The sequence below is a fragment of the Paraburkholderia sp. MM5477-R1 genome (genome assembly GCF_050436385.1).
GTDB classification, from domain to species: domain Bacteria; phylum Pseudomonadota; class Gammaproteobacteria; order Burkholderiales; family Burkholderiaceae; genus Paraburkholderia; species Paraburkholderia tuberum.
In genome coordinates this window covers 1,944,070-2,051,912 of sequence record NZ_JBNDMC010000007.1, presented here as the reverse complement: position 1 = coordinate 2,051,912, position 107,843 = coordinate 1,944,070, and the positions used below count along the sequence as shown (strand labels likewise).

The 107,843-nt window shown below is 63.2% G+C and carries 129 protein-coding genes (1 of these 129 running past the window's edge); 76 read left to right on the top strand and 53 right to left on the bottom strand.

Annotated elements, in window-relative coordinates; translation table 11 throughout:
* Positions 1–84: 84 nt before the first annotated feature.
* The 14 genes from OKW35_RS38390 to OKW35_RS38325 all read right to left on the bottom strand — a co-directional run bounded on the left by OKW35_RS38390 (position 85) and on the right by OKW35_RS38325 (position 8,807).
* Positions 85–603: a DUF1643 domain-containing protein gene (locus OKW35_RS38390; protein WP_429554800.1), complete on the bottom strand. Its 519-nt coding sequence runs from the start codon at positions 601–603 to the stop codon at positions 85–87.
* A gap of 46 nt (positions 604–649) precedes the next feature.
* Positions 650–1,729, bottom strand: a complete 1,080-nt coding sequence (locus tag OKW35_RS38385; RefSeq protein ID WP_429554799.1) for a hypothetical protein — start codon at positions 1,727–1,729, stop codon at positions 650–652.
* Between the two features lie 111 nt (positions 1,730–1,840).
* Complete coding sequence (locus tag OKW35_RS38380) at positions 1,841–2,029, bottom strand: hypothetical protein (RefSeq protein ID WP_429554798.1); 189 nt, start codon at positions 2,027–2,029, stop codon at positions 1,841–1,843.
* A gap of 1 nt (position 2,030) precedes the next feature.
* A complete protein-coding gene (locus OKW35_RS38375) occupies positions 2,031–3,770 on the bottom strand; it encodes an AAA family ATPase (protein ID WP_429554797.1) in 1,740 nt (579 codons plus the stop codon).
* Positions 3,767–4,684 carry a DNA translocase FtsK gene (locus tag OKW35_RS38370; RefSeq protein ID WP_429554796.1) on the bottom strand — a complete coding sequence of 306 codons (918 nt, stop codon included), beginning with the start codon at positions 4,682–4,684 and terminating at the stop codon, positions 3,767–3,769. The genes OKW35_RS38375 and OKW35_RS38370 overlap by 4 nt, the downstream gene beginning before the upstream one ends.
* 27 nt (positions 4,685–4,711) lie before the next feature.
* Positions 4,712–5,935: a hypothetical protein gene (locus tag OKW35_RS38365; protein ID WP_429554795.1), complete on the bottom strand. Its 1,224-nt coding sequence runs from the start codon at positions 5,933–5,935 to the stop codon at positions 4,712–4,714.
* A 9-nt stretch (positions 5,936–5,944) separates the two neighbouring features.
* Positions 5,945–6,745, bottom strand: a complete 801-nt coding sequence (locus tag OKW35_RS38360) for a RecB family exonuclease (protein WP_429554794.1) — start codon at positions 6,743–6,745, stop codon at positions 5,945–5,947.
* The gene (locus OKW35_RS38355; RefSeq protein ID WP_429554793.1) at positions 6,745–7,032 is read right to left on the bottom strand and encodes a KTSC domain-containing protein; all 288 of its coding nucleotides are present in this window, start codon (positions 7,030–7,032) and stop codon (positions 6,745–6,747) included. The genes OKW35_RS38360 and OKW35_RS38355 overlap by 1 nt, the downstream gene beginning before the upstream one ends.
* A 48-nt stretch (positions 7,033–7,080) precedes the next feature.
* The gene (locus OKW35_RS38350; RefSeq protein WP_429554792.1) at positions 7,081–7,386 is read right to left on the bottom strand and encodes a hypothetical protein; all 306 of its coding nucleotides are present in this window, start codon (positions 7,384–7,386) and stop codon (positions 7,081–7,083) included.
* Between the two features lie 5 nt (positions 7,387–7,391).
* Entirely contained in the window at positions 7,392–7,613 is a 222-nt protein-coding gene (locus OKW35_RS38345) for a hypothetical protein (protein ID WP_429554791.1), read from the bottom strand.
* Positions 7,610–7,849, bottom strand: a complete 240-nt coding sequence (locus OKW35_RS38340; protein WP_429554790.1) for a hypothetical protein — start codon at positions 7,847–7,849, stop codon at positions 7,610–7,612. The genes OKW35_RS38345 and OKW35_RS38340 overlap by 4 nt, the downstream gene beginning before the upstream one ends.
* Positions 7,846–8,016, bottom strand: coding sequence for a hypothetical protein (locus OKW35_RS38335; protein WP_429554789.1), 171 nt, complete (start codon positions 8,014–8,016; stop codon positions 7,846–7,848). Before OKW35_RS38335 ends, OKW35_RS38340 begins: the two co-directional genes overlap by 4 nt.
* A gap of 126 nt (positions 8,017–8,142) precedes the next feature.
* A complete protein-coding gene (locus tag OKW35_RS38330) occupies positions 8,143–8,466 on the bottom strand; it encodes a hypothetical protein (protein WP_429554788.1) in 324 nt (107 codons plus the stop codon).
* A gap of 92 nt (positions 8,467–8,558) precedes the next feature.
* The gene (locus OKW35_RS38325) at positions 8,559–8,807 is read right to left on the bottom strand and encodes a hypothetical protein (RefSeq protein WP_187617482.1); all 249 of its coding nucleotides are present in this window, start codon (positions 8,805–8,807) and stop codon (positions 8,559–8,561) included.
* A 326-nt stretch (positions 8,808–9,133) separates the two neighbouring features.
* Between OKW35_RS38325 and OKW35_RS38320 the strand changes: the two genes are divergently transcribed.
* Positions 9,134–10,120: a LysR family transcriptional regulator gene (locus OKW35_RS38320; protein ID WP_429554787.1), complete on the top strand. Its 987-nt coding sequence runs from the start codon at positions 9,134–9,136 to the stop codon at positions 10,118–10,120.
* 210 nt (positions 10,121–10,330) lie between these two features.
* Here the strand turns inward: OKW35_RS38320 and OKW35_RS38315 are convergent, their stop codons facing one another.
* Positions 10,331–10,732: a hypothetical protein gene (locus OKW35_RS38315; protein WP_429554786.1), complete on the bottom strand. Its 402-nt coding sequence runs from the start codon at positions 10,730–10,732 to the stop codon at positions 10,331–10,333.
* 70 nt (positions 10,733–10,802) lie between these two features.
* On the opposite strand from OKW35_RS38315, the gene OKW35_RS38310 reads away from it, so the two are divergent.
* A complete protein-coding gene (locus OKW35_RS38310; RefSeq protein ID WP_429554785.1) occupies positions 10,803–11,069 on the top strand; it encodes a transcriptional regulator in 267 nt (88 codons plus the stop codon).
* 132 nt (positions 11,070–11,201) lie between these two features.
* Here OKW35_RS38310 and OKW35_RS38305 read toward each other — a convergent pair whose 3' ends face one another.
* The 3 genes from OKW35_RS38305 to OKW35_RS38295 all read right to left on the bottom strand — a co-directional run bounded on the left by OKW35_RS38305 (position 11,202) and on the right by OKW35_RS38295 (position 12,596).
* Positions 11,202–11,684: a hypothetical protein gene (locus OKW35_RS38305; protein WP_429554784.1), complete on the bottom strand. Its 483-nt coding sequence runs from the start codon at positions 11,682–11,684 to the stop codon at positions 11,202–11,204.
* Entirely contained in the window at positions 11,681–12,154 is a 474-nt protein-coding gene (locus OKW35_RS38300) for a hypothetical protein (protein WP_429554783.1), read from the bottom strand. The genes OKW35_RS38305 and OKW35_RS38300 overlap by 4 nt, the downstream gene beginning before the upstream one ends.
* Before the next feature lie 154 nt (positions 12,155–12,308).
* Entirely contained in the window at positions 12,309–12,596 is a 288-nt protein-coding gene (locus OKW35_RS38295; protein WP_429554782.1) for a hypothetical protein, read from the bottom strand.
* 208 nt (positions 12,597–12,804) lie between these two features.
* Here OKW35_RS38295 and OKW35_RS38290 point away from each other — a divergent pair, with 208 nt between their 5' ends.
* The 43 genes from OKW35_RS38290 to OKW35_RS38080 all read left to right on the top strand — a co-directional run bounded on the left by OKW35_RS38290 (position 12,805) and on the right by OKW35_RS38080 (position 43,275).
* Positions 12,805–13,110, top strand: a complete 306-nt coding sequence (locus OKW35_RS38290) for a DNA-binding protein (protein WP_429554781.1) — start codon at positions 12,805–12,807, stop codon at positions 13,108–13,110.
* A 1-nt stretch (position 13,111) separates the two neighbouring features.
* Positions 13,112–13,315, top strand: coding sequence for a hypothetical protein (locus tag OKW35_RS38285; protein WP_429554780.1), 204 nt, complete (start codon positions 13,112–13,114; stop codon positions 13,313–13,315).
* Complete coding sequence (locus tag OKW35_RS38280) at positions 13,312–13,773, top strand: XF1762 family protein (protein WP_429554779.1); 462 nt, start codon at positions 13,312–13,314, stop codon at positions 13,771–13,773. The genes OKW35_RS38285 and OKW35_RS38280 overlap by 4 nt, the downstream gene beginning before the upstream one ends.
* Positions 13,770–14,528: a hypothetical protein gene (locus OKW35_RS38275; RefSeq protein ID WP_429554778.1), complete on the top strand. Its 759-nt coding sequence runs from the start codon at positions 13,770–13,772 to the stop codon at positions 14,526–14,528. Before OKW35_RS38280 ends, OKW35_RS38275 begins: the two co-directional genes overlap by 4 nt.
* Positions 14,525–15,892, top strand: a complete 1,368-nt coding sequence (locus tag OKW35_RS38270; RefSeq protein ID WP_429554777.1) for a DNA cytosine methyltransferase — start codon at positions 14,525–14,527, stop codon at positions 15,890–15,892. Before OKW35_RS38275 ends, OKW35_RS38270 begins: the two co-directional genes overlap by 4 nt.
* Before the next feature lie 29 nt (positions 15,893–15,921).
* The gene (locus tag OKW35_RS38265; RefSeq protein WP_429554776.1) at positions 15,922–16,824 is read left to right on the top strand and encodes a hypothetical protein; all 903 of its coding nucleotides are present in this window, start codon (positions 15,922–15,924) and stop codon (positions 16,822–16,824) included.
* Positions 16,821–17,036: a hypothetical protein gene (locus OKW35_RS38260; RefSeq protein ID WP_429554775.1), complete on the top strand. Its 216-nt coding sequence runs from the start codon at positions 16,821–16,823 to the stop codon at positions 17,034–17,036. Before OKW35_RS38265 ends, OKW35_RS38260 begins: the two co-directional genes overlap by 4 nt.
* Positions 17,037–17,215: 179 nt before the next feature.
* Entirely contained in the window at positions 17,216–17,689 is a 474-nt protein-coding gene (locus tag OKW35_RS38255; protein WP_429555127.1) for a RusA family crossover junction endodeoxyribonuclease, read from the top strand.
* A gap of 9 nt (positions 17,690–17,698) precedes the next feature.
* On the top strand, positions 17,699–18,394 hold the full coding sequence (locus tag OKW35_RS38250) for a hypothetical protein (protein ID WP_429554774.1): 696 nt from the start codon (positions 17,699–17,701) through the stop codon (positions 18,392–18,394).
* Between the two features lie 208 nt (positions 18,395–18,602).
* Positions 18,603–18,992: a terminase gene (locus OKW35_RS38245; protein ID WP_429554773.1), complete on the top strand. Its 390-nt coding sequence runs from the start codon at positions 18,603–18,605 to the stop codon at positions 18,990–18,992.
* A gap of 1 nt (position 18,993) precedes the next feature.
* Positions 18,994–20,583, top strand: coding sequence for a TerL protein (locus OKW35_RS38240; protein ID WP_429554772.1), 1,590 nt, complete (start codon positions 18,994–18,996; stop codon positions 20,581–20,583).
* Positions 20,584–20,586: 3 nt separating this feature from the next.
* Entirely contained in the window at positions 20,587–22,002 is a 1,416-nt protein-coding gene (locus tag OKW35_RS38235; protein WP_429554771.1) for a DUF1073 domain-containing protein, read from the top strand.
* Positions 21,920–22,756 (top strand): phage minor head protein, encoded by an 837-nt coding sequence (locus OKW35_RS38230; protein ID WP_429554770.1) that lies wholly within the window; start codon positions 21,920–21,922, stop codon positions 22,754–22,756. Before OKW35_RS38235 ends, OKW35_RS38230 begins: the two co-directional genes overlap by 83 nt.
* Positions 22,753–23,961, top strand: a complete 1,209-nt coding sequence (locus OKW35_RS38225) for a DUF2213 domain-containing protein (protein WP_429554769.1) — start codon at positions 22,753–22,755, stop codon at positions 23,959–23,961. The genes OKW35_RS38230 and OKW35_RS38225 overlap by 4 nt, the downstream gene beginning before the upstream one ends.
* Positions 23,962–23,993: 32 nt before the next feature.
* Positions 23,994–24,491 carry a structural cement protein Gp24 gene (locus tag OKW35_RS38220; RefSeq protein WP_429554768.1) on the top strand — a complete coding sequence of 166 codons (498 nt, stop codon included), beginning with the start codon at positions 23,994–23,996 and terminating at the stop codon, positions 24,489–24,491.
* Between the two features lie 4 nt (positions 24,492–24,495).
* A complete protein-coding gene (locus OKW35_RS38215; RefSeq protein ID WP_429554767.1) occupies positions 24,496–25,455 on the top strand; it encodes a DUF2184 domain-containing protein in 960 nt (319 codons plus the stop codon).
* Positions 25,456–25,464: 9 nt separating this feature from the next.
* Positions 25,465–25,803: a hypothetical protein gene (locus OKW35_RS38210; RefSeq protein WP_429554766.1), complete on the top strand. Its 339-nt coding sequence runs from the start codon at positions 25,465–25,467 to the stop codon at positions 25,801–25,803.
* The gene (locus OKW35_RS38205; RefSeq protein ID WP_429554765.1) at positions 25,800–26,177 is read left to right on the top strand and encodes a DUF4054 domain-containing protein; all 378 of its coding nucleotides are present in this window, start codon (positions 25,800–25,802) and stop codon (positions 26,175–26,177) included. Before OKW35_RS38210 ends, OKW35_RS38205 begins: the two co-directional genes overlap by 4 nt.
* Positions 26,174–26,644 (top strand): hypothetical protein, encoded by a 471-nt coding sequence (locus tag OKW35_RS38200; RefSeq protein WP_429554764.1) that lies wholly within the window; start codon positions 26,174–26,176, stop codon positions 26,642–26,644. The genes OKW35_RS38205 and OKW35_RS38200 overlap by 4 nt, the downstream gene beginning before the upstream one ends.
* Positions 26,628–26,996, top strand: a complete 369-nt coding sequence (locus OKW35_RS38195; RefSeq protein WP_429554763.1) for a hypothetical protein — start codon at positions 26,628–26,630, stop codon at positions 26,994–26,996. The genes OKW35_RS38200 and OKW35_RS38195 overlap by 17 nt, the downstream gene beginning before the upstream one ends.
* Complete coding sequence (locus tag OKW35_RS38190) at positions 26,920–27,462, top strand: phage neck terminator protein (protein ID WP_429554762.1); 543 nt, start codon at positions 26,920–26,922, stop codon at positions 27,460–27,462. The genes OKW35_RS38195 and OKW35_RS38190 overlap by 77 nt, the downstream gene beginning before the upstream one ends.
* Positions 27,463–28,962, top strand: a complete 1,500-nt coding sequence (locus OKW35_RS38185; protein WP_429554761.1) for a DUF3383 domain-containing protein — start codon at positions 27,463–27,465, stop codon at positions 28,960–28,962. It abuts the gene before it with no gap.
* 58 nt (positions 28,963–29,020) lie between these two features.
* Positions 29,021–29,455 (top strand): phage structural protein, encoded by a 435-nt coding sequence (locus OKW35_RS38180; protein WP_429554760.1) that lies wholly within the window; start codon positions 29,021–29,023, stop codon positions 29,453–29,455.
* Positions 29,455–29,946, top strand: coding sequence for a phage tail assembly chaperone (locus tag OKW35_RS38175; protein ID WP_429554759.1), 492 nt, complete (start codon positions 29,455–29,457; stop codon positions 29,944–29,946). Before OKW35_RS38180 ends, OKW35_RS38175 begins: the two co-directional genes overlap by 1 nt.
* A 133-nt stretch (positions 29,947–30,079) precedes the next feature.
* Complete coding sequence (locus OKW35_RS38170; protein WP_429554758.1) at positions 30,080–31,831, top strand: hypothetical protein; 1,752 nt, start codon at positions 30,080–30,082, stop codon at positions 31,829–31,831.
* A gap of 12 nt (positions 31,832–31,843) precedes the next feature.
* A complete protein-coding gene (locus OKW35_RS38165; protein ID WP_429554757.1) occupies positions 31,844–32,629 on the top strand; it encodes a phage baseplate protein in 786 nt (261 codons plus the stop codon).
* Complete coding sequence (locus tag OKW35_RS38160; RefSeq protein WP_429554756.1) at positions 32,629–32,949, top strand: phage baseplate plug family protein; 321 nt, start codon at positions 32,629–32,631, stop codon at positions 32,947–32,949. Before OKW35_RS38165 ends, OKW35_RS38160 begins: the two co-directional genes overlap by 1 nt.
* Positions 32,946–33,806, top strand: coding sequence for a phage protein (locus tag OKW35_RS38155; protein WP_429554755.1), 861 nt, complete (start codon positions 32,946–32,948; stop codon positions 33,804–33,806). Before OKW35_RS38160 ends, OKW35_RS38155 begins: the two co-directional genes overlap by 4 nt.
* Positions 33,793–34,497 (top strand): Gp138 family membrane-puncturing spike protein, encoded by a 705-nt coding sequence (locus tag OKW35_RS38150; RefSeq protein WP_429554754.1) that lies wholly within the window; start codon positions 33,793–33,795, stop codon positions 34,495–34,497. The genes OKW35_RS38155 and OKW35_RS38150 overlap by 14 nt, the downstream gene beginning before the upstream one ends.
* The gene (locus OKW35_RS38145) at positions 34,494–34,853 is read left to right on the top strand and encodes a hypothetical protein (protein ID WP_429554753.1); all 360 of its coding nucleotides are present in this window, start codon (positions 34,494–34,496) and stop codon (positions 34,851–34,853) included. Before OKW35_RS38150 ends, OKW35_RS38145 begins: the two co-directional genes overlap by 4 nt.
* 41 nt (positions 34,854–34,894) lie before the next feature.
* Positions 34,895–36,040: a baseplate J/gp47 family protein gene (locus OKW35_RS38140; RefSeq protein ID WP_429554752.1), complete on the top strand. Its 1,146-nt coding sequence runs from the start codon at positions 34,895–34,897 to the stop codon at positions 36,038–36,040.
* Positions 36,037–36,690: a DUF2612 domain-containing protein gene (locus tag OKW35_RS38135; RefSeq protein ID WP_429554751.1), complete on the top strand. Its 654-nt coding sequence runs from the start codon at positions 36,037–36,039 to the stop codon at positions 36,688–36,690. Before OKW35_RS38140 ends, OKW35_RS38135 begins: the two co-directional genes overlap by 4 nt.
* The gene (locus OKW35_RS38130; protein WP_429554750.1) at positions 36,687–37,124 is read left to right on the top strand and encodes a hypothetical protein; all 438 of its coding nucleotides are present in this window, start codon (positions 36,687–36,689) and stop codon (positions 37,122–37,124) included. Before OKW35_RS38135 ends, OKW35_RS38130 begins: the two co-directional genes overlap by 4 nt.
* Before the next feature lies 1 nt (position 37,125).
* Entirely contained in the window at positions 37,126–37,596 is a 471-nt protein-coding gene (locus OKW35_RS38125) for a gp53-like domain-containing protein (protein WP_429554749.1), read from the top strand.
* A gap of 101 nt (positions 37,597–37,697) precedes the next feature.
* The gene (locus OKW35_RS38120) at positions 37,698–37,967 is read left to right on the top strand and encodes a spike base protein, RCAP_Rcc01079 family (RefSeq protein WP_429554748.1); all 270 of its coding nucleotides are present in this window, start codon (positions 37,698–37,700) and stop codon (positions 37,965–37,967) included.
* Between the two features lie 3 nt (positions 37,968–37,970).
* Positions 37,971–39,278 carry a phage head spike fiber domain-containing protein gene (locus OKW35_RS38115; protein ID WP_429554747.1) on the top strand — a complete coding sequence of 436 codons (1,308 nt, stop codon included), beginning with the start codon at positions 37,971–37,973 and terminating at the stop codon, positions 39,276–39,278.
* Entirely contained in the window at positions 39,275–39,568 is a 294-nt protein-coding gene (locus OKW35_RS38110) for a hypothetical protein (protein WP_429554746.1), read from the top strand. Before OKW35_RS38115 ends, OKW35_RS38110 begins: the two co-directional genes overlap by 4 nt.
* 83 nt (positions 39,569–39,651) lie before the next feature.
* A complete protein-coding gene (locus OKW35_RS38105) occupies positions 39,652–40,167 on the top strand; it encodes a hypothetical protein (protein ID WP_429554745.1) in 516 nt (171 codons plus the stop codon).
* Positions 40,167–40,472, top strand: a complete 306-nt coding sequence (locus OKW35_RS38100) for a holin (RefSeq protein WP_429554744.1) — start codon at positions 40,167–40,169, stop codon at positions 40,470–40,472. The genes OKW35_RS38105 and OKW35_RS38100 overlap by 1 nt, the downstream gene beginning before the upstream one ends.
* Positions 40,469–41,002 (top strand): lysis system i-spanin subunit Rz, encoded by a 534-nt coding sequence (locus tag OKW35_RS38095; protein ID WP_429554743.1) that lies wholly within the window; start codon positions 40,469–40,471, stop codon positions 41,000–41,002. The genes OKW35_RS38100 and OKW35_RS38095 overlap by 4 nt, the downstream gene beginning before the upstream one ends.
* A 9-nt stretch (positions 41,003–41,011) precedes the next feature.
* Positions 41,012–41,248 (top strand): hypothetical protein, encoded by a 237-nt coding sequence (locus OKW35_RS38090; protein ID WP_429554742.1) that lies wholly within the window; start codon positions 41,012–41,014, stop codon positions 41,246–41,248.
* 146 nt (positions 41,249–41,394) lie between these two features.
* Positions 41,395–41,610 (top strand): hypothetical protein, encoded by a 216-nt coding sequence (locus OKW35_RS38085; RefSeq protein WP_429554741.1) that lies wholly within the window; start codon positions 41,395–41,397, stop codon positions 41,608–41,610.
* A 189-nt stretch (positions 41,611–41,799) separates the two neighbouring features.
* Positions 41,800–43,275, top strand: a complete 1,476-nt coding sequence (locus tag OKW35_RS38080; RefSeq protein WP_429554740.1) for an ATP-binding protein — start codon at positions 41,800–41,802, stop codon at positions 43,273–43,275.
* A gap of 448 nt (positions 43,276–43,723) precedes the next feature.
* Here OKW35_RS38080 and OKW35_RS38075 read toward each other — a convergent pair whose 3' ends face one another.
* On the bottom strand, positions 43,724–44,011 hold the full coding sequence (locus OKW35_RS38075) for a Fis family transcriptional regulator (protein WP_429554739.1): 288 nt from the start codon (positions 44,009–44,011) through the stop codon (positions 43,724–43,726).
* A 21-nt stretch (positions 44,012–44,032) separates the two neighbouring features.
* Positions 44,033–44,395 carry a type II toxin-antitoxin system RelE/ParE family toxin gene (locus tag OKW35_RS38070; protein ID WP_429554738.1) on the bottom strand — a complete coding sequence of 121 codons (363 nt, stop codon included), beginning with the start codon at positions 44,393–44,395 and terminating at the stop codon, positions 44,033–44,035.
* Between the two features lie 585 nt (positions 44,396–44,980).
* Between OKW35_RS38070 and OKW35_RS38065 the strand changes: the two genes are divergently transcribed.
* Positions 44,981–45,205: a hypothetical protein gene (locus tag OKW35_RS38065; protein ID WP_429554737.1), complete on the top strand. Its 225-nt coding sequence runs from the start codon at positions 44,981–44,983 to the stop codon at positions 45,203–45,205.
* A gap of 32 nt (positions 45,206–45,237) precedes the next feature.
* On the opposite strand, the gene OKW35_RS38060 is transcribed toward OKW35_RS38065, so the two are convergent.
* From OKW35_RS38060 to OKW35_RS38045, 4 genes are all read right to left on the bottom strand, one after another.
* Entirely contained in the window at positions 45,238–46,038 is an 801-nt protein-coding gene (locus OKW35_RS38060) for a trypsin-like serine peptidase (RefSeq protein ID WP_429554736.1), read from the bottom strand.
* A gap of 313 nt (positions 46,039–46,351) precedes the next feature.
* Positions 46,352–46,735: a hypothetical protein gene (locus tag OKW35_RS38055; protein WP_429554735.1), complete on the bottom strand. Its 384-nt coding sequence runs from the start codon at positions 46,733–46,735 to the stop codon at positions 46,352–46,354.
* An 852-nt stretch (positions 46,736–47,587) separates the two neighbouring features.
* Positions 47,588–47,833: a hypothetical protein gene (locus tag OKW35_RS38050; protein WP_018418199.1), complete on the bottom strand. Its 246-nt coding sequence runs from the start codon at positions 47,831–47,833 to the stop codon at positions 47,588–47,590.
* 248 nt (positions 47,834–48,081) lie between these two features.
* Positions 48,082–48,309 carry a DUF3820 family protein gene (locus OKW35_RS38045; RefSeq protein ID WP_018418198.1) on the bottom strand — a complete coding sequence of 76 codons (228 nt, stop codon included), beginning with the start codon at positions 48,307–48,309 and terminating at the stop codon, positions 48,082–48,084.
* A 168-nt stretch (positions 48,310–48,477) separates the two neighbouring features.
* Between OKW35_RS38045 and OKW35_RS38040 the strand changes: the two genes are divergently transcribed.
* Entirely contained in the window at positions 48,478–49,530 is a 1,053-nt protein-coding gene (locus OKW35_RS38040) for an NADP(H)-dependent aldo-keto reductase (protein ID WP_429554734.1), read from the top strand.
* 95 nt (positions 49,531–49,625) lie between these two features.
* Here OKW35_RS38040 and OKW35_RS38035 read toward each other — a convergent pair whose 3' ends face one another.
* A complete protein-coding gene (locus OKW35_RS38035) occupies positions 49,626–51,050 on the bottom strand; it encodes a M20 family metallopeptidase (protein ID WP_429554733.1) in 1,425 nt (474 codons plus the stop codon).
* Positions 51,051–51,305: 255 nt separating this feature from the next.
* On the opposite strand from OKW35_RS38035, the gene OKW35_RS38030 reads away from it, so the two are divergent.
* On the top strand, positions 51,306–52,289 hold the full coding sequence (locus tag OKW35_RS38030) for a LysR family transcriptional regulator (protein WP_184064810.1): 984 nt from the start codon (positions 51,306–51,308) through the stop codon (positions 52,287–52,289).
* Between the two features lie 280 nt (positions 52,290–52,569).
* Positions 52,570–52,992 carry a hypothetical protein gene (locus OKW35_RS38025; protein WP_090804526.1) on the top strand — a complete coding sequence of 141 codons (423 nt, stop codon included), beginning with the start codon at positions 52,570–52,572 and terminating at the stop codon, positions 52,990–52,992.
* A gap of 92 nt (positions 52,993–53,084) precedes the next feature.
* On the opposite strand, the gene OKW35_RS38020 is transcribed toward OKW35_RS38025, so the two are convergent.
* Together OKW35_RS38020 and nodI are read right to left on the bottom strand one after the other, a co-directional pair.
* Positions 53,085–53,912 carry an ABC transporter permease gene (locus tag OKW35_RS38020; protein ID WP_429355445.1) on the bottom strand — a complete coding sequence of 276 codons (828 nt, stop codon included), beginning with the start codon at positions 53,910–53,912 and terminating at the stop codon, positions 53,085–53,087.
* 19 nt (positions 53,913–53,931) lie between these two features.
* Positions 53,932–54,846: a nodulation factor ABC transporter ATP-binding protein NodI gene (nodI, locus tag OKW35_RS38015; protein ID WP_429554732.1), complete on the bottom strand. Its 915-nt coding sequence runs from the start codon at positions 54,844–54,846 to the stop codon at positions 53,932–53,934.
* Positions 54,847–55,267: 421 nt separating this feature from the next.
* On the opposite strand from nodI, the gene OKW35_RS38010 reads away from it, so the two are divergent.
* Positions 55,268–55,735 (top strand): universal stress protein, encoded by a 468-nt coding sequence (locus OKW35_RS38010; RefSeq protein WP_090804531.1) that lies wholly within the window; start codon positions 55,268–55,270, stop codon positions 55,733–55,735.
* Positions 55,736–55,853: 118 nt separating this feature from the next.
* On the opposite strand, the gene OKW35_RS38005 is transcribed toward OKW35_RS38010, so the two are convergent.
* From OKW35_RS38005 to lexA, 3 genes are all read right to left on the bottom strand, one after another.
* Positions 55,854–56,450 (bottom strand): DUF2939 domain-containing protein, encoded by a 597-nt coding sequence (locus OKW35_RS38005; protein ID WP_429554731.1) that lies wholly within the window; start codon positions 56,448–56,450, stop codon positions 55,854–55,856.
* A 119-nt stretch (positions 56,451–56,569) separates the two neighbouring features.
* The gene (locus OKW35_RS38000; RefSeq protein ID WP_184043952.1) at positions 56,570–56,914 is read right to left on the bottom strand and encodes a hypothetical protein; all 345 of its coding nucleotides are present in this window, start codon (positions 56,912–56,914) and stop codon (positions 56,570–56,572) included.
* 120 nt (positions 56,915–57,034) lie between these two features.
* Entirely contained in the window at positions 57,035–57,685 is a 651-nt protein-coding gene (lexA, locus tag OKW35_RS37995; protein WP_026225415.1) for a transcriptional repressor LexA, read from the bottom strand.
* 311 nt (positions 57,686–57,996) lie between these two features.
* On the opposite strand from lexA, the gene OKW35_RS37990 reads away from it, so the two are divergent.
* From OKW35_RS37990 to OKW35_RS37965, 6 genes are all read left to right on the top strand, one after another.
* Positions 57,997–59,043 carry a sulfate ABC transporter substrate-binding protein gene (locus tag OKW35_RS37990; RefSeq protein ID WP_429554730.1) on the top strand — a complete coding sequence of 349 codons (1,047 nt, stop codon included), beginning with the start codon at positions 57,997–57,999 and terminating at the stop codon, positions 59,041–59,043.
* A gap of 160 nt (positions 59,044–59,203) precedes the next feature.
* Positions 59,204–60,100: a sulfate ABC transporter permease subunit CysT gene (gene cysT / locus OKW35_RS37985; protein ID WP_184029216.1), complete on the top strand. Its 897-nt coding sequence runs from the start codon at positions 59,204–59,206 to the stop codon at positions 60,098–60,100.
* Entirely contained in the window at positions 60,097–61,104 is a 1,008-nt protein-coding gene (gene cysW / locus OKW35_RS37980) for a sulfate ABC transporter permease subunit CysW (protein WP_429554729.1), read from the top strand. The genes cysT and cysW overlap by 4 nt, the downstream gene beginning before the upstream one ends.
* A complete protein-coding gene (locus tag OKW35_RS37975) occupies positions 61,105–62,163 on the top strand; it encodes a sulfate/molybdate ABC transporter ATP-binding protein (RefSeq protein WP_429554728.1) in 1,059 nt (352 codons plus the stop codon).
* A 117-nt stretch (positions 62,164–62,280) separates the two neighbouring features.
* The gene (locus tag OKW35_RS37970) at positions 62,281–63,207 is read left to right on the top strand and encodes a CysB family HTH-type transcriptional regulator (protein ID WP_184063795.1); all 927 of its coding nucleotides are present in this window, start codon (positions 62,281–62,283) and stop codon (positions 63,205–63,207) included.
* A gap of 178 nt (positions 63,208–63,385) precedes the next feature.
* A complete protein-coding gene (locus OKW35_RS37965; RefSeq protein ID WP_429554727.1) occupies positions 63,386–64,432 on the top strand; it encodes an asparaginase in 1,047 nt (348 codons plus the stop codon).
* Between the two features lie 259 nt (positions 64,433–64,691).
* Here the strand turns inward: OKW35_RS37965 and OKW35_RS37960 are convergent, their stop codons facing one another.
* From OKW35_RS37960 to gcl, 3 genes are all read right to left on the bottom strand, one after another.
* The gene (locus OKW35_RS37960; RefSeq protein WP_184064829.1) at positions 64,692–65,603 is read right to left on the bottom strand and encodes a 2-hydroxy-3-oxopropionate reductase; all 912 of its coding nucleotides are present in this window, start codon (positions 65,601–65,603) and stop codon (positions 64,692–64,694) included.
* 72 nt (positions 65,604–65,675) lie between these two features.
* Positions 65,676–66,485 carry a 2-oxo-tetronate isomerase gene (otnI, locus tag OKW35_RS37955; RefSeq protein WP_429361351.1) on the bottom strand — a complete coding sequence of 270 codons (810 nt, stop codon included), beginning with the start codon at positions 66,483–66,485 and terminating at the stop codon, positions 65,676–65,678.
* Between the two features lie 129 nt (positions 66,486–66,614).
* Positions 66,615–68,390, bottom strand: a complete 1,776-nt coding sequence (gcl, locus tag OKW35_RS37950) for a glyoxylate carboligase (protein ID WP_429554726.1) — start codon at positions 68,388–68,390, stop codon at positions 66,615–66,617.
* A 171-nt stretch (positions 68,391–68,561) separates the two neighbouring features.
* Between gcl and OKW35_RS37945 the strand changes: the two genes are divergently transcribed.
* From OKW35_RS37945 to OKW35_RS37900, 10 genes are all read left to right on the top strand, one after another.
* The gene (locus tag OKW35_RS37945; protein ID WP_184043936.1) at positions 68,562–69,476 is read left to right on the top strand and encodes a substrate binding domain-containing protein; all 915 of its coding nucleotides are present in this window, start codon (positions 68,562–68,564) and stop codon (positions 69,474–69,476) included.
* Positions 69,477–69,651: 175 nt separating this feature from the next.
* Positions 69,652–70,524, top strand: a complete 873-nt coding sequence (locus tag OKW35_RS37940; protein WP_429554725.1) for an RNA polymerase sigma factor — start codon at positions 69,652–69,654, stop codon at positions 70,522–70,524.
* Positions 70,514–71,530, top strand: coding sequence for an anti-sigma factor family protein (locus OKW35_RS37935; protein WP_429554724.1), 1,017 nt, complete (start codon positions 70,514–70,516; stop codon positions 71,528–71,530). The genes OKW35_RS37940 and OKW35_RS37935 overlap by 11 nt, the downstream gene beginning before the upstream one ends.
* Before the next feature lie 191 nt (positions 71,531–71,721).
* Positions 71,722–72,096, top strand: coding sequence for a 30S ribosomal protein S6 (gene rpsF / locus OKW35_RS37930; protein WP_090804556.1), 375 nt, complete (start codon positions 71,722–71,724; stop codon positions 72,094–72,096).
* A gap of 68 nt (positions 72,097–72,164) precedes the next feature.
* Positions 72,165–72,464: a primosomal replication protein N gene (gene priB, locus OKW35_RS37925; RefSeq protein ID WP_008922420.1), complete on the top strand. Its 300-nt coding sequence runs from the start codon at positions 72,165–72,167 to the stop codon at positions 72,462–72,464.
* A 2-nt stretch (positions 72,465–72,466) separates the two neighbouring features.
* Complete coding sequence (gene rpsR, locus OKW35_RS37920) at positions 72,467–72,742, top strand: 30S ribosomal protein S18 (protein ID WP_013588504.1); 276 nt, start codon at positions 72,467–72,469, stop codon at positions 72,740–72,742.
* A 27-nt stretch (positions 72,743–72,769) separates the two neighbouring features.
* Positions 72,770–73,222 (top strand): 50S ribosomal protein L9, encoded by a 453-nt coding sequence (rplI, locus tag OKW35_RS37915; RefSeq protein WP_090804561.1) that lies wholly within the window; start codon positions 72,770–72,772, stop codon positions 73,220–73,222.
* Between the two features lie 168 nt (positions 73,223–73,390).
* Positions 73,391–74,779: a replicative DNA helicase gene (locus OKW35_RS37910; protein WP_184064847.1), complete on the top strand. Its 1,389-nt coding sequence runs from the start codon at positions 73,391–73,393 to the stop codon at positions 74,777–74,779.
* A gap of 115 nt (positions 74,780–74,894) precedes the next feature.
* Positions 74,895–75,521 carry a DUF47 domain-containing protein gene (locus OKW35_RS37905; protein WP_184043927.1) on the top strand — a complete coding sequence of 209 codons (627 nt, stop codon included), beginning with the start codon at positions 74,895–74,897 and terminating at the stop codon, positions 75,519–75,521.
* Positions 75,521–76,531 (top strand): inorganic phosphate transporter, encoded by a 1,011-nt coding sequence (locus tag OKW35_RS37900; RefSeq protein WP_184029113.1) that lies wholly within the window; start codon positions 75,521–75,523, stop codon positions 76,529–76,531. The genes OKW35_RS37905 and OKW35_RS37900 overlap by 1 nt, the downstream gene beginning before the upstream one ends.
* 143 nt (positions 76,532–76,674) lie before the next feature.
* On the opposite strand, the gene OKW35_RS37895 is transcribed toward OKW35_RS37900, so the two are convergent.
* The 13 genes from OKW35_RS37895 to OKW35_RS37835 all read right to left on the bottom strand — a co-directional run bounded on the left by OKW35_RS37895 (position 76,675) and on the right by OKW35_RS37835 (position 89,731).
* Complete coding sequence (locus OKW35_RS37895; RefSeq protein ID WP_090804571.1) at positions 76,675–77,481, bottom strand: SDR family oxidoreductase; 807 nt, start codon at positions 77,479–77,481, stop codon at positions 76,675–76,677.
* A gap of 51 nt (positions 77,482–77,532) precedes the next feature.
* On the bottom strand, positions 77,533–78,684 hold the full coding sequence (locus tag OKW35_RS37890; protein ID WP_184064850.1) for an NlpC/P60 family protein: 1,152 nt from the start codon (positions 78,682–78,684) through the stop codon (positions 77,533–77,535).
* A gap of 215 nt (positions 78,685–78,899) precedes the next feature.
* Positions 78,900–80,747 (bottom strand): PhoH family protein, encoded by a 1,848-nt coding sequence (locus OKW35_RS37885; RefSeq protein WP_429554723.1) that lies wholly within the window; start codon positions 80,745–80,747, stop codon positions 78,900–78,902.
* Between the two features lie 103 nt (positions 80,748–80,850).
* Positions 80,851–80,985, bottom strand: coding sequence for a hypothetical protein (locus tag OKW35_RS37880; RefSeq protein ID WP_260321379.1), 135 nt, complete (start codon positions 80,983–80,985; stop codon positions 80,851–80,853).
* 117 nt (positions 80,986–81,102) lie between these two features.
* On the bottom strand, positions 81,103–81,564 hold the full coding sequence (locus tag OKW35_RS37875) for a peroxiredoxin (RefSeq protein WP_429488649.1): 462 nt from the start codon (positions 81,562–81,564) through the stop codon (positions 81,103–81,105).
* Positions 81,565–81,772: 208 nt separating this feature from the next.
* Complete coding sequence (locus OKW35_RS37870) at positions 81,773–82,666, bottom strand: polysaccharide deacetylase family protein (RefSeq protein ID WP_184029077.1); 894 nt, start codon at positions 82,664–82,666, stop codon at positions 81,773–81,775.
* Between the two features lie 10 nt (positions 82,667–82,676).
* Positions 82,677–83,723: a bifunctional UDP-4-keto-pentose/UDP-xylose synthase gene (locus OKW35_RS37865; protein ID WP_090804581.1), complete on the bottom strand. Its 1,047-nt coding sequence runs from the start codon at positions 83,721–83,723 to the stop codon at positions 82,677–82,679.
* Positions 83,720–84,649 carry a formyltransferase gene (locus OKW35_RS37860; protein WP_187618797.1) on the bottom strand — a complete coding sequence of 310 codons (930 nt, stop codon included), beginning with the start codon at positions 84,647–84,649 and terminating at the stop codon, positions 83,720–83,722. The genes OKW35_RS37865 and OKW35_RS37860 overlap by 4 nt, the downstream gene beginning before the upstream one ends.
* Positions 84,646–85,689, bottom strand: coding sequence for a glycosyltransferase (locus tag OKW35_RS37855; RefSeq protein WP_184029067.1), 1,044 nt, complete (start codon positions 85,687–85,689; stop codon positions 84,646–84,648). Before OKW35_RS37855 ends, OKW35_RS37860 begins: the two co-directional genes overlap by 4 nt.
* A gap of 6 nt (positions 85,690–85,695) precedes the next feature.
* Positions 85,696–86,847 (bottom strand): DegT/DnrJ/EryC1/StrS family aminotransferase, encoded by a 1,152-nt coding sequence (locus OKW35_RS37850; RefSeq protein ID WP_429406183.1) that lies wholly within the window; start codon positions 86,845–86,847, stop codon positions 85,696–85,698.
* Positions 86,848–87,023: 176 nt separating this feature from the next.
* On the bottom strand, positions 87,024–87,395 hold the full coding sequence (locus OKW35_RS37845; RefSeq protein ID WP_013089326.1) for an SMR family transporter: 372 nt from the start codon (positions 87,393–87,395) through the stop codon (positions 87,024–87,026).
* 24 nt (positions 87,396–87,419) lie between these two features.
* On the bottom strand, positions 87,420–89,261 hold the full coding sequence (locus OKW35_RS37840) for a glycosyltransferase family 39 protein (protein WP_429554722.1): 1,842 nt from the start codon (positions 89,259–89,261) through the stop codon (positions 87,420–87,422).
* A 95-nt stretch (positions 89,262–89,356) separates the two neighbouring features.
* The gene (locus tag OKW35_RS37835; RefSeq protein ID WP_429554721.1) at positions 89,357–89,731 is read right to left on the bottom strand and encodes an Mth938-like domain-containing protein; all 375 of its coding nucleotides are present in this window, start codon (positions 89,729–89,731) and stop codon (positions 89,357–89,359) included.
* 450 nt (positions 89,732–90,181) lie between these two features.
* On the opposite strand from OKW35_RS37835, the gene OKW35_RS37830 reads away from it, so the two are divergent.
* The 6 genes from OKW35_RS37830 (at position 90,182) to OKW35_RS37805 (ending at position 96,605) form a co-directional block, all read left to right on the top strand.
* A complete protein-coding gene (locus OKW35_RS37830; RefSeq protein ID WP_429554720.1) occupies positions 90,182–91,429 on the top strand; it encodes a pyridoxal phosphate-dependent aminotransferase in 1,248 nt (415 codons plus the stop codon).
* Positions 91,430–91,531: 102 nt separating this feature from the next.
* On the top strand, positions 91,532–92,863 hold the full coding sequence (locus OKW35_RS37825) for a homoserine dehydrogenase (RefSeq protein WP_184064867.1): 1,332 nt from the start codon (positions 91,532–91,534) through the stop codon (positions 92,861–92,863).
* 8 nt (positions 92,864–92,871) lie between these two features.
* On the top strand, positions 92,872–94,323 hold the full coding sequence (gene thrC, locus OKW35_RS37820) for a threonine synthase (protein WP_429406177.1): 1,452 nt from the start codon (positions 92,872–92,874) through the stop codon (positions 94,321–94,323).
* Positions 94,324–94,533: 210 nt separating this feature from the next.
* Positions 94,534–95,769, top strand: coding sequence for a molybdopterin molybdotransferase MoeA (locus OKW35_RS37815; protein WP_429406175.1), 1,236 nt, complete (start codon positions 94,534–94,536; stop codon positions 95,767–95,769).
* Positions 95,770–95,814: 45 nt separating this feature from the next.
* The gene (gene moaD, locus OKW35_RS37810; RefSeq protein ID WP_090804599.1) at positions 95,815–96,072 is read left to right on the top strand and encodes a molybdopterin converting factor subunit 1; all 258 of its coding nucleotides are present in this window, start codon (positions 95,815–95,817) and stop codon (positions 96,070–96,072) included.
* Positions 96,073–96,128: 56 nt separating this feature from the next.
* Positions 96,129–96,605, top strand: a complete 477-nt coding sequence (locus OKW35_RS37805) for a molybdenum cofactor biosynthesis protein MoaE (protein ID WP_429554719.1) — start codon at positions 96,129–96,131, stop codon at positions 96,603–96,605.
* 74 nt (positions 96,606–96,679) lie between these two features.
* On the opposite strand, the gene OKW35_RS37800 is transcribed toward OKW35_RS37805, so the two are convergent.
* Complete coding sequence (locus OKW35_RS37800) at positions 96,680–97,234, bottom strand: group III truncated hemoglobin (protein ID WP_184064877.1); 555 nt, start codon at positions 97,232–97,234, stop codon at positions 96,680–96,682.
* A 266-nt stretch (positions 97,235–97,500) separates the two neighbouring features.
* On the opposite strand from OKW35_RS37800, the gene OKW35_RS37795 reads away from it, so the two are divergent.
* Together OKW35_RS37795 and clpB are read left to right on the top strand one after the other, a co-directional pair.
* Positions 97,501–98,031, top strand: coding sequence for an Rrf2 family transcriptional regulator (locus OKW35_RS37795; protein ID WP_429406169.1), 531 nt, complete (start codon positions 97,501–97,503; stop codon positions 98,029–98,031).
* 170 nt (positions 98,032–98,201) lie between these two features.
* Positions 98,202–100,799 (top strand): ATP-dependent chaperone ClpB, encoded by a 2,598-nt coding sequence (gene clpB / locus OKW35_RS37790; RefSeq protein WP_090804607.1) that lies wholly within the window; start codon positions 98,202–98,204, stop codon positions 100,797–100,799.
* A 179-nt stretch (positions 100,800–100,978) separates the two neighbouring features.
* Here the strand turns inward: clpB and OKW35_RS37785 are convergent, their stop codons facing one another.
* Both OKW35_RS37785 and OKW35_RS37780 read right to left on the bottom strand, forming a co-directional pair.
* Positions 100,979–101,410 carry a YidB family protein gene (locus OKW35_RS37785; RefSeq protein ID WP_018418148.1) on the bottom strand — a complete coding sequence of 144 codons (432 nt, stop codon included), beginning with the start codon at positions 101,408–101,410 and terminating at the stop codon, positions 100,979–100,981.
* 102 nt (positions 101,411–101,512) lie between these two features.
* On the bottom strand, positions 101,513–102,088 hold the full coding sequence (locus tag OKW35_RS37780; protein ID WP_184064883.1) for a ComEA family DNA-binding protein: 576 nt from the start codon (positions 102,086–102,088) through the stop codon (positions 101,513–101,515).
* A 310-nt stretch (positions 102,089–102,398) separates the two neighbouring features.
* Here OKW35_RS37780 and OKW35_RS37775 point away from each other — a divergent pair, with 310 nt between their 5' ends.
* Both OKW35_RS37775 and OKW35_RS37770 read left to right on the top strand, forming a co-directional pair.
* Positions 102,399–102,926: a MerR family transcriptional regulator gene (locus OKW35_RS37775; RefSeq protein ID WP_429554718.1), complete on the top strand. Its 528-nt coding sequence runs from the start codon at positions 102,399–102,401 to the stop codon at positions 102,924–102,926.
* Positions 102,845–103,255, top strand: a complete 411-nt coding sequence (locus OKW35_RS37770) for a carboxymuconolactone decarboxylase family protein (protein WP_429554717.1) — start codon at positions 102,845–102,847, stop codon at positions 103,253–103,255. Before OKW35_RS37775 ends, OKW35_RS37770 begins: the two co-directional genes overlap by 82 nt.
* Before the next feature lie 121 nt (positions 103,256–103,376).
* On the opposite strand, the gene OKW35_RS37765 is transcribed toward OKW35_RS37770, so the two are convergent.
* The 4 genes from OKW35_RS37765 to OKW35_RS37750 all read right to left on the bottom strand — a co-directional run.
* Positions 103,377–104,756, bottom strand: coding sequence for an MATE family efflux transporter (locus OKW35_RS37765; RefSeq protein ID WP_429554716.1), 1,380 nt, complete (start codon positions 104,754–104,756; stop codon positions 103,377–103,379).
* A 2-nt stretch (positions 104,757–104,758) separates the two neighbouring features.
* Positions 104,759–106,516, bottom strand: a complete 1,758-nt coding sequence (locus OKW35_RS37760; protein WP_429406162.1) for an ArnT family glycosyltransferase — start codon at positions 106,514–106,516, stop codon at positions 104,759–104,761.
* A 307-nt stretch (positions 106,517–106,823) separates the two neighbouring features.
* Entirely contained in the window at positions 106,824–107,087 is a 264-nt protein-coding gene (locus tag OKW35_RS37755; protein ID WP_090804621.1) for a type B 50S ribosomal protein L31, read from the bottom strand.
* Between the two features lie 180 nt (positions 107,088–107,267).
* Positions 107,268–107,843 carry the 3' portion of a zinc-dependent peptidase gene (locus OKW35_RS37750; protein ID WP_429406160.1) on the bottom strand. Its footprint extends 258 nt past the window's final position, so the window shows 576 of its 834 coding nt (coding positions 259–834); its start codon lies off the right edge, out of view; the stop codon is at positions 107,268–107,270.

The window sequence follows — 107,843 nt, the reverse complement described above, 5'->3', positions numbered from 1 at the left end:
GTCGCACGACTTCTGCACTGTGGGAAGCGGCCAGTCTGGAAAGCGTATTAATTGCTTCCGCGACATGTGATTCGTCGTGCTGGCTCAAGCCTTATCTCCCTTCTCTGCGGATGCCGCGATAGCTGCTGGGTGCCATTCGATAAGCGGCTGGTCGGCACGCACATAGAGTGGATGACGCGGCGAGCCGTCCTTCGTCGTGCCTAGGCACCACAGGCGTGCGCCCGCGTCGGTCAAAATGCTGGCAACGCGTGCGGCACGATCTGGCTTCGCATTCGAGCCCCATGCACATACGACGTCGCCGCACTCGCGGGCGAAGTTCCATAGATAGTCGTCGTTGTCGGGGCCGACCGGGTCGGGATGCGCCCACAAGGCGGCCGGGTTTGTCGAGCGCAACGCATAGAGGTTCGCGACGGCCAGTCCGTTGCAATCCCACAGCTTGGCGAAGCCGCGGCAGCGCCGAATAGTAGGATCGTCGAGACTCGCATCTGCGGTGCTCGGGTTGAGCATCACGAACAACGCGGTCGACCTCGTCGGCGCCATTGATTCGGCCTGGCGCTTCAGCAGGTATCGATAGGTGCCGCAAGGGCTGATAATCGCGCTCACATTTCCTCCCGCAGCCGCTCAACCAGCGCATCTATTGGCGTGGTGTTCATGAGCGGTCCTCTGCGCGGTCCAAGCGCTCGATTTCCGCGAGGAGCAGCGCGCCGGCTTTCACGAGATCGTGGCGCACCGTGGTCGGCTTCCACCATTCATCGTCCCAGGGCCACGGCGCAGACACCTGGTGCACAGGAACTCCGCGGTAAGCCTCGTAGTCGACTTCGTAGCCGATTGACGCCATTGCGCCAGCATGCGCAGCGTACGTGGCCGCTGCCTTCGCCATAGCGCCTGGGTATTTGGCGTCGTGTTCCGCCGTGAACCCTTCCACCGTCACCTGACGCTTGCGCTCGGCCACCACGTCGCGCGCTGCGTCCGTCACCGCCTCGTCTGTTACTGGAGGCCCATTGCATACGCCGTTCGTCGAAGTCTGACAGGCGTGTTTGCAGTGAATCGAGCAGTAATCGTCTGCTTGCTCGCTGGCGCGCGGAATGGGGTCTGCATAGGTGTTGTATTTGCATCGGCAGCCCGCGCAAATATCGCCCGGATCGCACGAACTCTCGGGCTCTGTCGAGGCTTGCGGAGCGGCGGATTGCTCAGCGAGAAGGTCTTGCGCTCGCTCGATGTTGCGCTCACATTGCCCGCAGGAACTCCAATGGTCCGGATTCTCCGGCTTCTGTGCCGCCACGTCAGCAATGAACGCCTCCCGCTCGTCGCTCACAGTCGCGGCATCGGTTGCTGCGGAGTGGGCAGATGGAAGGTCTTCGGGCATTGCTGCTGCGTCGAGCGCCCTGCGCGTCTTCTCCCCGCCGTCCTGAAATGCTGCGTGGACTTCACCGGGAAAGCCGGTGCCCATGTCGTCCATCGCGTCGAGCAGACGGCACAACGTGCGCATGCGCCTAGCGTCCACGGCAACTGACATCGGCACAGTCGCGGCAGAGCGAGGGAAAGGGGCGGCGCTGGCGAGAGCGGTCGGAATGCCGTGAAGCATATTCATGACAAGCCGGAGTTCATGTGCAGCGGCTTTCGGATCGCATCCGTTCTCTAGCCATTGTGCGGTGCACTCTAGGGACACGAGAGCATTGCGGACATTTGCACGCGTTTCATCGCCCGCAGGTTGGTTGATGGTTGTCATAGGTGTCGATCCAAAAAAGCCGGGCGCTGTGCAAGCCGCCCGTAAATTCCGAGGGACGTGTGCCGGCTTTCGAGGCTTGAAAGTCTCTGCGGCATACCGGCGCGCCGCGGGTTAGGCGAAGTGCTTCGCGTGCAGCTCGTCGAGTCGTTCGACCTGTTTGTCGGTCAGGCTCGTGACACGGCCGGCGCTTCGGATCGCATCGAGCTGGTGCACGAATCCCTGTTCCCATTCGGTCAGGTCGTCGGTGCCGAGCAGACCGGACAGTCGCTGAATCATTTCGGTCGTAGAGACGTGGCGCATGTCAGGCGACCTCCAGGGCAACGGGGCGCACGGTGGCACCCTCGATCCAGAACGCCTCGATTCCTTCCGGCAGTGCCTTCGGCGGTTCCTTCAGACTCATGAACACCAGCGCCGTGTCGATCCGGTTCGCGTAGGCGAGGTCGTCGAGCCAATAAAACAGGCGATCGCGCTCGGGTCCGATCAATACGTCGGCGCGGTCCAGCACCAGCAAACGCAGACCGCTGATTAGGCTGATAGCGCAGGCTAGGTGGGCGTCGGCTCGCCAACGCTCGGATTCAGACAGGAGCTGGTACGGGCGCCCGTCGGCCAGAATTTCCATTTCAGGCGTGACCGTCACGTCTGCCCACTCGGACATCTCCGCGAGCGCGGTCAACTGCTCGTTGAGCGGCTGCAACGCCTCGCGCATCAGGTCTGCTGGAATGCCATCTGGCGCGAGCGCGTCGGCGATCGCTTCCCACGCCTGCACATCGGCGTGTTGCGAGGCCGCGTCGCGCTCTTTTTCCCCGGCTGCTGCTGCGGCGCGCTGCTGGTCGCGGTGCTTCTCGACCTCGGCGGTGATAGTTCGGCGCCGCGCCTGCAAATCCGCGAGTTCCTGTCGAAGGCCGTCAACGTCGATGACTGGAGCGTCGGTGTCTTCCTCTCCCTCGATGGCTCGCAACTGCTTCGCTGCAGTGTCGGCCGCCTCCAACTCGCGGCGGCGATTGGCTGCGGCGTTCTGCAGCATGGTCAGACTCGCTTCGTATTCGGGAAGCTTGGCGATCGCCTCATCGTCGCGCACCGCGGCAACGCTGGCGCTCAGCACGCCGTTCAGGTAGCGGAGAAGGGCTCCGCACTCGGGGCACGCGCATTCGATACCCGCCGGCGTGCCGCCCGCGCGCTCGCGAAGGCTGTCGACCTGTGGTTTGAACTCCGCCATCTCGTTTTCTGCCCGTTGCACAAGATCGGTCAGGCGGGCGAACTGGGAGGCAGTGGTGCGCAGGATAGTAATCTGCTCGGCCCGCTCGCGCGCTGTGCTTTGGGCGACCTCTGCCGCGCCGATCTCCTGCTGCACGTCGCCGATCTCGCCGTCGAGTGATTCAAGATCCGCCTCAAGCTTGAGCAACGCGGCTTCGTCGAACGTGACCGCGGCGGGCGCCCAGCCGTCAGCCTTTGAACTGCCGTAGGTCTCACCGGTCACGACGCGCCACGCGGTTTTTGCGGCTCGCGCCTTGTCGCCCGCTTCCTTGTGGGCGGCGTCGATACCGGCGCGCACCATCGGAATCACCGACTCGATCCGCTTTTTGTCCGCATCGGACATAGGTGTTTGGTCGAACAGCCGGGCGACGAGCCGACGGCGAATGTCGTCCGAGCCGACCTTGACGCCCATCAATTCGTACAGGAACGCGCGTCGTGCCTTCTCATCAAGATGCGCGAAACGCTGCGCATCGAGCACCATCGGCAGGCGCGGATCGTCCGTCAGCCCGCGCGCGAGCTTGCCGCCCGGCAGCGTGATGCTGTTCGCAGTGTCGTCAGACGTGACAATGATCTGGCCGTCCTTCGCGTCGTCGTGCAGCAGCTGACCGTATGCCTTCTTCAACGACACCCGCACGGTGTCGCCAGTCAGCGCCATGCGGACGGCTTCCTGAATGCTGCTTTTACCGGCGCCGTTGGCGCCGGCGAACAGTGCGACGGGCTTGGTCAGGTGGACGTCGGCCTCGGCGATGCCGAGAACGTCACGCACGAGGATATGAGTCAACTTCATGCTTCGTCCCCGCCAAGGTCGTCGCCGTCGTTGGCATCTATCACTGTTCGACGGCCCGTTCCGTCGGCCGTGCTCACGACGCCGCGCTTTTCGAGCTGCTCGATGATGATCGCTGCGCGGTTGTAGCCGATCTTCAGGTGGCGCTGAAGGAAGCTGATCGTCGCGCGCTTGTGCTCGCGCACAAGGGCCGCCGCCTGCTCGAACAGTTCGTCGACGGGGTCATGACTCTCGGCAGCGTCAGGCTGTTCCTCGTGCCACGACTTCCAACCCTTTATCCACGCGATGCACAGATCTCCGCGCATGACCGGGCACTCGCTTTCGGGCAGTCCGTCGGCAGCAGCTTTGCGACCCGCTTCGTGCTGCTCGTCGATCTCGGATTGCAGCGGGTCGTCGCCGAGCGCGGCGACCGGGCGGAATTCGGCGTCGACAACGTCGTCGTCATCGTTGTGCGGGCCGTCCATTCCATCCCCATCCTCGGCGGTGTACTCGCCGCCAAGGTCGAGGCCGCGCTGATCGTTTTCGCCGCGCACCTCATCCATGCCGCCCGTATGCTCGCCGGCGTCAGACACGACGATCAGCACCTGCTTTCCCTGCGCATCGTAGAGTTCGTGCAATGAAGGCGCCGCTCTGCCGACCTTGATGACGGCCTTCGCGCCGTCCTTGATGGTGATCTGCTCGAGGTCGCCGGCAACGACCATGCGTCCGTCGCTGGCGATCAGGTGCACGGCTATCTTGACCGCGTTCTCGACGCGCTTGCGCAGCCGGTCAATGATGTCGTTCTGCTTGGTCTCGGACAGCTTGACCCACACGTCGGGAAGCATTTTCAGTTCGAGGACGGTTGCCGAGAGCAGATCCTTGCCGACAGTGGCTGCGGTCATGCCGAGGACGGCCTTGTGTTCTTCAGAATGGCTCACAGATGCTCCTTTTATTCGAATGAAGGGTTATTCGGCGCTGATCGGTCCGCGCGGCCGGCGCTGCGTCGGCGTGGTCGCCTGTCGCTGCTGCGCGCGCTGTTGCGGCTCCTCGGTGCTGCTGAGTTCCCGAATGCGCTTCGATGCCAGCGCGTTGAGTTCCGCTTTGACCGCCTCGTCAGACACACCGCTGATCGCGCTGCGCGCGAGGTCGATTTCCTCGGGCGAGTTCGCGGTTTCGAGGTCCTCGCGGATGCCCTGAATCAGTCCCGATTCGTCGAACGCGAAGTCGTCTTGGTGGCTGTCTGGCTTTTGCTGCGCAGATACCTGCGCGGTAGATGCGACGGTCTGCTCCTGCTTCGCTTCTTTGGCCGGGGCGGGTTCGCGTCGCTGAGCCGCTGGCGAGGTCGGTCGTGCTGAGGTCTGGGCGGCCGGAACGACTTCAGCCGCCGGCGCAGGACCGGCGCGAAGATCGTCGACGGTCGTGCGGTTGACTGTGTACGAGCCATCCGCGTGCACGTCGACGATGTCGGTGACTTCCTCTGCGGTCTGGAGACCCATCAGCAATTCGGGCGCATAAAGCTTGCCGAAGAAGGCGGCGGATCGATATCGAAGCATCACTTCAGGCATCGTCATCCACTTGCTGCCATTCTTTGTCAGCCAGCCTTCGTCAATCGCCATCTGAATGCTGATGGTCGGTGATTCGAGGCGCTCACCGGTCTGCTTTTCAATCGCCCACGCGACGCAAGTCTGATGCCGAACGGTAACCTTCCTGGGTACGCTCACCTTTTTGGCACGGCCATTCGGCTGGTCTTGCCACTCGGTCGCGTTGTAGGTCACTTCCTCGGGATCGGTTGCAGGGCTCAAGTCAAAGCGAAGCGGCGAGTACTTCCCGCACGAGTTAATCGCCGCGATGATGAATTGCGATGACCAGGAGGGGCGGCCTTCGACGATGTACAAGTTCTGCATTACCATCAGAGGATCGGCACCCATGCGCTGCGCCATGTTTAGCGCGACGACACAGTTGGAAAGCCCGTTCGGATTGTCTTCATAGCCGGTGACCTTGCCATACTCCTTGACTTCGGTCTGTGCACGATACGCAACCGGTACCAACGTCGAGTTGGTCAGCAATTTTGCGGCGCGCTGCATTAGTTCGAACGATTGCAGCGTGCCGAACCCCATTTCAACGGCGGGCAAATTGGCGTCGCGTGGCGCGGGGTTGCGCAGATTTTCTACAGTTGTCGGGGTCGACATAAAGTCCTCTTAAGCGTGAAACATGCAGGTCTTCCACCGCGCGCAGTACTTCGGCGAGCAGAGGACCGATTGGGGATTGGGAGGAAACAGGCCACTGCGAAACATTTCTGCGGCGAACTGGATAAGGCCGCGGTGGTCTTCGGTGCCCACCATGACGCGTCGCGCGTCGAACAGCGGGCTGACCATTGGCGCTGTCTTGCCGGCGGTCGGCAGGGCGATGATCTGGCCGCCCACCGTCGGCTCCTTCGTGGTGTGCTCGTACAAAAGCTGGTAGGTGCCGAGCTGCGCCGACTTGCCCTTCAGGTTCACCTGGCCGTTCTGAATGATGGCGCGCCCAGTCTTCAGGTCAGGAATGGCAATTCCGTCCTCCCGGCGCGCGACGCGTGCGCGGTCCATCGAACCGGTCAGGCGCACGATAGTGCCGCCGCCGCAGTCGATCTCGAACGGCGAGAGCTTCATTTCGACTGCCGTGTACTCGAACTGAGGGGCGATCTCCAGGCAGTACAGCGTATGCAGCGACAGGCCGATCCGCTCGGCTTCGCGCAACGTCAGATCGTCGTCGCTGTAGTCGACGTCTTGCGTCGGGTTATGTAGGGTGTCGATGAACACGCCAGCGGTATCGTCAGGCGACAGCGGGTTGCCGTCGAGGTGCGCCTGATCGTTCGCCGCGGTGCTGGCGTGCACCGCGGTGCCGAGCGTGGCGCGCAGGCCCGACGCCTTGCGCATGCCGAGAAGGTGTTCGCCTTCAAATTTCATTGCGCAGTCGAACAGGGTTCCCCATGCGGATGCGCGGATCGTTATCGTGCCCATTAGGAGGCCCGCCCGGTGTAAGGCTTCTTCTCGACGCAGACGCACGGAAAGCGGTGCGGAAACGGCCTGATGTGGTGGTGAAAATGCGTGCCGATCGACTTGGCCTGCCGGAGCGCCTCGAAATTCGAAGGTGTGAAGTTCGAGTAGTAGTAGAGCGAGGCGGGTGCGCCGGTCTTACCGTCTTTGAACCGAACCGCCAGGGTGCCGGTCGAGGGATCGTAGCCAATGCTGTAGATCTGTGAGGACTCCACAGCATCCATCGCGATTTTCGGAGTGGGTGTGTTCATATCGGGCGTTAGGGTGAGGGGTTGATCAGTGCTTGCTATGGGGCTTCACTACGCGACGCATCTGAGATAGGGCCACGCAAGAAACTCGACCTCGGATGCGTATCGTCCAGCCAGTTCCCTCAATTCGTCGTAGCCGTCATCGCCGTGTTTCAGTGCAACCAATGTGGCCGAGCGGACGCCAGCGAAGTAGCCGACCCGGAATGACATGTCGCGGCTGCTCATCCACCAGTTCAGGCGGATATCGTTTGCCGCAACGCGCACCAGTTGCATCGCCTCCGCGAGCGCAAGGGCACCGCGTTCGGCGACGGTCAAGCTATCGAGCGGCGCGTGCAGAATTTCGAAGTGACAGCGCATCGTGGTCAGTCCGTGTAAGCGATGTATTTGAACCGGCCGCCGCCGAAGTGCTCGAAGCGGCCGCCGAAGGTTCCGCGCACGGCGTTCTCGACGTATTCGCGCGTCGCGCTGGGAGGGTAGACCCCTTCCTTGATCATCGTCGCGCTCGAATGCCCCTTGCTGTGCCAGTCGATCTTCGTGGTGTCCAGCTCGCGTGGGTCGTGCATCACGTGGATGGGTAAATTCATGCTGTACCTCGGGCGTTGTTGGTGAGTTGCGGTGCCACATCGGTGTTGATGCAGACCAAAGCGAGAGCAGTGGAGACGAGCAGCAAGACCATCGCGAGCCACGTCCAGACTGGATGGCTGCGTTCGAGCATGTCGAGGCGGCGCACGGCGCTGTCGCTGCGGACGAAGGTCAACAGCGCGCCGCAGGCGAGCGCGATTAATGCCCAGATGCCAATGAAGTCGAGGATCGAACTCATGCGCCACCACCGGCGCGCAGCGCGACGACGAGCCAGAGGAACGCGCCGACGGCGACGCTATAGGCGAGCATCGTGGCGACGGCGCGTACGCGGCGCCGCGCTTGCTGGCACGAGCTGAGCAGCGCGTTATCGCCGGGCGCACGACCGAGCAAGAGGCGAGCGTTCATGCGGCACCTCGCGCAATGAGGTCGCGCGCGATTTCGCGCATCAGGTGTTCGGTCAGTGCGCCGTGAAGTCCTTTTCTCCGTGGCAACGCCCGTAGGTCGAGGAGGTCTTTCGCGAGGACTGACATTTCAGCACCCCGCAATGATGAATGTGCGGTGGTGCGGCGCGGCCTCGGTTGACTCCGGCTCCGCGGTCGTCGTTGCTGTGTCACGAGCGCGTAACGCCCGGGCCTCGATTGCCTGGTTAAAGGCGTGCAGCAGCACGAGTCCCGCGTCGAACGGTTCACCGTCGATCAATGCGGTCAAGCAGCGCTGTTGCGTCGCCTGGGGCTGTGTTTGCAGCGCCGCAAAGATGTCGGCGACGGTGATCGAATGGACGACTGCCAGATGTTCGTCGACGATTTTTTTCGCGGGGTGCGATGCCAGCGGTGCAGAGGGTGGAAGGTGGTGCATCCTTGCTCCATCGGTTGGGTGGCGATGGAGAGAAGGTTAGTGAATGCTAAACTTATAGTCAAGTAATAAATAAACTTCGGTTTAGGTGATGCTTAATCCGCCAAGTCCGGGTCGAGCTTGACGTAGTAGGAGAGCGCTTCCACGAGTGCATAGCGCGTCAAGGCGTCATTCGCACAATACTGGCCGGTTCGGTACACGCGATGATGCTCATCGTGTCCGAATTCGATAACGATGCGACCAAGGGGGCGGCGATTCTTGGATGGCAGAGGCACCTGCTGAGCAACGCCGCCGCCGGACTGGCGACGTCTTTCGAGATACGGCGCGAACGAAATGACGTTCACAGCTGCTCAGCCACAAGCGGGCCGAACGCTTCTTTCGTCGCGTCGTATAACGTCGGCTGTTTTCCGCTTTCTGGTCCAGTCGGCATGTCGGCAACCCGCAGCTTCGGCTTTAGCGCTGTGCGCTCGAGCTGAATTTCTCTCCTGTTGAACTGCCCGTACGGTACCGGTTTCCACGGTCCCGCATAAGGTCGGGAAACCTGGACGCGTCCAGGAAACCTGGACACCGCCCAAAGCCAATATCGGCGGCCTTCTCCGGGTTTTCGTGTTGAAATCAGTTCACAAAATGACGACGCTTTTGTAACAAGGCACGAAAATTGGAGGGCAAAATGTCGGACCTAGCTTTTGTGGATAGGCTCGGTAGTGCGCGGTTGCATCATCTGCAGGTACTGGTCGCTCTTGCGGACGCCGGCAGCATCCGCAATGGAGCACAAATGCTCAATGCCCCCAAGTCGACGGTCGGCTCGAGTATTCATCAGCTGGAGGCGTATATTGATGCGCCGCTGATACAGGGAACGTCGAGCGGCATAATGCTGACCGACCAGGGGCGGATTCTGGTGCCATACGCGCGCCGTATCGTTACGGAGGCGAGCCGCGCGGAACGGGCACTCCATGCAACCCATCGGGAGCGGCGAGACATCTTTTCGATAGCTGTGACGCCTTGGGTGACGTTGACATTCCTTCCGGAAGCAGTGGAGCGCTTTCGGGAGCGAATGCCAAATGTCCGGTTCGAGTTCTTCGAAGGGCTGCCGGCGCTTGTGTATCCGGGTTTGCGTGACGGCAGCATAGAACTGTCTATCGGACGGGAGATGCCCGGTGAAAAGAATCCGGACATCAGTTTCAGGCCGCTCGTATCTTCAAGCATGGCGATCGTGGTTCGCCGAGGGCATCCGCGTGCCGACAGTCGCTCACTCGCGAATCTGCTTGATCTCGAATGGCTCATGGCATTGGATGCGGAGTCTGAAGGCCAGATACCGTTCAGGATGTTTGAGCAGTACGGCTTACCAATGCCGGCAGTCATCCACTTTGGACATTCGCTCACCTTCTCCCTCGCACTATTGCCTAAGACGGACATGGTTGGCGCTTTCATGTGGCCGCTGATTGAGGTCAGCGCGGCCCGGGACAACCTTCGGGCGGTGCCCATACGCGAGCATGTCGACGACACGGTGATCGGCCTCTTGACGCGAAGCGACGTTACTATGAGTCCTGCCGCGAACTGCTTTATCGAATGTCTGATCGACACGATCCGTGACAGCATGAGTTCGTCCGATCCCGATACCAGGCGGGTGATGCATACAGTCGAGTTACTGATCTAGAAGGGCAAACTCCGCTGCAAATTTCTTACGGCGCCTGATCCGTGCGCGGGCCGGCGACATGCATACAAGAAGCATCGAGCAGCGCGGGGCAGATGTGGCAATGGCGCGAACAGGTTAATCAATGAACGATATGGCTTGTATCTCAAAAATCACCGCTCAATAGATAATAACTATCTATTTGTCGTAAAAATAGCCGCTCGCGCGGCTGACCTACTCATTTGCTGCATGTTTTCGACGTCGGCGCGGCGGCGGCGCGATGACGACTTCGGCACGATCATCGACCGCTTCAGAAGAGAGTGCTGACGCGCCTAGAAGGACTTGGAGTGCCTGTGCTATTCGCATGATCTCCGCATCATCACGCCCCTCAACGACCTTCAGCAATAGTGACGCCCCAGGGCCAAGTTTCCCGTCGGAGTCTACCGATTCGTCATCTAAGGTTCGGTCGAGGACGCCTTCACCCATCCCATAATCGCGTTCCAGACGTCGTGCAGCGCGCTCTCCAAATGATGCTCCACCCAGCAACTGGGAGAAATAACTCTTCTCTTTTGAGGGCACGGAGTGGCTTTCAGTCCACTTCAGCAGGTTGGCGCGGCGAACGTCTTGGATATCCATACCGTAAGTTTAGTCAATTCTAAATTAGTGATCACTTGACCATTGGTTTAGTTGAAACTAAACTGGTCGCATGAACCTCAAGGAATACATCGCCGGCAGCAAGCGCGGCACCGCGAAAAGGCTGGCTGAATCGCTTGGCATTTCACAGTCCTATCTGTCACAGATGGCGAGTGGTCAATCACCGATCTCTCAAGAACGTTGCTTTCTCATCGAACAGCAAACGGCCGGAGTCGTGATGCGATGGGAGTTAAAACCACGTAACTGGCACAAGCTCTGGCCTGAACTGATCAGCAAGCCTGGCTCGCCGCCGGTGCCCACGGCAGAGGAGGTGGCGTGATGACGGTACGCATCGATTCTCTGGTCTTCCACAAGAACGGAACGATCATCGAAGTTCAGACGAGACTGGATGAGTTTTGGATTCAACTGTCGCCCGATGTTGGCTTCGGGCGATTCGCTGTGGTGCCAAACGTCAGTGAGCGGGGCTTATCAAGAACGTTCCAATTGCTTGAAGTGCGACCGGCCAGTTCGCCAGCCCCGCATCCACAAGTTTCAGTGTCAGGTGTTTTATGGTCTCGCCGGGCAGTTCGCGAAGCTGATCAAGCAATCGTTTCTTATCAGGCTGGGCTAGATCAGACTCCGCAATCCGCAGGCCGATCAGTTCGCGCAGGGTGTCCTCATGAAATTTGATCGTGACCACGCTCAGGATTGCAGTGAGTCCACCGTCGTCGGCAAGGAAATCCAGGCCGGCCGGCGTAATCGACAGGCGAAAACCGGCAGACCCCATGTTCCAGGTGACGAGGCCGTGCCCGTCCAGATAGAGGGCGTTCGCCCGCACAACGTCATCGCCGTATTGGCTGGCCAGTGCCTTCCACGATTCGGCCGAGATCGCCTTGGGGTAGTCGTCGGCGAGAGCCTGGAGAAGTGCGCGCTGAAGTGCTCGGTCAAGCTTCATTTGAGTTTTCCTGAGAATGTGGTTGCTGGTTTGTCCCGCCAGCGATTGCGCCCCGGCGACAGGCAGGAAATCTGGCCTGAACTGATCAGCAAGTCTGGCTCGCCGCCCGTTCCTGCTGAGCGGGAGGTGGCGTGATGACCTATTTGAGCAACTGCACGATCAGCGGCATCGCGGCAATCGTTGCCATCACTGCGGCGATAGCAGCCATCACGTTCGCGAAGATGGCCATGCGCCGCTGCAATCTTTCCGATGCACGACTTCTTGCCGCTTCCGCCTCCAATAGCGCGAGCACCGATTCCAATGACTGCGCCTGCTGCCGGGCCAAGCCCGGAAGCGGCGAGGGAGGTATGTGCGGAGGCATCTTGGATAGCGATGACATCGTATCTAGAAGTGAGCGAGGAGAGTGATTTGGATTCTTTTGCATATTTCGAGGTAACGGGTTCGGAATGGTGGCGGAGGCGCTCGGCCATCCTCGCAACGGAGGTGGCGTGACGAAGAACTCCCACCTGTCCGCCCGGGCTGGCGACACCGTTTCAGTAGCGAGCGGATACGAACTCGTACCGATTGGCGTTGACGGAGCCGAGACCATATACCAGGTCCGCGCAGCCGGGCAAAAGGCAGTCATCAGTCATCAGGGTCGTGAGATTCCGCCTGCACAGGAGGCTGCGCACCAACGCGCTGCAACGTCTCCCGCACTAGCGTCAACGCGCCGATCTGGTGCTCGGTCTCGTCGCCTGACGCGCCGAGCATTGCGACGAGCAGGTTTTCGCATTCGCCCTCGAAGTGTTGAAGAACGTCTGCTTTCGTCGCTGCTGGCATTGACCGAAGCAATGCCGTCGCAAAGGCGGCGAGTGCGGAAACGTGGCCGTTGAGCTGCGCGACCTGCTGCTGGAGATTTTTGATTTCGTCCACAGGAGCTTCCTTCGTGAAAAGAGTTGATGTCGTGACCTGGGCGGTCGGCGCCTAGTCTTGCACGGATGGGGGTTCCTGCCTCTCAAAAATCCGGCTGCGCCGCGGTCCTCCGTAGCGCGTGCTGGGTGTTTCAACCGTGCCCCATCAAAAGCGTATCAACGACGGCTTTCATGGGCACTCCTTAAAAAATGAATGATGGTGAATAGAGATGAATCAATCGATAACAGCAACGCGGCGCCAGAGTATCGAGGCCGCAATTCGAACTGCGATTAGCGATCCCCGCGCGAAGCAGCGGATTCTTGACGCCACTGGCTGGGACAAATCCGTGCCGTCGAAGCTCGTGCAAGACAACCCGCACGGCATCACGCTCGATAAGCTCGATGCGGTACTGTCCGCGCTCGATTGCGTGGTCGTGACACGCCGCTACCTGGACGCCGTGACCACGCTGGGCGAGGTTGGTATGTTCTGCTGCCGCGCCCGCGACGGCATGGGCGAGTGCGGTGCAGGGCGCTGACATGCGCGAACTGTTCGAGCAGGCAGCGTTTCGGGCTGGATTGACTGCGGCGCACCGCGGCGTCCCTTTCCATGAAAACCCGCTGAAGCCGGGGCCGTTGTCGTGCTTCGCAAGGCAATGGGAGCAGGGATGGTCGGCGGTCGTGGAGTCGATGTGCGATCAGGAACAACTGCGGCAGCCGGGCTTTGTGCTGGAGGTCGCGTGATGCTCGTGATCGTCCCTAGCTCGCTCGACGAGGCGAACGCTTTCGTCGCCGCACACCATCGGCATCACGGGCCAGTCGTTGGCCATAAGTTCAGCATCTCCGTCGCTCGCGAGGTCTCGGCGGACGTTTTCAGTGTCTGTGGCGTCGCGATAGTCGGCCGCCCCGTTGCGCGGGGCAACGACGACGGCTGGACGCTCGAGGTCACGCGCTGTTGCACCGATGGCTCGCGGAACGCGTGCTCGATGCTCTACCGCGCGGCGTGGCGCGCCTCGAAGGGGATGGGCTACCGGCGAGTCATCACATATTCGGACCCGAAGGAAGGTGGCGCGAGCTTGCGCGGGGCGGGATTTCGGCTGGTCGGCGTCCGCGGCGGCGGCAACTGGAACACGCCAGCGCGGCCACGCGTCGACACCGATCAGTTGCTGCGTGGGCAAAAGCTGTTGTGGGAGGCGGTGTGATTCACTACCACGGTCTTCCCATCACTCCTGGCACCGCCGCATTGCGTGCGATCGGTGGTGGGCACGCGTTCGTTTCGTTCGAATCTCCGGAGCAATTGGGGCTTGTGCTCGACGTGGCACAGACGTTCGCCGTTGACAACGGCGCGTTTAGTGCATGGCGCGCGGGCCGGCCGGTTACGGATTGGTCGCGCTACTACGCGTGGGTCGCTGAATTGCATCGCTATCCACCATTCGACTTCGCAGTGATTCCCGACGTGATCGATGGTGACGAAGCTGAGAACGATGCGTTGCTTGACGAATGGCCGTGGCGACACCGCGCGCCGTGGATTGGGGCGCCTGTGTGGCATTTGCACGAAAGCCTCGAGCGGCTGGAACGCCTCGCGTCGACGTGCCTACGAGTCTGCATCGGCAGTTCGGGCCAATTTGCGACGATCGGCACAGACGCGTGGTACACGCGCATGTCCGAGGCAATGAACGTCGTGTGTGACCGCGACGGCCGGCCTATCTGCAAGGTGCATGGGCTGCGCATGCTCAACCCCGATGTGTTCACACGCTTTCCGTTCGCGAGCGCTGATGCGACAACCATCGGACGCAACATCGGGCTCGACAGCAAATGGAAGGGGACCATACGTCCACCGACGAAGGAATCGCGCGCCCAGGTGATGCGTGATCGCATTGAGATCTACCAGTCGCCGACGTTTTGGGAGCGCTCAACGGCACCGATTCAACAGGCGTTCGCATTGGAGGTCGCATGATCTACGCCGATGTTTGTACAGGCATCGCCGCAGCTTCCGTTGCGTGGCATCTGCTCGGGTGGCGCGCCGCATGGCATAGCGAGATTGAGCCGTTTCCCTGTGCCGTGCTGGCGCATCACTATCCCACAGTGCCGAATCTCGGCGACATGACACGCTTTGAGGAATGGCCCGATGCAGCTATCGATCTTCTCGTCGGAGGAACCCCTTGCCAGTCCTACAGCATTGCGGGACTTAGAAAGGGACTGGCAGATCCGCGTGGCAACCTCATGCTCACCTATCTTGCCATTGCTCGCCGATACGCTCCCCGTTGGCTGGTCTGGGAAAACGTCCCCGGTGTCCTGTCGTCGAACGGCGGCAGGGACTTTGGAGCCTTCCTCGGCGGGCTGGCAGAACTCGGGTATGGGTTCGCCTACCGCGTTCTTGACGCTCAGTACGTCCGAGTGGAATCACACGCTCGCGCCGTCCCTCAGCGACGACGGCGTGTGTTCGTTGTCGGATATCTTGGAGATTGGCGACGTGCCGCAGCGGTACTTTTTGAGCGTGAGAGCTTGCGCGGGCATCCTGCGCCGCGCCGAGAAGCGTGGCAAACAATTGCCGGCGCCATTACACGCGGCGCTTTTAGCGGTGGTGCGGGATGCCGACCAGAAGGAGCGGCAGTAAATCACTTCGTGCCCGTAACTCCGCACGTGGCGCGAGCCCTAACGACCAGCAACCAGCGCATCGATGCGGAGACGGAAACACTGCTGGTCGCAAACTCTCTACGCGCCCAGCAAAAACTTGCACACCGTGCCGACATGGACCCGTATGTCACGCACGCGCTCCGCGGTGAAGGATTCGACGCGAGCGAGGACGGTACAGGCCGCGGAACTCCGCTGGTGCCGATCGCATTCGACTGCAAAGCATCCGGGCGCAACGGCTTTTCGGTGGGCGATGTGGCGCCGACATTGCGCAGCATGGGCCATACCGGTTCGCACCATAACGGCGGCGGCCATGCCGCAGTCGCGCATTCCGTCTGCATGGGTAGCCATCCGATTCATGCTGCCGAAGTGGCAATGCCACAAACGACACGAAACGGTGATCCCGGCGTCGTTCAGTACGGCGCGGCCGTCCGCCGTCTGACGCCCCGCGAGTGCGAGCGCCTGCAGGGTTTCCCCGACGACTACACCCTGATTCAACTGCCGAAGCGGAACCGCCACGGGACTGTCACGCGAATGCCACTGGCGAAGGACGGCCCGCGATACAAAGCCCTTGGCAACAGCATGGCAATCCCTCCGATGCACTGGATCGGCTCCCGAATTCAAGTCGTCGACGACCTGTTCGGCGAGACCGGCGTGGATACGCGCGCACTGCAGGCGGTTGGTTAATGGACTGGCTTAGATGGTGGCATGGGACCGTGACGGACCCGAAGTTCGGATGGGTCGCTCGTAAGAGCGGCCAAACAGTCGCGTCCGTCGTTGCGGTATGGGCGGCTCTGCTCGAATGCGGCAGCACTGCAACGCAATGCAACGCAGATGCAACGCGCGGCAACGTTGCATCGTTCGACTGCAACGATTTCGATGTTTTGTTCGGTCTTGATGACGGCGCAACACAGGCGATTTTTTCTGCGATGGAAGCAAAAGGACTGATCCGTGACGACTTCCTCGTGAAGTGGGAGGAGCGTCAGCCGAAGCGTGAGGATTCTGGCAATCCCAAGACTGGCGCGCTTTCCAGCACTGAGCGCAGTCGGTTGCGTCGAGAGAAACTGAAACGCGAAGGGACGCAAGGCAACGATATGCAACGCGATGCAACGCAAGGCAACGCACCAGAGGAGATTAGATTAGATAAGAGTAGTAAACCTAAAGGTTCTAACGACGACGGTGGAGACTTGATACGTGGTAGCGCTGTGGATAACTCCGAAGCGTCGTCGTCGTTGAGTGCGAAAGAGATCGCCGAATTGCTGAGGCTGTGGGAGTGCGAGCGCGGCAAGAACCCGCGATTCGCGCCGGACGCACAGCAGATCGTCGAGTGGGCAATGCGCGGCATCACCGCCGAGCAGCTGCGCACCGCTTACGACGATGCAGTCGCGCAACGTGACCACGACCGCGACATGACAGCGGTGAACGCTGGTTTCCTCGACCCGTTTGTCGCGAAGGCTCTCGCGCCACCGAAGCCGAAACCGTTGCGATCGATGACCGACGTCGAGCTCGAGGCGGAGGGGCGAAGGCTCGGCGTGAGCACGCACGGCCTCAAGCTCGACCAGTGCATCGCGAAGCTCGAGCAGGCTCGTACGCAGCACAAAGGGAGACCGACGGCATGAAAACGCAGGCCGAGAAATTCTGGATCGTGTGGTGCCCGACTGGCGAGAAGCCGCCGAGCTTCCGGCACTTGAGCGCTGGCAGCGCCGTCGCGGAAGCCGAGCGGCTCGCGATCTCAAATCCGGGGCGCGAGTTTTTCGTGCTCGGGGCTGAAATGTCGTACTGCGCTGTCGCGATGCAGCGCGTCGAGTACTTCGACGGGATTCCGTTCTGACCATGAACGCCGATCCGAAGAAAACCCGTGGCGGGATCAGGAACCCCGCCACAGCAGCGAGGAATGCGATGAATAAGCAGAACCCCGGCGCAGCACGTATCCGCGACGAGATTTCCACGGCAGCACGCGCACTGCAGTCGCGCGGCCCCGCTCCGCTCGAGCAGGCGATCAGCGCGCGCATCGGCGCGCAGTCGTCGCTCATTCCGACGTCGCCGGTACGGCAGCGTGTCGAGTTCACCGTGCCGGGCGCACCGGTAGCGAAGGGGCGCCCGCGCTTCGCGCGTCAGGGCGCGCACGTTCGGACGTTCACCCCGGAGAAGACCGAACGTTATGAAAATCTTGTGAAGCTGGCGGCGCGACAGGGTATGGGTACGCGTGAGCCATTTGCGGGCCCGGTGCGTCTTGTCGTGCACATCGCGCTGCCGATTCCGGCGAGCTGGTCGCAGAAGCGGCAACGCGAGGCGGCGGACGGATTGATCGGCGCGACGAAAAAGCCTGACGCAGACAACGTCGTGAAAGCGCTGAAGGACGGCATGAATGGTGTGGTGTATGGCGACGACGGGCAGGTCGTCGACCTGTGGATCTCGAAACGCTACGGCCGCACGCCGGGGGTGCACATCGAGGCGATCGAATTGAATTTACAGCGGGCATAGGGACGCGCGATGAATGACGTAATTTTTGAATCAACCCCGCAGGCATTGCACGTGTCGTTTCTGATTCTGTCGCAGCCGGCGATGCAAAAAATCCAGATGCGCGCCGCACTCATTCGGGCGATGGAGGCATTGCCGGACCTCAGCGGGCCGCAGCGTTGCTGGCTCGACCGTCTGCGCGGCGCGCGGTCATCCAATGTCTGTTTTGGTGAACTGGATATGCTGGAGGTGCGGGGGCAGTGCTCATTGATTGTCGCTGCGGTGACTGACCGTCTGCCACGTCCCGAACGGGCCGCGTTGCTGGCACGCTTCGGTGCTGGCCCCGAGAAAGGATTGGGCATCATGTTGCTCGTGGCGTATGCGCGGTCAAGAGCTGGTATCACGTCTCGCCGTGTGCTGACTGCGCTGGTGATGCGTCACTATGCCCCGCGCAAGAGCCTCGACGGTATGTCCATTCGTGATCTGGCCGACCGTCTCAAGGTGGACCGGAACAAACTGTTTCGGGCCGCCAGGTGGATGGCATGCCATTTTGCCGTGCTTGAATCAATGGGGATTGAACGGCTGCACAGGATATTTGAACGCGACGGAGTGGTCGAGGAGGATCCGGCTGAGCATGATGAAGCAGTTAAACGGGTGCTAGCGGCTGTCCGGCGAACGAGTGTCCGAGAAGCTGCGCCACGTAAGGCTCAGAGGGCTCAATCGGCTTGACGCTGTGAGACAAAAGCCATATAGTTTCGCCAGAATCGCCGTAAGTACATCCGAAGCCCGCTGAGCCAAATGCCAGCGGGCTTTTTCGTTGGTATTTCCCATGCAGAAGAAGTCCGAACCGAAGCGCGCCGGTCGCCCGTCCCGCTATCGGGCCGAGTTTGCGGAACAGGCGCGAAAGCTATGCCTGCTAGGGGCGACGGACGTTGAGATGGCGGATTTTTTTGGTGTGTCGGAGAAGACAGTCAACGCGTGGAAGAAAGCGCATCCGGAATTTCTTCAGTCCACCACGCGCGGGAAGATGATGGCCGATGCCGAGGTTGCCGACCGGCTATATCAACGCGCGCTCGGCTATTCGCACCCAGCCGTCAAGATCATGCAGTTCGAAGGCGCGCCGGTTGTCGTGCCCTACACAGAGCATTACCCGCCCGACACGCCGGCGGCGTCGCTTTGGCTGCGTAATCGACAGCCATGGAAATGGCGCGATCGCACTCAGCACGAGATCATGGGCGAGAACGGCGGTCCAATTGAATCGATCTCCACCGTGACGAACGACCCAATCGAAGCCGCGAAGATCTACGCCAAGCTGATGAACCTGTAGCATGCCGATCCCGTTTCCGTTCGATTTTCGCGCACCGGATTACGTGCAGGTGTTTGAATGGCGAATCGAGAGACTGCGGCGTATCCGGGCGAACCCGGCCGATATGCCGATGCTCCGGACCTTCTACCGGGACAACCCGGCGCAGTTCATCATCGATTGGGGCATGACGTTCGACCCGCGCAACGTTGAGCGAGGGCTGCCGGCGATGATCCCGTTCCTGCTGTTTCCGAAGCAGGAGGAATGGTGCGCGTGGTTCATGGAGCGCTGGAAGAAGCAGGAGCCGGGCATCACCGAGAAGACGCGCGACATGGGCATGTCGTGGCTCACGGTGGCGCTGGCCGACACGGTATGCCTGTTCCGTGAGGGCGTCGCGGCTGGATTTGGCTCCCGCAAGGAAGAGTACGTCGACAAGATCGGCTCACCGAAGAGCCTGTTCTGGAAGGCGCGCGAGTTCATCCGGTTGCTGCCTGCCGAGTTCCGCGGCTCGTGGAACATTGGCGTGCACGCGCCGCACATGCGCATCCTGTTCCCGGATACGGGATCGGTGATCACCGGGGAGTCTGGCGACGGCATCGGCCGTGGCGACCGGGCCAGCTTCTATATCGTGGACGAATCCGCGTTCCTCGAGCGGCCGCAACTGGTCGATGCATCGCTGTCGGCGACAACGAACTGCCGGCAGGACATTTCGACGCCGAACGGCATGGGTAACTCGTTCGCGCAGCGGCGGCACAGCGGCAAGATTCCGGTGTTCACTTTCCACTGGCGTGACGATCCGCGTAAGGATGACTCCTGGTACGAAAAACAGTGTGCCGAGCTCGATCCGGTCGTCGTTGCGCAGGAGATTGACATCAATTACGCCGCGTCCGTTGAGGGTGTGGTGATTCCGTCCGCATGGGTACAGGCGGCGATCGGCGCGCACAAGAAGCTCGGCATTGCGCCGAGCGGTGTGCGTCGCGGTGGTCTGGACGTCGCGGACGCGGGTAAGGATGCGAATGCGTTTGCGGGCCGGTACGGCATTCTGCTGGATTTCCTGCAGTCCTGGTCTGGCAAGGGAAGTGACATCTACGGGACGGTCGAGAAAACCTTCGGGATCTGCGACGGACTGGAGTTCGAATCGTTTGACTACGATGCCGACGGACTCGGTGCCGGTGTGCGCGGTGATGCGCGGGTCATCAACGACGTTCGTCGCGATGCCCGGAAGCGTCGGATCGATACCTTTCCGTTTCGGGGCTCAGGACCGGTTCACGACCCGGAAGGCGAGATGGTCCCGAAACGAAAGAACCAGGATTATTTCGCCAACTTCAAGGCGCAGTCGTGGTGGGCGTTGCGCCTGCGCTTCCAGCGGACGTTTCGGGCAGTCGTCGAAGACAAGCCGTACGACCCGGATGAGATTATCTCGATCGATCCCGAGCTACCCGAACTGACGGCGCTGACCATGGAATTATCGCAGCCGACATTCACGGTCAACGGTGTCGGCAAGATCGTGATCGACAAAGCGCCAGAAGGGACAAAGTCACCGAACCGCGCGGACGCGGTCATGATCGCCTACCACCCTGGTGGCCACGCATCCGACTGGAGCGCATGGAACTAACGAATGTTCGAGAAACTGAAATCCGCAATGCGGCCGCGCGCCACACGCGTTCGTACGGGAGACTCGCTATCCAATCTGGTCGCCGGCATGATGACCGTGCGCGACAAGCGCACGCACAGCAAGTTTCGGCGCGACGACATCATCGACCGCGAAGAACTGGCGGCGATGTATCGACACAACTGGCTTGCGCGCAAGATCGTTGACGCCCCCGCCGAGGACATGACACGCGAGTGGGTGCGGCTCGAAACGGCGAATGAGAGCGCGAAGCAGACGCTGGAGAAAGCGGAGAAGCGGTACGGCCTGATTTCGCGCATAGGCGACAACCTGAAGTGGGGCAGGCTCTATGGCGGCTCGGCACTGTACGTGTCGATTGCTGGCGACGACGCGGCACAGCCGCTGCGCATTGACCGTATCCGGAAGGGTTCGCTGCTCGGCTTCGTGGTGCTCGATCGTTGGCAATTGTCTCCAGATGCGCCGCTGATGCAGATCGACTTGACGCGACCCGACTACTGGCGGCCGAAACGCTATCGCGTCGCCAACACGAGCCAGTCGATCGACAGCAGCCGCCTGATTTTCGCCGATGGTGCACTCTTGCCGTGGGACGAGCTGCGCCGCAACCAGTTCTGGCACGACAGCGTGCTGCAGCCGGTCTACGACGAGCTGCGCAACGACGAGACGGTGGCGGGCAGCACCGCATCGATGATGTTCGAAGCGATCGTCAATGTGCTACAGGTCGAGGGTTTGCGCGAAATGCTGTCCACAGAAGACGGCACGAAGAAGGTGCAGAAGCGCTTCGAACTCGTGGCAATGATGAAATCGTTCATCGGCATGACGCTGCTCGACAAGAACGATACATACGAGCAGAAGTCGATCAGCTTCTCCGGGATCGACGCAATCGGCGAGATGTTCGCGCAGCGCGTCTCTGGCGCGGCCGACATCCCGGCGACGCGGCTGTTCGGCCAGGCACCGAAGGGGCTGAACTCGACCGGCGACAGCGACATCCGTAACTACTACGACGGCCTGAAGGCGAGGCAGGAGCAGGAGCTGAGACCGCAGATCGAGACGATCTACGACGTCATGGCGATGTCGGAATTCGGCCGCCGCCTCGATGACCTCGTGATCGAGTTCAACCCGCTTTGGCAACTGTCCGACGCCGAACAGGCAAATGTCGAAAAGACGCGGGCCGAGCGAGACAAGATCTATGCGGTCGATATCGGCCTGCCGATCGAACGGCACATCATGACCAGCCTGCAGGCAAACGACACGTACCCGACGATTACCGACGAGGACATCAACCTCGCCGAGGAACTGAACGAACCGCTGGAGGAAGAGCCCGATGCAGATGACGCTGGCAATGCTGGCGCGGGCGCGCGGAATCCGTCGTCGGCGTCTGTCGAGGGTGCGCCCGACGCGGCCTAACCGGCGCGCGGAAGGATGGTATCGGGCACAGCTGCTCGCGATCGTACAGGCGTGCGATGACGCGATCCGTACGGACGTGTTGCCGCTGCTCAAGCGTGGCGAGCCGGAATACAGCTACGTCGCTGACGACATGTCAGAGGCTTTCATGCGGGCGCTCAACGTCGCACTGGAGGGTGCCTCGCGGCGCGTGATCGAGCGCACGCATGCGCGAGCCCGGATGCTTGCCAGGCGCATGGTCGACCAGTGCGACGAGAGCACAACAGAAAGTCTGCGCGCGAGTGTGAATGCGGCACTCGGCGTCGACATCCAGACGGCGCTGCAGATGCAAAACCTTGGTGGTGTGCTCGAGGCAGCGCAGCAGGCCAACGTCGTGCTCATCAAGTCGATACCGCAGCAGTACTTCGACCGCGTTTCGACACAGGTCCTCACGGCGCTGCAGCAGGGGCAGCGGTACAGCGCCATCGTGGAGGCGATCCAGGGCGAAACGGAAGTCACGGAGCGCCGCGCGAAGCTGATCGCCCGCGACCAGACTTCGAAGCTCAATTCGGCGATCACGGAAGCGCGGCAAACCGCCCTCGGGATCGAGGAATACGAGTGGCAGACGAGCGGCGACGAGCGCGTGCGCGACAGCCACGCGGAGAACGACGGCAAGGTGTTCCGGTGGGATTCGCCGCCCGAGACCGGGCACCCTGGCCATGACGTGAACTGTCGGTGCGTGGCGTTGCCGCGCTTCAAACTGGACGAGGACGAATGAACACACGCGTACAGCACACCGTCGACATCGCGCTCGGCACACGGCGCTATACGGGCGACGGTTACCTCGTGGCGCCAGCGCGCATTGCGCGCACGGGCATTCAGGAGTATCGGGCCTTCGAACTCGGGCTGCAGGGTGACCAGATGCGTGTGGTGAAGGTCTATCGGCCGCCTGAGGAAGTGTTTCATCCGGATGCGATTGCATCGTTCCGGAACCTGCCGCTGACCAATGATCATCCGCCTGACGGGGTCAGTGCGGACAACTGGCGACATCTGGCAGTCGGCATGTTGCTTGACCCGCTGCGCGCCGACGATTTCCTTGACGGCGACGTGCAGGTGATGGACCGCGAGGCGATCGCGAGCGTCGAGGCGGGCAAGGTCGAACTGTCTGCAGGGTACTCAGCGATTTACGACTGGACGGCCGGCATTACTGCGGACGCGCAGCAGTACGAAGGTGTCCAGCGCAACATCCGCGGCAACCACGTCGCGCTCGTCAACAGGGGACGCTGCGGACCGGCGTGCCGCGTCAGCGATTCACAACCATCAAATCCAGCAGGAGCAAAAGCAATGCCGATCCAAGTCACGATCGACGGCATCCCGTTCAGCCTCGACGAAGCTGCGGCCGCCGCCGTAAACAATCTGAGCAAAAAGCTGGCCGATTCGTCGGTCACGGTCGCGGACCTTAACGCGCGACTCGACCGCAAGATCAAGATCGGCGGCAAGTCGATCGCGCTGCGCGACGCCGATGAGATCGCGAAGGAAGCGGAAGATCAGGAAGAGGCGCTCGAACAGGCGCAGAAGGATGCAATGACGCCTGCGCAGCGCGACGCGATGGTCGCGGATTGGGCTGAAATGCTCGAGGGCGGCAAGCGCATTGCACCGACTGTCGACGCGAAGGGGAAAACCTGCGCGCAGTATCGCCGCGAGGTGATCAAGTCCCTGTACGGCGATCACAAGACCATCGTCGACGCGGTGCTGGGCGGCAAGACGCTCGACGCCGCTGACGACGCCATTTTGCGCCAGGCGTTTGGCGTGCTGTCGGCGACGGTCGGTACTGCGTCGATGAACGATAGCGGAGCGCGTCTCGATCCGGTCCTCGATTCGCTCAGCCAGTCGATGCGGGCCAACGATGCTGCCGGCGGCGGGCAGAAGACCGCCGACAGCGCGCGCACCAGCTTCATCGATCGGATGAACGGTCGCGCGTAACACCACGTTTCAACCAACTGGAGCCAATCCACATGAGCCGAATCAATCTGGGCGAGTACGCGCCGGCGCAGTTCGAGCGCGGCATTCCCGGCCTGATCGTCGACAACAACACCGCGACGATTCTCAATGGTACGAACCGCGGCGCAATGCCGATCGAGTTCGGCCGTGCCGTCTTCTACACGGACATCGAGGGCGAATACGTCTTGCCGGGCGATGAGCGCGCGCAAGCCTTCGCCGGCATCTCTGCGCGTCACGTGACCTTCACGGCGAATCTCGAACGCGAGGTGTTCTACAACCCGGACGTGACGCTGCCGGCCATGCAGTACGGGCGCATCTGGGTGACGTGCACCGACGGCTGCAACCCACGGGATCCGGTGAAATTTGCGGACGACGGGACGTTCGCGGTGGGCGACGGCACGCAGGTGCCGGGTGCCGAATGGGAATCGAAAGCGGAGCCGGGGCAGGTCGGCGTCGTCGTGATCAACCGCGTGCCGGGCCTGACCGTGCCGGCCGCAGCGCAGGGGGAATAACCGAATGAACCGCAGAAAGATGATTCTCGACGGGCTCCGCTCGATGCGGTCTCTGAATATCGATTCGGAGGCGGGCCTGTCGTTTCTGACCTCGCAGCTCGAGTACCTCGAAACGCAGGTCTACGAGGTGAAGCGCGAGCCGCTCGACTATGAGGCTCTGATTCCAATCTCGACGGATGCCGGGCCGCACGTCAACGCGGTCACGTTTCGCATGAGGGGGTTCACAGGTCGAGGCAAGCGCCACTCTGGTCAGGGTGGGGACGTGCCTCGTGTGGACGTGTTCTACGACGAGAAGTCGATTCCAGTGGTCGGCAGCGCGATCGGTTACGCGTACACGTTTGCCGAGCTGCGTACGGCAGCTGCGCTGAACCAGTCGCTCGACGGCGATCGCCAGGAAACGGCGATGAAGGCGTGGCGTTCACACATGAATCAGGTCGGCCTCTATGGCGAAGACGAGTTGACCGGCCTGTTCAACTCGCCGTACGTGGCGCAGTCGAGCGCAGGTGTGGACCTGCTGACGGCGACGCCGGGGCAGGCGCTGGAATTCATCAACGAGCAGATCACGCAACTCTGGATCTCGACGAAGCGAAACAGTGTCGTGAACACGGTCGCAATGCCGGGCCGGGTTCTGGGCCGACTGTCGAGCACGCCGCGGTCGGACAACTCCGACACGACGATCCTCGAGTTCATCAAGAGGAACAACGTCTCGAAGACCGAGCGGAACATCGACGTTGAGTTCCGGGCAGCGGCGGATCTGGAGACGGCTGGCAAAGGCAAGACGAGCCGCATGATGTTCTACGAGAAGTCGCGGGAGAACATCATGTTCCACATCCCGATGCCGTTGATGTTCCATGCGCCGGAGCAGCGCGGCCTCGAAATGCTTGTCAACGGCGAGTACCGCTATTCGGGTGTCGAGTTCCGCTATCCGGGGACCGCGCTGTACGTCGACGACGTGACGGGCTAAGGGGGCACCATGCCGGACATCAGGAACTCGACGCGCGCGAGCGCGGTGATTCGCGGCGCCGGCCTCACGGTCGTGATACCGCCGGACGCGACGCGCCCGGTTTCGGCTGCGGTGTGGGGAGCGTTCGCGCGAGGGCGCGCCGCTCGTGCGCAGATCGCTGACGGCGAACTGGTGGTGGTCGGCGGCGCGGAGCGGCCGCAAGAGCCGCAAGAGCCGCAAGAGCCGCAAGAGCCGCAAGAGCCGCAAGAGCCGCAAGAGCCGCAAGAGCCGCAAGCGACGGACGGTGCCGCGATTGGTTCCGGGGATCCGCCGCCCACGGCGCCGGTGCGCCGGGGCAGGAAGTCATGAGCACTGCCGCGATCATCACGGTCGCCGACGTGCGGGCGCGGTTCAGGGACGCATCAGAACCGTTCGATGACGACGAGATCGAGGTGGCAATCGCCGACACGCGGCCGTACTTCGACCTCGAGCGCTGGGGCGGCTTCTATCAGCGGGCCGCGTGCGCCCTTGTGATGCACTTCCTCGCGATGGGTCGCGCTGCAGAGCGTACGGGCGGCAAGCCATCACTGCCGGCCACGTCAAAAAAGGCTGGCGAGGTGCAGATCGGTTACGCCGCGCCGACCTTCATGACCGGCGACGACGCATGGCTTGCGGCGACCACCTGGGGGCAGGAATACCTGCAGTTGCGTCGCATCGTCGGCGCCGGAGGGCTGGTCGTATGAGCAGGTCTGATTTTCCGAAGCTCGATGACCTGTTCAAGCGTCTGGGCGAAGCGGCGAAACGCGAAGTGGTGGTCGGCTTTCCTGTGACCACCGGGGCTCAGATGCACGAGGACTCTGCCATCACAAATGCCCAGCTCGCCGCGCGGCTGTCATTCGGCGATCCCGAGAAGGGACTGGAGGCTCGGCCGTTCCTTGATCAAGGCATCAGGTCCGGCAAGAAGCGGATCGTGGCCGTTCTGGCGCATGGCCTGCGGCGTTCGCTGCGCGGTGAAATGCCGGTTGACGCGGCTTACGAGGCGGCTGGTGTTGCAGCCGTCGGCGCGGTGCAGTCCGAGGTCCGGACTGGCCAGTTTGCAGCCAACAAGCCCGCAACGATCGAGCGCAAGGGCAGTGACCGGCCGCTGATCGACGAAGGCAACCTGATCCAGTCCATGACATCCGAGGTGCGCAATGCTGGATCTCAGTGAAGTCGTGACCGACCCGGAGCTCTCGCGCGAGATCCAGATTGAGCGCGCACGTGGCGCGCGGCATCCGTCTGGCGAGTGGGATGAGTCGTACGAACCGGACACGGTGACAGGCGTCGTCCATCCCGCGAGCAAGTCGCAGCTCGAATCCTTGCCGGAGGGCGAGCGCCACTACCCAACTATCGCCGTGTTCTGTGACGGGCCGCTCGCCGCTGCCGATTTCGTGCTGCACCACGGTGCGCGCTGGCGCGTCACGGCCGATTCTGACTGGTCCGACTATGGCTATTACTACGCGCTCGCAACTCGACACGACGCCACTTCGCGGCCTCGTGCGGGAGCTTTTGTCGTTACCTGACGGTGCCGTACGCCCGAGCTGGGACGCGGGGCCAATCGGCGGCGAGCCGTTCGTCGTCGTGAGCGCAAGCGATGACACGCCTATCGGCACCGCGCACCGCGAGTTTGATGGAGATCGCGAGGTCGAAATCCTGCGGCGCTCGTTGCTAACAGAAGTGCAGTTCGAAGCCTTCGGCACAAACGCCTACTTGCTGCTTTCGAAACTCCAACTCGCACTCGAATCGAGCGCGGCGCTGTCGGCGCTGAAGAACCGCGTCCGTGCCGCAGTCCTGCGGTGCAGCCAGGTGATCGATGTGTCGGCAGCAATGGGGGGCGGTCCGGAGGAGCGCGCGCGATTTACCGCAACGCTCACGCACACGCACGCAGTAGAGATCGCGCAGTTGCGTATCGACTCGGTCGACATTGTTGTGCGGACCGACACGGGCGCTGAATCCATCACCATTGAACCACCCATCACGGAGCAATAGATGCTGCCCATTGATGAAATCGTAAACGTTCAGCTAAACACGCAGCCGGTGGCGCCTTCGCGCCGCGACTTCGGGATGACATTGCTGCTCACGCCAGAGGCGGGCAACGTCTTCAACGACACGAGCACGCTGTACATCTACGCCGCACAACAGAGCGACGTCGAAGCGGCATTCGGGACCAACTCGGAAACGACGCGCGCGACGCGCCGGTTCATGGCGCAGCAGCCACGGCCGAAGCAACTGATGATCGGGCGGTGGGTGAAGACCGATCGTGACTTGCCTGCGACCGCCGCCGCGCTCATTGGGTCGCCCGTGACGGCACCGCTAGCTGACTTCCGGAGCGTGAGTTCGGGCTATCTGACCGTCACGTTCGGCGAGACGGTGACGCAGCTCGCGCCGCTCAACCTGACTAACGTCACGACGTTCGCCGATGTTGTGAGCGCGATCAACGTCGCGGCGGGCGACGATCCGGAGTGGGCATGTTCGTTCGACGAGACCGGTCACCGGTTCGCGTTCACGGCGAATGAGCCCGGCGACGGGCCCGCGTTTCGGTACGTCGCGGACGATGGTCAGGCGGGCACGTACCTGGGCGCGCTGATGAAGCTCGAGAACGGGCAGGCACGAATCGTCGCGGGTGCGGATGAGGTCGTGCTGACGGCTGAGTCGGTCACGGAAGCTGCTGCGGCGATTCAGGACCGGCAGCCGGGCTGGTATGCGCTCGCGGTGGCCGACCAACTGCCCGACGACGTGCTGCAGGAGATTTCCGACTGGACTCAGGCGGCTAGAGGCAAGATCTTCGGTGTGACGACGACGAACCCGCAGCACATCGAGTTCGAGGCCGCTAACGTGATCAGGCGGCTCTACGACAAGAGCAATTACCGGACGGTTGGCACGTACGACAAGACGGACCCGTACGCGATCCTGTCATTTCTCGCGCGCGGTCTGTCGGTCAACTTCTCGGCGAACAATTCCACGCTGACGATGAAGTTCAAGACGCTGCCGACCGTCGAGGCTGACAACCTGACCTTGACCGAGGTGAACAAGTGTCGGCGGCTGGGCCTGAACTTCTACACCTACTTCGACGAGGTGGCGATGGTCGCCGAGGGTACGGTGATCGGTGGCCGCTTTTTCGACGAGATCCACATTCTCGACTGGTTCGTGGATGCCGTGCAGAAGGAGGTATTCGCCACGCTGTACCGAAGCCCCACCAAGATCCCGCTAACGGATCTCGGCACGCCGCTGCTCATCGCTGCAGTGGAACGCGTGGGGCGCGAGGGGCGCCGCAACGGCGCGTTTGCACCGGGCGTGTGGAACGGTGATCCGTTCGGCACGCTCGCGACCGGCGATTACCTCGATAACGGCTTCTACGTCTGGTGCGACACCGTCGATAACCTCTCGACGAGCGATCGGGAGAAGCGCCAGGCACCGCCGATCCAGACCGCAGTCAAACTCGGCGGTGCCGTTCACGGCGTCGACGTGATTATCAATTTCGACCGCTGATCTTCAGCGAGCAACACGAGCCCCGCTTCGGCGGGGTTATTTTTTGGGAGCCTGACAGATGGCAAGTTTTGACCCGAAACAGGTGTCCGTGCTGATCAACGGCGTGCCGATCGATGACTGGTCGGACGGCGCTGACGTGATTCAGGCCGAGTACAACGCCGACGCCGGCGCGCTCACGGTGGGCGCCAATGGCACTTCCATTTTCGTGGCGTCTGCCGACGATTCTGGGCAGGTGACGCTGAAGATCAAGCAGCACAGCCCGAACAGCAAATACCTCAACGCGTTGCGCGTGCAGCAGCAGTCGAACCTGAAGACGTTCACGCCGCTGGAGCTGAACATCCGCGACCTGCTGAACGACGACGTGGTGACGGCCAGCAAGGGCTACTTCACCACGCGGCCGAAGTACACGCGCGGCGCCGGCCATAACCCTACCGAGTGGGTAATGGTGTTCGAGACGCTCAACATGAATCTTGAAAAGGGAATCTGGAACTGATGGATAAGCAACACGACATTGAAATCGACGGCGTGCTGTATGTCATGACGCCGGCGGATGCGGAAAGCGCATGGGCAGCGCTCAAGAGCGCCGGTGTGCTGCTGCAGGGCATGCAGGCCGGTGGATTCGGCAATGCGGATGACGTGGACACGACGGCGATCGCGACTGCGTGCATCTCGACCATTCTGTCTAACCTCGGGCGTCCGGAAGTCGCGCGGCTCGAGGCGATCGTATGGAGTGCGACAGCGGCGTCGGTGGACGGCGCCAAGCCGTACCGCGTGCGCGACAAGTTCAAGGAGCACTTCAACGAATACCGTGGGCACCTGCTGCCGTTGTTGATGGCTGGCATCAAGTACCAATATGCGGATTTTTTCGGCGCAAGCGCCTTTTCGAGTCTCTTCCGGAATCTGATGGCGCGGTTCCAGGCAGGGAAGACGACGGAATCGACTGGTTCGTCTGGGGACCCGTCGCTCGGGGATTCAACGATGTGACGCTGCACCAGCTGCGCACGGTCTATTCGCTCGCTGACCTCTGCGACATGCACGAAGCAATGAGAGCGTGGGATGAAGGGCAGGAAGCCGCACACCGCGCGCAGGAAGCAGAGGCGAACAGGGGTAGAAATCGATGACGCTCGATGAATTTATCGTCAAGCTGGGCGTGACTGCCGACGTCAGTAAGGCGAAGTCCTTTCGCGAGCAGCTCACGGGGATCACGAACACCGCATCGATGGCGGCGGCTGCCATCGCCGGCCTCGCCGCGGGCGTGACCGCGTGGCTTGCCAAATCGCTCGACGGACTTGACGCGCTCAATCAGGTCTCCAGAGAGACCGGCGAGAGCGTTGAATTCATTCAGCGGCTTGGCTATGCCGCTGAGCAGAATGGTTCGTCGGTCGAGGCGGCGACGACCACGATCCGCGGCATGTCGAAGGCCATCGGCGAGGCAGCGGCAGGCGTTGGGCGTGGCGCGATGGCCTTCCAGAAGTACGGCCTGAGCGCGCGCAACGCCGACGGCAGCGTCAAGCAGTTCTCAGAACTGATCGGCGACGTGCAGGACAAGATGGCGCGGATGTCGAAGCAGGAGCAGGGTGCATTCCTGTCGAAGATCGGCGCCGATGCGTCAATGGTGCAGACGTTGCGGCTCACTCGTGAGGAACTGCAGGCGCTCTTCGCCGATGCGGATGCGTGGGGTGTCTCCAGCGCCGAACAGGCCGACGCCGCGAGCGAATGGAAGGATCAGATAACCGACCTCTCATTCGGCTTCAATGCGCTGCGCACGCAGATCGCCGTCGGCTTGCTGCCGAGACTAAAAGAGTTCATCGGCAATCTGAAGGAATTTTTGCGCACGAACCGGGAAGTCATTCAGAACGGCATTAACCGCTTCATCGGGCTCGTGTATTCGGCTGGACAGGTGCTCGTGAACGTGGTCCGGTTCATCGGCAGGGTGACGGACGGTATCGGTGGCATGCGAATCGCACTGCTGCTCGTCGGGGCGGCGCTGGCGTGGTTCAAGCGCGCGTCGCTGCTCGCATTCGCGACGAACCCTGTGTTCTGGCTTGTCGCGGCGATCGGCGTCCTGCTGCTGCTGATCGACGACTTCATGACCTACCTCGACGGTGGCGAGGCGGAATTCGGCGAGTTCTGGGAGGCGCTGCGCGAACCGATTGCGGCGGTGCGCGCCGAGATCGACGCGTTCTTGCGCGATCTCAACCGGTGGTGGGCCGAGCACGGCGAGACCGTCATGGCCATCGCGGGCGAACTCTGGGACTACCTGCGGCTCGGGTTTGCGCAAACTGTCGCGGTGATCGGCGCCGTGCTGGGGCAGCTTTGGGACGGGTTCAGTACGGCATTCGGGCTGATGGCCGATCTGATTGACTGGTTCTTCGCGTTCTTCACGGGTGACTTCGAGGCCGCCGGCGCGATCGTCGACCGGATGCTCAACCGGGTCGCCGATTACTTCATCAGGACGTTCACGCGGATCGGGGATTTCGTGAGGGGCACGATCGAGCGGATCAAGTCCTATTTCCCGGGCGTGGGCGCCCTCATCGAAAAGACGCTCGGTGCGGTGGCCCGCTTTTTTGGCGGCGGCACAGTCGATGTGAACGCCAACGGCGCTGATGCCGGGGCGATTGCGACCGCCGCACGAGGCGCTGCTGCGATCCCTCGGCAGGTGCAGAGTGCAGCAGCAGGTGCAGCACCGGCAGCGCGAGCGCAGCCAGGCATGACGACTAACCGGACTGTGAATGCGAATGTCACAAACAACACGACGATGCATGTACAAGCCGATGACCCTGAAGCAGCAGCGCGGGCGGTGCAGGACAGGCTCGACCAGCAGAACCGCGCGGCGATGCAGAACGCAGCCAGCGCTGTGGTCGGGTAACGGGAGGGCGTAATGGCAACAGGTACGCAGGTGCTGCGCACCGCGATCGGGACGATCACGCTCGACGTTGTGACCGACGAGTCGCACACGAGCGACCTGGAGATCACCGAGAACCCTGTCGAATCGGGCGCGGAGGTGGCGGACCATGCGGTCCTGAAGCCGCCTGACGTCGTCATTTCCGGGACCATTGTGTCCTACGAGCCGCCGGCCAATGCGTCGCTGCTGGGGCGCGCTGTGAACATTCGCAGCGTGAGCGATTTTCTCGACGTGATTGGCACGCCGGGCACGTTCGAGTCGTTCACTGCGGACACCGTCGCGCGTGCGAATCGCGAACTTACCTCATTCGTGGGCTCGACTGCGAATGCTGTCGCCGGGATCGTCGCACCGCGTGCGCTCGCGCCGTGGCTACCCGACTTCTCCTCGTGGTTCGCAGGAGACGAGAGCGCCGGCGAGAACCGCATCGCGCAGATCCACGAGTCGCTGCTCGCGCTGCAGAAGAGCGGTTCTCCGATAGAGGTGCAGACCATGTCGCGGCTGTACGAGGACATGCTGCTCAAGACCGTGGCGATGGAGCAGTCGAGCATCCACAGCGCCGTGCTGACGGTAACTTGCCGCCGCATTTTCATTGTCGAGACGAAGAGGGGTTCCGGGCTGTCGGTGGCGAGCGGCACGAACAAGTCAGGCCGCGCCAGCAAACAGTCGGCCAGCGCGACGCAGAAGGGCAATGTGCAGGGTGCGGACGCATCCGGCAAAAAGTCGGCGGTGCGGCAGATTCTTGACTACATGAAAGGCACATAGTGATCCGACTTCCGATTGATTCAACGCCGCTGCAGAAGATGAGCGTTGACCCGGGCGACGGCTCGCCGTTGAACCTGACGATCCGCTACAACTCGGTCGGCGATCACTGGGAACTCGACGTGCAGGACCGCACCACTGATGCGGTGATCGTCCAGGCGGTGCCGCTGGTGCTCGGGCCGCCGATCCTGTGGCGGGACACGGTGGATTACCTTCTGTGGCTCGAGGATCTGAGTGGCGTCGGCCTCGATCCGATAGGCGGCGACGATCTTGGCGAGCGGTTCGCACTCTACGTTGGTTTGAAGAGCGAGGTGGCGCAATGACGATGCAATTCGGTCGTCGCTGGCGACTTGAGATCGGCAACCGCTCGGAATCGTTTGCCATTGAAGCGCTGCGGATCAAGTTCGAGATCGACAAGAGCCTCGACGAGAAGCCAAATCCTGCAAAGCTGTCGGTCTACAACCTCAACCGCGACCACATGAACCTGATTGTTTCGAAGGGGTTCAACCTCGCGCGCCTGTCCGTTGGCTACAACGAACTGCGGCTGCTGTACCAGGGCGATATCGTGAAACCGTCGACGAAGCGTGACAAGACGGACTGGATAACCTCGTTCGAGTGCGGCGACGGTAGCTTTGACTACGCCAGCGCGCGCGTGTGGACCACGCTGCAGGCCGGCGCGACGGATGAGCATGTGCTCACCGAGGCGACAAAGGCCATGACGCGTACGAAAGCCGGCGTCGCGGAAGTGAACAACGTGCGCACCATGCCGCGCGGGAAGTTACTGATGGGCAACGCGCGCGACGTGGTGCGCACCGTCGCGCGCAATAACGGTGCGGACTGGTCGATTCAGGATGGCGAACTGATGGTGCTGCCCGCCGACAAGGTGCTGCCGGGTGAAGGCTTCGTGCTGTCGCAGGAAACCGGGATGATCGACAGCCCGAAGGTGACGGACAACGGGCTGGAAGTGAAATGTCTACTGAACCCCCAGATACGCATCGGCGGCCTCGTGCGCGTCGAATCGATGATCGAGGCGTACAACGGGGACTACAAGGTGGTGCGGGTGAAATACGTAGGCGACACCCACACATCGGACTGGTATTGCGGCCTGGTCGTGCGCGGCGGGCAGTTCCAGAAGGTCAAGAAGTCGAAGGCAGGAGGGGCGGGGAATGGGGACGTTTGACGAAGACATGCCGTCCGCAGAACTCGCGCGCTCGCACGAGATGCGCGCGGAACTGCTGAAGGTGCGCACGGCGTTCCCCGGTATCGTCGAATCCTTCGATCCTGATGCACGCACGGTAACTGTACGTCCTGCAATCGATGCGGTGCTCGCCGACACCAGCGCGGCCGAGCTGCCCTTGCTTGTGGATGTGCCAGTTTCCTTCCCGATGGGCGGTCCCTTCGTGATTGAGTGGCCGCTCAAGCGCGGCGACGAGGGACAGGTGATCATCAACGACCGCTGCATCGATGGCTGGTTCGTCTCCGGCCGCAACGGGCCGCCGATGGACTTGCGAGTGCACGACCTATCCGACGCTTCCTTCATCCCTGGTATTTGTTCGCTGCCACGCGTGCCAGGCGGCTTCGACATGGACGCGCTGGTGATCCGGCAGATCGCTGGTCCGGCAAAGTTCCGCATGGACAGCGGCGGCAACATCGAGATCGACGGCGCGCTGTTCACAGTGAAATGTCCAGCGGTGTTCGAGAAACTGCTGACGTATCAGGCTGGCATGGCTGGACAGGGCGGCGGCGCAGGCACGCAGATCACTGGCGACATCGACCACAGCGGTGGCACGATCAGTTCGAATGGCGTCACTGTTGACGGCCATACTCACATCGACTCGATGGGCGGTGAAACACAGGGGCCCAAGGGATGAGGGTAAGACGACTCGACGCAAGCGGCGATTGGACCTTCGGGCACGGCCGCGCGGATTATGCCGATCAGTCGGAATCGGTGGCTCAGCGCGTCGTTACGCGGTTGCGCTCGTTCCGCGGCGACTGGTTTCTCGACCTTGACCACGGCATTCCGTGGATCGAGCGGATGGAACGCGCGGGCGAGCGCGAACGCCTCGAAGCGGATATCAAGCGGCAGATTCTCGGCACGGATGGCGTTTCCGCAATTCTGTCGTTCGACATCGCCTTCGATGGCGAAACGCGCCACATGACGGTTGCCACTACGTTGCGCGATATCTACGGCAATGAATTCGACGTCAGCACGCCAGTCGGCGTCTGAGCACCGCCCGCACGCCGGGCATTTCACGAGCGGGACATTCAATGGGGCAACTCACACCGCAGGGCTTCGTCGCCGAGCGGCTTGACGCCATTCTCGCGCGTCTGGAAGCAGGCTTCCGCGAGATCTACGGCGCGGACATCGATCTGAGCCCGGACAGCCCGGACGGTCAGGCTATCGGACTGTTTGCACAGGGGCTGGCCGACATCAATGAACTGGGCGCAGCGATCTACCGTGCGATGGATCCGGACTACGCCGGTGGTAAGTGGCTGGAGCAGCGTGTCGCGTATGCAGGCCTCAAACGGCGCGGCTCACGCTACAGCCGCATGCCGAGCGTGATTCTGCTCGGCACACCCCACCGGACGATTCCGGCCGGCGCCGTGGTTTCCGATCCGCGGCGTGTGCGTTGGTTGTTGCTGACGGACGTGACGCTGAACGACGCAGGCGCAGGCCGGGGCGACTTCCGCAGCGAGGAGCTAGGTAACTTCGCGAATCCGATCGACACGCAACTGCGCATCGAGACGATCGTGAACGGCTGGGAAACGGCCACCACGTTTGCGGGGCCAGAGGTTGGCGAGCTCGAGGAACTCGATCCGGAGCTGCGGACGCGGTTCGCACGCTCGCGCGCGAGGTCTGCGCAAAACTCTGCCGATGGTATCGAAGCGAAAATCGGAGAACTGCCAGACGTACGCGATGTGCTATGCCTTGAGAATTTCACCAGCGTCACCGATGAGAATGGCCTTCCGCCACACAGTATTAACGTGATCGTGGACGGTGGCGACGATGACGCGATTGCAAAGATCATCCTCGACAACAAGACTGCAGGTACCGACATGCTCGGTGCTGTCGAGCGAATAGCACTCGACAGGAAAGGGCGGCGCCGGCGGGTCTGGTTTGATCGCACGAAGATCATCGATTGCGCCGCCTACATAGAGGTCAAGCGCAATCGCGGTGTAGAAGGCATCGATGAGGAGGGCATCAAAAAGGCTATTGCGGCGAACCCATTCACGATGGGCGATGACGTACAACTATCCAGGCTCTATACCCCGATCAATTCCGTTTCAGGGTTCTCCGTAGATGTTCTGAAGATCGGCTTTGTTGGCGATCAATTGGTTTCGCAAAACATCTCGATTGGGGTACGTGAGCGTGCGCGTTTCCTTGCTGAGGACGTGGAGGTGATTGTCCTATGACCTACGAACGTTTGCTGATCTGGCAGTACAAAGGCAAGCCGCGAGCGGTTGCCACTTCGAAACTGATCAGCGATGAGATCGGAAGGGCATGGGCCGGCATCGCTCAGTTACCCGAAGCACTTGACATAGACAACGCCGAGGGCGTCAACCTCGATCTGGTCGGCAAGCATGTGGGCCAGTCACGCGTCATTTCGGATATGGTCGCGCGCGAGTTTTTCGCGTTCCTGGAATCACTCGACGGTGGCGGCTTTCAGCTCGGCGGTATGGGCGGATCCACCTTTTATCGCCTGGGAAGATCGCTGACCGAATCGGTAGTGCTTGGCGACGACGACTATCGCTTCCTGATCCGCTGCCGTATCACGAAGAACTACATGATCGGGACCATTCCCGAGTTGCTGGACGCGTTGGACTTCATTTTCGGTGACGCGGCTGACGTGTTCGACGGCTACGACATGTCGATCTCCATCGTCATCGAGACGACCAACGTTTCCAGCTTTGCACTTTTCGCAATCCAGCACCTCGATATTCTGCCGAGACCAGTGGGGGTGGGCGTGGCGTTCTATGTGGTCACCGGTCAGAAGCCCTTCGGATTCGATGGCAGTGTCGGAGCATTCGGTTTCAATGAAGGTACATTTGCGAGGCTTTTATGATCATTTATGACCGCCCGGACGAAGATGTATTTGCCGAAGGCGCGAAACCGGGCGAAGTGGCCGACTTCCCGAACGTAGCGCGAGGGTGGGGCGAGGCGTTCGATCGAACAGGCGGCAAGCCGCCGATGGAGTGGTTCAACTGGCTGGGCATCCGAACCGATCGTGCGATGCGCTATTTCCTGCAGCGCGGTGTGTCCGAGTGGTCGCAGACTGACGACTATCCAGAAGGCGCCATCGTGCAGTTCGACGGTGTGCTGTATCAGGCGATTCAACGCACCACGCGGCGACCGCCCAGACGATATATCCGCACCGTGGGGACCACTCTACAACTACGGCGTGACTTCGATCACAGGCCTGACGGGCGGCAACGTTACACTCCAGCCACGGCAGGCCGCGAAGAACCGCATCGTACTGTCGGGCCTGCTGACGGGTAACGTGCAGATCATTCTTCCGACGTGGCTGAAGGACTGGAAGATAAACAACAATACGACCGGTGACTTTACGGTCACATGCCGGACCGCGGCGGGTCTCGGTGCAATATGCCTGCCGGGTTTGACGACTACGATCTACGGTGACGGCACGAACATCAACCTCGACAGTCCGGCACTCGGCGGGGCAAGCATCGCCGGAAATGGCTATCAGGAACTACCCGGCGGGCTGATTATGCAGTGGTTGACTGGCGCAAGCGACTCGAATGGGATTCTTACCCGGCCGTGGCCGATTCCGTTTCCCAATGCTTTGTTCGGCGCAACCGCAACTTACTTGTCAAACGGTACGGCGCTCGCAGCTGTCATCCCATCTGTTTCCAACATCTCGACAGCAATGACGTGCGTCGTAAACGTTGCAAACAGTGCGGGTGGTGCTGTCGCTTCTGCGAATGTCAAGGTTATTGCTCTCGGGAACTAAGCAACTCAGGGGAAAAATACGCAGCCCGGCTTTGTAGCTTGATGCTCGCGCAGACCTGATCTGCGTAAGCGGTTCCCCCAAACTACGTTGAGGATTCCTGTATGGATGATATGAGGAAGGCGGTAGACCGTTACCCGCACAGTGGTACGGGTCTCGATAGCCTGCTTGATCTATGGGTAGTGATCCCGGACGACGATAACGACATGCCGTTCGTTTCACGCGCCGTGTGTGTGACCGTGGCGGGAGACTTTCATGTGATCACCGCTCGCGGAAGTGAGATCGTCGTGCCGCTCGATGTGGGCTGGCATCCGCTGCGGCTTAGGCGCGTTTACGCATCGGGTACGACGGGCGAATGTATCGCCGGAGACTGACCCATGATCGGAGTAAACCTGATGCTTGCGCCGCGCTGCATGGCGTCCTCTGGTCGCGCGGCCGTGCCAGTACCACCGCAGCCACCAGAACCGGAGGCGCCGACACTCGATCTCAATTTTCTTGCCAACCCCGTCATCCCGGACGACTGGACATTTACGAGGGCTTCGACAGCAAGGTATTTTGGTGCCGATCGCTGGCAAGAGACGGCAGCCAGCAACCTTGCACGCTTCGATCACGACCCGCATACGGGCGAGTTACGCGGGCTTCTCCTCGAGGAATCGCACACCAACCTGTTGCACAATTCGGATGCAGCGGAGCTTTGGGAATCGACGAATGTTCAGGTAGTGACCGATGGAACGGTCGGCCCGGATGGGGTGAGTTTTGCACGGCGTATTGTTGAGGAGGCAGGCGGGGACGATGTTTCCCACTCTGTGTATCAGTACCTCTCCGTGTCGACATCAGCCTACCGCGACTTTACCTGGTCGAGCCGTCTATGCCCGGGAGAGCGTACCGAGGCGTATGTTGAGATGCGCAGCGGGGATAGCTACTGCGGTGCTTCATTCGATCTGGTCAGTGGAGCCGTACTTACGGAAGGTGTCGGCGGACCGAACTGGATCTTGATTGGCGCGCGATGTATTCCCCTGCGTGATGGATGGATGGAATTGCGTGTAACCGGAACAGTCACGATCGCGGGCACGATCACGATCAGAGGGGTAGTCTATCTGCAGAACGGCGACTCGATCACTTATCCGGGTGATGGGGTATCCGGGTTGTATCACGGAGGCTCGCGACTTGAGCAGGCCGGATTCGCGACGAGCCATATCCCGACGACGTCGACGGCTGCGACGCGCGCCCTCGACAGGCTGACCACAAGCAACCCGGACTTTTTCAAACCCGGCGACGGCACGCTGCTCATCGATGCCGTGATCGTTGGCGTCGCGACCGCGAGCAGTGCGTGCCTGATCTCGCTGGACGATGGCGACAACGTTGGAGTCAGCATTTACAAGGCAGTCGGCACGGGGGCGATGTGGTCATACATCGGCAATAACGCGACATCGCTCGGGGTAACAGTGGGCGAGGGTGACAGGGTCCGGGTAGCCATTGCATGGTCGGGAGACTGGAGCACTGCCTCGACCTCGATCAACGGGGGAGCGTCGATCGCGATGCGCCCAATGCCGGTTGCGATCACACAGATGTCGATCGGATCGAGGCGGGGCGCATTTATCTCGAGTATCTGGGCACGCGAGGCCAAATACTGGCCTCGCCGGATCGACGACGCAACACTCTCCGACTTAACGAGGCTGACATGACCTTCCATGATTACTACCTGCGCGCGCCGAATGCTGACGAACTGCGCAAGGCTTTGCTTGCGGCGCAGTTGATCGAGCCGCTTGGGGGCGGTGAGTACGTATCATGCGACGGTATGCAACTGGACATGATTGGCGAGCTCGCCCTTTTCAAGGACAGGGGAGATGTGGCCACGTTACCGGGTTGGCACGCGAATCTGCGCATGAGCCGGCCACTATCCGATGATGAGCGCGCTCGGCTCGCCGAGTTCGTGATCGATCCACCGAAAGCGCCATTGCGCGTATGGGCATAGAGCCCGTTTCTTTCAACCGCCTTCGGGCGGTTTTTTTTCGTTTACGGCCGCCGCGTGCGGCCGTTTCTATTGGGAGACCAGCAGTGTCGATAGACGAAGTTATCAGGGACGCCATGGCGCCCGCACTCGCCATCCTGCCGTCTGCGATGGACTCGCAGCCGGCTCGCGTCATGCTGACGGCGATCGGGCTGCAGGAGAGCCGTTTCGAAGACCGCCGGCAGATGAACGGTGGTCCCGCTCGCGGCTTCTGGCAGTTCGAGCAGGGTACGGCGAAGTCGCGCGGCGGCGTGTGGGGCGTCTACCTGCACGATGCGAGCCGCTACTGGCTGAACGTGCTGTGCGAGGCTCGTCATGTCGCGTTCGATCCGGTCGAGATCTACGGGACGCTCGAGCACGACGATGTGCTCGCGGCCGGCGTCGCGCGGCTATTGCTCTTCACGGACCCGCCGAAGCTGCCAGCCGTCGATGACGCGGCGGGCGCGTGGGCGCTCTACCTGCGCACGTGGCGGCCAGGCAAGCCGCGGCCGGACTCGTGGCCGCAGTTCCATCGGCAGGCTGTCGACGCTGCGGGTGCCTATCCGAATGCAGAGGAGGCCTGATGCAACTGAACGAGCACGAAAAGGAACTGGTGATGCTGCTGGGCCTTGGCGCGGTGATCGGCCTTGGAAAGCTGCTGGCCGGAGGGGAGGCGATATCAGCCCGACTTGTCGTCGGTCGAATGATTATCGGTGCAGGACTGTCGGCGAGCGCTGGGGCCGTACTGATGATCTTCAAAGAGATGCCACCGACAGCGCTGGTCGGCATTGCGTCCGCAATTGGCATTCTCGGGCAGTCGGTACTCGAGGCGGCGGTGCAGAAGTTCGTTGGCAAGCTTCCCGACGATCGCGACGAGGGGAGCAGATGAACTGGAAAGCACTTATCGCGGTTTTTGTGCTCGGCTGCGGTATTGCCGGCATCGCGCAGCAATGGCGGCTCGGCGCGCAGATCGCCAGCGCTGGGACTGATCTTGCGAACGCTCGGCAGCAACACGAGGCCGAACTGAGAGCGATCTCCGATATGGCCGCCTCAGCGGCCGACGCCGCGCTCGCAGAAACCGTGCGCGCGGCGTCGGCTGTCGCCGCAGTCGAACAAACCTACCGAACGGAACAAACCAATGCTCAAAAGACGATTGATACTCTTCGCGCCGATGTGCGTGCTGGCGATGTTCGGCTGCGCGTCGCAACTGCCAGTTGCACCGCTTCAGCCGGTGGCAGTGGCGTGCCCGGTGCTGGCGCCGCCGCCGGCGGAACTGATGGAACGGGAACAGCCGAACTTGACGGACCGGTTGCTGACGCTCTTCTCGGTATAACCGGAGACGGCGACCGCGCAATCCGGAAACTGACCGCATTGCAGGATTACGCGCGCGAAGCACTGCGCGTGTGTGGGGTCCCATAGGGACGTCGAGTGCAGGCGCTCTGTGCTATTCGCCTTGTCGTCGGCCGGATGATTCTCGGCGCCGGCTTGTCCGCGAGCGCCGGTGCAGTGCTGATGGTGTTCAAGGAAATGCCACCGACGGCGTTGGTGGGAATTGCATCGGCGCTGGGTATCCTGGGGCAGTCGGCGCTCGAAGTATTGGCGCAGCAAATCCTTGGCAAGATTCCCGATGACCGCAAGGATCGGGGCGAATCAGGTCCGCAGTAACGGACTGCTCGCCCTACACGCGTTTCACCTGTTTAGATCGGAAGGGACGGTGAGGCATATCGGTACAGGCAGATCGGCGGATAGCAGCAGCCGATAAAGAACGGTTCGTCGCACATTTCTGGGATCGATGGCTAAGGAAGTGGCCGATGCCGGCCATGACCCGCCGTTCGCCGGAAATTGGTGACTGGCCGCTTGACACCGAGGATGAGACGGTCGTGGAAGTCGACCCGGCCTTTCGCTCGCATCGCAAGTTCGGCGGGAAGCGCATGAACAAGGTTCCTAGGCCCCACGATGTGCAGCAGACAGGCATGATGTTCGAGCGAAGTCAGGGGAGCGTTCCGCTCGCCGGCGGACAGCCCTGATGATAGATCGGGATTGACAGGACGGTCCTCCCCAATGAAAGTAGGGCTAGGGTGAACGCCGAGGTGTTGCGAAGCGCCAGCACGCCCAGACTTTGCGAGTACCGCGTACGACGAGCACATGGTTTGCCGTGTCCCTTGACCGAGAGGGCGAGTCAGCGCTTCGACTTGCCGTTCAAAGGGGAAAACCGAATGAAGGAACTCTTTGCGAACGGTGGCTGGCGGGGGATGCACGCAACCAGAACGACCAGCGGGATCGTTCAATCGCGCTCCGTTGCCGCGATCCTGTTCGCCGGCGCTATCAGCATAGGGATCGCGACCTGGGTATGCTTTCGCCTGGGAGCCGGCGTCGCGGCAGTTGGGTTCGTCTACCTGATCGAGGTCTTGCTGGTGTCACTGATGGGCAGCCTCGTTTCATCGGTAGCTATCTCGGTGATCGCTGTTGGTTGCCTCAACTTTTTCTTTACACAGCCACTATTTACCTTCCGGGTAGATGCCCAGCAGGACATCGTAGCGTTGACTGCCTTTTTTGTGACATCGTTCGTCGTCACCTTTCTCGTGCATAGGACTCGCCGACTGGCAGCGCTCCATCGTGAGCAGGCACAGCTGCTCGACCTTACCCACGACAGCGTGGTAGCTCGCGATATGGACGATGTAATTACCTACTGGAACAGCGGCGCGGAAGCGCTTTATGGGTGGAAGAAACACGAGGCGCTCGGCCACGTTGCCGGCCGTCTGCTTCACACGCGTTTTCCTGCAGCACTCGAGGACATCAAAAAAACTTTGTTTAAAACCGGCCGTTGGGAAGGCGAGATCGTCAATACCCGGCGCGACGGGTCGGAAGCCGCAGTGGCCAGCCGTTGGGCCCTGGTGCGAGACGAACAGGGGCGATTGGTCGCGACCCTCGAAACGGGCACCGACATCACCGAGCGCAAGCGGGTCGAAGAGGCGCTGCAACAGGTGTCTCGTTTGACGTCGATCGGCGAATTGGGCGCGTCGGTGGCCCACGAAATCGCCCAGCCTCTCGCAGCGGTCGCCACCCATGGTGCCGCGTGCCTGCGATGGATTGACCGGGACGTACCCGACCTTGAAAAAGTGCGAGCCTCCGTGCAACGCATACTTACTGATGTACAACGCGCGATCGAGATCGTCAGGCGCGTCCGCATGCTTGCAAAGCGGATTGCCCCTGAGATGACGCGACTGGAAATCAACGAGCTGATCAGTGACGTCATCGTACTGCTCCAGCGCGAGGTCTTGAAGTACAACATCACGTTGCGGACGATGCTTGTTCCGGGACTGCCGGCGGTGCTTGGCGATCGGATTCAACTGGCACAAGTCATCACGAATCTGATTACGAACGGTATCCAGGCAATGAGCACGATCGAAGACCGGCCGCACGAACTGACGATCAAGTCGTGGCGCAGCGACGACGGCTATGTGATCGTCTCGGTGCAAGATTCCGGGACAGGAATTGACCTGCAGCACGCCGATCGGCTATTCGAACCGTTCTTCACTACGAAGCCCGAAGGTATGGGTGTGGGGCTTTCTATTTGCCGTTCGATTATCGATGCCCATGGTGGGCGGGTGTGGGCAGAGAACAATGCCGGATACGGCGCGACCTTTCAGTTCACTATTCCCGTGATCGGCGATAGCGGATCGGGGGAATAACCCGTTGCGGCCCCAGAATTGCAGGTTCGGCCTGCACTCAGAGGTACGACGCAAGCAGTGTCACCGCAATCGCCCCGCAACCCAGCAACAACAGCGCGCGGACGTCGGCCGGCCCGATCTTGAAGAGGCGGTGGTGCCGGTGAGAGAGGTATCTCAAGCGACGGCTTTGGGCCTTGAACCGGCCGCCCGGCGACCGACTATGGATGTCCGAGACGGGTCGGGTGCCGCCGATCGCGACCGGCGGTCCGCTAGATGATTTTAATGTAGCTGATCAACAGCCGTTCATAAACGGGCAACTGTGCTGTTGCGGCGCGGATTGCCGCGATCTCGGACGCGCACTTCAGTGCGTCCAAGAGCTGTCTGTGACGAGGGGAATCCCGCACGAGATTGTCGTGCGAGAGGGGGCGAACTGCGGATCCGGCGAAACGCACATCGCGTTCGGTTCGGATCAGGGATTACTTAGCTCGAATTTCAGTCGCTTGCCGAGCGCCGAAGCAGCGCTCGCCAAGGTCGTAAGGGTGAGACTAACGTCAGTCTCGTCCAACAGCCGGTTAAGTGCGGAACGACTAGTTCTCATTTTGGCAGCCATCGCAGTTTTTGTGATGTGCTGCACTTTCATTTCTTGTTGGATCTGCCATGCGATCACGCGTTTGATCGCCGTGGCAGTCGCTTCCTCGAGAATTGCTTCCTCGAGGAGGAAGTCGTCAAAGTCACTTCCGACGTGTTTGTTTGCCATATCGCACTCCATTGCGAGCAACTATTCACGTTTCGGACGTACCTGCAGAATTTCTTTCAAACGTTCTTCGGCGAGGTCGATGTCCTGTTTCGCCAAGGTCTGCGTCTTTTTGATGAAACCATGAAGCAGAACCATTTCACCGTCATACACGGTGAAGATGACACGTGCGATGCGCTTATACAGCGCCACGCGTACTTCCCACAAACCCTTCCGAATCTTGCGGACAACCGGCATCCCGATAGGCCATCCAAACTGCACCGTTTTGATTTCGATGCCGATGTCCCTTTTGTCTGCGGCGTCCAGTTCCTTCAGCCATTCACGGACCGGTTCATGCCCTCCGCTCGTACGAAAAAACCTCACCACCAGTGTTGGTTCCTGCTTCATTTTGTACTTCTCCCGGTTTGAACCTATACGCGGCGCTATTCATGGTTTGCTCCTGGGGTCAGTTAGTGGGTGTTGCAGAGTCGTCAAATAACTCTAAGCGCAACTTGGGTGAGGGTTTCTATCGTTCATAAGGCCGACGTGGGTCTGTTTCCCTACGCGGGCCGCGCAGCGCCAGCAACGCGACAAATGAAGCGTACCAAAGTTGGTACGGAGATGCAAGTGCAACCTTGCCGAGTCGTGACATTTGAACGGCCGGTTTCCGTAAGTCCACTTGACCGCTCCGGGACGTTATCGATCGGCCCAGAAATCCCCGAAAAAATAAAAAAAGCCGCCGCCCGGTCAGGGTACGGCGGAAAGGTGCCAACTACGACAAGCCGGGCCCCAGGGGATGCAAACCCGGCGGTGAAGTCTCCTATCTCCGCCCGTCGCGAGCAGTCGGACAACTCCGAAATTGTCGCGCGTCCGGCTACCGTCGACGTGGAAGCTCCTCGAGGTCATCGTCCGTCCAGATCGCCCTCAGGCAATGCACGCATCCGCGCTCAGATCGGTTTTTCCGGTTCTACCGGACCCGGCTAGAATTCCGGCATGAAAGATGACGCTGAAAACGCGACCGAATATCTGTTGGAGCGGGCCGCGATCATGGAGTTCGACGGCGGTCTGAAGCGATACGACGCGGAGTATTTCGCCGTAGTCGCAACGTGGCGTTTCTGCAACCGGACGGCCGCGCAGGAGCCGAGCGCGCTCAATTACAAAATGATCAGCCGGGGGTTCACCGGCGACGAGCCGCGCGAGCCGGGCGAGCGGGCGTGAAAAAAGCCGCCAAAGGCAGCTTCCCCAAAAAGTCAGATCGTTGCCAGAAGCTGTTGAATCGCTTCCGCTTTCCAGACCATTCCTATGTCTGAATCCTTGTGGATGCGTCCGCTGTAGATGCCAATGAAGTTGCTGACCGGCCCATTCATCACGGCGGTATCCCCGCTACGGAACTTCACCATGCCGCCGGAGCGGAATGCAATGACTGGTGATCCGGATTGGCCGGGCCGTCCCCTGCAATCGACCAACATCACCGGCAGTTCGTTATAGCTGACGTCTGGGTCCGAAGCGACCGTACCGTTGACCCAGATGGCGAGATTCTGCCCGGCTGCCATACCCAGCGGAAAACCGATGATTGAAACGTGGTCGGTTGGAAGGAGCAGAATTTGCCTATCAATAGGGGTGACCATCTCATAGAGCAACTGCTCGTCTGCGGGCAGATCGTCAAGCGGGATCGCGACGAAGTCTGCTCGTTCGCCGAGAGCAGGATGCTCGACCCACTGCGGCTGGTCTTCTACTAGCAGATTGACGGTGATATCAGCCCAGGTCACCTGTTGCCCTCCGGCCGCGCCTGTCCGATAGTTCGGCGGTACAGCGCCCAAGATTGGCATCCGAATCGTGAGCGCGTTCGGAATCGCGAGGGTAGGCGAAAGTGTCTTCCCCGTATTTTGGTCTCGCCCGGTGACGTTGTGACGGTTCGTGATAAGACATATTCTCCCGCTCCGGCTCCGCGCAAAAAATCCGGTTCCAGTCGACAAAGACTGACCGGAGAAACTCAGCGTGAGATGCACGGACCTAATCGACTCGATAGCAACTTGCGGTTGGCTCGACATTTTTCTCGTTCTAGTTGCGTTGCACGTAACAACGTCCGCTGCGTTCATCGGTGCTACGCCGGTGCTACGCGGGCGTCCGGCCAATTGAGCCTCGCCTTTTCTGTCAGTTCTTTCCCGTTATTCGCCGTTCCAATCCATCATCGGGGCAACGGACACGCGGCGGGGGCTGGGAGTGCGAGGTAAAGACATGGAGCGGCCAGGCGGCTTGAATCAAAACAATAATTTTACCGCAAGGCCAGAAACCGCCGGGCGCGCTGGAGCCATATCACTGTCGCGACAGAGGCGGGCACCGGTTCGTCAATGCGTCAATGCCTTAGTGTCCATGTCCCCCCATCCCGCCACCACTGCTCCACGAGCTGCCGCCGCCGTGCATGCCGCCGTATCCGCCACCGTGCCATCCGCCGTCCCCGCCATGCCATCCGCCGTGCCCGCCGTGCCCGCCGTGCCCGCCGTGCCCGCCACCGCCGTGCCATCCGCCGCGCCCGTGCCAATACCCATGTCCGTAATAGCAGCACGACCCTCCGAAACCGCCATAGATACCAACCGAGCCGTACGCCGGTCCGTAGTAAGGCGGTCCATACGCGTAGGGATAGTAGGGTTGCGCATAGCCGTAGTCCGCTGGCGGCGCGACGACGCATCCAGTGATGCTCGCTGCCGCGGCCGCTAGCAGCGTCATCGATGCAATGAGCCTGGTCACGATTTTCTCCTTCACGTAAACCTGAGAAAAACCGCGCGCAACGGAGTTCAGCCGCGTTTGTGTCCGAGCGTTACCCGCGCCGGCGCGGCGGTGCGCGCTCGGGGCTTCGACCACGCGAGCCGTTGCCGCGACGTTCGACCGTTTCGCCAATCTTCTCGCGTATTACCGAGCGGTGTTGCGGTAACACTTCGTTAACGATCTGATACGTTACTGACGGGCGTGGCTGCTAACTTCCATCGGACGATTCGTCGTTTAAGTCGGAAGCGATTCGCGTGCCCGCCCCGTTCGATCATCTGCTCAAAGGCAACGTGCTGTATCGCCAGGGCATGCGCTACAACGAGGCGGAATCGCCTGGCGCCGCTCGCGCGCTTTGCCGACAAATACCCGTTCAACTTCATCAACGTCGGCCTCATTCATCTCGCGCTGCCGAACGCGCGCATCGATCATGGCCGCCGCTCGCGATTACATTCTGTCTATCGATTTTCTCGCGCATTTTTACGACGTGTCGTTCGGCTGCCACCTCGGCGAGCTGGGCCGCTGTCAGCGCGCGTAAGATGCGTTGATAACGCGCTGGCGGCGCGTTCTACTCGCGGGCGTGATGATCGAGATCGAGCACGAGGAGCTGGTCGACGCTTGCGAAACGAACGTGCGTCGCATGCTCGCGCATTGCGGGCTCGAGTGAGACGAACATTGCCTCGCATTTCGCGAGACGATGCGGCGTGTCAGTACCGCGAGTTCCGCACAGATGCACCGACCGTCGTATCGAACGTCGATGCGGCGCTGGCAGCCGCGAGGCGGATTGCGTGAACCGCTACGGGAAGGTCTCGGCCCCGACCTGACGGCGGCCGACGCTCAACGCGCGATCACCGATACGTGATGCAGCCACGGGTACACGCCGGCAATGAACGCCGCGTAGATCGCGGCCATCGTCACGCCGGCGGCCGTGCCCCAGATGTCGCGCGAGGCCGCGCCCTGGCGAAAATGCACAGGCAGTCCGACCACGACGTAGCCGATCACGAAGAACAGGATGACCGCGCGCACCGGCGACAGATCGTGGCCGATGAATTCGAGCAACGCCGACAGGCTGAATTGCGACATGGACATGCAGGGAGTCACGAAGGCGGGGGGATCGCACGGCGCCGGAACACATCGAAATTGTTCAGCGAATGACGACTGATCCGCTTCACTCTCGACGTTTCACAGCGCGACGACCTATGCCGATTAAAGGCCACGCAAACGCGATCCGCAAGAAAAAACCTGTATGAATTTGTACTGTCCTACATTGCTTGCAGTTTGCCTGCGCCGCGACTTTCAGCCGGCCTGGCAACGCTTTCACGGCCACGCTCTCAACGCTCCAGGGGCTTCGGTTTGCGCAAGGGATCGAGCAGCGGTTTCAAGCCGTTGTGATCGATCTCGTGCATCAACGCGAGCAGACGGCCAATCTCGCCGGGCGGAAAGCCCTGGCTCGCGAACCAGTTCAGATAGTGGCCGGGCAGGTCGGCGATCACGCGGCCTTTATATTTCCCGTAGGGCATCACGCGCGTGACCAGCAATTCGAGGTGTTCGTGATTCATGGCAACGAAGTCATGATGAAACGCGCATCGAGAGCGCAAAGCGCGCAACGCGCAAGCACCAGGCGGCGCGCTGCAACGCATGGCCCCGCATTCTAGCCTTGCTGCAGGTAATGCGTCGGCGTGGTAACGTCTGCGCTTTCCGTTCACCTCTTCAACAGGACAAGTTAGATGGAATACCGCAGACTCGGCGACTCCGACGTGCAGGTTAGCCTGATTGGTCTCGGCACGATGACGTGGGGCGAGCAGAACACCGAGCAGGAAGCGCACGCGCAGATCGACTACGCGCTCGATCACGGCGTGAACCTGATCGACACCGCGGAAATGTATCCGGTGCCGCCGCGCGCCGAAACGCAAGGCTCGACGGAGCGCTACATCGGCACGTGGCTCGCGCAGCACAAGAGCGCGCGCGAGAAGATCGTGCTCGCCACCAAGATCGCGGGCCCCGCGCGTCAGCCGCACAATCCGCGTCATATTCGCGGCGAGGGCAACCAGTTCGATCGCAAGAACCTGACCGAGGCGCTCAACGACAGCCTCGAACGTCTGCAAACGGACTACGTCGATCTGTATCAGCTGCACTGGCCCGATCGCAGCACGATGACGTTCGGCCGTCCGTCGTATCCGTGGGTCGACGACGCGTACACGGTGCCGATCGAGGAAACGCTGACGGTACTCGCCGAATTCGTGAAGGCTGGCAAGGTGCGCCATATCGGCGTGTCGAACGAAACGCCGTGGGGCATCGCGCAGTTTCTGCGCGCGGCCGAAAGACTCGGCTTGCCGCGCATCGTCAGCATCCAGAATCCGTACAGCCTGTTGAACCGCACGTACGAAGTGGGTCTGTCCGAGTACGCGCATCGCGACAACATCGGTCTGCTCGCGTATTCACCGCTCGCGTTCGGCTGGCTGTCGGGCAAGTACGAAGGCGGCGCGCGTCCTGCGGGCGCGCGCATCACGCTGTTCGAGCGCTTCCAGCGCTATAGCAAGCCGCAAGCCGTGCAGGCGACCACGCGTTACGTCGAGCTCGCGAAGCGCCACGGCATGACCCCCGCGCAATTCGCGCTCGCGTTCGTCAATAGCCGGCCATTCGTGACCAGCAATCTGATCGGCGCGACCTCGCTCGAACAATTGAAGGAAAACATCGCCAGCGCGGACGTGAAGCTGTCGCCGGAAGTGCTGGCGGAAATCGACAGGCTGCACGAGCTGCAGCCGAATCCGGCGCCTTGATGTCGAGGTAAGCGCGACGCGCTTGCCGCGGTGGCCCCGGTCGATTGCCGGGGCGGCCGCGCAAGGCGCGGCGAATCACTCGGCGTCGGCCGAACTCAACCCGCGGCCTTTGTCGTATCCACCGTCTCGCGCTTCGCCGCAAGCGGCGAATTCTCGCCGAGATCCCAGAACAGTCCCGCCATCATCTGCAGGCCCTCGCGCACCACCGGAGCCAGAAGGTGCTCGTTCGGCGCATGCTGCGAGCAGGCCGGATAAGAATGCGGTACCCAGATCGTCGGCAGACCGAGCGTGTCGGCGAATACCTCGTTCGGCAGCGTGCCGCCGAGATTCGGCAGCAGCGCGGTCTTCTTGCCGGTGGTTGCTTCGAGCGACGCGATCGCCCACGTGACCCACGGATCGTCGGGATCCAGCCGCGTGGCTGGCGCGCCGCGTTCGACGTCGATTTCGACCAGCTGAAAACCGTGCGCATCGAGATGCGCGCGCAGGTGCTCGCCGAGGTTTTCCCAATCGGTGCCGACCACGAAACGCAACTGGCAGACCGCGAACGCCGACGGCGGAATCGCGTTGACCGGGTTCTCCGGATTGCCCGCCTTGAAAGCCAGCACTTCGAAGCTGTTCCAGCCGAACACGCGCTCGGGCGCGGAAAGACCCGGCTCGCCCCAGTTATCGTCGACGGTGGGGTCGCCCGGACCGTTGCCCACCGTGATGTCGGCAAGTGCGCGGCGCACGGCCTCGGGGATCGGCGGCGGACGCAGGCCGTCGACTGCGATCACGCCGCGCGCATCGACGAGACTCGCGAGCGCGTTGGCGAGCATCGTCGCCGGATTGCGCAGCAAGCCGCCCCAGTTGCCCGAGTGATGCGCGCCGTCGCGCAGGTTCAGCGACAGCCTGAAATTGACCGCGCCGCGCGAGCCGAGAAACACGGTCGGACGACGCGCTGCGAGACGCGGACCGTCGGAGGCGATCAGCACGTCGGCGGCGAGTTCGTCGCGATGCGCATGGCAGATCGCGTCGAGCCCCGGCGAGCCGGTTTCCTCGCCCATCTCGATCAACAGCTTCGTGTTGAAGCCGAGTTTGCCGTCGCGCGCGGCGAGCGTGCTCGCGAGCGCGGCGAGGTTGATCGAGTGCTGGCCTTTGTTGTCGGCGGTGCCGCGACCGAACCAGCGCTCGCCTTCCACGGTCACCGCCCACGGCGTCAGCGGCGCGCGCCACTGGCTGTCGTAGCCGCGCACGACGTCGCCGTGGCCGTAGATCAGCACGGTCGGCAGATGATCGCCTTCGTGACGGTTGGCGATCAGGAACGGACCGAAGCCATCGACCGGGTTATCGACGATGCGCGTGCTGAAGCCGAGGCGCTCCGCTTCGGGCTGGATTTCGTCGGTCAGATAGGACAGCAGCAGTGCGCCGCGATCGCTTTCCTGGCTTTCGGTGCGAAAACCGACGCGACGGTTCAGATCGGCGAGAAAAGCGCCGGATTCAAAGTGCCGGGTGGCAAGCTCGATGGCCTGGTTGCGGCTCATGTCGATGTCTCCGATGCGGGGGATGGGTGAAGGGGCGGAGGGCCGCGAGGCTCGATGGCTCGATGCTCGGCGCGGCGTTCAGGCGAATCGTCTGCAACGTGATTGCGACCGATTCTAGAAGCGCGCCATTTTTGTCACAATGATCATGTTTCGAAGCTTGCCTTGCCGGAAAAGCAAAGCGTCGCGCGTCGGCTCGAACCGCGGCACCCGCCCACCCAGGGCACCGTTGCAACTGATTCGATCGAGGCGTCCAGAATGGCACGTTCACTGCATGGCATCGCGTTGCGTTATTTCGTCGAAGTCGCGCGCGGCGGCTCGCTGAGCGACGCGTCCGAGCGGCTGCACGTCGCGGTATCGGCGATCAGCCGGCAAATCGTGCGGCTCGAAAGCGAGCTCGGCGTGACGCTGTTCGAGCGGCGTCCGCGCGGCATGACGCTGTCCGAGGCCGGTGAGCGGCTGCTTGCGTACGCGCAACGCAGCCTGCTCGAAGCCGAGCACGTGATGAAAGAGATTAGCGGCCTCGCGAGCTTGCACGGCAGCCGGATCAAGATCGCGACCGCCGAGGGCTTTGCGGTCGACTTCCTGCCCGCCGCGATTGCGGATTTCCGCGCCGAGCACCCCGGCATCGATTTCACGCTGACCGTGATGTCGCCGGCCGACGCCACTCGCCACGTGCGCGACGGCGACGTCGATATCGCGCTGTCGTTCAGCCTCGCGCCGGAGAAGGGCGTGAAGGTCGAGCACACCGAACGCGCGCCGGTGTTCGTGCTGCTGCGCGCCGATCATCCCCTTGCGGCGCGCGCGAAACTGTCGCTCGCCGAGGTGAGTCGCTATCCGCTCGTGTTGTCGGAGACGGGCACCACGATTCGCCAGTTGATCGACATCGCGTGCGCGCTCGAAGGCATCCTCCTCGAGCCGGACCTGATCTGCAACAACAGCGGCGCGAGTTATCGCTACGCGCAGCGGTCCGGAGCGATCATGTTCACGGGGCTGCTGTCGGTGCGCGACCGCTATGCCGACGACGGCTTCGTCGTGATTCCGCTCACGGACCCGCAGATGCGCCAGCGCAGCATCCAGGTGCAGACGATGGCGGGGCGCGAGTTGCCCCCGTCGGTGCGCACGTTTCGCGACCATCTGATCGCGCGGATCGCGGATGCGAAGCCGGCTGGGGCGCAGGCGTCGAAGGTCACCGGTGGACGCGGTAAACGTACGCCGCGGCGCCCGCGAGCCGATGCATGAAATGCGACACATGCCACGCACTAAGCGGCAAATGTTCTCCCGGAATCCGAATCACGACCTAAACTGTGGTGGACGGCAAGGACGGCCCTGAGAAAACGACCCTGAGGGTGCGCGCCACGATCAGGGGAAACGCGGAACAATGACAGTCGAACCGCGGACCTGCCGCCCAGCCCGCGATGCTGCAATGCACACAAGCGGCAATAGATGGACCCAAATAGAAAGGCGGCGCGTCGTCCCGATGGCGCGTTGCCCACGACAGAGCGATAGGACCAACACAGCCATGGCGCAACAGAAAACCAATCCAAAACTCGAGCAGGCTCTCACGCGCGGTGATCTCGCGATCCGTCAGGCGAACTCGGCGCGAGCGACCGCCTTGTTGCGTGCGCTTGCCAAGATGATCGTCGATGCGTCGGCGACCATCGGCGTGGAAGCCTTCACGCTGATTCACGACGGCGACAAGATCTACGATCCCGCCGATGGTCTATGGCCACAGGCGCTGCTGATTTCGCTCGACGGTCCGGTCGAGGACGCCGATCCCGACGAATTGCGCACGGTGCGGCTGATCGCGGATGATCCGGTCACCGTGTTCCGGGTGGAATGGCAGCGCGCCGATGGCAAGATCGGGCGTCACGAGGGCGGCCCGTTCGCGACGGTCGCGTTCATCTCCGACGTCGATATTCCGTGGACCGATGACGAGGACTGAGCGCGCACAACGATAGCAAACACGCCGTGCGACGACCGACGCGGCGTCGTCTTGCGCGGGTGCAGGCGCAACGCGCCGCCCGCGCGTTCGGCTTACTTCATCATGCGACGCCGAAACAGGATCGCCGACACGATGAAGCCGCCGACTGCATAAGCGGCCAGCACGCTCACATGGAGCGCCGCGTGCTCCATCGGCCGACCGAGCATCGCCGGGCGCATCAGATCGACCGCATTGGCGAGCGGCAGCGCGACAGTCACCGCTTGCGCGGCGCCGGGCAGTTGCGAGATCGGAAAGAACACGCCGGAGAGCAGCAGCATCGGCGTGAGCACGAGCGTCTGATAGAACATGAAAAAGTCGTACGACGGCGCGAGCGCCGTCACGATCATCGCGAGGCTCGCGAACGCGAGACCGGCCAGCACGATGACCGGCAGCGCGAGCAGCATCGACGGAAAACTCGCATAGCCGAGCGCGCCCGCCACCAGCATGATCGCCACACCCGACAACACCGATTTGCTGGCGGCCCACACCACCTCGCCGAGCACGATATCGCCGAGCGTGAGCGGCGTATGCATGATCGCCTCCCACGTGCGCTGCACGTGCATGCGCGAAAAGCCCGAATACATCGACTCGAAGCTCGCCGACATCATCACGCTCGACGCCACCGTGCCCGCCGCGAGGAACGAGATATACGACACGCCGTCGACGTGCCCGACCATCAGCCCGAGCCCGAGGCCGAGACCGAACAGATAGATCATCGGATCGGCGAAGTTGCCGAACATCGATGCGATCGCGAGCTTTTTCCACACCAGGTAATTGCGGCGCCACACCGCGATCCAGTTCGTGGCATTGGCGGGGAAGGCACCGAACGGTTCTTGCGCCGATGGCGTGCCGTCGTGGGTTTCGTAAGTACGTGCGTCCATCAAGTGTCTCGCTATGGGTTCAGTCCTGCATTTCGCGACCGGTGAGCCGCAGAAACACATCCTCGAGATTCGCCGGCCGATGCAGATAGCGCAAATCGGCGCGCTGCTTGAGGCGCATATGCACGGGCTGCGCGTCGCTCACATAACAGAACAGCGTCTCGCCGCTGATCTCGGTGCGCTCGGCGAGCGGCGCGAGTTCGTCGCGCAACGCAAACGGATCGGGGCCGTAGATCTCGATCACGTCGCAGCCGATTTCGGACTCGATCAACTCGCGCGGCGCGCCTTCGGCGATCTTGCGGCCTTCCTCGATCACGCACAGTCGATGACAGAGCCGTTCGGCTTCTTCCATGAAGTGCGTGGTCAGCAGAATGGTCTTGCCGCGCGCGAGCAGCGAGCGCAGCCGCTCCCAGATCAGATGGCGTGCTTGCGGATCGAGACCGGTGGTCGGCTCGTCCATGATCAGCACGTCGGGATCGTTGATCAGCGCGCGCGCGAGCGTGAGGCGCCGCTTCATGCCGCCCGACAGTTCGCTCACGCGCGCGTGCGCCTTGTTCTCGAGGCGAGCGAATTCGAGCAGACCCGGCACCGCCGCGCGACACTGCGCGGCGCTCATACCGAAGTAGCGACCGAATACGAGCAGATTTTCGCGCACCGTGAAATCGGGATCGAGGTTGTCGAACTGCGGCACCACGCCGACGCGCGAGCGCGCGAGGCGCGCGCGGCCCGGGATCGGCTCGTCGCACAGCCGGATCGCGCCGGCGTCGGGCGCCGCAATGCCGAGCAGCATGCGCAATGTCGTGGTCTTACCGGCGCCGTTGGGGCCGAGCAGCCCGAAGCATTCGCCGGTGTTCACATGAAACGACAATCCGTCGACGACCGTTTTTTCGCCGTAGCTTTTCCTGACCTGATGGAATTCGATGGGGGCGGTGGGCATGGCTCGAGCAAGGCTCCGGAAAAAGACACAACGTACGCGCACGACACACAACATACCTGCGATGCACGCATTGCGCACGCGAAGCCGCTTACTCCAGGTATCGGATCGCTGATGCGAGCGGGTGTCCGGGAACGCGTCATGCGCAGGGTGCGATGCGCTCGTCGGTGTCGATTCGCGCCGCTGATTGGCGGTGGCACGACTGGCACGTCAACCGGCCCGCAGTGTGTCGACGCAGCGTTCGCAAACGAAGTTTTGCATTGCGGCATCCGTGTGCAAACACTGCGTCGGGTCGCCCAACGCTTGTGCAGACTGGATCGGCATGCACCGAGTATGCACTTAGCGTTTTCCATCCCTTGCAAGCCGAATTGCGGCGCACCATGATTGATTCAGACCGCGCTTTCCGCGCGAATGGAGAAAACAGATGGCGAGCTACCAGAAAATCCTGTTGTGCTACGACGGCTCGCGCGAAGGCCGCAAAGCCCTGCGTTGCGGTGCCGATCTGGCGTTGGAACTGAAGGCGGAAACGCATCTGCTGTCGGTCGTCGACATGCGTTCGAGCATCGCGCAGAGCGCGGGCCTGTTGACGGACGTCGCCTGCAGCAGCTTCGAAAAAACGGCCCGCGAGATTCTGCAGGAGGGCGTGAACTGGCTGACCGAGCGAGGCGTGAGCGCGCAAGGGCATTTCGCATTCGGTCATCCGATCGACGAGATCGCCAATCTTGCCAACGAGTTGCAGGTCGACCTCGTGGTGGTGGGTCATCGCTGCAGGACTGGTTTGTCGCGGTGGTGGATGGGGGCGGGCAACACGCCGCTGCTCGACCGCGTGTCGTGCAGCATTCTGGTGGCGTGCTCGTCCGCGCAGGAGCAGCAGCAGGCGGCTGCGGCGTAATGGGCTAGTGAGGGACGCGAAGCCGCGCGCCCCGTTATCTAGTCCAGATGTGAATAGGCCCTGTCGAGTGGCCGGCCCCGATGGCCAGCCACGCATCCCATCCGGCCAGGCTTCGATCTCACTCGTTCAGATTGATCGCCGCGAGTTTCCACGTGACCAGACCTTCGCGACGAAAGATTGCCGAATAATTCGCGTTACCTTCGCCACGCCGGTACGTGATGACAAACTCGTTGAGACTGCGATAGCCGGCCGTGCTTTGACGCCCGGGCGGCGGTGCGCTCGCCTGCGTGGTGGTGTCGCCCGCGGCTGGTGCGGCCGGCGGCGCGGACGGTTGCTCGCCCGGCGTGCCACGCGGCGGCATGCCGTTCAGCAGCGCCGCGACGCCGTCGGGTGTCGCATAGGCATCGACGAGCGGGCCGATCAGCGTCACGCCGATCACCGCGCCGATCGTGGCCATCTTGTTGCCGGCATCCGCCTCGAGCCGGCGTGTCAGCATGGCGCCCACCTGTTGCTTCAGGCTATCGCGTAGCGCGGGAAAGTCCACGTACTGATTGACGGTTTGCACGTCGCGCGCATCGGCGGCGCGTTTGAGATTGTTCACCGCGAGATACGGTGACGCATAAATAAAGCCCAGCGCGGCAATCACGATCACCACGATCAGCGTGATCAGCAGCGGCCGGGTGGCGCTGCCCTGTATGCGTTTCCGAATTGTCATCGAATGGGACTCCACGTCAGTGATGATCTAACGTCGACCACGGCGAGGACGAAACGATCCCATCCCACGCGAATCTCTGAACATCCGAAGTGCTTGTTGCATGCGTACTCAGGATTCGCTCACGCTTCGAACACCGCGCCGTGCACGTTGGCTTCGTCGGCTATGCAGCGATCGATCATACGGCATACGGCGTCGACCGTGCCGACCATGATCAGTCGCGACGGTCCATGATAGACCCGCACCGGCGCGCGACGCGCGGGCTCGGCGATGTTCAGCGCCGAATTCAGCGACACGCGCGCGAACGCCGGCAACGACGACGGCAGACCGGAAGCTTCGGCAGCCGCGTCGAACAGCGACGGCGTGCGCGCAGCGGGCGCCTCGATTAGCGCGCAGGGCGTGAGCTTGCGCAGATGGCGCAGACGGCCGAACTGGCGAAAGGGCAACAGGCGGGCAAGGCGTTCCATGAGTCTCTCCAGGCGATTCGGCGTAAATGCAGGCGTAAATGCGGCTTGGGTCGGAAATGCAGGCGTAAATGCGGCTTGGGTCGGACAAACCGGCGCAAGCGTTCTGGCGACAGCGAAAGATCAGAACTCGCTGGGGCGGATCAGCCCGACCGCGATCCCTTCGAGCGCGAAATCGGCGCTGCCGGTTTCCACGAAGATGTTGTCGTAATCGGGGTTTTCGGCGATCAGTTCGATGCCATTCGGCCGGCGCTTCAGACGCTTGACCGTCACGTCGTCGCCAAGCCGCGCAATGATGATCTGGCCGTCCTTCGCTTCGGTGCGCTTTTGCACCGCGAGCAGGTCGCCGTCGAGAATGCCCGCGTCGCGCATCGACAGGCCGCGCACCTTCAGCAGGTAGTCGGGCTTGCTCGAGAACAGCGCCGGGTCACACGCGTAGTGCTGCGAGATATGTTCCTGCGCGAGGATCGGGCTACCCGCCGCGACCCGGCCGATCAGCGGCAACGACAACTGCATCAGGCCCGCATGCGGCAGGGTGAACTGATACGGCGCGTCCTCCTGCCCGGACAGCAGGCGGATGCCGCGCGACGCGCCGGCCGCGAGTTCGATCACGCCCTTGCGCGCCAGCGCGCGCAGATGCTCTTCTGCGGAATTGGCCGAGCTGAACCCGAGTTCGGCGGCAATTTCCGCGCGAGTGGGCGGAAAGCCGGTGCGTTCGATCGCGCGGCGGATCAGATCGAAAACCTGCTGCTGTCGTGCGGTGAGTTTTGTCATGGCCACTGTATGTATGAACAGGTGACTGTATTTTTATACAGTATTCGGCGCATTTCAAGCTTTACTTTAAGTTCGGCGCAAGGGCCACGCTGGGGCGTCGTTTATCGGCGACATGACGGCGTTGTCGGCGTCCCAACCGCCGGCGCATCTGTCGTTACCACTTTTGAGCATTAAAAAATGAAGAAACATTATTTTTAATAATGAAAGCGCTTCGATAGACTGGCCTCCGGTTGGCGCTCATGTGCACGTGACCGCGACGCAGAACAACACCAGACGCTCATCAGCGGACCATCACGCGGAGAAAAATTGAAATGAACCATCGGCATATGGGGCTTGCGGCTCGAACCAGAAAACTGATCGCGGCGCTCGCCGTCGGCGCGGCCGGTGCGCTCGGCATGTTGGGCGCAAGCGGCGTAGCGCACGCCGACACCACGCTGTTGAACGTGTCCTACGATCCGACGCGCGAGCTGTATCAGGACATCAATCAGGCATTCGGCAAGGAATGGAAGGCCAGGACCGGCGAAGCCGTCACCTTCAGGCAGTCGCACGGCGGCTCGGGCGCGCAGGCTCGCTCGGTGCTCGACGGACTGCAGGCCGACGTCGTGACGCTTGCGCTCGCCTATGACATCGACGCGCTCGCGAACAAGGGGCTCGTCGACAGGAACTGGCAAAAGCGTCTGCCGGACAACGCATCGCCGTACACGTCGACGATCGTGTTTCTGGTGCGCAAGGGCAACCCGAAGCACATCAAGGATTGGGATGATCTGGTGAAACCGGGCGTGTCGATCGTGACGCCGAATCCGAAGACCTCGGGCGGCGCGCGCTGGAATTATCTGGCCGCGTGGGCGTACGCCGAGCATCAACCGGGCGGCAACGACCAGAAGGCCAGGGAGTTCGTCGGCAAGCTGTACAGGAACGCCGGCGTGCTCGATTCGGGCGCGCGCGGCGCGACCACGAGCTTCGTGCAGCGCGGTATCGGCGACGTGCTGATCGCGTGGGAAAACGAGGCGTTCCTGTCGCTGAAGGAGTTTGGTCCGGACAAGTTCGAGATCGTGGTGCCGTCGGTGAGCATTCTGGCCGAGCCGCCGGTCGCGGTGGTCGACAAGGTCGTCGACAAACACGGCACGCGCAAGCTGGCCGAAGCGTATCTGAACTTCCTGTATAGCGAGCAAGGTCAGGAGATCGCCGCGCGCAATTTCTATCGTCCGCGTTCCAGCAAGGTGCCCGCCGATCTGACCGCGAAGTTTCCGAAGCTGAAGCTCTACACGATCGACGATTCGTTCGGCGGTTGGACCAACGCGCAGAAGACCCATTTCGCGGACGGCGGCGTGTTCGATTCAATTTATCAGCCGCAGTAAGAACCACCGCCTGAATCACAGCCAGGGGCAAAAGGGCGCGCCCAATGGGCGCGCTTTCGGCTAACCGGGGTCCGGTGCCCAGCAGTGCGGCAGTACCGCAGTACGGCAGCACGGCAAAACGAACAACCGCGCGAGCATCAACCATGAACGAGTATCCAGCATGACCACGTTGACCTTCCGCAAGCCGAGCGCATTGCCCGGTTTTGGCCTGACACTCGGCATCACGGTGGCTTATCTGAGCCTCGTGGTGCTGATTCCATTGGCGGCGACCTTTCTGAAAACCGCGACGCTCGACTGGGATCAGTTCGTGCGCGCGGTCACGTCGCCGCGTGTGCTCGCGTCGTATCGGCTGACGTTTTTCTCGGCGCTAGGCGGCGCGCTGATCAACGCGGTGTTCGGCTTTCTCGTCGCGTGGGTGCTGGTGCGCTACACGTTTCCGTTCAAGCGTATCGTCGATGCGGTCGTCGATCTGCCATTCGCGTTGCCCACCTCGGTGGCGGGCATTTCGCTCGCGGCCGTGTATGCGGGCAACGGCTGGATCGGCCAGTTCCTCGCGCCGCTCGGCATCAAGATCGCGTTCACGCCGGCGGGCGTGCTGGTCGCGCTGACGTTCATCGGCCTGCCGTTCGTCGTGCGCACCGTGCAACCGGTGCTCGAGGAGTTCGAGCGCGAGCAGGAGGAGGCAGCCGCGTGTCTCGGCGCGTCGCGCTGGCTCACGTTTCGCCGCGTCGTGCTGCCGGCCGTGTTGCCGGCGCTGCTGACCGGCTTCGCGCTCGCCTTTGCGCGCGCGCTCGGCGAATACGGCTCGGTAATCTTCATCGCCGGCAATGTGCCGATGAAGTCGGAGATCACGTCGCTCCTGATCATCACGAAGCTCGAGCAATACGACTATGCGGGCGCGACGGCGCTCGCGGTCGTGATGCTGGTCGTGTCGTTCCTGATGCTGCTGTCGATCAACACGCTGCAGTGGTATCTGCAGCGGCGCACGAGCCGCGGCAAGACGGGATCGGCGCCAGTGGCCACGAGCGTCGCCGCTATCGGTGGAGGTGTGCAATGAGCCGCGTTCCGACCCACCCGGCGAGCGTGGCGCGTCGCCCCGATCCGGTCAGCGAGCCGGCGCTCGTGCGCTGGCTGCTGATCGGCCTCGCACTGCTGTTTCTCGCGCTGTTTCTGGCCGTGCCGCTCGCCGCGGTGTTCTACCAGGCGCTGAACAAGGGGCTGCGTTTTTACTTCGAAGCGCTCGCCGATCCGGATGCGCTGTCGGCGATCAAACTGACGCTGCTCACCGCGGCGATCGCGGTGCCGCTGAACCTCGTGTTCGGCCTTGCGGCGTCGTGGTGTATCGCGAAGTTCGAATTCCGCGGCAAGGCGCTGCTGACCACGTTGATCGATCTGCCGTTTTCGGTGTCGCCGGTGATCTCCGGCCTGATCTACGTGCTGATGTTCGGCGCGCAGGGCTGGTTCGGCCCGTGGCTCGAAGATCACAACGTGCAGATCATCTTCGCGGTGCCGGGCATCGTGCTCGCGACGATCTTCGTCACGTTCCCGTTCGTCGCGCGCGAGCTGATTCCGCTGATGCAGGCGCAGGGCAACGACGAGGAGGAAGCCGCGCACGTGCTCGGCGCATCGGGCTGGCAGACGTTTCGTCGCGTCACGCTGCCGAACGTCAAGTGGGGTCTGCTGTACGGCGTGATTCTGTGCAATGCGCGCGCAATGGGCGAGTTCGGCGCGGTGTCGGTCGTGTCGGGCCATATTCGCGGGCAGACCGACACGATGCCGCTGCACGTCGAAATCCTCTACAACGAGTACAACTTCTCGGCCGCGTTCGCCGTGGCCTCGCTGCTCGCGCTGCTGGCGCTGGTTACGCTGGGGCTCAAGCTGCTGGCCGGGCGTCATATGTCGGCGGAACTGTCGGCGGCGCGCGAAGTGCCTGCGTATGCGGGGCACGTGTCGCCGTCCGGCGCTTCGCAGGCCAATAGCGCGCAGTCCGCTTCGCATTCGTTTTTCGTCAACGCCACGCCTGCGTCGCAGCGACATCCGCTCAAGCAAGGAGAGCTGTAAATGGGTATCACCGTTCGTAACCTGCAAAAGCGCTTCGGCGATTTCGTCGCGCTCGACAACGTGTCGCTCGACTTTCCGCCGGGCGAACTCGTCGCGCTGCTCGGGCCGTCGGGTTGCGGCAAGACGACGTTGCTGCGTGTGATCGCCGGCCTCGAATACGCGGATGGCGGCCGGGTCGAGCTGCAAGGCCAGGATGTCGCGGCGGTCGGCGCGCGTGAGCGCGAGGTGGGTTTCGTGTTCCAGCACTACGCGTTGTTCCGGCATATGACGGTGTTCGAAAACGTCGCGTTCGGGCTGCGCGTGAAGCCGCGCAAGGAACGTCCGTCGGAGAAGGTGATTCGTGAGAAGGTGCATGAGTTGCTGAAGCTCGTGCAGCTCGACTGGCTCGCGCAGCGCTATCCGTCGGAGCTGTCCGGCGGCCAGCGCCAGCGCATCGCGCTCGCACGTGCGTTGGCCGTGGAGCCGAAGGTGCTGTTGCTCGACGAGCCGTTCGGCGCGCTCGACGCGAAGGTGCGCAAGGAACTGCGCAGCTGGTTGCGTCGCCTGCACGACGATCTGCATATTTCGACGATCTTCGTCACACACGATCAGGAAGAAGCGCTCGAAGTGGCGGACCGCGTCGTCGTGCTCAATCGCGGGCATGTCGAGCAGGTCGGCAGCCCGCAGGAGGTGTACGACCATCCGCAGACGCCGTTCGTCTACGAGTTTCTCGGCGCGGCGAACCGTCTGCACGGCAGCGTCGACACGCAAGGCTTCGTCGTCGATGGCGCGGCGCTGCCGGTCGCGATCGCGGCGGGTTTTAAGGGCCCGGCGTTCGCCTATGTGCGGCCGCACGATCTGCAGTTGTATCCGCAGGCGGCGGGGCATCGCGAGGGCATTGTCGTCGACGTGCGGCGCGTGGTGACGCTCGGCGGTTCGGTGCGCGTCGAGCTCGCCGGTCGCGAGGGCAATCTGCTCGAAGCCGAACTCGATCGCGAAACGTGGCGTGATCTGCAACTCGCGATCGGCGACGGCGTCACCGCGGTGCCGCGCGCGATGCGGGTGTTTCCGGCGCAGTGAGGTGGCGGCGCCGCAGTGCGGCGCTGAGGACAGGAGAGAACGTATCAGCCGTACCGCGTGGTTCGCCTGGCATGTGCGGCTCCAATAACTCAACTCTGGCAGAACCGAGACACAACGATGAATTTCCAGCAATTGCGCTTCGTGCGCGAAGCCGTGCGGCAGAACATGAACCTGACCGAAGTGGCGAACGTGCTCTACACCTCGCAGTCGGGCGTATCGAAGCAGATCAAGGATCTCGAGGACGAACTCGGGGTCGACATCTTCATCCGCCGTGGCAAGCGTCTGACCGGGCTCACCGAACCGGGCAAGGCCGTGCATCAGTTGATCGAGCGGATGCTGCTCGATGCGGAGAATCTGCGCCGCGTCGCGCGTCAGTACGCGGATCAGGACAGCGGCCACCTCGTCGTCGCGACCACCCACACGCAGGCACGCTACGCATTGCCGAAGGTGATTCGGCAGTTCACGTCGGTGTTCCCGAAAGTGCATCTGGCGCTGCGCCAGGGCAGCCCGCAGCAGATCGCGCAGATGATCATCAACGGCGAGGCGGATATCGGCATCTCGACCGAGGCGCTCGACCGTTTTCCCGACATCGTCACGTTCCCGTGCTATTCGTGGCATCACGTCGTGGTGGTGCCGAAGGATCATCCGCTCGTCGGCCGTGCGAATCTGACGCTTGACGAGATCGCCGAATTCCCGATCGTCACCTACGACCAGGACTTCACCGGCCGCTCGCATATCGATCAGGCGTTCGCGAAAGTGGGTGCGTTGCCCGACGTCGTGCTGACCGCGATCGACGCCGACGTGATCAAGACCTACGTCGAACTCGGCATGGGCATCGGCGTGGTCGCGGCAATGGCCTACGACCCGAAGCGCGACAGCGAACTCGTCGCGCTCGACACGCAGCATCTGTTCGAGGCGAGCACGACGCGTGTCGGCTTGCGCAAGGGCGCGTTCCTGCGCGCGTACGCCTATCGGTTGATCGAGATGTTCGCGCCGCAGTTGAGCGAGGCAGACATCGCGGCGCAGTTGCGCGAGGCGGCTTAGGGCTGCGAGCAGCTTAGGGTGGGACTTGCACCCGTCGTCAATACTTGTGGTGATGAGTGCAGTTGGGCACCGCATGAGATTTAAGCCCGCTCGCGCGTTGCGCACGCTCGCGCATGCCGAACCCGCGGCCGGTCTTCCACGCATGGCGACGCGAAGCGCATCGCTTACAATCGCCGCCATGAATACCTCGACTTCTCCCTCTCTCCCGATTCCCCCCGGCCATAGCACCGCGCCGACGCTGCCGCGCATCGCGGTGCTCGCGACCGGCGGCACGATCGCCGGCGCGGCCCCGGATGCGGCCAATACGTCGGGCTATCAGGCGGGCGTCGTCGGCGTCGATCAACTGCTCGCGGCGGTGCCGGCGTTGTCCGCGGTCGCGCGAATCGCGCCCGAGCAGATCGCCAGCGTCGACAGCAAGGACATGTCGCTGCCGCTGTGGGCCACGCTCGCGCAACGCATCAACACGCTGCTCGCGACGGACGACGTCGACGGCCTGGTGGTCACGCACGGTACCGATACGCTCGAAGAAACCGCCTATCTGCTGCATCTGACCGTCAAATCGGATAAGCCGGTCGTGCTGACCGCGGCGATGCGCCCAGCGTCGGCGCTCTCCGCCGACGGTCCGCTGAACCTGCTAAATGCGGTGACGGTCGCCGCGCACGCGGCGGCACGCAGGCAGGGCGTGCTGGTTGCGTTCAACAACCGGATTCACAGCGCGCGCGACGTCGTGAAAACGAGCACCTATGCGGTCGATGCGTTCCAGTCGCCCGAAATCGGCGCGCTCGGCTGGGTGCAGGATGGCCGCGTCGAGTTCCAGCGCGGCGTGGTGCGCGCGCATACGGTCGCGAGCGAATTCGCAATCGATGCGGTGTGGCCGCAGGTGGAGATCGTCACGAGCTATGCGGGCGTGTCGCGGATTGCCATCGATGCGCTGGTCGCCGCGGATGTGCGCGGCATCGTCGTGGCGGGTACGGGCAATGGCTCGATCCACCAGTCGTTGCAGCAGGCACTGGCGGATGCCGCGTTGCGCGGCGTGGCGGTGGTGCGCTCGTCGCGCGTGGGTTCGGGGCATGTGATGCGCAACGGCGCGGCGGCCGACGATGCGCTCGGTTTCGTCAGCGCGGGTTCGCTGAATCCGTACAAGGCGAGGGTGCTGCTGATGCTGGCGCTGGCCGCGGGCCACACTGCGCCGGCGGCGTTGCAGAAGGTGTTCGATACGTATTGATTGGCGAATCCGACAGCCGGACACCCGACGACGACGTCTGACCGACCAAGGCTTCCCCGTCACCGACGGGTGCCGCTGCGGACCCCACTTGCCGCTCTCAGCCCAGAGCGGCGCGATTTGCCCGTTGCGCCGCGCCGGCAACCCAAGCTGCCGTGCAACGAACGGGCGCCCCACCTGTGTTCACCGTGAGCTCGCCGATGCCGAAGCGGCAACCGGCGGAATCAACGGCGAGCTGAACTGAAGAGGAAGCACGAAGACCTCAAGCCGCCTTCGCTTCTTCACTGTCCGGCGCCTGCGCGACCTCATGATTCGCCATGATTTCGAGCGCGCGCACCATCGCCGAGTGATCCCACGCCTTGCCGCCGTTCGCGGCGCAGACGCTGAACAGCTGCTGCGCGCTCGCGGTATGCGGCAGCGCGATGCCGAGCTTACGCGCGCCATCGAGCGCGAGATTCAAGTCCTTCTGATGCAGCTCGATGCGAAAGCCCGGATTGAACCTGCGCTTCGTCATGCGCTCGCCATGCACTTCGAGAATCCGCGACGACGCGAAGCCCCCCATCAGCGCGCGCCGCACCCGCTCTGGGTCGGCGCCCGAGCGCGACGCGAACAGCAGCGCTTCCGCGACCGCTTCGATGTTCAGCGCGACGATGATCTGGTTCGCGACCTTGCAGGTCTGACCCGCGCCGTTGTCGCCGATCAGCGAGATGTTCTTGCCCATCAGTTCGAACAACGGCTTGGCCAGCGCAAAGGCTTTCTCGGGACCGCCGACCATGATCGTCAGCGACGCATCCCGCGCGCCGATTTCGCCGCCGGACACCGGCGCATCGAGATAGTCGACGCCGAGCGCGTTGATCTTCTTCGCGAACGCCTGGGTGTCGAGCGGCGAGATCGAGCTCATGTCGATGACGAGCTTGCCTTTGGTGAGGCCGGCGGCGACGCCGTCGTCGGCGAACAGCACGTTGGCGACGTCCGGCGTGTCCGGCACCATGATGATGACGATGTCGGCGGCCTGCGCGACCGCGGTCGAACTGGCGACCACGCTCGTGCTCTTCGCGATGTCGTCCGGTACCGGATACGCGCCGTTCACGAACAGCGAGTGACCGCCCTTGATGAGGTTGCGCGCCATGTGCGCGCCCATGATGCCGAGTCCGATGAAGCCGATCTTTGCCATGTGTGTGAATCTCCAGGGTTATAGGGGGCGTGCGTTGAGGCTTCAGGGTTCCATCAGGAACCCCAAGGCGCCTCAAGCCGCCGCATGCGCCGCGCCACGCGCCTGACCTGCCACGCTTTGCACCCAGCCGAGGCCGGCATCGGTCGTCGTGCGCGGCTTGTATTCGCAACCGACGTAGCCGTCGTAGCCGAGCGAGTCGAGCAGCGCGAACAGATACGGATAGTTGATCTCGCCGGTGCCCGGTTCGTGCCGCCCGGGGTTGTCCGCGAGCTGGATATGCGCGATCTGCGCGAGGTTCTTTTCGATCGTCGCCGCGAGTTCGCCTTCCATCCGCTGCATGTGATAGATGTCGTATTGCAGGAACAGATTGTCCGAGCCGACCTCGCGAATCACGTCGAGTCCATCGCGCGAACGGTTCAGCGCGAAGCCCGGAATGTCGTACGAGTTGCATGGCTCGACGAGCAGCCGGATGCCGGCCTTCTTGAGCTCGCGCGCGGCAAAGCGCAGGTTGTCGACGATCGTTGCGCGGGCGGTGTCGGCGTCGACGTTCGCGCCCGGAATGCCAACGAGGCAGTTCAGTTGCGGCACCTTCAACGCGCTTGCGTATTCGATCGCGCGGCCCACGCCTTCCTGAAACTCGGCGACCCGATCGGGCAGGCACGCGATGCCGCGTTCGCCTGCTTCCCAGTTGCCGGCCGGCAGGTTGTGCAGCACCAGCTTGAGGCGGTTCTGTTGCAGACGTGCGCTCAATTCGGCGATCGAATACGGATAGGGAAACAGGAATTCGACGGCATGAAAGCCGGCGTTGGCCGCCGCCGCGAAACGGTCGAGGAACGGCACTTCGTTGAACAGCATCGTCAGGTTCGCTGCGAATTTAGGCATGGTGCTTTTGTCTCTCAGGTCGGTCAGGGAGTGGCGCGCTGGTCGTGATGAGGCGAGGGCGCGGAGCATGAACTCAGCCCTCGCGCATCGAGCGCGCTGAATGCTGCGAATACCGCGAAGACGCAACGCTCAATCGAGCAGGCTGATCGCCGTCGGCGCGTCCTCGCGCTTTTCCGCGAGTTCCTCGAACTCGTTGATCGCGTCGATCTCGGTGCCCATCGAGATGTTGGTCACGCGTTCGAGAATCACTTCGACGATCACCGGCACGTTGAACTCGGCCAGCATCGACTGCGCTTTTTGCAGCGCCGGTTTCAGTTCTTCCGGCTTGAACACGCGAATCGCCTTGCAGCCGAGACCTTCGGCGACGGCGACGTGATCGACGCCATAGCCGTTCATCTCCGGCGAGTTGATGTTCTCGAAGCCGAGCTGCACGCAGTAGTCCATTTCGAACGCGCGCTGCGCCTGGCGAATCAGCCCGAGGTACGAGTTGTTCACGACGACATGCACGTACGGCAGCTTGAATTGCGCGCCGGCCGCGAGCTCCTCGATCATGAACTGGAAGTCGTAGTCGCCCGACAGCGCGACGATCGGCCGTTGCGGATCGGCCGCGCGCACGCCGAGCGCCGCCGGAATCGTCCAGCCGAGCGGGCCGGCCTGGCCGCAGTTGATCCAGTTGCGCGCCTTGTACACGTGCAGGAATTGCGCGGCGGCGATCTGCGACAGGCCGATCGTGCTCACGTAGCACGTGTCGCGGCCGAACACCTGGTTCATCTCTTCGTAGACGCGCTGCGGCTTCATCGGCACGTTGTCGAAGTGCGTCTTGCGCAGCATCGTGCGCTTGCGTTGCTGGCAATCGGCAACCCACGCGGCGCGATCCTTCAGCTTGCCCGCGGCCTTCCATTCGCTGGCCACTTCGACGAACAGTTCGAGCGCGGCCTTCGCGTCCGACACGATGCCGAGATCCGGGCCGAACACGCGGCCGATCTGCGTCGGTTCGATATCGACGTGCACGAACTTGCGCCCCTTCGTATAGACATCGACGCTGCCGGTGTGACGGTTGGCCCAGCGGTTGCCGATGCCGAGCACGAAGTCGGACGCGAGCATCGTCGCGTTGCCATAGCGATGCGAGGTCTGCAGACCGACCATGCCGGCCATCAGCGGATGGTCGTCGGGAATCGCGCCCCACGACATCAACGTTGGGATCACCGGCACGCCGAGCGTTTCGGCGAACTTCACGAGCAGGTCTTCGGCTACGGCGTTCAGCACGCCGCCGCCCGACACGATCAACGGCTTGTCGGCATCGTTGAGCAGCGTGAGCGCGGCCTCGATCTGCTTGCGGGTCGCCTTCGGCTTGTAGACCGTCAGCGGTTCGTACGTGTCGATGTCGAATTCGATTTCGGCGAGCTGCACGTCGATCGGCAGATCGACCAGCACCGGGCCCGGGCGGCCCGAGCGCATCAGATGGAACGCCTGCTGGAACACACGCGGCACCAGCGCCGGCTCGCGCACGGTCACGGCCCACTTGGTGACGGGCTTGGCGATCGATTCGATATCGACGGCCTGGAAGTCTTCCTTGTACAGACGCGCGCGCGGCGCCTGGCCTGTGATAGCCAGAATAGGAATCGAGTCGGCCTGCGCGGAGTACAAACCGGTGATCATGTCGGTGCCCGCGGGGCCCGAGGTGCCGATGCACACGCCGATGTTGCCCGGCTGCGCGCGGGTGTAGCCCTCGGCCATGTGCGATGCCCCCTCCACATGGCGCGCGAGCACGTGGCTGATGCCGCCGGCTTTGCGCATCGCCGAGTAGAACGGGTTGATCGCGGCGCCCGGCACGCCGAACGCGGTATCGATGCCTTCTTTTTCGAGCACCAGAACGGCGGCGTCGACGGCTCTCATTTTGGCCATGAATGTCTCCTCAAGGTCGGGAATTACGTCGGTTGAGGGACACTGTAGGCCTGCGCCAAAGGTTTGATAAGATCAGTCCGGGTCGCTTATTCTGAAACAAAAAGTATGGAATGACGTGAAGCCCGGCGCACGGCCGGCATCAGCCCGGCAAGAGACAGGTGGGAGACGAACATGGACCGCTTCAAACAGATCGAAACCTTCGTGCGGGTCGCCGATGCGGGCAGTCTCGCGGCGGCGGCGCTTGAGGAAGGCGTGTCGCCGGTGATTCTCGGGCGGCGCATCGATGCGCTCGAGAAGCGCCTCGGCGTGAAGCTGATGTATCGCACGACACGGCGGCTCGTCGTCAGCGAGGACGGCGCCGCGTTTCTCGAACGCTGCCGCGGGCTTCTCAGCGAATGGGATCAGGCGGAAAACGAACTGAGCGCGGGGCGCCGCGCGGTGAACGGCCATCTGATCGTGTCGGCGCCCGCCGCGTTCGGGCGTAAGCACGTCGCGCCGCTCGCGCCTGCATTTCTGCGCGACAAACCCGAGTTGCAGATGTCGTTCAATCTGACCGACCGGGTCGTCGATCTGGTGCGCGAGGGCTACGATCTGTCGATCCGCATCGGCGGCGCGGTCGATCCGAACTTCGTCGCGGTGAAGCTCGCGTCGAACCGGCGCGTGGTGTGCGGTACGCCCGACTATTTTCGCCGTCACGGCAAGCCGAAGACGCTCGAGGATCTGCCGGCCCACAACTGCCTCGCGTTCAATCTGCAAGGCGGGCAGAACCGCGGCTGGTATTTCCGCCGCAACGGCAAGCTCGCGACGGTGCGGGTGGGCGGCTCGCTCGACTGCAACGATGGCGAACTGCTGCATCGCTGGGTTTCGGAGGGGCTCGGACTCGGCTGGCGTTCGACGTGGGAAATCCAGCGGCAGCTCGCGCGCGGCGAGCTCGAAACCGTGCTCGACGAATATGCGCTGCCCGATTACGACATTCTTGCGGTCTATCCGCAGCAGCGCTTCGTGCCGGCGCGCGTGCGCTATTTCATCGACTATCTGAAAGACGTGTACGCGAGCGACGACTACTGGAACCGGCCATCGTACTAGCTGGCGAGCGGGGCGCGCAGGCGATCGCGGTCTTTCTTGCGAATGCTCGCCTGAGTCGGGAATAAACTCGGTCTATGGCCAGTTCTGCTGTGAAAGACACGTCAGGAACGACACCACGCGGGACGCGCAACAGCGACCCGCACGACGCAGCCGCCATGCCCTTGGAGGGGCCCACGTGGTCCAGACCGATTCAGACGCCGATGCCGATGCAGCGAAAAGCCGCCGCTTCCAGCAGCTGGCGTTGCCGCATCTCGACGCCGCGTACAACCTCGCGCGCTGGCTGTGCGGCAATCCGAACGATGCCGAGGACGTCGTGCAGGAAGCGTTCATGCGCGCGTTCCGCTTCTTCGATACGTTTCGCGGCGACTCTGCGCGGCCGTGGCTGCTCGCGATCGTGCGCCGCACCTGGTACACGGAATGGCGCCGGCGCGCGCCGTCGCACGACATGCTCGAATTCGACGAAACGATGGACGACGCGACCCTCGACGGCTGGAGCGCGGGCGGCGACGATCCCCAGACGCTGCTGATCCGCGACGAGGATGCACGCCAGGTACACGACGCGTTGGCGCGTTTGCCGGTCGAGTATCGCGAGGTGCTGATCTTGCGCGAGCTCGAGGAGATGGGATATCGGGAGATCGCGGTGGTGGCCGATGTGCCGATCGGTACGGTGATGTCGCGGCTCGCGCGTGGGCGGCGCAAGCTGGCGGAGGTGTTGATGGCGCTGCAGCGAGGCGGGGGGGAGTCGGTTGGCGGGGGGCGCAAAGGCGGGCAGGGTGATCGGCGCGGGTCGACGCAAGCGCCGCTGGAGCAGGGGGCGCAGTCCGGGCGGGTCGTGCAGTCGGCGGCAGTCGCGCCCTCGGGGTCGTCCACGCCCTGCGCGCCGTCCGACCGGTCACCGCGAAGTTCCGGCGACGGCCGCGCGGCATCATCGGCGGTCGTGCCCGCCACCGCAACAGTGACGCAACTCCGGGCGTTTGCCGACGGCCGGCCCCTCAACATTCCCGGCGCTGCCGCCGACCCCGCTCAGGAGACGCCGGATGGACTGTAACGAAGCTCGGCAGCTCCTCGAGGCGAATGCCGATCACGAACTGCCGGCACCCGATGCGCGCCGGGTCCAGCAGCATATCGAGAGCTGCGACGACTGCCGGCGCGCGAGCGACAACCTGCGCGCGCTGAGCGGCGCGCTGCGCGCGGCGCCGTATCATCGGGCGCCGCAGTCGTTGCGGGCGCGGATCGTGGCGGGCTTGCCCGGCGCGGTCGAGGGAGGAACTGCGGGGTCGGCCACGACGGCGGCGCCTGAAGATGCGGAGGAGGAGTCTACCGGCAGCGCTAGCGCCGGGCTGACCGACATGGCGACGTACCAACCTCAGCGTCAGCGTCGTTGGGCGCGGCGGCCCGCGTGGCTCGACCGGTGGCTCAGTGGCTTCAGCGGTCCGGGTCGCTCGGGTGATTCACGCGGCCGGCTAATCGGCTTCAACGGACCGCATGCCGCTGGCGGCGCCAACCGCGTGCTCGCGCGCGGCGGTCTCGCGGTGCTCGTGATTGCGCTGTGTGTGGCCACCGCTGTCCTGACGCTGACGCTGCGCCGTCCCGCCGAATTCACGCCATTCACCGACGAACTCATCGAAAGCCATGTGCGCGCGCAGGTTTCCGGCCGCGACATCGACGTGATTTCGACCGACCGTCACACGGTCAAGCCATGGTTCAACGGTCGGCTCGACTATTCGCCGCCGGTCGAGGACCTCGCGGCGGCCGGCTTCGCGCTGGAGGGGGGCCGGCTCGACTACCTCGCGCACCAGCGGGTCGCGGTGCTCGTGTACCGCTACGGCAAGCACGTGATCGACGTGTATGTGTTTCCGCAGTCCACGACGCGTGGCATTGACGGCGCGGCGCCGGCATCGCTCGCCCACGACGGCTATTCGATCGCGCACTGGGACGCGGCGGGCATGACCTGGTGGGCGATCTCGGACGCCGCACCCGATGCGCTCAAGGGACTCGAAGCGGCGCTCAGAGCGCGTTTGCAGAGCGGCAGCCAGCGCACGGAAGCGGGTTGAGGGGCAAGGACGGCCCGACTTCCGCGACCCACCACCCTAAGCTCTTGAAAACACATCCGATTCCGCCGCCGAATCGGCGGAATTCCTTGCAACCCGTCCCCATTCGGGTTAGACTCTTGGGCTTCTCACTTGCCGCACCGGTTCCGACGCCCGGGCGGCTTCTATCCAAAAGTCAGCACAAGGAGTGTGTAATGCGTCATTACGAAATCGTCTTTATCGTGCATCCCGATCAAAGCGAGCAGGTGCCCGCCATGATCGAGCGTTACAAGGGCACGATCACGTCGCACGGTGGTCAGATCCACCGCGTCGAAGACTGGGGCCGTCGCCAACTGGCCTACATGATCGAGAAACTCGCGAAGGCTCACTACGTCTGCATGAACATCGAGTGCGACCAGACCACGCTCGACGAGCTGGAACACGCATTCAAGTTCAACGACGCCGTTCTGCGTCACCTCATCGTCAAGATGAAGAAGGCCGAAACCGGCCCGTCGCCGATGATGAAGGAAGTGCAGCGCGAAGAAGCCAAGAAGTCGGCAGCAGCTCAGCCGACCGAAGCGCAGGCTTAAGACTCGTTATTAAGCTGCCAGACACGCAGCGTCGCTCCGCTCACGTACACGAAGACATAAACAGGTACATGAACCGGCTGCAACTTACGGCGAGCGTCGTCGAACGCGAACCGGTGCGGTACACCCCCGCCGGCGTTCCGATTGCCAGCTGCACGTTGCACCACCGCACGGAAGTCGTCGAGGCGGGCATTGCCCGTCAGGTCGAACTGACCATGCAGGCGGTCGCCGCGGGCGAAGCGAGCGGTAAGCTCGAAAACTGTCAGATGGGCGTCGAAACGCTCTTCACAGGTTTTCTGGCTAAAAAGCACCGTAACGCGCGAACTCTGGTATTTCACATCACAGCATTGCAGGACATTGGAAAGGACTAATCATGCCCCGCCCGACTGGTAAGAAATTCGACAAGCGTCGTCAGCAACAGAACCCGCTCTTCAAGCGCAAGAAGTTCTGCCGTTTCACGGCTGCTGGCGTCGAGTACATCGACTACAAAGACATCGAAACGCTGAAGGACTTCATCGGCGAGAACGGCAAGATCACGCCGGCACGTCTCACGGGTACCAAGGCGCATTATCAACGCCAGTTGGACACGGCTATCAAGCGCGCACGTTTCCTCGCGCTGGTGCCGTACACCGACCAGCACAAGGCCTAACCCGACGACGCGATAAGGAGCATCCGAATGCAAATCATTCTTCTGGAAAAAGTCGTCAATCTGGGTAACCTCGGCGACATCGTGAAGGTCAAGGACGGTTACGCACGTAACTTCCTGATCCCGAACAAGAAAGCTCGCCGTGCAACGAAGGAAGCCCTCGCTGAATTCGAAGTGCGCCGCGCAGAACTCGAAAAGCACGCCGCTGAAAAGCTGGCAGCCGCTCAGGCTCAAGGCGAAAAGCTGGCAGGCCAGACCGTTCAGATCAAACAGAAGGCTGGCGTCGACGGCCGTCTGTTCGGCTCGGTGACGAACGCTGATATCGCCGAAGCGCTCGGCAAGCAAGGCTTCGCAGTGGAAAAGGCGCAAGTGCGTCTGCCGGAAGGCCCGCTGAAGATGGTTGGCGAGCACCCGGTTCAGGTTTCGCTGCACACCGACGTTCTCGTCGATGTGACGGTGGCCGTGATCGGCGAGCACGTCTAAGCCGACCGCATCAAGCATCAGGCAGGATCAGCCAGCGTATTGCTGGTGAAGAGCAGGGGCCGGGAAACCGGCCCCTGCTTTTTTTGTGCCCGACTATCTCTCGTATATCACCGTATTTGCGTTTTTTCCGCTCGCAGCCGTCGCCGGATTGCCCGATAATTCCTCCCCATGAACGCACCGTCCAAAGATCCCCAACTCGAGTCGCTGAAAGTCCCGCCGCATTCGATCGAAGCCGAGCAATCGGTGCTGGGCGGCCTGCTGCTCGATAACGCGGCCTGGGACCGCATCGCCGACTTCCTCGCGAAAAGCGACTTCTACCGCTACGACCACCGCATCATCTTCGAGCACATCGGCAAGCTGATTGCGGCCACGCGGCCGGCCGACGTGGTCACCGTCTACGAAGCGCTCGGCACCTCGGGCAAGGCGGAAGAAGTCGGCGGCCTCGCTTACCTGAACGCGCTCGCGCAGAACACGCCGAGCGCGGCCAACATCCGCCGCTATGCGGAAATCGTGCGCGACCGCGCGGTGCTGCGCCGGCTCGTGTCCGTCGCCGATGAAATCTCCGCCGACGCGTTCAACCCGCAAGGCAAGGAAGTCCGGCAATTGCTGGACGAAGCGGAATCGAAGGTGTTCTCGATCGCCGAAGACGGCGCGCGCGGCACCCAGGGCTTTCTCGAGATCGGGCCGCTGCTGACCCAGGTGGTCGAGCGGATCGACACGCTCTATCACACCGCCAATCCGAGCGACGTGACCGGCACGCCGACCGGCTTCGTCGATCTGGATCGTATGACCTCGGGCATGCACGGCGGCGAGTTGATCATCGTCGCGGGCCGTCCGTCGATGGGTAAGACGGCGTTTTCGATGAACGTCGGCGAATACGTCGCGGTCGAGTACGGACTACCCGTCGCGGTGTTCTCGATGGAAATGCCGGGCACGCAGCTAACGATGCGTATGCTGGGCTCGGTCGGCCGGCTCGATCAGCATCGCATGCGAACCGGGCGCCTGACCGACGAGGATTGGCCGAAGCTCACGCATGCGGTGCAGAAAATGAGCGAGGCACAGATCTTCATCGACGAAACCGGCGGTCTGAACCCGATGGAACTGCGCTCGCGCGCGCGCCGGCTATCGCGCCAGTGCGGCAAGCTCGGACTGATCATCATCGACTATCTGCAGTTGATGAGCGGCTCGTCGTCGGGCGAAAACCGCGCGACCGAAATCTCGGAAATCTCGCGTTCGCTGAAGAGCCTCGCGAAGGAGCTCGACGTGCCGGTGATCGCGTTGTCGCAGCTGAACCGCGGTCTCGAGCAGCGGCCCAACAAGCGGCCAATCATGTCGGACCTGCGCGAATCGGGCGCTATCGAACAGGACGCCGACGTGATCCTGTTCATCTACCGCGACGAAGTGTACAACCCGGACAGCCCCGACAAGGGCACCGCGGAGATCATCATTGGCAAGCAGCGGAACGGTCCGATCGGTCCCGTTCGGCTCACGTTCCACGGCCAATACACGAAGTTCGATAACTTTGCGGGCGCGCAGAACTTCTACGGCGGCGAGTGACGCAAGGCGCCGTGGGCTGTTGTAACGGCGCTGTCGCGAGTGCGGCAATGATGGCGGAACGGTACAATATGGCGCTTTTATGTCAGCCATAACGTGACCCATTTCCAGGATCCCAATGTTCGGTCGATTCATGCCCACCGAGGGCAAGTTCTTTGAAATCTTCAATGCGCACGCAACGTGCATCATTTCGGCAAGCCGCGAACTCGAGCTCCTGATCGACAATCTGCAGGACGCCGAAACCCACAAGCAGAACGTACAAAAGGCCGAGAAAGCGGCCGACAAGCTCACGCACGAAGCCATCGACCTGCTGCACAAGACCTTCATCACGCCGCTCGACCGCGACGAGATCCACAAGCTGATCACGACGATGGACGACATCCTCGACCTGATGGAGGACGTCGCCACCGCGATCTCGCTGTATGACGTGCAAGCGGTCACGTCGGAGGCGAGCCAGCTCGCGCATATCTGCACGGCAACCTGCGAGCGCGTGCAGTTCGCGGTCAGCCTGCTGTCGGACATGAAGCAGGCGAGCCAGATCCTGAAGGCCTGCGAGGACATCGACCGGCTCGAATCGGAGGCCGACAGCGTGCTGCGCGCGGCGATGTCGAAGCTGTTCCGCGAGGAAGACGACGTCAAGGTCCTGATCAAGCTCAAGGCGATCTACGAGCTGCTCGAAACGATCACGGACAAGTGTGAGGATGTGGCCAACATCATCGAAGGCATCGTGCTGGAAAACGCATAATGCAATCGATACAACTCGCTATCTGGGTCGTCACCGGCCTGGTTGCCATTGCTTTGGTGTTCGACTTCATGAACGGTTTTCACGACGCGGCGAATTCGATCGCCACGGTCGTGTCGACCGGCGTGCTGAAGCCACAGCAGGCGGTGGCGTTCGCGGCGGCGTTCAACGTCATCGCGTATTTCGTGTTTCACCTGAAGGTGGCCACGACCGTCGGCAAGGGCACGATCGACCCGGACATCGTCGACCACTACGTGATCTTCGGCGCGTTGGTCGGCGCGATCGCGTGGAACGTGATCACCTGGGTCTACGGCATTCCGTCCAGTTCGTCGCACGCGTTGATCGGCGGCCTCGTGGGTGCGGCGCTCGCGAAGTCGGGCTGGGGATCGCTGAACTGGGATGGCCTGATGAAGACCGTCGCGTTCATCTTCATTTCACCGCTGCTCGGCTTCGTGCTCGGCTCGTTTTTCATGCTGCTGGTGTCGTGGCTGTATTTCCGCACGCCGCCTAGCAAGGTCGACCGTCGCTTCAGGCGTCTGCAATTGTTTTCCGCTGGCCTGTACAGCCTGGGTCACGGTGGCAACGACGCGCAGAAAACCATCGGCATCATCTGGATGTTACTGATCGCCACCGGCTTCGCGTCGATGAAGGCGGACGCACCGCCGCTGTGGGTGATCGGCGGCTGCTATCTGTCGATGGGTCTCGGTACGCTGTTCGGTGGCTGGCGCATCGTGCGCACGATGGGCCAGAAAATCACGAAGTTGAAGCCGGTCGGCGGCTTCTGCGCGGAGGCGGGCGGAGCGATCACGCTTTTTACCGCCTCGGCGCTTGGCATTCCCGTCTCTACCACGCATACGATCACCGGCGCGATCGTCGGAGTCGGCGCGACGCAGAAGCTGAGCGCGGTGCGCTGGGGTGTCGCCGGCAACATCGTCTGGGCCTGGATTCTGACGATCCCGGCTTCCGCGGTGCTGTCCGGCGGGGCCTGGTGGCTGGGCCACCACTTCCTGTAATCACCATGCGATGCATGGCCTGCGCTGCCGGGTTCGGCTGAGTTTGGCTGAACAGCACGCGCGGGCCTTTGGCTACATGCCGCCCATGGCATCGCACCGGTGTCCCTACGCAGTTCGACTAAAAAGCGCGTTGCACGACGCGTTCAGATCAGCGGCGCATTCGCACCATCCATCGGAATGATCGCGCCCGTCACATAGCTCGCGCGGCGGCTCGCGAGGAACAGCGCCACGTCGGCGATTTCCTCCGGCTTTGCATAGCGCCCGAGCGGCATCCGGGCCTGGCCGCGCGCCAGCGCTTCGTCATTGCCGATGCCTTGCTGCGCCGCTTCCAGCCGGACCGCTTCCTCGACGCGCTCGGTCAGCGTCGAGCCCGGATTGATCGCGTTGATGCGGATGCCATAGCGCGCGTAGTAGTGCGCGAGGCCGACGGTCGCGAGCATCAGCGCCGCGTTGGCCGCGCCGCCTGCGATATGGATGTCGCTCGCGACCTTGCCGCCCATGCCGATGATATTGACGATCGTGCCCGGCTCGGCACCGCCGTTGGCTTTCGCGCGCTCGGCCATACGGCGCAGCACTTCCTGCTGCGGATAGATATACGGGAAATACTTCGCTTCCATCGTCGCGCGGAATGCGTCGGCATCGAGCGTCTCGGGGTCGTACCGGCGCGCGGCGCCGGCACTGTTGATCAGTACGTCGATCGGGCCCACGGCGGTGCTGACTTCCTCGACGATATCGGCGGCGCTGTGCGCTTCGTGCAGGTCGGCGCGCGTGCGGTGCACGTGGAATCCTTCCTGTTTCAGCTGTTCGTAGGCGCGCGCAAGGTTGGCGGGGTCGCGCGACACGATCGCGACCTTCGCGCCTTCCTGTGCGAAGGCGCGCGCGCACGCGAAACCGATGCCTTTGCTGCCGCCGGTGATGAGCACCACCTTATTTCTGAGCCCGAGTTCCATGGTCGTTACCCGCCGTCGAAAGAATATCGATGACGATAGCAGATCACGGCGTCAGAAGTTGCCGTTCGCGAAACGGGCGATCGGGTCGTCGCTGCTTTGAGTGGGTGCGGGCACGCCGTGGGAAGCCGTCGACGCACGCATGAGCTGCACGGATCCAGTGCCTTCGGTCTGCTGCATCTGCCGGGCCTGGCGTTCCGCGATGGAGGCGGGTGGCGGCGGTTCGAATGCATCGGCGGCGGCGTCGATCGGGTCGGGCGAAGGTTGGGCAAGGGTGCGGGCGGTCGTCGCGGACTGCATCGGTTGAGCGGGCGAACGAGCGCCGCTTTCAAACGTGCTCGCCTGAGCCGCGGGGACCATCGTCGCTGCCACGGCGCCCGCTGAGCGTGCCTGCAGCTGCGCGGCGCCGAGGCCCGACGGCGGCGGCTCGAATTGATCGGCTTGCACGACGGGCGTGCCGCCGCCCGCACGGGTCGCCGGCGTCGCGCTCGCAACCGGCCGGGCCGTTGCCATCGACGCCGGGCTGGACAGCGCCGTCGGGCCCGCGTAGGTCGACGCTGCCGGAACTGCCACGGTTGTTGCCGTGCCCATCGCCGCGGCCGCAGCACCTCGCTCGGTTTGCGGCGCCGCAGCCTGATAGCTCGGCGTATCGAACGGCGCCGGCGTTGCCGCCGGTCCCGCCATCCGGCGGATGCCGTCGAAGCGCTTCGCCCAGTAGGGATTGGTCAGATAGTCGAGCCGCACGGTGCCGCCCGTCGATGGCGCGTTGACGAAGCGCAGCTTGCCCACGTAGATGCCGACGTGCGAATGCGCGCGCCCCGTCGTGTTGAAAAAGATCAGATCGCCTGGCGCGATTTCGTCCGGTTCGATCGACTCGCCGCGCCCGCTCATCTCGGCCGTCGTGCGCGGCAGGTTCACCGACGCCGCGCGCAGCACGACGTACCGCACGAGCCCGCTGCAATCGAAGCCGCTGTCGGGCGTATTGCCGCCCCAGCGGTAGGGCACGCCGACGAGACTCATCGCCTGAATGGAGATTTCCTCGCGGCCGATGCTGTGATCGACGAAGTGGGGAAAGCCGGGCGGCGGCGCGCGATAGGCGCCGTTCGCGACAACGCTGCCGCCTGACCCGCGCGACGTCTTCTGCGGCGCGCCGGCACAGGCGGCGAGCAGCAGGACGGGCAGCAGCGATAAGGCGAGTCGGCGCATGAAGACGGCACGGGCGGTAAGCGCCCATTTACTCACTGAGGATGTCGGGATGGTAGCCGCCCAACAAGGCTGCGGCAAGAATTGTTGATAAATTACTTGAAGTTTGTGCGCTAAGTGTTGCCTGCGTGGAACGCCGGCGCAATAAAAAGGCCGCGTCCGGAACGAACCGGACGCGGCCTGCGATCAAAAGCCGAAAAAAAACCGGCGAACGACGTCTAGAGAATCTCCGACGCGTAGTCAGCGAGGCGCGAGCGCTCGCCGCGCGCCAGCGTTACGTGTCCGCTGTGCGCCCAGCCCTTGAAGCGATCGACCACATAGGTCAGGCCCGAACTGCCCTCGGTCAGGTAAGGCGTATCGATCTGCGCGATGTTGCCAAGGCAGATGATCTTCGTGCCCGGACCCGCGCGCGTGACGAGCGTCTTCATCTGCTTCGGCGTCAGGTTCTGCGCCTCGTCGATGATCAGATACTTGTCGACGAACGTGCGGCCGCGCATGAAGTTCATGCTCTTGATCTTCAGGCGCGAGCGGATCAGCTCCTGGGTCGCGGCGCGGCCCCATTCGCCGGCGGCGTCGTCGGTTTTCTGCAGCACTTCGAGGTTGTCGTCGAACGCACCCATCCACGGCTGCATCTTTTCCTCTTCGGTGCCCGGCAGAAAGCCGATGTCTTCGCCGACCGGCACCGTCGCGCGCGTCACGATGATCTCGTTGTAGCGCTTGTCGTCGAGCACCTGCGCGAGACCCGCCGCGAGTGCGACCAGCGTCTTGCCGGTGCCGGCCTGGCCGAGCAGCGTGACGAAGTCGATGTCCGGATTCATCAGCAGATTCAGCGCGAAGTTCTGCTCGCGATTGCGCGCCGTGATGCCCCACACGTTGTTCTTGTGGTGGCCGTAGTCACGCAGCGTTTGCAGCAGCGCGGTCTTGCCGTTCAGTTCGCGCACCAGCGCATGAAACGCGGGCTCGCCGTTCTGCGGCTCCAGATAAACGAACTCGTTGACCAGCATCGATGCGCACAGCGGACCCGTCACGCGGTAGTACGTGGTGCCGGTTTTCGTGTCCTGCCAGCTTTCCATGCCCTTCGCGTGCCTGGTCCAGAAGTCTTGCGGCAGGGCGCGGATGCCCGTGTACAGCAGGTCGCTGTCCTCGAGCACCTGGTCGTTGAAGTAGTCTTCGGCGGGCAGACCGAGCGCATGCGCCTTGATGCGCATGTTGATGTCTTTCGACACCAGCACGACCTGGCGATCCGCGCGATCGCGCTGCAGCGCGCGCACGACGCCGAGGATCTGGTTGTCGGCCTTGCCTTCGGGCAGACCTTCGACCGGCTCGATCGCGGTCAGCCGGGTCTGGAAGTACAGCCGCCCGGACGCTTCGCGGCTGCCCAGACGCGCGAGCGAAATGCCGTCGGCCATGTCGCCCGCGTTCGCGACGAGCGCGTCGAGCGTGCGGCTCACCTGACGCGCGTTACGCGCGACTTCCGACATTCCCTTCTTGTGGTTGTCGAGCTCTTCCAACGTCATCATCGGCAGATAGACGTCGTGCTCCTCGAAGCGGAACAGGCAGCTCGGATCGTGCATCAGCACGTTGGTGTCGAGCACGAAAAGCTTCTGCACCTCGGCTGGCGTGGCGCCCGTGCCACGTTTCTTGCGCGTGGCGGCAGGGCTCGCTGCGGCGGGCGCGGCGGCTGTTTCGTCCGTGCGCTGCTTCGCGGCAGGCGCGCGTGCGACGATCGGCTGCGCTTCTGTCGCGTCGGCTTCGAACTGCGGGCGTGCGGACGGAACCGGCTGCAACAGCGCGGCGGTCTGCCTGGTCTTGCGGCCGCGCGCGGGCGCGGGTTGCGCGGCGGGCGGCGACTCGACGGCGGGCACGGGCCACAACGTGGTGGCGGCGTTGGCAGCGTGCGCCATCGGTGTCGCGACATTGACGCGGCCGTAATCGGCCGACTCTGCGGATTCCCCTTCACGCGCCTGTTTTTTCGCGGTGGAGCGCGCGGGCGTGACGGCTTTGGCCTTGTATTCGTCAGGCGACAAAAGATTGCCGAGCTTGTTGGGGGGAGTAGGCAAAGGCATGGTTTCCCTCGAAATGATCGGGTCACATATCGTGCGCCGCCCGTCGCATTCTGACGATGCCCTCACGGGACATCGAGTCTGCGCGAGGAGGCGCGCATTCGGTCTAGAGATGCCGGTTCGCCTGGTTTTCGATAGGCTCCTTGACGGAAGCGCGCGAACCAATGAACGAACGGTCGCGCGCAATTAAAAAAGCCGCCGCCCCGGCATTCGGGGCAAGCGGCTCGACGATGATGCTCACGTTGCGCCTCACGCTCCGAACGGCACCGGTGGATCCGGTCAGGCGGCCGTCAGGGCTGGCGCAGCGGAGAATAATGTGGGGTGGACAGGCACTCATTGCGGGCCAATATAACGCGCATCAAAGCGCTTGTACAGCCTCCAGAATGTCGTCGACGTGGCCCGGCACTTTAACGCCGCGCCACTCGTGGCGCAGCACGCCATCGGCGTCGATGAGGAACGTGGAGCGCTCGATTCCCCGTACCTCTTTGCCATACATTTTCTTCATTTTGATGACGGCGAAGAGGGCGCACAGCGTTTCTTCCGGGTCGGAAATCAGCGGGAAGGGTAGTTCGAGCTTAGCCTTGAAGTTGTCATGCGAACGCAGGCTGTCGCGCGACACGCCGATCACTTCCGCGCCGGCTTTCTTGAACTTCGGATACAGATCGCGGAACTGCAACCCTTCGGTCGTGCAGCCCGGCGTATTGTCCTTCGGATAGAAATACAGCACCACCTTCTTGCCCCGCAGCTTTGACAGCGTGATTTCGCCGCCCGTCGCGGTGGCGGTGAAGTCGGGGATGGGTTGGTCGACTGCGATGGACACGAGGTTCTCCGGTTATTGGGGCTGGCGTCGCTAGGTGCCGCGGCGTCGGCCGGTCTGTCGTCGAGGTTGTTGTTGTTCGGGAATACGGTCGGCGCGCGGTTGTCCGATCGTCAGACCCGGCAAGGAAGCGGGCAACAGGCGGGCAACGGGCGGGCAATGGGCGAGCAACAAGCGGCGCGCCTTCCAACGACTCCCGCGTCGCGGGCCTTCAGGGCTGGACGATCAGTTCGCCGGAGCGTCCCGGAATCTCGCCCCACGCGACAGGGTACGATGGCAGCGTGTCGCGGTCTAGCGTGGCGTAGTAATCGCCCATCGTTGCGAACGTGTGGCCCTGGGCGCGCCAGCCTTCGAGCAACTGTTCGAAAACCGGCGCGAGTTTCTGTCCTTCGAGTTCGGCGTGCAGCGTGAACACCTGGTCGTGCGGATTTTTTTCAGTTTGTTTCAGCATCCACGCGGCGACGTTGTGCGTATCGACACCATCGACACCGAGCACTTCGTCGAGCGTCGGGAGCGTGGTCGGCATCTGCACGTGCTTCAGCGTCCTGCCGTCGACCACCGGCAGATATGGCGAGTGGCCGCGGCCGTCGGAAGCGTAGCGCATGCCCCACGCGTCGATCTGCTCGAACGCGTGGCCGTTCATCTGCCAGCCCGCGGCGCCGTGCGTGACGGGCGGCGCGCCGAATATCTCGATGAACCGCGCGTGGCTCCGCTGCATCTGCGCGACGGTCCACGCGCGATCTTTGGCGCGCACGTTGTCCTGCCAGTACACGTGATCCCACGTATGGATGCCGCACTCGAAGCCGGCTTCGTGGATCGCGCGCATCTCGGCCGCGGCCTTCGCGCCGATGTCCGGACCGGGCAGCAGCACGCCGTACATCAACTGCCTGACGCCGTAATGCTCGACCACCGACGTGCGCGACACCTTCTTCAGAAAGCCCGGCCGCAGGACGCGGCGCATCGCCCAACCGGTGTGGTCGGGCCCGAGGCTGAACAGGAAGGTGGCGCGCGCCTTGAAGCGGTCGAAGATGCGCGCGAGATTCGGCACGCCTTCGCGGGTGCCGCGCAGCGTGTCGACGTCGATCTTCAGGACGATGCGAGCCAAGGACGCGCCCTTATTGCTGTTCGACGAGTGCGCGGGCTTCCGCGACGTGGCCGCGATACGCTTCGAAAATCTTGCGCAGCGCTTCGTCGAAAGTCGACGTGGGTGCCCAGCTGAGTTCCTGCTTCGTGTTGTCGATCTTCGGCACGCGGTTCTGCACGTCCTGATAGCCGTTGCCGTAGTACGCGCCCGACGACGTTTCGACCAGTTGCACCTTCCTGGCCAAGTCCGCGTATTCGGGGAATTCGGCCGCGAGTGCCAGCATCTTGTGCGCGAGCTCACGCACCGAGAAGTTGTTGATCGGGTTGCCGATGTTGTAGATCTTGCCGGTGGCGACGCCGTTCTTGTTCTCGATGATCTTCATGAGCGCGCTGATGCCGTCGTCGATGTCCGTGAACGCGCGTTTCTGCGCGCCGCCATCGACGAGGCTGATGTTCTCGCCGCGCACGATGTGGCCGAGGAACTGCGTGACCACGCGCGAGCTACCTTCCTTCGGCGTGTAGATCGAGTCGAGGCCCGGGCCGATCCAGTTGAACGGACGAAACAGCGTGAAGTTCAGGCCTTCCATGCCGTAGCCCCAGATCACGCGGTCCATCAGCTGCTTCGAGCACGCGTAGATCCAGCGCGGCTTGTTGATCGGGCCGTACGACAGCTGCGATTCTTCCGGATCGAACTGCTCGTCCGTGCACATGCCGTAGACCTCGGAGGTCGACGGAAACACCAGATGCTTGCCGTACTTGACGGCTGAACGCACGATCGGCAGGTTCGCCTCGAAGTCGAGTTCGAACACGCGCAGCGGCTGCTTCACATACGTTGCGGGCGTGGCGATCGCGACAAGCGGCAGAATCACATCGCACTTCTTGACGTGATATTCGACCCATTCCTTGTTGATCGTGATGTCGCCTTCGAAGAAGTGCATCCGCTCATGATTGACGAGGTCGCCGAGACGTTCGGTCTGCATGTCCATCCCGAACACTTCCCAGTCGGTGGTTTCGAGAATGCGTTTGGACAGGTGATGGCCGATGAAGCCATTCACACCCAGAATCAGGACTTTTTTCATGAATGAGATTGGATGAGCTGGGCGAATTCCGCCGGACTGACGGCAGACTCGCCGCCGTCGTGCTGGTGCCGCAATTCGTGGATGTTGATCGCGCGGCCGTCGCCGCAGATCGCGAAAACGGCATTATCGCTTACGTGCAGGCCCGGGGGCAAATCCGAGCGGAGCGCGCCGGGCGCGGCCAGACGCGCGCGCGCGACGATGAAACGGCGCCCGTTCAGCTCGGTGAAAGCGCCCGGATACGGCGGCGCGACCGCGCGGATCAGGTTGTAGACCTGTTGCGCGGACTGATTCCAGTCGATGCGGCCGTCTTCCGGTTTGCGCCCGCCGTAGTAGCTGCCATGCGCGAGATCGTTCGGCAGATGCGGCGCCTCGCCCGCGAGCAGCGCCGGCAGCACGCGCCACAGCGTTTGCTCGGCGGCGACCGTGACCTTGTCGAAGACCTGCGCGGCGGTGTCGTCGGGCAGGATCGGCACCGGTGTTTGCGCAATGATCGCGCCGGCGTCGGGCTTCGCGGCCATTTCGTGCAGCGTTGCGCCGGTTTCGCTTTCGCCGTTGAGCACCGCCCAGTTGGTCGGCACGCGGCCGCGATACTTCGGCAACAGCGAGCCGTGCATGTTGTAAGCGCCCCGTGCGGCGATCGCGAGCAGGTCGAGCGGCAACATGTGGCGGTAGTAGAACGAGAAGATGAAGTCCGGCCGCGCGGCGCTCACCGCGGCGCGCAGTTCGGGGCTCTTCGGATCGGCCGGCGTGACGACGGCAATGCCGTGCCCGGCTGCCACCGATGCGACGCTGCCGAACCAGATGTTCTCGCTCGGGTTGTCTTCGTGGGTCACGACGAGTGCGACCTCGACGCCGCGCGCGAGCAGCACCTGCAGGCAGCGCACGCCGACGTTGTGATACGCGAATACGACGGCGCGCGGCTTCATGGATGGTGTCCCTGGTCGGCGACCGGCACCGGCTGCACGCCTTGCACGACGGTCTGACGCGGCGCTTCGGCGACGGCCCCGCCGTCGCGTTGCTCGAGAATGGTCTGCACCAGATAACGCGGCCGCGCACGCACCTGCTGATAGATCCGGCCGATGTATTCACCGAGCAGGCCGAGCGCGAAGATGATCACGCCGAGCAGGAAGAACGTGATGGCGAACAGCGTGAACACACCTTGCACTTCCGCGCCGATGATGAAACGGCGAATCAGCAGCAGGACGAACAGCGCCGCGGACCCTAGCGACAGGATCACGCCGATGAACGACAGCCATTGCAGCGGCACCACCGAGAAGCCGGTGACGAGGTCGAAATTCAGACGGATCAGCGAGTACAGCGAGTACTTCGACTCACCGGCGAAGCGTTCCTCGTGCGCGACCTCGATTTCCACCGGATTTTGCGCGAACGTGTACGCGAGCGCCGGGATGAACGTGTTGATTTCGCCGCAGCGGTTGATCGTATCGACGATATGGCGGCTGTAGGCGCGCAGCATGCAGCCCTGGTCGGTCATCTTGATGCGCGTGATGCGCTCGCGCAGATGATTCATCGCGCGCGACGCCTTGCGGCGCCACAGGCTGTCCTGGCGCTGCCGACGGATCGTGCCGACGTAGTCGAAACCTTCGCGCATCTTCGCGACGAGCTTGCCGATTTCCTCGGGCGGATTCTGCAGGTCGGCGTCGAGCGTGATCACGATGTCGCCGCGCGACTGCTCGAAGCCCGCGAGAATCGCCATGTGCTGGCCGTAGTTACCGTTCAGCAGGATCACGCGCGTGGTGTCGGGGCGCGCGCGGAACTGCCCGGCGAGCAGCGCCGCGGATTTGTCGCGGCTGCCGTCGTTGATGAAGATCACTTCATAACCGGTGCCGAGCGCGTCGAGCGCCGGATAGAGGCGCGCGAACAGCGCGGCCAGTCCGGCTTCCTCGTTGTACACCGGAATGATGATCGACACTTCCGGTGCGACGGCGCGATGTTCCGAATAAGTCATGTCCGCTTATTTTCCGTAGTGTTCGCAAATTTCGTTGACCGCGCGGCACACGCGCTCGACGTCGCCTTCGTTCATCAGGGTGAAGAGTGGCAGCGTGACGGTGGTGGCGCCGAAGCGCTCCGCGTGCGGGAACATGCCTTCCTTGAAGCCGCGCGCGCGGTACAGGGAAAACAGGTGCAGCGCCGGGTAGTGCACGCCCGAGCCGATGCCGCGCTCCTTCAGCTCGCCCATGAAGCCGGCGCGGTCGATCGACAGTTTTTCGAGCGGCAGCGTGATCTGGAACATGTGCCAGTTGCTGTTTTCGAAGTCCGCGGGCGGCAGGCCGACGCCGAGCTGAACGGCCGCGCCGCCTTCGAGTTGCGCGAAGTACGCGCGCACGAGCTTCTTGCGCTGCGCGATGAAGCGCTCGAGATGCGGCAGCTGGCCGAGGCCGACACGCGCGGCGACGTCGGTCAGGTTGTACTTGCCGCCGAGCACGTCGCAGTCCATGCCGTCGAAGCCGGTGCGCGTGATGCCCTGCAGCCGGTACTTCTGCGCGAGCACCGCTTCTTCCTCGTTGTTCAGCACCAGCGCGCCGCCTTCGACCGAGGTCAGGTTCTTGTTCGCGTGGAAGCTGAACGACACGATGTCGCCGAGCTTGCCGATGCGCTCGCCGTTCCAGGTGGAGCCGAATGCCTGCGCGGCGTCTTCGATCACGCGCAGCTCGTGCGCGCGGGCGATCCCGTACAGACGGTCCATGTCGACCGGCAGGCCCGACAGGAACACCGGCAGCAACGCCTTGGTGCGCGGCGTGATCGCTTTTTCGAGCAGGTCGAGATCGATGTTGCGCGTGATCGGGTCGATGTCGGCGAACACTGGCGTCGCGCCGGTTTCGAGGATCACGTTGCAGGTCGACACCCAGGTGGCCGGCGTCGTGACCACTTCATCGCCGGGACCGACGCCGGCGATGCGCAGGCCGATTTCGAGCGTCGCGGTACCGGAATTGAAGGTGCGCACCGGGCGGCCGCCGCAGAACTCGGACAGCGCGGCCTCGAACTTCTGGTTCTGCGGGCCGGTGGTGATCCAGCCGGAACGCAGCACGTCGGCGACGCCCTGGATCGTTTCCTCGTCGATCTCGGGTTTGACAAACGGCAAAAACGGGACTTGTGACTGGCTCATGAATGCATCGCTCGATTGAAAGGGGCGCGGCCCGACGGGCGCGAAGTAAACCACAAACTACCCGCAAACCCAAGGCCGCGGCTTAAAAAACGCAACCGCTCAGCTTACCGCGGCCTACCTTACGTCACGCTTAGGCGGCGCGTGTGCCGCGCCGGTTCCTACGCGGGGCGCCGCGCCTAGCTGCGCGCGAGCACGACCACGCCGACGAGAATGATGCCGATGCCGACCAGCTTCTGCACCGACATCACTTCGCCGAACAGGTACCACGCGGCGATCGCGTTGACGACGTAGCCCAGTGACAGCATCGGATAGGCGATCGACACGTCCACGCGCGAGAGCCCGATGATCCACACCGCCACGCTGATCACGTAGCAGGCGAGTCCGCCGATGATCGGCGGCTGGGTTGCCAGCTTGAAGCCGATGGGCAGGATGTTCGCACGGGTGAATTCGAAGTGTCCAACGGCATTCGTGCCGGCCTTGAGCAGCAGCTGCGCGCCGGCATTCAGCGTGACGCCGGCCAGGATGCAGAACAGGGAAATCGGGTTCATCGAACGGTCTGGTTCTCGAAAGGGTTAGGGCTTTGCCGCGGGCGTGGAGACGGGGGCCGGCGTGGCCGATGCCGCGGGCCTCACTTCCACGACTGCCGAGGCGGCGTTAGCGGGGGTAGCGGGCGCTGCCGCCGCCGTTGCGGCCGGGGCGGCGGCAGCCGCGTCGGCGAGCGGCTTCATCACCACCACGCGGCGCGGATCGCGCGCGATCACCTGCATCGGCACGCCTTGCTTGACGAGGCGGTCGTAGGTCGGCGGCGGGATCAGCGCGAGCGCGTAGCGATCGGCCTTCCAGCGCTCGATCCACGCGTCGACCGTCGGCACCCATTTTTGCGGCTCGACGGACACGCCGAATGCGAGCTCGTCCGGGTGCGCGACCATGATCATCGTGTGGCCGATGTAGAACGGCAGCGTGTGGTCGAGCACGCCGACCGAGTAGAACGGCGTGTCGGGCGGCAGCTTCGCGAGCTCGGCCTTGATCGCGGGCGCGAGCGGCGCGCCGGAGCTCAGGCGCCCGAACACGTCGTGGCCGGTGCCCGCGATGGTGCCGAGCAGCAGCCAGCCCGCGCCGAACGCGGCGAGGCTGCCGAGACCGACTCGCGCGTTGGCGCCCGCGCCGCCCTGGCCGCGGCGGTTCAGCCACAGCGCGAACAGCGTGAGCACGAACGCGACGGCTAGTGCGGCGAGCACCCACACGCGGTATTCGGCATACAGCTCGGCCGGATTGCGCGCAGTGCCGAAGCGCGGCAGGAACAGCGCCGCGAACGCGGCGACCACGAAAAACAGCGCGTAGCCCGCCAGATGCCGGCGCAGCTGCTCGCGCGTGACGAGCGGCAGATACATGCCGATCAGCATCGCGATCGGCGGCGCGATCGGCAGCGTGTAGGACAGCAGCTTCGAGTGCGACGCGCTGAAGAACAGGAACATGAAGACGATCCACGTGAGCATCAGCGTGACCGGCGCGAAGCCGTTCGGCTGACGCGGCTGGCGCCACGCGTGGCGCACGCTTTGCACGGTTACCGACAGCCACGGCAGGAAGCCCACCAGCAGTACTGGCACGAAGTAGTAGAACGCGCCGGGGCGATTCTGCTCGGGCGTCAGATAGCGCTTGAACTGCTGAACGACGAAGAAGAAGTTCAGGAATTCCGGATTGCGCTGCTGCACGAGGACGAACCACGGCGTCACGATCGCGAGAAAAACGATCAGCCCGCTCACCAGATGCAGACGCTTCCACAGCGCCCAGTCGCGCGCGATCAGCGTATAGAGCACCAGCACCGCGCCCGGCAGGATCAGCCCGACCAGGCCCTTGGAGAGCACCGCCAGCGCCATCGACGCCCAGCACACCCACATCCAGCCGCGCACGCATGGGGGCCGCAGGTTCGGGCGCTGGGCGAGCAGCAGCGCGCACAGCGTGAGCGCCATCCAGAGCGACAGGCCCATGTCGAGCGTATTGAAGTGGCCCATCAGGTTCCAGTACGGCGAACAGGCGAGCACGAGTGCCGCGAACACGCCGGTCGCCGCGTTGAACACGCGGGCGCCGGTAAAGCCGATCAGCAGCACGCCGGCGAAGCCCGTCAGCGCGGTGTAGAGACGCGCCTGCCATTCGCCGATGCCGAACCACGCGAACGTCAGCGCGTTCGCCCAGGTTTGCAGCGGCGGCTTCTCGAAGTACTTGTAGCCGTTGTAGCGCGGCGTGATCCAGTCGCCGGTCAGGAACATTTCGCGCGCCATTTCGGCGTAGCGGCCTTCGTCGCTCGGCAGCAGATGGCGCCAGCCGAGCGGCACGAACCAGATCACGGCGAGAACCAGCACCAGCAACAGGATCGCGGTGCGATTGAGCGGTAGCCTCGACGGCGTATCGTTCATGAAATATCAACCCTTCTTGTTATCGACGGCGCGCGCACGGGCGCGCCGCGGGGGGCCCGAACCGGGCCGGCCGGGCGCGCCGGCGCCAGGCACGCTCAGGCCTCGATCAGCAACGCGGCCGCGACCTTGCGGCCCTCGGCCATCAGAATGTTGTAGGTGCGGCAGGCGGCCTTGAAGTCCATCGTTTCTACGCCGATGCGTTTCGCGGTCAGCGCGGCGGTCAGGCGCGGGTGCGGAAAACGCAGCCGCTCGCCGCTGCCGAACACGACCACTTCGGGCGCGGCGTCGACCAGCATCGCGAAATGCTCGGCGCTCAACTGCTCGAACGACGAGACGGGCCAGGGAATGACCGGCGCGTCCGGCAGCACGAGAATACTGCCCGCGTGACGCACCAGATTGATTTCGACGTAGTCGGCGCCATAGCCGGTAACGGTATTGAGCGCGCTGCTGGAATCCTGATGTAATTTCAAATTGGTTTTCCGAAGTCGTCGTGAGACGTCATGCGTGTTGCCGGCCTGGCTGCACGTCGCACAGGCCGCGCGGTTCGACGCGTGTGGCACACGAGAAGGCCGAAAAGGCTTGCCGATGCGGGTGGTGCATTGCGGAAGTCGGCCAAAATCCGCTAAATTATAACTTTTTAGCCGCCTTGCGGCGCCCCTCGCTCAAGTGCCGCCACAAGCCGCGCTGGGCGCATCGGCGTGGCCCACCGGCCACCTGGGTTGGCATCGCCCGCTTTCGCTGCGTTTTTTTCCACGCCGGAACCCGGAAAGCCGCGGCCGCTCGACAGTTCGACCCCATTTCGCGACTGGCCGCCGGCGCCGCCGCGTCCGAATTCCCCGTAGCGGTGAATCCGAGCGGCCCGGCGTCGTCAGCCAGGCCCCGTTTGCCCAAGGTTTGCCCCAGCCATCAACCAGGATGAAGTGCCCGCCGTGAAACCAATTCTCAAATCCAACAAGTTGCTGAATGTCTGCTACGACATTCGCGGGCCCGTCCTCGAACATGCGAAGCGGCTCGAAGAAGAGGGTCACCGCATCATCAAGCTGAACATCGGCAATCTGGCACCGTTCGGCTTCGAGGCGCCGGACGAGATCATCCAGGACATGATCCTGAACCTGCCCAGCTCGTCGGGCTACTCCGACTCGAAGGGCGTGTTCGCCGCGCGCAAGGCGATCATGCACTACACGCAGAAAAAGGGCGTGCACGGCGTCGAACTGGACGACGTCTACATCGGCAACGGCGCGTCCGAGCTGATCGTGATGGCGCTCCAGGGCCTCATCAACGACGGCGACGAAGTGCTGCTGCCCGCGCCCGATTACCCGCTGTGGACCGCCGGCGTGAGCCTCGCGGGCGGCACGCCGGTGCACTACATCTGCGACGAGTCGAATAGCTGGATGCCCGACCTCGATGACATCCGCGCGAAAATCACGCCGAACACGCGCGCGCTGGTCGTGATCAACCCGAACAACCCGACCGGCGCGCTGTACTCGGAAGAACTGCTGCTCGGCCTGATCGAGATCGCGCGCCAGCACGGCCTCGTGATCTTCGCCGACGAGGTGTACGACAAGATCGTCTACGACGGCAAGACGCACACGTCGCTGGCGTCGCTGTCCGAAGACGTGCTGACCGTCACGTTCAACAGCCTGTCGAAGAGCTACCGCTCGTGCGGCTATCGCGCCGGCTGGATGGCCATTTCGGGCCTGACCGGCGAGAACCGCCGGCTCGCGAAAGACTATCTGGAGGGGCTCGGCATCCTCGCGTCGATGCGGCTGTGTCCGAACGTGCCCGGCCAGTACGCGATCCAGACCGCGCTCGGCGGCTATCAGAGCATCAACGACCTGATCGCGCCGGGCGGGCGCCTGTACAAGCAGCGCGAGCTCGCCTACGACATGCTGACGGCGATCCCCGGCGTGAGCTGCGTGAAGCCCGAGGCGGCGCTGTACATGTTCCCGCGCCTCGACCCGAAGGTGTATCCGATCCAGAACGACCAGCAGTTCATCCTCGACCTGCTGCTCGAAGAGCGCGTGCTGCTCGTGCAGGGCACTGGCTTCAACTGGAAGACGCCGGATCACTTCCGTGTCGTGTTCCTGCCGAACGTCGACGACCTCGCGGATTCGATCAACCGGATCGCGCGCTTCCTCGACGGCTACCGCAAACGTCACACGGCCTGAGCCGGCCTCGCGTACGATGTGGCGCCTGATGTGTCAAATGAGGCGCGCCGCTCGTGCCACCCCCGACACCCTTTTCAAACCTCTACTAGAAACACACGCTGCATGGAACCGATCAAAGTTGGACTGCTGGGCTTCGGCACGGTAGGCAGCGGGACCTTCACGGTACTGCGCCGCAATCAGGAAGAAATCAAACGTCGCGCGGGTCGCGGCATCGAGATTGCGCGCATTGCCGTGCGCAACCCGGCCAAGGCGACCGCGGCGCTCGGCGGCGAAGCCGGCAGCGTGGCGCTGACCGATGACTTCAACGCGGTCGTCGACGATCCTTCGATCGCGATCGTCGCGGAAATGATCGGCGGCACCGGCATCGCGCGCGACCTCGTGCTGCGCGCGATCAACAACGGCAAGCACGTGGTCACCGCCAACAAGGCGCTGCTCGCGGTGCATGGCACGGAGATTTTCGAGGCGGCGCGCGCGAACGGCGTGATGGTCGCGTTCGAGTCGGCGGTGGCGGGTGGCATTCCGATCATCAAGGCACTGCGCGAAGGGCTGACGGCGAACCGCATCCAGTACATCGCGGGCATCATCAACGGCACGACGAACTACATCCTGTCGGAGATGCGTGACCGTGGGCTCGATTTCGCGACCGCGCTGAAGGCCGCGCAGGAGCTCGGCTACGCGGAAGCCGACCCGACCTTCGACATCGAGGGCGTCGACGCGGCGCACAAAGCGACGATCATGAGCGCGATCGCGTTCGGCGTGCCGGTGCAGTTCGACCGCGCGTACGTCGAAGGCATCAGCAAGCTCGCCGCGATCGACATCAAATACGCCGAGGAGCTCGGCTACCGCATCAAGCTGCTCGGCATCACGCGACGCACCGACAAGGGCATCGAGCTGCGCGTGCACCCCACGTTGATTCCGGAAAAGCGCCTGCTCGCGAATGTGGAAGGCGCGATGAACGCGGTCGTCGTGCATGGCGACGCGGTCGGCACGACGCTGTACTACGGCAAGGGCGCGGGCGCCGAGCCGACGGCTTCCGCCGTGGTCGCCGATCTCGTCGACGTGACGCGTCTGCACACGGCCGACCCCGAGCACCGCGTGCCGCATCTGGCATTCCAGCCGGACAGCCTGTCGAACACCCCGATCCTGCCGATCGAAGAAGTCACGTGCGGCTACTACCTGCGCCTGCGCGTCGCCGACGTGACCGGCGTGCTCGCCGACATCACGCGCATTCTGGCGGACACCGGCATTTCGATCGACGCGCTGCTGCAAAAGGAATCGGAGCTCGTCGACGCGAACGGCAAGGGCGAAACCGACATTCTGCTGATCACGCACGAGACGGTCGAAAAGCAGGTCAATGCCGCGATCAGGTCGATCGAGGCGCTCGAGACCGTCGTCTCGCAAGTCACGAAGCTGCGCATGGAAGCGCTGAACTAGGCCGAACTATGAACTACCTCTCCACGCGCGGCGCCGGAGCCGGCGAGCGCCATACCTTCTCCGAGATCCTGCTCGGCGGTCTCGCGAAAGACGGCGGCCTGTATCTGCCGGCCGACTATCCGCGCGTCACCCCGGACGAACTCACGCGCTGGCGCACGCTGCCGTACGCGGATCTCGCCTTCGAGATCCTGTCGAAGTTCTGCGACGACATTCCCGCCGACGACCTGCGCGCACTGACGCGCAAGACCTACACGGCCGCGACCTACTGCAACGTGCGCGACGACGAAAGCGCCGCGCAGATCACGCCGCTGAAGACGCTCGGCGTCGAAGACGGCGCGCCGCTGTCGCTGCTCGAACTGTCGAACGGTCCGACGCTCGCGTTCAAGGACATGGCAATGCAGCTGATCGGCAACCTGTTCGAGTACGCGCTCGCGAAGCATGGCGAAACGCTGAACATTCTCGGCGCGACGTCGGGCGACACCGGCAGCGCCGCTGAATACGCGATGCGCGGCAAGAAGGGCATCCGCGTGTTCATGCTGTCGCCGCACAAAAAGATGAGCGCGTTCCAGACCGCGCAGATGTACAGCCTGCAAGACCCGAACATCTTCAACCTCGCGGTGCAAGGCGTGTTCGACGACGCGCAGGACATCGTGAAGGCGGTGTCGAACGATCACGCGTTCAAGGCGAAGTACAAGATCGGCACGGTCAACTCGATCAACTGGGCGCGTGTCGTCGCGCAGGTCGTCTATTACTTCAAGGGCTACTTTGCCGCGACGAAGTCGAACGCCGAGCGCGTGTCGTTCACGGTGCCGTCGGGCAACTTCGGCAACGTGTGCGCGGGTCATATCGCGCGCATGATGGGTCTGCCGATCGAGAAGCTCGTCGTCGCGACCAACGAGAACGACGTGCTCGACGAGTTCTTCCGCACTGGTATTTACCGCGTACGCAAGGCGGCCGAGACGTATCACACGAGCAGCCCGAGCATGGACATCTCGAAGGCATCGAACTTCGAACGCTTCGTGTACGACCTGCTCGGCCGCGATCCGGCGCGCGTGCTGCAACTGTTCCGCGACGTCGAGGAGAAGGGCGGTTTCGATCTCGCGGCAAGTGGCGACTTCGCGCGCGTAAAGGAGTTCGGTTTCGTGTCGGGCAGCAGCAGCCACGACACCCGCGTCGACACGATCCGCGACGTGTTCCAGCGTTACGACACGATGATCGACACGCACACGGCCGACGGCGTGAAGGTCGCGCGCGAGCATCTGCAGCCCGGCATTCCGATGATCGTGCTCGAGACCGCGCAGCCGATCAAGTTCGGCGAGACGATCCGCGAGGCGCTGCTGCGCGAGCCGCAGCGGCCGGCGGCGTTCTCGGGGCTCGAGTCGCTGCCGCAGCGCTTCGAGGTCGTGCCCGCGGATGCGCAGCGGGTGAAGGACTTCATTGTCGCGAATACCGGCGAATAAGGGCGAGCGGGCCGCGTCGCTTCACGTTGATCGACGCCCACGCCCGCACTACGAGAAAACGCTGGCCGCACTTCCGCGGCCACGCATCGAAAAACACCAAAAGCTCCCCATAACGCCCGGCCGCCCAGGCTAACGGCATCGGCCGCTACAATGTTCTTTTAACCTGCGGCTTCCACCCTCCAGATGTCCACACCCACGCCCCGCGCCCCGATGCTCGCCACTGCCGATGCGCTGGCGATCCTGCTCGACGCCGCGCGCGCGCTCGACGGTATCGAAACGCTGCCGACGCTCGACGCGCTGAATCGCGTGCTCGCCACCGACGTGACGTCGCCGCTCGACGTGCCGCCGATGAACACGAGCGCGATGGACGGCTACGCGGTCCGCATCGCCGATCTCGCGCACGGCAGCCGCCTGCCGGTCTCGCAACGCATTCCGGCCGGCCATGCGCCGACGCCGCTCGCGCCCAACAGCGCGGCACGCATCTTCACCGGCGCGACGGTGCCCGCCGGCGCGGACGCGGTCGTGATGCAGGAGCAGACCGAGGCGGCTGGCGACGAGGTGACGATCGTGCATCGTCCGCAGGCGGGCGAGTGGATCACCGCACAGGGCGCCGATATTCGCGCGGGCTCGGTGATCCTGCCGGCCGGCACGCGGCTCACGCCGCAGGCGTTGGGGCTTGCCGCGTCGGTCGGATGCGCGCGGCTCGAGGTGCGCCGGCGCGTGAAGGTCGCCGTATTCTTCACCGGCGACGAACTGACGATGCCCGGCGAGCCGCTGAAGCCCGGCGCGATCTACAACTCGAATCGCTTCACGCTGCGCGGTCTGCTCGAGAAGCTCGGCTGCGACGTGGCCGACTATGGCATCGTCGCCGATCAACTCGACGCGACCCGCGCGACGCTGCGCGAAGCCGCCGAGGCGCACGATCTGATTCTCACCTGCGGCGGCGTGTCGGTCGGCGAGGAGGATCACGTGAAGCCGGCGGTGGAGGCCGAAGGGCGTCTGTCGATGTGGCAGATCGCCATGAAGCCGGGCAAGCCGCTCGCGTTCGGCGCGGTGCGGCGTGGTGCGGGTGGTGCGGGTGGTGCAAATGGGGGCGAGCCGGCCGAAACGTTTTTCATCGGCCTGCCCGGCAATCCGGTGTCGAGCTTCGTGACGTTCCTGCTGTTCGTGCGTCCGTTCGTACTGCGGCTGGCCGGCGTGCAGGCGGTCGCGCCGCGCGCGCTGTCGCTGCGCGCGGACTTCGCGCAGGGCAAGGCCGATCGCCGCAACGAGTTCCTGCGCGCGCGCGTCAACGTGGCGGGAGGGCTCGATCTGTTTGCCAATCAGAGTTCGGCCGTGTTGACGTCGACCGTGTGGGGCGACGGTCTGATCGACAATCCGCCGAACCACGCGATCAGCGCCGGCGAAACCGTGCGCTTCATTCCGTTTTCCGAACTGTTGAACTGAGGCCGGTCGTGCGCGGCATGCGCGGCGTAGACCGGCGGTATCCCGATGAAGATCGAACTCCGATATTTTGCGAGCGTGCGTGAAGCGCTCAATACGTCCGACGAAAGCGTCGAGGTGCCCGACGGCATCGCGACCGTCGGCGATGTGCGCGCGTGGCTGCGCGTGCGTGGCGGCATCTGGGCCGAGACGCTCGCCGAAGGCCGCGCGCTGCGCATGGCCTGCAACCACGTGATGACCGGCGCGAGCACCCGCATCACCGAGGGCTGCGAGGTCGCGTTCTTTCCGCCCGTCACCGGCGGCTGAACCGCGCTCTCGCACATCACGTTCACGCCCGCGACAAAAGCCCTCAGGAGCCGTCCATGCCCGTTCGCGTCCAGACCGAAGACTTCGACCTCAGCGCCGAGGTGGCCGCGCTGCGCGCGCGCAATCCGAGGATCGGCGCGCTCGCGTGCTTCGTCGGCACCGTGCGCGATCTCAACGAGGGCAGCGCGGTCGAGACGATGGAGCTCGAGCATTATCCGGGCATGACGGAGAAGTCGCTCGAGGCGATCGTCGAGCGTGCGCGCGAACGCTGGCCGGGCATCGAGGTGCTGATCGTGCATCGCGTCGGCAAGCTGTATCCGCTCGATCAGATCGTGCTCGTTGCGACGACGGCCGCGCATCGCGGCGACGCGTTTGCGTCGTGTGAATTCGTAATGGACTATCTGAAGACCGAAGCGCCATTCTGGAAGAAGGAGAAAACCGACGCGGGCGAGCGCTGGGTCGACGCGCGCGTGACCGACGATGCCGCGCTCGCGCGCTGGGGAATCGATTCGGGAAATCGGACTTCGGAGTAAACGAGTCGCGGGCCGCGGAGTTGCGACGGCGCACGCGGCGTCTTTGTGTGAGGGGCGTCGGCGCCGGCCGACGTTCACTCGTCCCGCGAGCGTCCGATGATCGGCACCGGGAACGGCTCCCCAGCCGGTCGCGACGGATGCTCGCCATCGTCGTCAACGTCGCCATCTCGCGGCCGACGCTTCGGCGCCACCCGCTCGAGCAGCGCCTGCTGCTCCGGCGGGATCTTGTAATCCCAGCCGAAACGGCTCAGTTGCAGACTCTGCGCGATCCGCAGCGCCGGCTCCATGAAACGGACCGCCGCGGCCGGCTGATAGCGCGATTCGACCGTATCTAGGAACAGATACAGCCAGCGGCTGAAATGCTGCGGCTCGATGCCTTCGAGCGGCTGATGCGCCTGCTGCACGTTGCCGCGATACTGCTTCGCGCCGAGCACGAGGCTGCTCCAGAATGCGCACATCTTCGGCAGATGGTCGTCCCAGCGGCCCGCGAGCTTCGCGTCGAAGACCGGACCGAGCAGCGGGTCGGCACGCACGCGATCGTAAAAGCCATAGACGAGGTCGCGGATATTGGCGTCGGTGGGTTCGGCCGCGCGTTCGACCGGCGGCGCGGCGGGGAAAGACGGATTCATGCGGATTCCAGAAAATTGCGGTTGCCGATGACGGCTGAACTGAACCTTGACCCCCCCGTTTTTCTAACAAACGGTTGATGCGGAAAAAGCTACTATTGCTATCCGAAACAGTATTGCAGCGCGATTCGGGGAACGACGCCCGCCCGCCAGTCATGCCAGCCAGTCATGCTAGGGCGTAGCGCTCGTTCCCGGCAACCCTTGCCTCGACGCGGTTATCGGGACGTTCAAGGCACTTGCTCGCAGCCTTTCAAGCTATACCGGGACCTATGAGACTTACCGACTATACGGATTACGCGCTGCGCGTGCTGCTGTACCTCGCGGTGCGGGGCGACGGATTATCGACGATTCAGGACATTTCGCAAGCCTACGGCATCTCGAAGAACCATCTGATGAAGGTCGTGCAGCAGCTGGGCGAGCTCGGCTGGGTCGAAACCGTGCGCGGCCGCAACGGCGGCTTGCGGCTCGGCGCGCAATCGCTGTCGCTGACCGTCGGCGACGTGGTGCGGGTCACGGAAAGCGACTTTGCGCTGGTCGGCTGTCTGCCGGACCGGCAGGGCCGACAGCGGCCTTGCGTCATCACGACGCAGTGCCGGCTGCGTGGCGCGTTGCAGGCGGCGAACCTCGCTTTTCTCGCCGAGCTCGATCGTTTTACGATCGGCGAAGTCGCGCAACCGAAAAGTCCGCTCGCGGCGTTGCTCGGGTTAGGCTCCACGATTCAGATGGTGCCGCTGCCGATTACGGTGGTATCGGATAGCACGCGCGGCGGCAGTCCGGCGACGCTGGGCCACAAGAACTAGAACATCCGGCCGGCTCCCGGGTGCGCAAACCCGCCCGGCCGCGCCACTGGGGAAGGATCGCGGCAGTTCTTGCGCTCAAATGTTAAATAGTTGCGACCGAGGCCAAAAAAGCGCTTGAAACGCTAATAAAACGCCTCATTTTGGTGGTAATCGAAATTGGAGGTCTCTTGATGAGAATCGACAAACTCACCACTAAATTCCAGGAAGCGCTCGCGGACGCCCAGAGTCTGGCGGTTGGCCACGACAATCAGTACATCGAACCCGTCCACGTGCTCGCGGCACTCGTCGCGCAGCAGGACGGCTCCGCTCGCTCGCTGCTGTCGCGCGCCGGCGTGCATGTACAACCTCTACAAACCGCACTGAACGACGCGGTCACGCGGCTGCCCCAAGTGCAAGGCACCGATGGCAACGTGCAGATCGGCCGCGAACTGACCGGTCTGTTGAACCAGGCCGACAAGGAAGCGCAGAAGCTCAACGACACGTTCGTCGCGAGCGAAATGTTCCTGCTCGCGGTCGCCGACGACAAAGGCGAGGCCGGCCGTCTCGCGCGCGAGCATGGGTTGTCGCGCAAGGCGCTCGAAACCGCGATCGCCGCGGTGCGCGGCGGCTCGCAGGTGCATAGCCAGGACGCCGAAAGCCAGCGCGAAGCGCTGAAGAAATACACGATCGACCTGACCGAGCGCGCCCGCGCAGGCAAGCTCGACCCCGTGATCGGCCGCGACGACGAAATCCGCCGTTCCATTCAGATCCTGCAGCGCCGCACCAAGAACAACCCGGTGCTGATCGGCGAGCCGGGCGTCGGCAAGACCGCGATCGTCGAGGGGCTCGCGCAGCGCATCGTCAACGGCGAGGTGCCGGAAACGCTGAAGAACAAGCGCGTGCTGTCGCTCGACATGGCCGCGCTGCTCGCGGGCGCCAAGTATCGCGGCGAGTTCGAGGAGCGCCTGAAGGCGGTGCTCAACGACATCGCGAAGGACGAAGGGCAAACCATCGTCTTCATCGACGAGATTCACACGATGGTCGGCGCCGGCAAGGCCGAAGGCGCGATGGACGCGGGCAACATGCTGAAGCCGGCGCTCTCGCGCGGCGAGCTGCATTGCGTCGGCGCGACCACGCTCGACGAATACCGCAAGTACATCGAAAAGGATGCCGCGCTCGAGCGCCGTTTCCAGAAGGTGCTGGTGGACGAGCCGTCGGTCGAGGCGACCATCGCGATCCTGCGCGGTCTGCAGGAGCGCTATGAGCTGCACCACGGCGTCGACATCACCGACCCGGCGATCGTCGCGGCCGCCGAGCTGTCACATCGTTACATCACGGACCGCTTCCTGCCCGACAAGGCGATCGATCTGATCGACGAAGCCGCGTCGAAGATCAAGATGGAAATCGACTCGAAGCCGGAGGAGATGGATCGGCTCGACCGTCGTCTGATACAGTTGAAGATCGAACGCGAAGCAGTGAAGAAGGAGAAGGACGAAGCGTCGCAGAAGCGTCTGCAGCTGATCGAAGAGGAAATCGAGCGGCTCAACCGCGAATATTCGGACCTCGATGAAATCTGGACCGCGGAAAAAGCGGCGGTGCAGGGTAGCGCGCAGCTGAAGGAAGAGATCGAGAAGACGCGTGCGGAAATCGTGCGTCTGCAGCGTGAGGGCAAGCTCGAGAAGGTGGCCGAGTTGCAGTACGGCAAGCTGCCGGGTCTCGAGGCGCAGCTGAAGGAAGTCACGCGCGCCGAGGCCGAGGAGCAGAACAGTCCGAAGCGTCCGCGTCTGTTGCGCACGCAGGTCGGCGCGGAAGAAATCGCCGAGGTCGTGTCGCGGGCCACCGGCATTCCGGTGTCGCGCATGATGCAGGGCGAGCGCGAAAAGCTGCTGCAGATCGAGTCGAAGCTGCATGAGCGCGTGGTCGGACAGGACGAGGCGATCAGCGCGGTCGCCGATGCGATTCGCCGCTCGCGCGCGGGTCTGTCGGACCCGAACCGTCCGTATGGCTCGTTCCTGTTCCTCGGGCCGACCGGCGTCGGCAAGACCGAGCTGTGCAAGGCGTTGGCGTCGTTCCTGTTCGATTCGGAAGAGCATCTCATCCGTATCGACATGAGCGAGTTCATGGAGAAGCACAGCGTCGCGCGTCTGATCGGCGCGCCGCCGGGTTACGTCGGCTACGAGGAGGGCGGTTATCTGACCGAGGCCGTGCGCCGCAAGCCGTATAGCGTGATCCTGCTCGACGAAATCGAGAAGGCGCATCCGGACGTGTTCAACGTGCTGCTGCAGGTGCTCGACGACGGCCGCATGACCGATGGCCAGGGCCGCACCGTCGACTTCAAGAACACGGTGATCGTGATGACCTCGAACCTCGGTTCGCAGGTCATCCAGGCGATGGTCGGCGAGCCGCAGGAAGCCGTGAAGGACGCCGTGTGGGAAGAGGTGAAGCTGCACTTCCGGCCCGAGTTCCTGAACCGGATCGACGACGTCGTCGTGTTCCATGCGCTCGATCGCTCGAACATCCAGTCGATCGCGCGGATCCAGCTGCAGCGTCTGCACGAGCGGCTCGCAAAGCTCGACATGCAGCTGGTGGTATCGGACGCGGCGCTCGAGCACATCGGCAAGGTCGGCTACGACCCGCTGTTCGGTGCGCGGCCGCTGAAGCGCGCGATCCAGCAGGAGATCGAGAACCCGATCGCGAAGCTGATTCTGGCCGGCAAGTTCGGTCCGAAGGATGTAATTCCGGTCGAAGTGGACGACGGCAAGCTGCTGTTCGAGCGCGTCGTGCACTGAAGGCGATGGCTTGATGATGCGAAGGGACGATAGCAGGCGAGTCGTTCCCGCCAACGTTAAGAAACCGGCAACGAAGGTGACTTCGTTGCCGGTTTTCTTTTGCCCGCCGATTTCAAACCGGTGGCATCACCGTGGAGCGAAGGTCTCTGCGAGCCGCCAGCGCATGGCGCACAGCGTGCTTAAGCGTTGCCCTTGTTGCCGAGCAGCGCCGACAGGCCGCCGAGCGCGCCGAGCACCGTGGTCGCGTTCAGCTTGCCATCGGCCGGCACTTCGCCTTCCGGCGTGGCCGCGTTGACGACGTGCGGCAGGATCTGCGACAGCAGACCCGTCACCTGATCCGGCTGGACGCCGGCCTTGGCGGCGAGACCGGTTACGGCTTCCGAGCCCAGCACGTTATGCAGCGCGTCGGGTGCGATCGGCTGGTTTTCGCCATTGCCGACCCACGATGACACGACGTCGCCGAGGCCCTTTTCCTGGAAGCGCTGGATCAGGCCGTTCAGGCCACCAGGCTGGTTGTTGACGAATTCGAGCGCGGCGGCGATCAGCGCTTGCTGGCCGCCGCCTTCTGGCGATTTGCCAAGCAGGGAACCGATGGTGTCGAGTAGGCTCATGACGGTCTCTCTTCAATGCCGGCGCGTATGACGGCCGGGCGGGTGACGTCGACGCGCGGTTGCGCGTCGCGGTGAAACGCAAGGGCGGCAGCCCCGCCGGGCTCAAGCGCCGGACGCAGCCGCGGCGGATGCCGCCTTGCTCTTCTTCGCTTTCTTCTTCGAAGCCTTGGTGCCGGACGCGTCGGCCGGTGCGCTAGCCGCGACGGCCGGAGCCGAAGCGGCTGCCGCTTCGGATGCTGCGGCCTTGTCCTTCTTCTTCGACTTCGACGGCTTCGCGGCCGAGGCGGGGGCAGCCGCGGCCGGCGCTGCCGTCGTGGCAGCGGGCGCGGCGGCGGTGGTTGCCGCGGGAGCCGCCGGTGTGGTCTTCGTGGCCGGCTTGGTGGACGTCTTCGCGCCGGTCGGCGGTGCCGACGAGCCGTTGATCGTCAGTCCGGCCGCTTCGAGGTTCTCGACCGATTTCTGGCCGATGCCCTTCACACGCGCGGCGAGATCGTCGGCGTTCTTGAACGGGCCGTTTTTGGCGCGTTCGTCGACAATCGCTTTCGCATGCACGGGGCCGATGCCCTTGACCGATTCGAGCGCGGCCTGATCGGCGGTATTCACTTCCACGGCCGCGGCAAATCCGGCCGACAGCGACAAAGCCACAGCGACGCAAAGCATGAAAAGCTTCTTCAGCATGGCAAGCACTCCATTGAGGGCAAAAAGTTAGCCGGGAACGGACGACCTATCCTGTCAGCGGGCGCTGCGTTTAAGCATAGGACAAATCGCAGGCCCGATTTGAGATAGCGGACGATTTATACCGATCGATTGATGACAAGTAAATCCACCACACAATATTTAAAGCTTTTAGCGGCATGCAGTGCCGGTGAATTTATCGGTCGATATCGATCGCGATAACTCGTCTGCGATAAAGAATGAGCAACGCAAAGGAATGACAGCGTCCGACGCTTGACTTAGAGTGCACTCGAAGTCCTAACCTGAGTCCGTCATGTCGAAACACTCAACCGCGCTCACCATCGGTCAGGTCGCCGGAACGATCGGCGTGTCCACGCACACGCTGCGCTATTACGAACAGGCCGGCCTGATCCGGCCGGTCGGACGCACGCAGACGGGGCACCGGCTGTACTCGCCGGCCGATCTCGACTGGTTGCGCTTCGTGATGCGTCTGAAGGCAACGGGCATGTCGATCTCCGGCATGCAGCAGATCGCCGCGCTGCGCGCGCAAGGCCATCCGACGATGCGCGCACGCCGCGACCTGCTGGTTGCGCATCGCACCGCGCTGCTCGCGCGGATCGCCGATCTGCAGAGCAACCTCGGCGCGATCGACGACAAGATCGCGTACTACGAGGCGGCCACGAGCGGCGCGCTTGAGCCCGATCCGGCACGACAGGACGACGAAGCCTCGTCGCCCTCACACCCCGATAAGGACTCGCAATGGACTACGCACACAACGACCGCTACGCGCGGGGCTGGGACAGGCTCAGGGAAATCGACGGTTCGGCGGGCGAGCAGGTAATCGCCGCGCTCGCGCCAGTCGCGCCGGAATTCGGACGCCTGTTGATTGAATTCGGCTTCGGCGACATCTACAGCCGGCCGCAGCTCGATCTGCGCACGCGTGAGATTGCGACGATCGCATCGCTCGCGACCCTCGGCTGCGCGCAGCCGCAGCTGAAGGTACATATCGAGGCGGCGCTGAACGTCGGCTGCACGCGCGAGCAGATCGTCGAGGTGTTCATACAGATGTCGCTTTATGCGGGCTTTCCGGCCGCGCTCAATGCGCTGTTCGCGGCGCGGGAAATTTTCGAGGCCAAGGATCGGGAGGGGCAGGCCGCATACGCGGCGTGAGCGGGCTGAGCTGCGTGAGGAACGGAAAGGCGGATGCAGAACAGGTCGTCTCTCACCCCGGCTTGGGCGCAACTGACGGTCCGGTCGGTGCTATTCGTGGCCTTCCCAACCCTCCATCCCCTCAAACAGCCGAATCAACCAGCGCCGCCGCAGCCTCGCGCAAATAGCGCTGGCTCACGAATCGCCAGTACACGAGCAAGCCGAGCCCGGCAATCGCGAGACTTGCGGTATTCGCGACCCAGAAGCCGCGCGCGCCGGTCAGCCAGGGCGGCGTGAGGCCGGTCGTATCGAAGCCGAGCGCATAGCCGCCGCCGAGCCCGACTCCCCACAGCGCCACCGCATAGATGATGGTCGGCACGACCGCGACCTTGTAGGCGCGCAGCACGAACGCGGTCGAGATCTGCAACGCGTCGAACAGGTGGTAGCAGGCGACGATCAGCACCAGCGGCAACGCCTTCGCCGCCACCTGCGCGTTCGTCGTATAGCCGGCGACGATATACGGCCGCAGCACGAGCACGAGCGCGCCATAGCAGCACGCGATCGCAACCGCCATCGCGATGCCGTGACGCGACAGCGTGCGCGCCGCCTGCGGCCGATGCGCGCCGAGCGCCTGCGCGACCAGCGTCGACGACGCGATGCCGATCGACAGCGGCGTCATATAGAGCACCGCGCCGACGTTGCCGGCGATCTGATGTCCGGCGAGTGTCGTCGTGCCGAAACGCGCGATGAAAAGCGCCATGAAGGTGTACGACGTGACCTCGATCAGATACGACAGCCCCATTGGAATACCGAGCCGCAGTTGCGCGGCCTGGCGCTTCCAGACCGGCCAGCAGAAGTGCGTGAAGATGCCGAGTGCCTTGAAATCGTCGACGCGCGCGAGCAGCAGCATGCCGAGCGCCGCGAGTGCCCAGTTGAGCAGCGTGCTCGCGAGCGCGCAGCCCGGACCGCCCAGCGCGGGCACGCCGAGGCCGCCGAAAATGAACCAGGTATTGAGCGGAATTTTCAGCAGCAGCGCGGCGACCTGCAGGAACATCACGAGCCGCGGTTTGGCGAGCGCATTGGCAACGGAGCCGTAGACCCGGAAGGCGAGGCCGGCGGGCAGCCCGAACGCGAGAATCCGCAGGTACGCGAGCGTGCGCTCGTGCAGCGCGTCGGGCACCCGCGACAACGCCAGCAGCGGTCCGGGGAAGAACAGGATCAGAAAGCCGATCACGGTCAGCGCGGCGGCAAGCCACCATGACTGGCGGACCTCTTCGCCGATCTCGCCGTAGCGACGCGCGCCGTACAGCTGCGCGGTGATCGGCTGCAGCGCGGTCAGGATGCCGGTCAGGCCGATATAGACCGAGACGTAGATCGACGAGCCGAGGCCGAGCGCGGCCAGATCGACGGCCGAGTAGCGCCCGACCATCGCCGTGTCGATCACGCCGAACGCGATGATGGCCAACTGGCCGATCAATACGGGCCACGCGAGCGCGGCGATCTTCCGTACGTCGGCGAACATGGTCAGTCGCGCTTCTTGTGCCAGTTGCGGCGCTTGCCGGGCGGCGGCTTGGGACGGTCGATGCGCACGTACAGGCGGAAGCGCTCGTCGCGGTCGGCGGCGCGGCGGCCTTCCCACACGAGCTTCCAGATGTAGTCGGGCATCGCGCTCGGGTTGCCGTAGTCCTGCGAGTCCTGACGCAGGATCACGTCGCAGTCCTGGTCGAACGAGAAATGCATGTCGCCGAAATACGCGAATGTCGCGATCTGCGCATTGCCGAGACGGACCGGCGCGATGCACGTGTAGTCATCGGGCAAGTGGGCGGCGATCTGCTGCGCAACGTCGCGATAGGTCCGGCTGTAGTTGACGACCGGCAGCCACAGCGTCATCAGCAGCACCCACATCAGCGTGGTGCCGGCGCTCGACAGCACGACGCTGCGCCACAGCACCTTCGGATGACGCGCGAGGCGCCAGCGCACCAGCAGGAACCAGCACACGGTCACCGCGACCGCGCACACGAACGACAGAATCTTGAACTGCGGCACGAAGCCGGGCGCGAGTCGCGCGAGATTGCGCGCGAGCGGATGCGGAAAGCCGGTCAGGCCTGCCACATACACGAGCCATACGAAGCTGCCGAGGATCGTGAAGCTCAGCAGCGCGAACCAGTCGATCGCGTTGATCGCGCCGCGCTTGAGCGTCGGCAGCGCGAAAGTGGCGAGCACCGCGAGCGGCGGCAGCAGCAGCATGTAGAGTCGGTTCGACTGATGGCTTTGCAGCACGACGAGCACGAACAGCGGCCCGATCACCGACAGCGGAATCGCCACGTGCGGCGCGCGCCGCAGTCCCTGCCAGCTGAACCACGACCACAGCGCGAGTGGCCAGGCGGGCCATGTGAAGAGCGGCAGGTTTTTCAGCGCATACGCGGCGACCGAGCCGGGCGGGCCCGCGAACGAACTCAGGCTCACGTGCAGCCACTGGTTCAGATACCAGACAGCGTCGTCCGGGAACGCGGTGAGCGCGATGATCGGCCACGACACCGCGAGCACGAGCGCCACGGGCAGACCCGCGAGCAGCAGCCAGCGCGATCGCGTTTCGCGTACGATCAGTGTCATCGCGAGCGTGCCGAGCAGCAGCGCGCCGACCAGCACCGGGCTGCTCGCGAGTGTGACGAGGCCGATCGCGAGACCCCAGATCAGCGCGCCCTGAATCGGCTTGTCGATCATGCGCACGAGGCCGTACACGAGCATCGCGATGCAGACGAACTGCGCGAGCTGCGGCGTGGTCTCGTGACCGCGCTCGGCGAGGCCGAAGCACGCGAGCAGGATCAGCAGTGCGCCATCGGCGAGCGTGCGGCCATAGTCGCGCGGTTCCGGCTCGCCGCCGAACGCATATTTGAATGGCTGCACTTCGGGACGCCGGCCGAGCAGATACGCCGCGTACCAGACGAACGCACAGCCCGCGCAGAACAGCAGGCCCGTGAACACGCGCGACGCGTTGCTCGCGTCGACCCACGGTGCGAGGACGCGGATCGCGCTCGCGCCGAGCCAGTAGCCGAGCGGGCCGTCCTCGGTCAGATATTTGCCGACCAGATTCGGCAGCAGCCAGTCGTGCGCGCCGCCGTTCGCCATCGTCCACATCACACCAAAGCCGGCTGCGTCCTCGTTCTTCCACGGATCGCGGCCGAACAGGCCGAACGAGGCGTAGACGATACAGATGGCCAGCAGCAGCCAGCGCGGCAACGCACTGGTCGCAGAGGCAGTGAGGCGAACGACAGGTCTCATGCGGTGTGTGGAGTCTGGATAAACGATGCAGCCGGAGCGGCCCGGCAGGTCAGGGCGCGAGGGCCCGTTTCGAGCATCCGGCATTGTAGTCGTGCCGTGCGATGCACGTCACGGCCGGTAACGCCCGGCAACGTCAACGGACAAGCTGTAACACAGTGTCGCGAAAGCGCGGCGTGCTACTTCCGGCTGAAGGCTTCGCGCGGCGTGCGACCCAGCGGGCGCACAAGCGCAGGCGACAAAAAAGGGCAGCTCGCGCTGCCCTTTCTGTTTGCTCCGTTGCCGGCCGGCAGCCGGCACCGTTGCGGTATTACTTTACTGCCTTGCCCGAAGCACGTGCGCCGAACTTCTTGTTGAACTTCTCGACGCGGCCGGCCGTGTCCATGATCTTTTGCTGGCCGGTGTAGAACGGATGCGATTCCGACGACACTTCGATCTTCGCGAGCGGGTAGGTCTTGCCGTTGAATTCCGCGGTTTCGCGCGTCTGGATGGTCGAGCGCGTCACGAACCTGAAGTCGTTCGACATGTCGACGAACAGGACTTCGCGGTAATTCGGGTGAATGCCTTCTTTCATGGTCTTTCCTTTAATCTGGCGGTAGCCAACCCGCGTGCAGCCTCGAATGGGACTGCCTTCAGGCGCGAGCCACTTGCCTACGGTCGAAAAACCGCGATTATGCCAGAAAATCAGTCGCTTGGCGATTTTTCTGCCAGCGGATTCTATTGCGGCGCAAGCGGCGCCCACATTCGCGGCGTCTCAAATGGGCATGAACGTCAAACCGACGCGCGCTGGATCTTGCCGGTAGTAGCGCGCGAGCAGTCGGTACAGTTCCGGATACTCCGCCTCGAACGCTTGGGGCCGCACGAACAGCGCCTCGCTGCATACGGCAAAAAATTCCGACGGATGGTCCGCCGCATACGGATCGATCAGCGACTCGCGTTCGAAACGCGCCCAGCGTCGCTCGGGCACCGCGTCGACTTTCGCACAGAAGTGATCGTATGCATGGTCGAACACATCGGCCCATGCCTGCGCATCGAGCGGCGCGTGCCAGCGGCGCATCAGCGGCGGGTGGCCATCCGCTTCGCCGTTGAGCATGTCGATTTTGTGCGCGAACTCGTGGATCACGACGTTGTATGCGTCGCTGCCATCGGTCATCTGCGCGTCTTCCCATGACAGCACCACCGGGCCGCCTTCCCACGCCTCGCCGCTGGCGTCGTGTTCGATCTCGTGCACGACGCCATCTTCGTCTTCAACGGTCTTGCGGATCACGAACTCGCCCGGATAGACGATCACGCCGACCCAGCCGCGATACAGATCGAGGCTCAGGTTCAG

What these genes read in the sequence shown, in the direction of transcription:
- OKW35_RS38155 (WP_429554755.1), top strand. Translation starts at nt 32,946, where the DNA reads ATGACGATGCAATTCGGTCGTCGCTGGCGACTTGAGATCGGCAACCGC.
- OKW35_RS38240 (WP_429554772.1), top strand. Translation starts at nt 18,994, where the DNA reads ATGCCGATCCCGTTTCCGTTCGATTTTCGCGCACCGGATTACGTGCAG.
- OKW35_RS37905 (WP_184043927.1), top strand. Translation starts at nt 74,895, where the DNA reads ATGTTCGGTCGATTCATGCCCACCGAGGGCAAGTTCTTTGAAATCTTC.
- OKW35_RS38135 (WP_429554751.1), top strand. Translation starts at nt 36,037, where the DNA reads ATGACCTACGAACGTTTGCTGATCTGGCAGTACAAAGGCAAGCCGCGA.
- OKW35_RS38025 (WP_090804526.1), top strand. Translation starts at nt 52,570, where the DNA reads ATGGCGCAACAGAAAACCAATCCAAAACTCGAGCAGGCTCTCACGCGC.
- OKW35_RS38030 (WP_184064810.1), top strand. Translation starts at nt 51,306, where the DNA reads ATGGCACGTTCACTGCATGGCATCGCGTTGCGTTATTTCGTCGAAGTC.
- OKW35_RS38235 (WP_429554771.1), top strand. Translation starts at nt 20,587, where the DNA reads ATGTTCGAGAAACTGAAATCCGCAATGCGGCCGCGCGCCACACGCGTT.
- OKW35_RS38150 (WP_429554754.1), top strand. Translation starts at nt 33,793, where the DNA reads ATGGGGACGTTTGACGAAGACATGCCGTCCGCAGAACTCGCGCGCTCG.
- OKW35_RS38245 (WP_429554773.1), top strand. Translation starts at nt 18,603, where the DNA reads ATGGCGGATTTTTTTGGTGTGTCGGAGAAGACAGTCAACGCGTGGAAG.
- OKW35_RS38110 (WP_429554746.1), top strand. Translation starts at nt 39,275, where the DNA reads ATGACCTTCCATGATTACTACCTGCGCGCGCCGAATGCTGACGAACTG.
- OKW35_RS37855 (WP_184029067.1), bottom strand. Translation starts at nt 85,689, where the DNA reads ATGACTTATTCGGAACATCGCGCCGTCGCACCGGAAGTGTCGATCATC.
- OKW35_RS37775 (WP_429554718.1), top strand. Translation starts at nt 102,399, where the DNA reads ATGTCGAAACACTCAACCGCGCTCACCATCGGTCAGGTCGCCGGAACG.
- OKW35_RS37785 (WP_018418148.1), bottom strand. Translation starts at nt 101,410, where the DNA reads ATGAGCCTACTCGACACCATCGGTTCCCTGCTTGGCAAATCGCCAGAA.
- OKW35_RS38085 (WP_429554741.1), top strand. Translation starts at nt 41,395, where the DNA reads ATGCCGGCCATGACCCGCCGTTCGCCGGAAATTGGTGACTGGCCGCTT.
- OKW35_RS38145 (WP_429554753.1), top strand. Translation starts at nt 34,494, where the DNA reads ATGAGGGTAAGACGACTCGACGCAAGCGGCGATTGGACCTTCGGGCAC.
- OKW35_RS38300 (WP_429554783.1), bottom strand. Translation starts at nt 12,154, where the DNA reads ATGGCCGAGCGCCTCCGCCACCATTCCGAACCCGTTACCTCGAAATAT.
- OKW35_RS38040 (WP_429554734.1), top strand. Translation starts at nt 48,478, where the DNA reads ATGGAATACCGCAGACTCGGCGACTCCGACGTGCAGGTTAGCCTGATT.
- OKW35_RS38220 (WP_429554768.1), top strand. Translation starts at nt 23,994, where the DNA reads ATGAGCCGAATCAATCTGGGCGAGTACGCGCCGGCGCAGTTCGAGCGC.
- OKW35_RS38215 (WP_429554767.1), top strand. Translation starts at nt 24,496, where the DNA reads ATGAACCGCAGAAAGATGATTCTCGACGGGCTCCGCTCGATGCGGTCT.
- OKW35_RS38050 (WP_018418199.1), bottom strand. Translation starts at nt 47,833, where the DNA reads ATGTCGCAATTCAGCCTGTCGGCGTTGCTCGAATTCATCGGCCACGAT.
- OKW35_RS38335 (WP_429554789.1), bottom strand. Translation starts at nt 8,016, where the DNA reads ATGAACGCTCGCCTCTTGCTCGGTCGTGCGCCCGGCGATAACGCGCTG.
- OKW35_RS38120 (WP_429554748.1), top strand. Translation starts at nt 37,698, where the DNA reads ATGGATGATATGAGGAAGGCGGTAGACCGTTACCCGCACAGTGGTACG.
- cysW (WP_429554729.1), top strand. Translation starts at nt 60,097, where the DNA reads ATGAGCCGCGTTCCGACCCACCCGGCGAGCGTGGCGCGTCGCCCCGAT.
- OKW35_RS37760 (WP_429406162.1), bottom strand. Translation starts at nt 106,516, where the DNA reads ATGAGACCTGTCGTTCGCCTCACTGCCTCTGCGACCAGTGCGTTGCCG.
- OKW35_RS38345 (WP_429554791.1), bottom strand. Translation starts at nt 7,613, where the DNA reads ATGAATTTACCCATCCACGTGATGCACGACCCACGCGAGCTGGACACC.
- OKW35_RS38375 (WP_429554797.1), bottom strand. Translation starts at nt 3,770, where the DNA reads ATGAAGTTGACTCATATCCTCGTGCGTGACGTTCTCGGCATCGCCGAG.
- OKW35_RS38340 (WP_429554790.1), bottom strand. Translation starts at nt 7,849, where the DNA reads ATGAGTTCGATCCTCGACTTCATTGGCATCTGGGCATTAATCGCGCTC.
- rplI (WP_090804561.1), top strand. Translation starts at nt 72,770, where the DNA reads ATGCAAATCATTCTTCTGGAAAAAGTCGTCAATCTGGGTAACCTCGGC.
- OKW35_RS38380 (WP_429554798.1), bottom strand. Translation starts at nt 2,029, where the DNA reads ATGCGCCACGTCTCTACGACCGAAATGATTCAGCGACTGTCCGGTCTG.
- OKW35_RS38115 (WP_429554747.1), top strand. Translation starts at nt 37,971, where the DNA reads ATGATCGGAGTAAACCTGATGCTTGCGCCGCGCTGCATGGCGTCCTCT.
- OKW35_RS38320 (WP_429554787.1), top strand. Translation starts at nt 9,134, where the DNA reads ATGTCGGACCTAGCTTTTGTGGATAGGCTCGGTAGTGCGCGGTTGCAT.
- OKW35_RS37895 (WP_090804571.1), bottom strand. Translation starts at nt 77,481, where the DNA reads ATGGAACTCGGGCTCAGAAATAAGGTGGTGCTCATCACCGGCGGCAGC.
- otnI (WP_429361351.1), bottom strand. Translation starts at nt 66,485, where the DNA reads ATGCCTAAATTCGCAGCGAACCTGACGATGCTGTTCAACGAAGTGCCG.
- OKW35_RS38270 (WP_429554777.1), top strand. Translation starts at nt 14,525, where the DNA reads ATGATCTACGCCGATGTTTGTACAGGCATCGCCGCAGCTTCCGTTGCG.
- OKW35_RS38350 (WP_429554792.1), bottom strand. Translation starts at nt 7,386, where the DNA reads ATGCGCTGTCACTTCGAAATTCTGCACGCGCCGCTCGATAGCTTGACC.
- OKW35_RS37765 (WP_429554716.1), bottom strand. Translation starts at nt 104,756, where the DNA reads ATGTTCGCCGACGTACGGAAGATCGCCGCGCTCGCGTGGCCCGTATTG.
- OKW35_RS38200 (WP_429554764.1), top strand. Translation starts at nt 26,174, where the DNA reads ATGAGCAGGTCTGATTTTCCGAAGCTCGATGACCTGTTCAAGCGTCTG.
- OKW35_RS37780 (WP_184064883.1), bottom strand. Translation starts at nt 102,088, where the DNA reads ATGCTGAAGAAGCTTTTCATGCTTTGCGTCGCTGTGGCTTTGTCGCTG.
- OKW35_RS38080 (WP_429554740.1), top strand. Translation starts at nt 41,800, where the DNA reads ATGAAGGAACTCTTTGCGAACGGTGGCTGGCGGGGGATGCACGCAACC.
- OKW35_RS38035 (WP_429554733.1), bottom strand. Translation starts at nt 51,050, where the DNA reads ATGAGCCGCAACCAGGCCATCGAGCTTGCCACCCGGCACTTTGAATCC.
- OKW35_RS37900 (WP_184029113.1), top strand. Translation starts at nt 75,521, where the DNA reads ATGCAATCGATACAACTCGCTATCTGGGTCGTCACCGGCCTGGTTGCC.
- OKW35_RS38075 (WP_429554739.1), bottom strand. Translation starts at nt 44,011, where the DNA reads ATGGCAAACAAACACGTCGGAAGTGACTTTGACGACTTCCTCCTCGAG.
- OKW35_RS38175 (WP_429554759.1), top strand. Translation starts at nt 29,455, where the DNA reads ATGGATAAGCAACACGACATTGAAATCGACGGCGTGCTGTATGTCATG.
- OKW35_RS38140 (WP_429554752.1), top strand. Translation starts at nt 34,895, where the DNA reads ATGGGGCAACTCACACCGCAGGGCTTCGTCGCCGAGCGGCTTGACGCC.
- OKW35_RS38360 (WP_429554794.1), bottom strand. Translation starts at nt 6,745, where the DNA reads ATGGGCACGATAACGATCCGCGCATCCGCATGGGGAACCCTGTTCGAC.
- gcl (WP_429554726.1), bottom strand. Translation starts at nt 68,390, where the DNA reads ATGGCCAAAATGAGAGCCGTCGACGCCGCCGTTCTGGTGCTCGAAAAA.
- OKW35_RS37815 (WP_429406175.1), top strand. Translation starts at nt 94,534, where the DNA reads ATGCTCGCCACTGCCGATGCGCTGGCGATCCTGCTCGACGCCGCGCGC.
- OKW35_RS37935 (WP_429554724.1), top strand. Translation starts at nt 70,514, where the DNA reads ATGGACTGTAACGAAGCTCGGCAGCTCCTCGAGGCGAATGCCGATCAC.
- OKW35_RS37970 (WP_184063795.1), top strand. Translation starts at nt 62,281, where the DNA reads ATGAATTTCCAGCAATTGCGCTTCGTGCGCGAAGCCGTGCGGCAGAAC.
- OKW35_RS38185 (WP_429554761.1), top strand. Translation starts at nt 27,463, where the DNA reads ATGCTGCCCATTGATGAAATCGTAAACGTTCAGCTAAACACGCAGCCG.
- OKW35_RS37990 (WP_429554730.1), top strand. Translation starts at nt 57,997, where the DNA reads ATGAACCATCGGCATATGGGGCTTGCGGCTCGAACCAGAAAACTGATC.
- OKW35_RS37795 (WP_429406169.1), top strand. Translation starts at nt 97,501, where the DNA reads ATGAGACTTACCGACTATACGGATTACGCGCTGCGCGTGCTGCTGTAC.
- OKW35_RS37840 (WP_429554722.1), bottom strand. Translation starts at nt 89,261, where the DNA reads ATGAACGATACGCCGTCGAGGCTACCGCTCAATCGCACCGCGATCCTG.
- OKW35_RS38330 (WP_429554788.1), bottom strand. Translation starts at nt 8,466, where the DNA reads ATGCACCACCTTCCACCCTCTGCACCGCTGGCATCGCACCCCGCGAAA.
- OKW35_RS37850 (WP_429406183.1), bottom strand. Translation starts at nt 86,847, where the DNA reads ATGAGCCAGTCACAAGTCCCGTTTTTGCCGTTTGTCAAACCCGAGATC.
- OKW35_RS38045 (WP_018418198.1), bottom strand. Translation starts at nt 48,309, where the DNA reads ATGAATCACGAACACCTCGAATTGCTGGTCACGCGCGTGATGCCCTAC.
- OKW35_RS38385 (WP_429554799.1), bottom strand. Translation starts at nt 1,729, where the DNA reads ATGACAACCATCAACCAACCTGCGGGCGATGAAACGCGTGCAAATGTC.
- OKW35_RS38260 (WP_429554775.1), top strand. Translation starts at nt 16,821, where the DNA reads ATGAAAACGCAGGCCGAGAAATTCTGGATCGTGTGGTGCCCGACTGGC.
- OKW35_RS38210 (WP_429554766.1), top strand. Translation starts at nt 25,465, where the DNA reads ATGCCGGACATCAGGAACTCGACGCGCGCGAGCGCGGTGATTCGCGGC.
- OKW35_RS38205 (WP_429554765.1), top strand. Translation starts at nt 25,800, where the DNA reads ATGAGCACTGCCGCGATCATCACGGTCGCCGACGTGCGGGCGCGGTTC.
- OKW35_RS38020 (WP_429355445.1), bottom strand. Translation starts at nt 53,912, where the DNA reads ATGGACGCACGTACTTACGAAACCCACGACGGCACGCCATCGGCGCAA.
- moaD (WP_090804599.1), top strand. Translation starts at nt 95,815, where the DNA reads ATGAAGATCGAACTCCGATATTTTGCGAGCGTGCGTGAAGCGCTCAAT.
- OKW35_RS37910 (WP_184064847.1), top strand. Translation starts at nt 73,391, where the DNA reads ATGAACGCACCGTCCAAAGATCCCCAACTCGAGTCGCTGAAAGTCCCG.
- OKW35_RS38095 (WP_429554743.1), top strand. Translation starts at nt 40,469, where the DNA reads ATGAACTGGAAAGCACTTATCGCGGTTTTTGTGCTCGGCTGCGGTATT.
- rpsR (WP_013588504.1), top strand. Translation starts at nt 72,467, where the DNA reads ATGCCCCGCCCGACTGGTAAGAAATTCGACAAGCGTCGTCAGCAACAG.
- OKW35_RS37890 (WP_184064850.1), bottom strand. Translation starts at nt 78,684, where the DNA reads ATGCGCCGACTCGCCTTATCGCTGCTGCCCGTCCTGCTGCTCGCCGCC.
- OKW35_RS38180 (WP_429554760.1), top strand. Translation starts at nt 29,021, where the DNA reads ATGGCAAGTTTTGACCCGAAACAGGTGTCCGTGCTGATCAACGGCGTG.
- OKW35_RS38130 (WP_429554750.1), top strand. Translation starts at nt 36,687, where the DNA reads ATGATCATTTATGACCGCCCGGACGAAGATGTATTTGCCGAAGGCGCG.
- OKW35_RS37865 (WP_090804581.1), bottom strand. Translation starts at nt 83,723, where the DNA reads ATGAAAAAAGTCCTGATTCTGGGTGTGAATGGCTTCATCGGCCATCAC.
- OKW35_RS37800 (WP_184064877.1), bottom strand. Translation starts at nt 97,234, where the DNA reads ATGAATCCGTCTTTCCCCGCCGCGCCGCCGGTCGAACGCGCGGCCGAA.
- OKW35_RS38165 (WP_429554757.1), top strand. Translation starts at nt 31,844, where the DNA reads ATGGCAACAGGTACGCAGGTGCTGCGCACCGCGATCGGGACGATCACG.
- lexA (WP_026225415.1), bottom strand. Translation starts at nt 57,685, where the DNA reads ATGACAAAACTCACCGCACGACAGCAGCAGGTTTTCGATCTGATCCGC.
- OKW35_RS38060 (WP_429554736.1), bottom strand. Translation starts at nt 46,038, where the DNA reads ATGTCGAGCCAACCGCAAGTTGCTATCGAGTCGATTAGGTCCGTGCAT.
- OKW35_RS38065 (WP_429554737.1), top strand. Translation starts at nt 44,981, where the DNA reads ATGAAAGATGACGCTGAAAACGCGACCGAATATCTGTTGGAGCGGGCC.
- OKW35_RS38010 (WP_090804531.1), top strand. Translation starts at nt 55,268, where the DNA reads ATGGCGAGCTACCAGAAAATCCTGTTGTGCTACGACGGCTCGCGCGAA.
- OKW35_RS37975 (WP_429554728.1), top strand. Translation starts at nt 61,105, where the DNA reads ATGGGTATCACCGTTCGTAACCTGCAAAAGCGCTTCGGCGATTTCGTC.
- OKW35_RS38195 (WP_429554763.1), top strand. Translation starts at nt 26,628, where the DNA reads ATGCTGGATCTCAGTGAAGTCGTGACCGACCCGGAGCTCTCGCGCGAG.
- OKW35_RS38305 (WP_429554784.1), bottom strand. Translation starts at nt 11,684, where the DNA reads ATGAAGCTTGACCGAGCACTTCAGCGCGCACTTCTCCAGGCTCTCGCC.
- OKW35_RS37945 (WP_184043936.1), top strand. Translation starts at nt 68,562, where the DNA reads ATGGACCGCTTCAAACAGATCGAAACCTTCGTGCGGGTCGCCGATGCG.
- OKW35_RS37860 (WP_187618797.1), bottom strand. Translation starts at nt 84,649, where the DNA reads ATGAAGCCGCGCGCCGTCGTATTCGCGTATCACAACGTCGGCGTGCGC.
- OKW35_RS38230 (WP_429554770.1), top strand. Translation starts at nt 21,920, where the DNA reads ATGCAGATGACGCTGGCAATGCTGGCGCGGGCGCGCGGAATCCGTCGT.
- OKW35_RS37805 (WP_429554719.1), top strand. Translation starts at nt 96,129, where the DNA reads ATGCCCGTTCGCGTCCAGACCGAAGACTTCGACCTCAGCGCCGAGGTG.
- OKW35_RS38315 (WP_429554786.1), bottom strand. Translation starts at nt 10,732, where the DNA reads ATGGATATCCAAGACGTTCGCCGCGCCAACCTGCTGAAGTGGACTGAA.
- OKW35_RS38225 (WP_429554769.1), top strand. Translation starts at nt 22,753, where the DNA reads ATGAACACACGCGTACAGCACACCGTCGACATCGCGCTCGGCACACGG.
- OKW35_RS38310 (WP_429554785.1), top strand. Translation starts at nt 10,803, where the DNA reads ATGAACCTCAAGGAATACATCGCCGGCAGCAAGCGCGGCACCGCGAAA.
- OKW35_RS37845 (WP_013089326.1), bottom strand. Translation starts at nt 87,395, where the DNA reads ATGAACCCGATTTCCCTGTTCTGCATCCTGGCCGGCGTCACGCTGAAT.
- OKW35_RS38290 (WP_429554781.1), top strand. Translation starts at nt 12,805, where the DNA reads ATGAATCAATCGATAACAGCAACGCGGCGCCAGAGTATCGAGGCCGCA.
- clpB (WP_090804607.1), top strand. Translation starts at nt 98,202, where the DNA reads ATGAGAATCGACAAACTCACCACTAAATTCCAGGAAGCGCTCGCGGAC.
- OKW35_RS38365 (WP_429554795.1), bottom strand. Translation starts at nt 5,935, where the DNA reads ATGTCGACCCCGACAACTGTAGAAAATCTGCGCAACCCCGCGCCACGC.
- OKW35_RS37755 (WP_090804621.1), bottom strand. Translation starts at nt 107,087, where the DNA reads ATGAAAGAAGGCATTCACCCGAATTACCGCGAAGTCCTGTTCGTCGAC.
- nodI (WP_429554732.1), bottom strand. Translation starts at nt 54,846, where the DNA reads ATGCCCACCGCCCCCATCGAATTCCATCAGGTCAGGAAAAGCTACGGC.
- OKW35_RS37885 (WP_429554723.1), bottom strand. Translation starts at nt 80,747, where the DNA reads ATGCCTTTGCCTACTCCCCCCAACAAGCTCGGCAATCTTTTGTCGCCT.
- OKW35_RS37825 (WP_184064867.1), top strand. Translation starts at nt 91,532, where the DNA reads ATGGAACCGATCAAAGTTGGACTGCTGGGCTTCGGCACGGTAGGCAGC.
- OKW35_RS38190 (WP_429554762.1), top strand. Translation starts at nt 26,920, where the DNA reads ATGGCTATTACTACGCGCTCGCAACTCGACACGACGCCACTTCGCGGC.
- priB (WP_008922420.1), top strand. Translation starts at nt 72,165, where the DNA reads ATGAACCGGCTGCAACTTACGGCGAGCGTCGTCGAACGCGAACCGGTG.
- OKW35_RS37960 (WP_184064829.1), bottom strand. Translation starts at nt 65,603, where the DNA reads ATGGCAAAGATCGGCTTCATCGGACTCGGCATCATGGGCGCGCACATG.
- OKW35_RS38170 (WP_429554758.1), top strand. Translation starts at nt 30,080, where the DNA reads ATGACGCTCGATGAATTTATCGTCAAGCTGGGCGTGACTGCCGACGTC.
- OKW35_RS38355 (WP_429554793.1), bottom strand. Translation starts at nt 7,032, where the DNA reads ATGAACACACCCACTCCGAAAATCGCGATGGATGCTGTGGAGTCCTCA.
- thrC (WP_429406177.1), top strand. Translation starts at nt 92,872, where the DNA reads ATGAACTACCTCTCCACGCGCGGCGCCGGAGCCGGCGAGCGCCATACC.
- OKW35_RS37770 (WP_429554717.1), top strand. Translation starts at nt 102,845, where the DNA reads ATGGACTACGCACACAACGACCGCTACGCGCGGGGCTGGGACAGGCTC.
- OKW35_RS38100 (WP_429554744.1), top strand. Translation starts at nt 40,167, where the DNA reads ATGCAACTGAACGAGCACGAAAAGGAACTGGTGATGCTGCTGGGCCTT.
- rpsF (WP_090804556.1), top strand. Translation starts at nt 71,722, where the DNA reads ATGCGTCATTACGAAATCGTCTTTATCGTGCATCCCGATCAAAGCGAG.
- OKW35_RS38000 (WP_184043952.1), bottom strand. Translation starts at nt 56,914, where the DNA reads ATGGAACGCCTTGCCCGCCTGTTGCCCTTTCGCCAGTTCGGCCGTCTG.
- OKW35_RS38285 (WP_429554780.1), top strand. Translation starts at nt 13,112, where the DNA reads ATGCGCGAACTGTTCGAGCAGGCAGCGTTTCGGGCTGGATTGACTGCG.
- OKW35_RS38070 (WP_429554738.1), bottom strand. Translation starts at nt 44,395, where the DNA reads ATGAAGCAGGAACCAACACTGGTGGTGAGGTTTTTTCGTACGAGCGGA.
- OKW35_RS38250 (WP_429554774.1), top strand. Translation starts at nt 17,699, where the DNA reads ATGAATGACGTAATTTTTGAATCAACCCCGCAGGCATTGCACGTGTCG.
- OKW35_RS37965 (WP_429554727.1), top strand. Translation starts at nt 63,386, where the DNA reads ATGAATACCTCGACTTCTCCCTCTCTCCCGATTCCCCCCGGCCATAGC.
- OKW35_RS38005 (WP_429554731.1), bottom strand. Translation starts at nt 56,450, where the DNA reads ATGACAATTCGGAAACGCATACAGGGCAGCGCCACCCGGCCGCTGCTG.
- cysT (WP_184029216.1), top strand. Translation starts at nt 59,204, where the DNA reads ATGACCACGTTGACCTTCCGCAAGCCGAGCGCATTGCCCGGTTTTGGC.